Raw genomic sequence first — 115,343 nt, forward strand, 5'->3', positions numbered from 1 at the left:
AACTACCGGACCTGCGTCTGGCATTGCTGTCAGGCGATTGGGTTAGTCCGGACATTGCCGCCAGGCTGGAACCTATCGCGCCGCAGTGCCGGACCATTGCGCTGGGCGGTGCGACGGAAGCCGCAATCTGGTCCAACGCCTGGGCGGTTCCGGCCCGGCCGCCGCGCGACTGGACATCGGTCCCTTACGGTTTACCGCTGCGCAATCAACGCTTCAGGGTGGTGGATGAACTGGGCTGCGATCTGCCGGATTGGGTGGCCGGGGAGCTGTGGATTGGCGGGATGGGGGTGGCGCGCGGGTACTGTGGCGATCGGCATCTGACCCAGGCCAGTTTTAGCGGCGACTACCCGCAGCGCTGGTACCGCACGGGCGATATAGGACGTTACCGCCCCGACGGCGTCCTCGAATTCCTCGGGCGACGCGATGGTCAGGTGAAGTTACGTGGCCACCGCATTGAGCTGGGTGAAATTGAGCAGCAGCTGCAGCGTTGTCCGGGGGTACGCCGCGCTGTGGTGTTACTCAAGGGGAGCGGCGTCAGCGCCAGCCTGTACGCCTTCTATGAGGGCGAGGCAGCAATCGACGCGGTGCAGCGCGGGCTGCGTAGCCTGTTGCCTGGCTGGGCGATCCCTGCGGCCATCGCTTCTCTCAGCCACTGGCCGCTCACCGCTAACGGCAAAATCGATCGCAAGGCGCTGGCACAGCTCAGCGCGCAGACCGCGGAAACCGCGTTGTCGCTGGACGACCCTCACCAGCAGGCGCTTGCGGACATCTGGCAGCAGGTGCTGGGCGCGCACCCGGGCCATGCCGGCGAAAGCTTCTTCAGCGCTGGCGGTAATTCGCTACTGGGCACCCGCCTGGTGGCGCAAATCTGCAAACACTTCGGTATCCGTCTGACACTACGAGATTTTTTTGCTGACGCTACCCTCTCGGGCCTTTGCGCATCCGTCGAAAGGCATTTGGCTGACAAAAACAGTATGGAAGAAGGTTTATTGTGAAAATTTCTGACGTTATCGTACGACTGGAAACCCAGGGCATTGAGCTATGGCAGGAAGAGAACCAGCTGCGCTTTCGCGCCCCCGCGGGCGTGATGACCGAAGCCATTATGCAGGAGCTGCGCGACCATAAACCGGCCATCCTCGACTGGCTCAGGCAGCAGGAGAGCGGGGCAGCGCTGCAGGCCGATCCCGATGCGCGTTTTGCACCTTTCCCCTTAACGGAGGCGCAGCAGGCCTATTTTGTCGGGCGCCATAGCGCGTTCGCGTTCGGCGGCGTCGCCTGCCGGGGGTATCTGGAGATCTGTTTCGAGCGGCCCGTCACGCCTGCGCAGCTCAGCCGGGCGCTTAATCAGCTGATTGCTCGCCACGACATGCTGCGGGTGGTGATTGAGGAAGAGGGATTCCAGCGCGTTTTGCCGCAGGTGCCGCTATTCCAGCCGCAGCAACACGAATGGCCAGACCTGCCCACCACAGAGGTCGGGGCGCGTATCGCTGAGCTGCGCGAAGCGATGCTGGCTGCCCCGGCGGATTACCAGCGCTGGCCGCTTTTTGCCGGGGCCACTATCCTCGCGGCAGGACAAACCCGCCTGCTGTTGTCGATTGAGCTGATCCTGGTGGATTCCGCCAGCCTTTATCTGCTGGTGGATGAACTGGATCAGCTGCTGTTTGCCCCCGAGACGCTGCTGCCCGCGCCCTCGCTGGGGTTCCGTGACTACGTGATTGCCCGGCGCGCGGCGCGCCAGGGCGTACGCTATCGTAAGGCGCAGCAATACTGGCGGGAGCGGATCCCCGAGCTTCCCAATGCTCCGGCCTTGCCCGTTAGCGCCGCCGCTGAGAAAGCCACCTTTGTCCGTCGCCATCTGCGTTTGTCCCATCAACAGCGCCAGCGGCTGAACCAGCTGGCCGCGAAGGCGCAGGTGACGCTGAACGCGCTGCTGCTGGGGGCGTTCTCGCAGGTGATGGGGTTCTACAGCGACAGCCGCCACTTCACGCTCAATCTGCCTATTTTCCGCCGCGAGGGGCAGCATCATGACCTTGAACGGGTGGTCGGGGATTTCACCTCCGTCACGCTGCTGGAGGTCGATCTGCGTGGGGATGAGGCGTTTGCTCAACAGCTGCTGACCCTCAATCAGCGCCTGTTTGCCGATCTCGACCATAGCGCGTTCTCAGGTCTGGAAACGTTGGGCGAACTGTCGCGCCATCATGGTGAGGCGGTGCTGATGCCGGTGGTGTTTACCAGCACGCTCGGCCAGGGGGAGCGGCAGGCGGCCCCGGCGCGCTATCGTATCGAGCAGGGTTTAACCCAAACCCCGCAGGTGTTGATTGACTGCCAGGTCACCGCCCAGCCCGATGGCATGATGCTGGCGTGGGACTCGCGCGAGGGGCTATTCCCCGCGCGGTTTATTGAGCACGCGTTTGATGCGTTCAGCGGTTTAATCCAGCGGCTGCTGGAGGAGGGGGAGTCTTGTCTTAACCAGCGTCAGCTGCTGACGCTGCCTGCGGCACAAGCCGCCGTTCGCCAACAGACTAACGCGGATAGCCAGCCAGATTTTGCCCGGCTGCTACAGCAGGGATTCCTGGATAAGGCGGAACGGCAGCCGGATGCCATTGCGCTGTGGGACGATGAAGGGAGCATGACTTACGGCGAGCTGGCCGCCCGGGCTTACGGACTGGCGGCGGATTTGCAGCGGGCGGGGCACTGTCCAGGCGAAGCCGTCGCGGTGATGTGCGGGAAAGGGCGGGCCCATGCGCTCGCCCCTCTTGCCGTCCTGCTCAACGGCGGGTGCTACGTACCGGTTGATGCGCAACAGCCTGCCCGCCGTCGGGAGGCGATCTTGCGTAACGCCGGGGTGCGCCGGGCAATCTGTGACGATCCTGAACAACTGCCTGAGGACGTAGAACCGATCGCCTGGCGGACGGAGACGTCGGCGGGTGATTTCCAGCCACTCAGAATTGGTCTCCATCAGCCCGCCTATATTATCTATACCTCCGGGTCCACCGGTGAACCGAAGGGCGTGGTCATTAACCATCATGCCGCCTGGAATACGATTGCCGATATCAACCGTCGCTTTGCGGTGGGCGCCCGGGATCGGGTCCTGGCGGTGGCTAACCTGAGTTTCGATCTGTCAGTGTACGATCTGTTTGGCGTGCTGGCGGCGGGAGGCGCTCTGGTCTATCCGCAGGAAGCGAGAAAGTCGGACCCTTCACACTGGGCTGAATGCATCGCTCAATATGGCGTCACCCTATGGAACAGCGTGCCGGCCCAGCTGCAGATGCTGGCCGATACGCAACAGCCCCTGCCGACGCTACGCCTGGCGCTGGTATCGGGAGACTGGGTTCCGCTCAATCTGCTGGAACAACTGCAGGCCATCTCAGCCGATGGTCAACTGATAGCGCTGGGCGGCGCGACTGAAGCGGCAATCTGGTCGGTATTCCATCCGGTCACGCACGTCGCGCCGTCCTGGCAGAGCATCCCGTATGGTAAGCCGCTGGCCAATCAGCAACTGCATATTGTTGATGAGCGCCTGCACGATCGCCCCGACTGGGTCAGCGGCGAGATCGCCATCAGCGGTGACGGGCTGGCGGACTGTTACTGGATGGACAGAGAGAAGACCGCCGCGCGTTTTGTGACCCGCGATGACGGGCGGCGCCTGTACCTGACCGGCGATCGGGGACGATACTGGCCGGATGGCAACATCGAGTTTCTGGGGCGGGTCGATAGCCAGGTCAAAATCCGCGGACACCGCGTTGAGCTGGGTGAAATCGCCGCGGCGATGCGCCAACACCCGGCGGTCGCCGATGCGGCCGTATGCCTGACGGAAGGTCATGGCACCGCCAGCAACCTGCTGGGATTCGCGGAACTGGCGGCGGGCGAGCAGCCCAGCAGTCGGCCGGCGATGGAAAGCGCCCGGCAGCGTGCACGGCATATTGAACAGCAGATTGATGGTGCAGCTTTCGAGGCGTTAATGGCGGGAGCGGATCGCGTGGCGATTCTCGCGATGTCCGATCGCCTGCGCCAGGATGGCCTGTTCGCCGCGACCGATTCCCGTCACGCGCTGGAGGAGATCTATCAGGCGACCGGGGTGGCGGAGGTGCATCAGCGACTGTTGCGCCGCTGGCTGGCCGGATTGGTCAGCGCCGGTGCGCTCACCCAGGACCAGGACGCGCAGGGACGCTACGCAGAGCTGATCCCCTGCGATGCGGCCACCTTGCAGCAGGGCTGGCACGAGGTGGAACAGCTTGAGCAGCGTGCCGGATATGGCAGCCAGACGCTGCACTATATCCGCGTTTGCAGCGATTGCCTGAGCGGGCTGCTGCGCGGCGAAACCGATGTCCGCGGTATTCTGTTCCCGGAAGGCGAGCTGTCGACCGCCCACGCGGCCTACCGGGATAACCTGGTCAGCCAGAGCATGAACGCGATCGTGATTGCGGCGATCGCGGCGCTGGCGGCTTCCAGCCCCCGCCCGTTACGGGTGCTGGAAGTGGGGGCCGGCGTGGCGGGGACCGCCAGCGATTTGGTGCCTGCTCTGGCGCCCTGGCAGCCAGAATACTGGTTTACCGATCTGTCAGAGTTCTTCCTCGTTGAAGCGCGTAAGCTCTTCGCCCCTTATCCGTGGATGCACTACGGCATTTTTGACATGAACGAAGATGCCGGGCGGCAGGGGATGGCGGCGAATAGCTTCGATGTGATCCTGTGCGCCAACGTGCTGCATAACGCCCGCAACGCGGGTGACGTGCTGGCGCAATTCTCCTCCTTGCTGGCGCCCGGCGGTACGCTGGTGTTTATCGAACCCTTCCGTCGTCATAACTACCCGCTGCTGGTTTCGATGGAGTTCTTCCCGGAGCTGACGGGCTTTACCGATCTGCGCGCCACCACCGACCAAACGTTCTTTACCCGCGAGCAGTGGCTTGACCTGCTGGCGCAGGCGGGGGCGACGATATCCGATTGCGCCCCGCCGGCGGAAAGCGCGCTGTCCAGCTCCGGGCAAGGGGTATTTATCGCCCAGTTCAACACGGACCGCGCCAGCCTCCGCGGCGATGAGCTGCGGGATTTTCTGCGCGATCGGCTGCCGGGCTATATGGTGCCTGCGCATCTGCATCTGCTGGATCGTCTGCCGCGCACGGCTAACGGTAAAACCGATCGTCAGCGGCTGCTGAGCGCCGCGCCGCAGCAGCTGAGCAAGGCGGAGCAGGCAGGCGGCGGTAACGCCCCGCGCGACGCGCTGGAACAGCAGATTGCTGCCGTCTGGGCGGAAGTGTTGGGGCTGGCGGACGTGCAGCGCGATGCTGACTTCTATGCGCTGGGCGGCGACTCCCTGCTGTTATCTCGCATGATCGGACGTCTGCGCGCCCGGGTCGCGGCGGCCGCCCATTTCGAATGGGAAACCCTGCTGCGCCATCTGCTGCGGGAGTCCACGGTGATGGCGCTGGCGGATTTGCTACGCAGCAGCGCGACGCAGGGTGAGCAGCAACAGCAGGCTCGCGCCGTGCTGGTTCCACTCTGGGGCCAGCAGGATTATCACCGCCACTGCTGCGTGCTGCTTCACGCCGGTACCGGCAATCTCCAGCCGTATCAGCATCTGCTGGCGAGCCTGGACAAGTCGCTATTTGCCCGCGGTGTTGGTCTCGAACTGCCCAGCCAGCAGGCGTTTATGGCGCTGGCGCCGCATGAGGCGCTGGTTACGCTGGCCGGTCACTATGCCGATGCGTTGTCAGCGCAGGGGGAAAGCTTCACTTTGCTGGGATATTGCCTCGGTGGCTTGCTGGCGGCGGAAATCGCCCGTCAGCTCAGCGAGCGCGGCAAAAACGTGCGCGAGCTGGTGGTCATCAGCGCGTATCAGCCGCCGCAGGTGGATGACGCGCGGCTGGTGGATTACGTGTTTGCCCGCGCGATCGGGGCCGACCTCGAGAAGCTGGGGCTGCCGCAGGAGCCGGCGCTGGCCGCCGCCGTGAGCGCTATCCTGCAGCGGACCCCGCAGCGTATCGCCGAAGACGCATTTGATTGCCTCGACGGCCATCCGCAGGTCGCGCAGGCGCTGACGCGCTGGTTCCGGCAGCCGCAGGCCGTTCGCCTGCAGGCGCTGCAGACGGCCGGCATGGCCCAGGGGGCCTACCATCAGGAGGATGAAGCCAGCGCGTTGTTTGCGAGTCGTTACGCTTTGTTCGGACATAGCATGGCGTCAGTGGGGCAATATCGCCCCGATCCCTGGTTTGGTAAAACCATTCTGCTGCGTAACAGCGAAAGCGATCCTCTCTTGCCCGGTACGCCCGGCGACGTTCACGACTACTGGCGCCGACTGTGCCTGGGGGAACTCGTTGTTGAAGACACGCCCGGCGACCATTTTAGCTGCCTGGCTCGTCAGTATGCGCCGACCCTAGCTGCGCTGATCGCGCGCCACGCCGCGCCGGGAGAAGCCTGATGAACGACAGCATCATCGCGGTACTCGGCGCCACCGGCGGCGCAGGGCGCTATGTCAGCCGCTGGCTGGCTGAGGCAGGATTTGCATTGCGGCTCGGCGGTCGCCGTCGCGATCCTTTGCGGCAGCTGGCAACGCGGCTGGATGCGGAGGCTCGGCCGGTGGATCTATGGCAGGAGGAGGCGCTTCGCGAGTTTTGCCGGGGCTGTGTCGCGGTGGTGAACTGCACTGGTCCCTCCTATCAGGTGCTCGATCGGGTGGCGCGTGCTGCTGCCTCGGCGCATGCGCATTATGTGGATGTCTCAGGCGATGGCCCGGCATGGCATCTGTTGCAGGAGCAACCTGCCGGCGATAAGCACTGGACTGCGGTGCTCTCCGCCGGGATGCTGCCCGGGCTGGCGAATCTGGTGCCGGGCTGGATGAGCCAGCGTGCCGGCGGCGAGCTGACGGTCTACAGCGGCGGCATTGAGCGGGTGAGCGGCGCGGCCGCCGCCGATCTGGTGCTGTCGCTAAATGAACAATGCAATGCGTTGCAGGGCAGCGACTACTGGTACGGAGAAGCCGGTGCCGGCTGGCGGCTCGGCCGTCGCGCGCGCCACGTTCTGTCAACGCAGCAGACGGATACGCTGGCGCATTTCAGCGGTCACGTTACGTTACTGCCCTGGCTGAGCGCCGACGCCGAACGGCTGGCGCTGCGCCATCATCTCTCCGCTCTGAGCTGGTACAACGTTTTCAGCGGTCAATGCCTGCGGGAAACCCTGACCGGGCTGCGCGGCAAGGTGGATGGCACATCGCAGAGTCTCGCGCTGGCCCGCGCAGCGGTGGAGAAGGCCAGCGAAATCGATCTGGCGGGCTACGCCCCTTATTACCAGATGGTGTTTGACTGGCAGCAGGAGGGAGAGCCGCGTCGGCGCGTCGTGGTGCGCACGGACAGCAGCCTGGCGCTCACCGCCGCCACCGCCGTCAGTACCGTTCTGAGCCTGATGCGCGGCGAGATTGCGCCGGGCGTGCATTTTGCCGACCGCGTCCTGAGCCCGGCGACCGTGCTGGCTGATATCACGCGGCTGCATGCGGGCACCCACATCAGCCAGTATCTGCCGGACAGGCAGCCAGAGCAGGGGGTGATATGACTCCAGCTTCGACACCCCGTCGCCGCGCGATTGTCTGTGGTACCAGCTTTGGCCGCTTTTATCTGCGCGCGCTGGCCAACAATCCGGCGATTGAACTGGTCGGGATCCTTTCCAGCGGCTCTGCCGCGTCCGCGGGCTACGCCCGTGAGCTGAATATCGCGCACTACACCTCGGTAGCAAGCCTGCCGGCCGATATAGATCTCGCCTGCGTGGTGGTGAGAGCAGCAGTCTCGGGCGGCAAGGGCGCGGAAATCGCCTGTAAGCTGTTATCGCGGGGCATTCACGTATTGCAGGAGCATCCGCTCCATCCTGACGAGCTGGCCGATTGCCTGCGCACGGCGCACCAGCATCGCGTCCACTTTGGCATCAATGCCTTCTACCCCTTTGTGGCCCCCGTCCGCCGCTTTCTCGAGGCGGCCGAGATTCTGCGTCAGCGCCAGCCGGTGCAATATATTGAAGGCGTGTGCGGCGCACAGGTTCTCTACCCGCTGCTGGATGTGATTGCGCGCGCGCTGGGAAAACTGCGCCCGGCGCAGCTGGCGCTGATGGAGCCTCGCCAGGTGGGGCCCTACACCTGCCTGCACGGCAGTATCGGCGGCGTACCTCTAACGCTGCGCGTGCAGAACCAAATCCATCCGGCGGACGCCGACAACCACGCGCTGTTGCTGCACCGCCTGACCATCACCGCCGAAAGCGGCGTACTGGCACTCGCGGATACCCACGGCCCGGCGATCTGGAGCCCCAGATTACATACCCATCGCGATGAAACCCATCGCCTGGTGCTGGAGGGCGAGGGGACAGAACGTTTATCGGCAGCCAGCAGCACCCTTTTGCCCGGCAGCGAAGCCGTCAGCTTCAGCGAGATTTTTGAACGGCTGTGGCCGCAGGCCGTTAACTGCGCGGTAGCGGATTTTCAGCGTTCCATCGACGCCCCTGCGCTGGCGCAGCAGCAGGTGCAATGGGCGCTGGGCGTGACCGGATTCTGGCATCGGGTGTCATCGGTGCTGGGGCCGCCAGAACTGATTTATCCCGACACGCCGGCCATCCTGCCACTTATTGATCGGTTAACTGAGGAGACCCCGCGATGAGTCAGCATTTTTTACGTTTTTACCAGCCCGCACCCGCTGCGCCGCTGTTGCTGGTTTGCTTACCCCATGCCGGCGGAGCGGCCAGTACCTTTCGCCCGTGGCCTTACTTGTTCGATGCGTCCGAGGCGGAGCTGGCCGTGGTGCAGTATCCGGGACGCGAGGACCGCTTCGCTGAGCCCTTCATCGACAATATGCCCGAGCTGCTGACCGCCTTGCAGGAGGAGCTGTTGCCGCATCTGGCGGGGCGCCGTTTTGCCCTGCTGGGACACAGCATGGGCGGTGCCATCGCCCATGAGCTGGCGCAGTCGCTGGCCGCCCTCGGCCGGCATCCGGAACTGCTGATCGTCTCAGGCCGCCAGCCGCCGGATTTTCATCCGCTGGATAGCGGCATTCATTTGGGGAGCGATCGGCAAATTATCGAGGAACTGCTGCGCCTCAGCGACGATAACCAGACGCTGCGCGAACAGCCAGAGCTGGCGGAGCTGCTGCTACCGGCGATCCGCAATGATTACCGACTGATCGAGCGTTACCGCCCGCAGCCCGCGCGTTTGCTCACCTGCCCGATAGTGGTGCTGAGCGGCGAAGGCGACGGTGAACTGCCTCTGTCACAGGCCGAGGCCTGGGCGGCATATACCTCAGCTGAAAGTATCGTGCATCGTTTTCCTGGCGATCACTTTTTCATTGCCAGCCAGCGTGCCGCCGTGGTGGCCTGCGTGCGGCAGGCATTACGGCAGTTCTCACCCTTGTTCAGTGAAGGATAATCTATGGAAGACTTCTACTCTCCGGTCGCTGAGTTTTACGATCTGGTTGGGCGCGCGCACTCCGCGGGTGAAACCGCGCTGCGCGAGCGGCTGTCGACATTCACCGATATTCGCGACCCGGTGCTGGATATCGGCGCTGGCACCGGACGAACGGTGCTGGCGGTAGCCGAAACCGTGCCGCTGGTGGATATTCTGGCGGTGGAGCCGGCCCCGGCCATGCGCGCGGTGCTGACCCATTGCGTGGCGCAAAGGCCGGAAATGCGGCGGCGCGTTACGATTATCCCGGACACGGTGGACAAGCTGCAGCTACCCGAGCGCCTGGGCGCGGTCGTCGCCTTCGGGGTGCTGGGACATCTGACGACGCCGGCGCGTCAGGCTCTGTGGTCAATATTGCTGCCGCGGCTGGCACCCGGCGCGCCGGTATTCGTGGAGCTGCTGCCGGTCGAAAAGCCGATGGTATTGCCGACGATGACGTTGGCCAGTGAAACGATCGGCCAGCGTCACTATCACGCAACCCTCGAGGGTGAGCCGGGACCCGACGACACCATGCTGCTGACCTCATGCTGGACGGTAAGCGGCGGCCCCTGCGCCACGCAGGTAATCCGTAACCGGAGCGTCTGGCATACCTTTGGTCTGGACGATCTCGCCCGCGAAACCGGGCTGCATGCGGAACGTCTGACCGCGCAGGCGGGGGTGCTGTATGTCTGAATCTATTGCTTCCCCCGATCGTCGTATCCTGCCGGAGGAGATGCGCTGGCCGGTGGCGCTGGCCGAGCGCTATACGCAACGCGGCTACTGGCAGCCGGAAACGCTCGGCCAGTTGATTCTGCAATGGCGGCAGTATGGTGACCGCACCGCCCTGATCGAACCGGACCGCAGCTGGAGCTATCACCAGTTAATCAACCAGGCCTGTCGTTTCGCCGGTGAACTCCGGCAGCGAGGGATGCAAAGCGGGGAAACGGCCGTCATTCAGTTGCCCAACGGGGCCGATTTCGTGGTGGCCTTGTTCGCGACGATCCTCAACGGGGCGGTGCCCGTGCTGATGCTACCGGCTCACCGCCAGCGTGAAATCCTGCACGTGTTGGCGCTGGCGCAGGCGCGCTGGTTCCTGAGTGACGGCGAACAGGCGGGAATTGCGGCGCAGAGCCTGTGCGCTAAGGCACCTGACTGCCATTGCCTGCTCTCAACGGCAGAGCGGCGTTTTTCCGCCAGCCAGGCGCCGGCGATGGCGGGATTGCCTCCCGGCGATGCGCCCCACAATATTGCTCTGCTGCTGCTTTCCGGCGGTACAACCGGCTTACCCAAGCTGATCCCCCGCACCCACGCCGATTATCACTACAACTTTCGCGCCAGCGCCGCGCTTTGCCATGTCCAGCCGGATGACCGCTACCTGGCCGTGCTTTCAATGGCGCATAACTTTCCCCTCGCCTGTCCGGGCATCCTCGGGATCTTTTCCCGCGGAGGCAGCGTGGTGGTCCCGGCCACCGTCGCCGCAGAGGATGCGTTTGAGGCGATTCATCGGCACCGCGTGACGCTCACGGCGTTGGTCCCTTCGCTGGCAACGCTATGGCTGGACGCGACGGAGTGGGAGCAACCCGACCTTAGCTCGCTGAGGCTGGTTCAGGTGGGGGGCGCGAGGCTGGGAGCCGATGCCGCCCGCCGGCTGCTGGCCCGCTGGGGATGCCAGCTGCAGCAGGTGTTTGGCATGGCGGAAGGGCTGCTGAACTACACGCGGCTGGATGACTCGCCTGAGCTGATTACCACCACGCAGGGCCGACCGCTATGCGACGAGGATGAGATCCGGGTGGTTGACGAGCAGGGCCTGCCGGTGGGGCGCGGGCAGGCCGGGGAGTTGCTGGTTCGCGGGCCTTACACCATCCGCGGCTACTATCGCGCGCCTGAACACAATCGTCAGGCGTTTGCCGCCGAGGGATTCTACCGCAGCGGCGATCGGGTACGGCAGCTGCCCGGCGGCGAGCTGCTGGTGGAGGGGCGAACCCGCGACACCATCAACCGCCACGGGGAGTCGGTGGCCGCCGATGAAATCGAGGAGTGCCTGCGGGCGCATCCGCTGGTACGTGACGTGACGGTGCTGGCAGAGACGCTCGCTGAGCAGCAGGAAGCGATCCATGCGGTCGTCATCGCCCATTCCCCTCTCACCCTGGCCGAGATGCGGGCGTTTCTTGAACGGCAGCAGATCGCACCATTTAAATGGCCGGATCGGCTGACGCTGGTTGATGCTTTCCCGCTGACGCCGATTGGCAAAATCAATAAACAAGCGCTGGCGGCCCGGCTGGCGGTTTAACTTTCAGGAGTCAACATGACGGATACACGCAGCGAACTTCGACTCAATCTGCCCGCAGAGCGGACCCTGGCCGCGATTGTCAGCCTTATCCGGCAGAATCCGACGGAGGATTACTATGTCTATGAACGGCCGCCATGCTGGTATGTTGGCCTGGGTAAACGGGCGAGTTTAACCCTTTCGTCTGATGGCTCACAGGCCATAACCGAAAGCGAAGAGGGCTGTCGGACAGCGCCCGTTACCTCGTCGCTGGCGCACTACGCCCGTCAGTTCCGTGCGCAGCATGCCGGCGCAGGACAACGCGTTTTCGGTATGGCCGGATTTAACTACGCGGCCTGCATTCGTGGGATCGCGTTTCCGCCCGGGGAGTGGCCGCTGCTGTCTCTCCTGGTGCCGCGTGATGAACTGGTTTTTGACGCGGGGGAAGTGACAATCCTGGCGCACAGCGCTGACCAATGTCGGCACCTCGCCCGGCAGTTACAGGACATCTCCCCGGCGCCGGCCGGGGGGGCGCTGCTGGCCGACCTCACCGCGCAGGGGAAAGATTATCAGCACCAGGTGACGCGCGCGCTTGAAGAGATCGCCGCCGGTGAATACACCAAGGTGATTGTGTCGCGTGCGCTGGCGCTGGCCGAGCGCATCGACATGCCCGCGACCCTCTGGCGCGGGAGAATGTCCAATACCCCGGCGCGCAGTTTCTTGCTGCAGCAGGGGGCGTTTGCCGCGACCGGTTTTAGCCCGGAGATGGTGGTGACGGTGGAGCAGGATATCGTCACCAGCGAACCTCTGGCCGGCACCCGCGCGCTATCCGGTTCGGCGGGAGAAGATGCTGACAATCGGGCTGAGCTGCAAAGCGATAGCAAAGAGATTGTGGAACACGTTATCTCGGTCAAAGCGGCGATTGGGGAGCTGGAAACGCTGTGCGTGCGTGACTCGGTGGCGGTCACCGATCTGATGTCAGTACGCGAAAGAGGGAGCGTGCAACATCTGGGGTCTCAGGTGTGCGGCAAACTGGCGTCGGGGCGCGATGCCTGGGATGCTTTTGATGTGCTGTTCCCGGCGATCACCGCATCCGGTATTCCCAAGCTCCCGGCGCTGGCTGCCATCCTCCGCCTGGAGGCGGTGCCGCGTGAACTTTACTCCGGCGCGATACTGATGCTGGAAGGCGAACGATCGTTCGAAGCGGCACTGGTCCTGCGCAGCGCATTTCAGGATGCGCGGAGAAGCTGGATCCAGGCCGGAGCCGGGGTGATTGCTCAGTCGAATGCATTACGTGAGCTGACGGAGACCTGCGAGAAGCTTTCCAGCGTGGCGCCTTACCTGGTGGTTTCGCAGGCGAAATGAGGGATGATGCCTGACGCAACCGGCGCGAGAGCTGTTGATGTTTTGGCTCATTGACCCGTTGCGGAAGCGCCCTCCTGGCTGAGAAGAGCGCTTCCGTAATGCGGCGATCGTAGAGTCTGCCCTCGTTAGTTTGTTGCATGGGCAGAGCGTCAGGCAAGCGCCATTAATTGATAATGATTATTATTTACATATTTATAAACCCCAGTATGATGATTCCCTGAGTTTCGTTTCGGGAACTAAGCTCCCGGCGACTTCGCCAGCCGGGTACTTACAAAAGAGGGTTTTTTATGCAATCCACTCACCAGTTACATTCTCTGCAGCAGTTAACCGATATGGCGCACCAGTGGGGCTATGACTACGAGCTGGCAAATGCCAACCGCTCGGTTCGCCAGTCTGGCGAGTTTGAAGGGACAATCAAAACGGTCACGCTGCCCTATGGCGTCAACCTCTGTCTCAATGAGCTGACCGCCAACGGCGACGATCATCGCAGCGGCACGCTTCAGCATTGTTTGACTATTTTACTGACCCTCGGCGGCGATGAGCCCAATTATCACCTCGATGACGGCAGCCCGCTGCCGGCAGAACGGGGCATGGCGAAGGTGATTGCCACCAAAGATCGTATGCGCCTGTGGTGCCGCAATCCGCGCGGACATCACTGCCGTAGTCTGGTGATTCAGGCCGCTCCCGAACGAATCAGCGATAAAGAGCTGGCGGATCAGGTCGAACGTATTTTGCAACGTAACCATGTCTTTAGCTTAATAATACCGCAGTACACCATCGATCGGGCCAATGAGCTGTTTGGCTTTTGCGATAACTGCGTGATTGGTCGGCTGCAGACCCATAGCTGCGTACTGGATCTGATGGCCCAGGTGCTGCGCGCGGCCAATCAGGATGTGCCCCAGGTGGGGGTGATGGCGCCGCATCGCGACGTGGCGCGGATGCTGAAGGTGCGGGATAAGCTGGTCACCGAACTGGACTGCAACCACTGCCTGTGCGACCTGGCGCGCGATGTTGGCATCAGCGTCAGCGCACTGAAAAGCAAGTTCCAGGCGGTCATGGGGCAGTCGGTTTTTGCCTTCCTGCGCGACCAGCGCCTGACCCGGGCCCGTCAGGGATTAGAGTCGGAAGGGTGGACGGTCAAGCAGGCCGCCTACTATGTGGGTTATCAGCATCCCAGTAACTTTTCTACCGCCTATCGCCGCAAATTTGGTATGCCTCCGCGCGATTCTCTCAGCCTCTGACTGGCTGAAAACATAACTCATTTGGCTTTGCTCATAGCTGAGTTAACTAGGGTGTCGCAGGACCACCCCCATATAATTGTGACAGATATAAAACGATTTTTTTGTTTCTGTTTCAGCACCATGGGGATGGTCATGCGCACCAGTTCACACCAGTTTCGCTTAAAACAAAATCTACCTGGCACCATTAAACCGCTCTGCCTGCTGTGCGGCCTGGCGATTTCAGCCCCGGCTTTTACCGCGGAACAAACCACCGATAGCAAAAAAGAAGAAACTCTGGTGGTGACGGCTCCTAAGGTGAAAGAGGATCCGTTGAAAGTCCCGGTCAGCATGACCTTATTCGATCGCCAGACGCTGGGCGATCGGCGCATTGATGATGTGGAGCACCTGATCCGTGACGTGCCAAACATCAGCTTCAGCTCACTGGGGGATATGCGCTCAACCTATATGTCGATCCGTGGGGTCGGGCCGATGGCCCAGCCGCTCGGCTTTGATGATACGTCGGTCGTGACCTATATCGACGGCGTGCCGCAACCGGCCTTCGGTGCGGATCTGCGTTTCCTGGATGTTGAACGGATTGAAGTCCTGCGCGGCCCGCAGGGCACGGTGTTTGGACGCAACGCCCAGGCGGGGGCGATTAACATCACCACGCGCCAGCCTGGCGATACCTTTGAAGGCACCTTGCGTGCGGAAGCGGGCCTGAACAGTGAATCCGAGAACGTGGGCCAGCTGACGGTTTCCGGACCACTGATTGAGGACCGCCTGGGCGGGCGCTTCTCCGCCGCCTATTCTAACCTGGGCGCCGATGTGGATAACAACGCGCCGGGTGGCAAGCTGGGCAAGGTGGAAACCGGGGTGTTCCGCGGTTCGCTGGTCTTCACCCCCGACGATCGTACCCGCTTCGTGCTGACCGGCAACTACGAGCGGGACAACAACACGCCGTCAAACTTCATTCTCAAAAATGGCCCGAACTTCCCCACGGTGGAGCTGGATCCTAAAGGCTGGGTCGATCGCGAGATCTCCGGTCTGTCATTAACCGCCAGCCGTCAGCTTGATCGGATGCAGTTCACCTCCGTATCCGCGGTGAACCATTACGATTTTAAAAACCTGACCAATAACTCCGAGGCGCTGACGTTTAGCAAAGTGTTCGGTATGCCGACGTCGGCGTTTATTCCAGCCACCGACTGGAGTACTTATGACGAAAGCCAGAACAGCCTGTATCAGGAGCTGCGCCTGAGTAGCCTCGATGATGCGGATATTGTCTGGGTCGGCGGCATCAACTATCTGCATGATAGCTACAAGCTGACCACCCAATATGATTCCGCGTTCTTCGCTTCCACCAACGGTACGCGTAACGGGGATTACACCACCGATAGCTATGCCGCCTTTGGCGAGGTGACGGTACCGCTGTTTGGCTCCGAAAAACTGAAAGGGACGTTAGGCGGTCGCTATACCCATGACCGTAAAACCTATGAATCGCTGTACCGTTCCAACGGCTTCCCCGGGACGGTGGCCTCCTTCAATCAAAGCGGGGTGCTGAATTACGACATGGTGACGGGCCGTGCGGCGCTGAGTTATGACCTGACCGATGACTCGACGATCTATACCAGCGTCGCCCGCGGCGCGAAAAGCGGCGGTTTCCCTAATTTTACCAACAACGCGCCCAGCGGCTTGAAGGATGAGCCTTATAAGGACTCCTCCTCCTGGAGCTACGAGATCGGCAGCAAAAACCGTTTCCTCGAGGGGCGTGCCGAGCTGAACGCCTCGTTGTTCTATAACAGCGTAAAAGATGAAAACCTGTTCGCGCTGGATTCCGCCTCATTCACCTTTGTGCCGAAGCCGATGGATACCCGTAACTACGGCATGGAGCTGGAAGGCTCGCTGCAGCTGGCAGAGCACTGGAAGGTCAGCGGTGGGGCGGGTTACACCCATACGGAATTACGCAATGTTTCGGAAGATGTCGCGGCCTCATCCGGCGCACGCAATGGCAACCGGGTACCGGCGGTACCAAAATTCAACACCAACCTGACGCTGCAATACTACGATTCTGCCGCCTGGCTGGGGCTGCCGGAAGCGAATATCTTCGCCCTGGCGCAGCATCAGTACGTCGGCAGTCGTGAAGCGGATGTCGGCAGCCACTTCAAGCTTGATGCCTACCAACTCTACAACGCCAAAGTGGGTCTGGAATTCTCCTCCTTCGATGTCTACGTCTTTGGTCAAAACCTGACGGATGAACGCCCGCAGTACATTGGTCTGTATTACGGTCCGGGCAGCGAGGCGGTCACCGTTGGACATGGCCGCGTATTGGGCGTCGGCACGCAAATTAAATTCTGATTACCCGCTGCGCCCGGATGGTGTTCGGGCGCATCATTCAGTTTACCCGGATGCAACTATGATGAAATTACGCCTGCCAGGGTGGCTGTTCCTGGGTGTGACAATGGCTCTGCCCGCCGCGCAGGCCGCCGCTGACCGGACTCTCCGGGTGGTGATGTTGGGCAGCCAGAGCGAAACGCTCGATTACGGGCGCGCGCAAACCTATTACCCCTGGGTGGTGAGCGGTAACGTCTGCGATGTGCTGGTGGCGGATAGGCAGGGCCGTCCAGACTATCAGCTGAGTCGTGCCATTACCCCCAATCAGGATGCCACGCGCTGGACTGTCTCACTGCGTTCCGGGGTGCGCTTTTCCGATGGATCGCCGCTCACCGCTGATGATGTGCTGGCGAGCCTGCGCTTCTTGGCCGCCTCTCCCGGCTTTGCCGGATTCTTCAGCGATGTCGATATGCAGGCCAGCCGCGTGGTGAATGCCGAAGAGCTGGAGCTGGTTCTTACCCGTCCGCGTGCCGATCTGGTCACCACCGTGCTGACCGCCGCCAGCATGGTATGGAAGCAGGGGCGTGGCGATGCGGTGATCCCGGTATGCAGCGGCCCGTATCAGGTCGCCTCCTTCAACGCGCAGAACGGGGCGCTGCTCAGCCGTAACCCTTACGCATGGCAGCCTGCGGCGTGGTTTGATCGCATTGAAATTCGCCCGCTGGCCGATGCCACGGCGCGGGTAAACGCCCTGCTGAGCGGTGCGGCAGACTATGCCTTTGATATTCCGGTTAGCAGCGCCCGCAGCGTGGACGGACGTCAGGGCTGGCAAATCATCCGCAGCGGCGTGGCGAATGCCAGCGGTTATTACTTTGCCATGAATACCAGGGTCAAACCGTTTGACGACGTTGAGGTCCGGCAGGCGCTGAAAACGCTGGTCAACCGTCAGCAGCTGCTTGCTGTGGTTCTCGGCGGCTATGGCTATCTCGGGAATGACGTGTTCGGCCAGGGGCTCAGCGGTTTTGACAGCCAGCTCCCTCAGCGCCGGACCGATGCTGCCGAGGCGCAGGCGCTGCTGCGCAAAAAAGGGATCACGCAGCTGACCTTGCTGACCGCCGATCTGACTCCGGGGCTGAACGACGCGGCGGAACTATTACGCCAGCAACTGGCCGACGTGGGCATTACCCTCAGGGTTGAGACGGTGGCCGCGGCCGATTATCTGGGGGATATGTCGCGTCTGCATCAGGCGCAGATGCTTTCGATGTACGCGTTAAATCGCCCCTTCCTGGCGGCGATCCCGATGCTGTTCGGTAATGACAACCCCTATAACTATGGCGGGTGGTATCCGGACGATTTTGCGGCAGGGGTAGAGCAGGCGCGTAAAACGCTCGATCCGCAGCGCCAACAACAGCAGCTTGACCGGTTACAACAACAGCTGTGGCAACAGGGGCCGTATTTGCTCTGGGGGTATCGCGATGGGCTTTCGGCGGCGGTGACGGCCTTGCAGGGCGTTGAACTCAACCAGGGGATCCCGCTGTTCCGCCGCGCCCGAATGGCGGCCGGCCAATGATGGCCAAATTTGTTCTCTGGCGTCTGCTCAGCGCTCTGCTGCTGCTGTGGCTGGCGAGCATGTTGATCTTCTTCACCCTGGCGCTGGCTCCCGGAGATGCCGCAGTGCAGGCACTGGGTGAACGCGCCACCCCGCAGGCGTTGCAGACGCTGCGGCATCAGTTCGGTCTCGATCGGCCCGTCACCGTAAGGTACTGGCAGTGGCTTAGCGATATTCTGCGCGGCGATCCCGGCATCTCTATCACCAGCCAACAGCCGGTAGCCGATATTATCGCTCCCGCCGCCCGACGGAGCGGGCTGCTGGCGCTGCTGGCCGCCTGCGGGATGCTGCTGCTGGGAGGCACCGGCGGCGTACTGGCGGCAATGTATTGTGATCGCTGGCAGGACCGGCTGCTCTCATTTATCGCAATGAGCGGATTAAGCACCCCGGAATTTATTGTTGCAACGCTGATGATCCTGCTGTTGGCGGTTGGGGCGGGGTGGTTCCCGGCGGTCTCCCTGCTGCCGGCTTCCGGCAATATCAGCGACCAGTGGTCGATTCTGGTTCTCCCCGCGCTGACTCTGGCACTGATCGGCGGCTGTTATTTGCTGCGTATGATACGCGCCTCGCTGATAAGGCTAACGGCCGCGCCCAATATCCTCAGCGCCCGCCTTAACGGCGTGCGCGGGCTGACGCTGGTGGCCCGCCATTTGCTGCCGCAGGCCGCGGGGCCGCTGGCCCAATTGTTTGCCGCCAGTTTACCCTACCTGATTGGCGGCGCCGTGGTGGTGGAACGCGTATTTGGTTTTCCCGGCCTCGGCGAGCTGCTGCTGACGGCGCTGAATACCCGCGATGCTATTTTGCTTCAGGGAGTAGCGATGCTGCTGGCGCTGATTACCGCCCTGTGTTGGTTCACGGCGGATATCCTGGCGGTCTGGCTCGATCCCTGGCGGAGGCGCTCGTGAGAATCGTCGCTTTATTGATGATTGCCCTGATTATCTGTGGCCCGTGGCTGGCCCCCTATAACCCACAGCGTAGCCTCGGTCTGGCCTGGCAACTGCCGGATAAAACGCTGTGGCTGGGCAGCGATGGCCTGGGACGGGATGTTTTGAGCCGTCTGCTGAGCGGTGGTCACAATATTCTGCTGTTCCCTCTGTTGTGCGCACTGTGTTCCTCATTTTTAGGCAGCCTGTGCGCGCTGCTGCTGGTGGCTTTGCCCGATCGCGGGAGAAGGCTGGTGGTGTTACTGGACCCGCTGCTGTACATGCCCCCGCTGCTGGTACTGATCGGGGTCATCTATGCCTTTGGCAACGGGCAGGTCGCGCTGTTGATCGGGATGACGTTACTCAATATCCCTTTTACCCTGCGCTACGTACGTTCGCTGGCGGATCTCGTCCTCGATACCGGTTACGTTGAGGTCGCGCGTGCGGCAGGCGATACGCTGCCGTTACTGCTGTGGCGCGAAGTCATGCCGGTGATTGTGCCCGGTATCCTGGCCGATGGGACAACCCGTTATGTCGCGGCGATTTACCTGCTCGCCTCGGCCAGTTTTCTCGGTATCGCCACTCCCGGCGGGATCGACTGGGCGTCAATGGTGCGCGACGGATTACCCGGACTGATGCTAAACCCATGGGCGGCGCTGCTACCTGCGCTTGGTATCGCGCTGGTGGTGGTGGCCATCAGTTTGCAGACTGACCGCTGGAGCAGGAGCTGATGCGCTGGGTGGTGCAGGTATACGGCCTGACGATCCGCAACCCGCAGGGCGATGCGCTGTTGCAGGACATTAACTTTGAGCTGGCCGCGGGTGGTTCGCTGGCGCTGATTGGCGGCAGCGGGGCGGGGAAAAGCACTCTTGGGCGGGCGCTGCTGGGTGACCTGACCTCCGGGCAGCGGCACGCCGGCGGGCGGATTATCTGCTGCGGATGCGAGGTATTGCAGGCGACGCCTCGCCAGCTCCGGCAGCTCAGATTCAGGCATACTGCCTGGCTTGGCCAGGACCCGGCACAGGAGCTGACGCCGGGTATGTCGGTGCGGCGTCAGCTGAATGAATTTCATCATGGTGATGCCAGCGCCATTCGCGAGATGCTGGCTTCGCTCGGATTACCGCAGGATGACGCTTTCCTGCAGCGTTTCCCTCACCAGCTTTCCGGCGGGCAGCGCCGGCGGGTCGCACTGGCTCGGGTGTTATTGAAGCGCCCGCTGCTCCTCATTCTCGATGAGCCCTTCGCCGGATTAGATCGGCGACATCGTGAGCAGATGATGGCGGAACTGCGTCAGCTACAGCGGCAATATCGCTTTGCCCTCTTGCTGATCGGTCACCAGCTCAACGCCGTGGCGGAGATAGCGCAACGGATGCTGGTACTGCATAACGGGCAGCAGCTGGAATATGGTGACACCCGGCAGCTTTTTGCCACCCCCAAAAGTCCGCTGCTGCAAGCGTGGTTGTCTCCTGTGACCTTCTCGCGACCGGTAGCCACTGAGGGTGAGCCGCTGCTGCGGGTTGCGCACTGGCATTCAGGGGATTCGCGACGGACCGCGATGCCGGCGCTGAGTTTCGCGCTGCATCCGGGGCAGTGCCTTGCGGTCACCGGGCCATCCGGAATTGGCAAAAGCACCCTCGCGCGCTCGCTTGCGGGGCTAAATCCCCCCCATCAGGGCGCTATCACCCTTGACGATCGGCCGCTGGCAAGCGATGTGCGCCGGCGCTCCCGCGAACAGCAGCGCGCCATCGCGCTGGTGCCTCAGGACCCAGCTCATTCGCTGCACCCGCTGCGCAGCGTTGGGCGGCAGCTGCAGCAGGCGCTCGATCGGTACCGATTATCCCACCCAGGCAGTGTGGCCGCGCTGCTGCACCAGGTCGGACTGCCCGGCGATTACGCCCGCCGCCTGCCGCGAGAGCTCTCCGGCGGCGAACAGCAGCGCGTGGCGCTGGCGCGGGCGCTGGCGGGTCAGCCCAGCGTGCTTATCTGCGATGAAGTGACCTCGGCGCTGGATGTGCTCAGCGCCCGCACGATTCTGCAACTGCTGAGTCAGCTACTGGCGCAGGGCATGGCAGTGCTTTTTATTACCCATGATTTACCGGCAGCCAGACAGATTTGCACCGCAGGTCTGCATCTCAGCGGCGGTGACGCTGATCCAGGCGCGGTGTTTGACAAGGAGATTTGTGATGACTTCAACATGCGAGACTGAACCTCAGCAGGCCGGGCTACTACGACCGGTTCGCGGCTGGATTGCGCTGGCGGTAGTGCTTCAGGTAGGTTCATCGGCGCTGGTGCTGGCCCCGCTGATTGGTTTGACTGAACTGGCGCGGGTGTTGATGAGCGCGCAGGCAGATCGCGCGGCCCTCGCCTGGCATATCGTGAAAATATCCGCTTTCTGCCTGGGCGGAGGATTGGCGTTGCGCGGCCTGGCCGATCTCACGACGCATCTCGCTGACAACGCGTTCTCCCTGTGGCTGCGCCGCCAGCTAGCGCGTCGTATGGCGCACGCGCCGCTCAGCTGGTTCAGCGCCAACAGCAGCGGCAGAATTAAGCAGGGTATGCAGGATGACGTGACCGCCATTCATCATCTGGTAGCGCACTCCTATCTGAACCTGGCAAACGCCGCCGCCACCCTGCTGTGCGTCTACGGCTACCTGCTGTTCATCGATTGGCGGATGACGCTGATCTCCTTGATTCCGCTACCGTTCTTTTTTCTGCTCTATCGCCGGATTATGCGTGCCAGCCAGGCCAAAATGGCGGAGTACGGCCAGCAGCTGGAGCAGGTCAATCGCTCGGTGGTGGAGTTTGTCCAAGGCATACCGGTGGTGAAAACCTTCGGCCAGCATGGCGTTGCTCATCAGGCGTACCGTCGGGCGGTAGACAGCTTTCGCGATTTCTTCCTCGACTGGGTACGCCCGCTGATCAAGCCGGAAAGCCTCTCTGGGGTGATCATCGCGCCGATCACCTTGTTGCTGCTGGTGCTGGTTGGCGGCGTCACCTTTATTCATCTCGGCTGGATGGAGGTCTGGCAACTCCTGCCGTTTGCGGTACTGGGGCTGGGGATCTCGGTGCCCATTGGCACGTTAAGCAGCAGCGCACAGTCGCTACAGATGGCGAAGGGGGCTTTTACTCGCCTGGCCGGGCTACTGGCGATCCCTCAACAAAAGGAGCCGGAGCGGGTGATGCTCAATGCGGGCAGCCAGGTGCGCTTTGAGCGCGTCAGCTTTAGCTACGGGCCCGATCGCCAGATTCTGCATGACGTATCGCTGACGCTGGAGCCCGGTACGGTAACGGCGCTGGTTGGCGCATCCGGGGCGGGCAAATCAACGCTGGCGAAGCTACTTCTGCGCTTTGCCGAACCCGACGCCGGCCGGATTATGCTAGGGGGCGTCGATCTGGCGAATATCGCGGCCGACCACCTCTATCGCCAGATTGGCTGCGTCTTTCAGGAGGTGCGGCTGCTGCGGCTCAGCATCAGAGACAACATTGCCCTTGGCCATCCGCAGGCCACCGATCGGCAAGTGATTGCCGCGGCGCAGGCGGCCAATATCCATCAACGCATTCTGCAACTGCCGCGCGGCTATGAGTCGGTTTATGGTGAAGATGCCCGCCTGTCGGGCGGGGAAGCGCAGCGCCTGAGTATTGCCAGAGCGCTGCTCAAGGAGCCGCAGCTGCTGGTGCTGGATGAAGCGACGGCGCAGGCTGACGCCGAGTCGGAGGCCGCCATACAGGACACGCTCTCCCGGCTCATTTCTCAACAGGGTAATCGCTCGCTGCTGGTGGTGGCTCACCGCCTCGCGACGGTGGTTAACGCCGATAATATCGTGGTGCTGGCGCAGGGACGTATTGTGGAACAGGGAACGCATAGCCAGCTGCTGGCTAACAACGGCGAATACGCGCGTCTGTGGCAGGCCCAGTTCTCACCATCAAAGGAGGAGGTATGCTGCTGACCCGTCTCTCGTCGCTGCTGGGCAAAGATAACGCCAGGGTTCTGCGACGTTACCTGATTCTGATGGCGCTTTTCTGCCTCGTGCAGGGCATCGCTTTTGCGATGGTTGTGCCGATCGTCCAGGCGCTATTGCAGGATGATATCACCCGGGCGACGTGGTGGTTATTGCCGCTCACGCTGGCTACGTTGCTCGCCTGGTATCTTAACTACGTTGCCTCGTTGGGCGGCTTCAGGGTGGCCATAGCGCTACTGAATATCCTACGTCACCGCATTGGCGACCACGTGGTGACTCTGCCGCTGGGCTGGTTCAGCCCCGCCAATACCGGCCAGCTTGGCGTGCTGCTCAGTCAGGGGGTGATGGAAATCCTCGGGCTGCCCGCCCATCAGTTAAGCCCGCTCATGCGCGCCACCTTGACGCCGCTGGTGGTGGTGGCGATTACCTTTTACTTCGACTGGCGTATCGCGCTGATCGCGCTGGTGATTTTTCCGCTGGTGGCGCTGGTTTATTGGTGGGCGGGCAGGCTGGGCCGCGCCGCAGACGAAGCCGTTCACCTTGCCACGGCGGAAGCCAGCGAACGTATGCTTGAGTTTGCGCAGAACCAAATGGTGCTGCGCACTCACGGCTGCGGCGAGCAGGGACATGCCAATTTTGATGCCGCCCTGGTGGCACAAAATCGGGCCAGTAAACGCCAGCTGTGGCTGGTGCTGCCGCCGTTACTGGCGAACTCATGGCTGGCGCAGCTCAGCTTCCTGACGTTGATGGCCAGCGTCACCTGGCTGGGGCTGGCCGATAACGATCCGCAGCAGCTGGTCACGGTGCAGGCGCTGCTGGTGCTGATTAACCGGGTGATTGATCCCCTTACCGAAGTAGCGGCCTACGGATCCGGGATCCGTATGGCTTCTGCCCAAATGGATGCGGTGGAACGGGTACTGGCCGAGCAACCCTTGCCGCAGGCCGACGATCCGCAGCCATACGGCGGCGAGGCCAGCATTCAGCTGCATAACGTGACCTTTGGCTATCAACCCGAGCGGCCGATCCTGAAAAATGTGTCGCTTACGCTGCCCGCCAACACCACCACGGCGCTGGTGGGCCTCTCTGGCGCCGGTAAAACCACCCTTATGCGTTTGATCGCGCGTTTCTTCGATCCCGACAGCGGCAGCATTACGCTGGGAGGCACCGATCTGCGCCAGTTAAGCAGTCGCGAGCACATGTCGCTGATCGCGCCAGTCTTTCAGGACAATTATCTGTTCAGCGGCACCCTGCAGGAAAACGTATTGATTGGCAATCCGCACGCCGATGCGCAGGAAATTGCGCAGGTGGTCAGGCTGGCGCGGCTGGACGAGCTGCTGCAGCGTCTGCCGGATGGCTGGCAAAGCCAGGTGGGCGAGGGCGGCGGCCTGCTTTCCGGCGGTGAACGCCAGCGCGTCGCCATCGCGCGCGCATTGTTGAAAAACGCGCCGATATTGCTGCTGGATGAGGCCACCGGCGCTCTTGACGCGGAGAATCAGTCCGCGATCGCCGCCGGATTACGGTCTCTGCACCATCGCTGTACGCTGCTGGTCATTGCCCATCAGCTCTCGACCATCCAAAACGCTGACCAGATTCTGGTGCTGGATCGGCAGCACATTATCGAACAGGGCAACCATCAGCAATTACTGGCCGCAGGCGGTCGCTATGCCGATTTCTGGCAGGCACGTAACCGTGCTGAAGGCTGGCGTCTGCAATAAACCGGGGAGGTAACGATGTCCGAAGCGATTATCAACAGTGAACAGGCCGCGCAGTTGTGGCCGCTGCCTGACGTGGACCTGACCAATCTGGACCTGTTCAGCCGCGGGTTTCCACATCAGGTATTCACCGACCTGCGTCGCCACCGCGGGGCATTGTTCCATCCCCGCACGGCGCTAACGCCCGATGGCGAAGGATTTTGGGTGTTTACGCGCTATCACGACATTGCGGCCATAGCGAAAGATAACGACACCTTCTCCTCCGCCGGTGGCGGCGATCGGCAGGGCGGGGGCACCATGATTGAGGATTTACCGCGTGAAATGGGGCCAGGCTCGGTAATCAATATGATGGACGATCCGCGCCATAAGGCGCTACGCAGATTGATTGCTCCGGCCATCACCAATGCCCGCGTGGCGGCGATGGAGGATGTGCTGTTTGCCGCAGCAGGGTCTGCCGTACAGGCCGCGCTCCAGCAGGAACGCGTCGATTTCGTCTCGGCCATCGCGGCAGAGCTGCCGCTGTTTGCTATCGCCAGTTTAGTCGGTATCCCACACGACGATCGCCATCAGATTTTTGCGTGGATTAACGCCGTGCTGGACTATTCGGACCGTCAGCTGGGTGAAACCAGCATCAGTAGCCAGCAGGGGATGCAGAACTTTATGGCCTACGGGCATAAGTTCGTCGAAGAGAAACGCCAGAACCCGGGCAGCGATATTGTATCGCTGGCGGTGACCGGCGAGCTAGCCAAAGGGCTGGGAAAACTGACGCCGCTGGAACAGTTGATGGTGTTCAGCGTGGTCATGGTGGCGGGGCTGGAAACCACGCGTAACGCCATTGCCGGCGGTATTCTGGCATTTATTCACCATCCGGAGCAGTGGCTGCGTCTGCAGCAGGACCGGGGGCTGATGAATTCAGCGCTCGACGAAATACTGCGTTGGACTTCGCCGACCCCCTATAACCGTCGTACGGCAACGCGCGATGTGATTATCGGCGACCGGCTGATTCGTCGGGGGGAGAAAGTCACGTTATGGTGGGCGTCGGCTAACCGGGATGATGCTTATTACGAGCAACCTTTTGCGTTCGACATTGGCCGCCAGAAAAATCAGCATATGGCATTTGGCGGCGGGGGACATAGCTGTCTTGGCGCCCAGCTGGCGAGGCTGGAAATGCGCGTTATCTTGCACCACCTGCTGGAACAGGTGGATGGCTTCAGGCTGGATGGCGATGTTAATTGGGTGCGCAGCAATAAGCATACCGGGATTCGCAGTATGCCGGTACGGTTTGTTAAGCGTTACTGAGAAATATTACTGCGGAAAGAGTACAGGACGACGAGGCAGATACCAGGGACGTGAACCGCCGGGATTAGCTAAAAGATTCAGACCGTGATAATCGGAAACTTTGCACTTTGCATATAGATTTGCGGATGGTCTAAGCTCCGGATTTTTGAGTCGTTAAGAGACATTTGGGGGTCACTCCGTCATCGAACCAACATGACCCCAAATCTGACCACCAAATTCTCCCGATGCGGAGGGAAAACTGAAAATGCATCGGGAAGACTTTTCACGCTAACTCCTTGAATCGGAATCACATAAGGATTCGCAAAGCGGCATGAAAACAAGAATTTGGCTCCTCTGACTGGACTCGAACCAGTGACATACGGATTAACAGTCCGCCGTTCTACCGACTGAACTACAGAGGAATCGTGTGAACGGGGCGAATAATAGCGGGGTATGAGGTACATGTCAAAGGGGAAACAGTAAATTTGGATTGTTTGCTTACAGTTTGTGCAACTTGTTGAGATTTTTAGCTTTTAGCTCAATGTTTACCCACAAAAAAACGATTTGATAACCAGTAAAATGGCGGGCAGTGGTGTGATCAGACTGCCCGCCGGGGCATTTATTGTGGGGCATCCGTTAAGACAAACATACCATACGGATGAATTTGCAGGTAATAGCTGTCGCCGGGAGCGGGTTGTAATTGTGTGGCATTCACTTGCAACAATAATGATTGGCCTTGCCAATCGACCAGAACTTCATATTGTGGCCCCATATAAGCCACTTTATTGATAGTGCAGAGCTGGCTTGGGTCACCTTGTTGGCTCAACGTAATGGCCTCAGGCCTTACTCCCACGGTAGCTTGCTGATATCCATCAGCAAATCCCTGTGGACGCGGAATGTGATAACCAAAAATTTCGACGCTATCACTGTTGATCCGTGCTGGGAAGACGTTGGCATCCCCCATAAAACTGGCCATAAAGTGAGAAGCTGGGTGGCGGTATAATGTCTGCGGTGCGCCAATTTGCATGATTTTGCCTTTATTCATGACCAATACGGTATCAGAAACGGCAAAAGCCTCGCTTTGGTCGTGTGTGACATACAGCGAAGTAATATTGAACTGCTGCTGTAATTCACGAATTTTATCGCGCATGCTGCGGCGCAGGTTGGCATCCAGGTTACTGAGCGGCTCATCAAACAGCAGCACTTTGGGCTTCAGGATAAGCGCCCTTGCCAGCGCCACGCGCTGTTGTTGCCCCCCCGATATTTGATCAACAAAACGGTCAGCAAACCCCTCTAAATCAACCAGTGCCAGCGCTTCTTTCACCCGGTCGCGAATTTCATTTTTTGGGCGACCCAACATTTTTAGACCATAACCAATGTTTTCGCCGAGCGACATATGCGGAAACAGGGCATAGGACTGAAATACCATACAGATATCGCGTTGCTGGATAGATCTATCCGTTACATCTTCACCGTCGATAAAGATTTGTCCGCCAGTGGGTTTTTCCAGCCCAGCCACCAAGCGTAATACGGTGGTTTTGCCACAACCGGATGGCCCCAATAGGGTGACCATTTCGCCTTTTGGAATAGCCAGATTTAAATCATCGATAACGGTATTGGTGCCAAAACGCTTGGTGATATGTTTGAGTTCGACAAAATGTTTCTTATCAGACCCATGATTTTTATCAGATTCATAGTTTTCGTTAGTCATCATATTAAACCTTATCAGTGCGCCGTTATTCAGCATTACTGGCTTTAGAGCGGGCAATACGCGCTTCGCCAACCAGATAATCAAACAGGAAGATGATGGCGAGCATCACCACAATCAGAATGGAGCCATAAGCAATTGCGATGCCGTATTCACCATCTTCCACCCGATTAAGGATGTAGGAGGTGGCGACTCGCGTGTCCGGCGTCACCAGGAAAACAATGGCACTGACGGTGGTCATCGCCCGCACAAAGCTATAAATCAGCGCTGATAAAATCGCCGGGCGCAGCAATGGCAGCAAAATATAAATCACAGTACGCAGCGAACCCGCTCGTAAGCTGAGCGAAGCTTCATCCAGCGATTTATCCAGTTGTCCAAGACCCGCAATCCCGGCACGTATCCCGACGGGCACATTTCGCATCACCATCGAGATAATGACGATGGCCGCAGTGCCGGTCAGATACACTGGCGCACTGTTAAAGGCCAGAATATAGGAGACCCCAGCAACAGTACCCGGCACGGCGAAACATAGCATCGTGCTGAATTCGATGGTTTTTTTGCCACGGAATTGCTGGCGTACCACGATATAGGCAATGAGCAGCCCCAGAGCGGCGGTGATAGGGGCGGCAATACCGGCATAGAGCAGCGTATCGAGCAACGAAGGCCATGCGCCATCACTGAAACCTTGCCCAAATAGCTGGTTAAAGTTATTCAGTGTCAGGGTGTAATCAACCCCCCAGTTGACGGTGAAACTGCCGTAGAAAATGCTGCCGTACAGCAACACGTTAAAGGCAATCCACACATACAGCATGGCCGTTGTGCCCCATACCAGTGAAACCGGCAAGGGCTGGACATCGCCACGCGAGGACTTACCGGAGATGGTGACGTAGGAGCGCTTGCCTATCCACATATACTGGATACAGAAGATAAACAGCGAGAACATTAGCAGAATGACACCCAGGGTCGAGGCCGCCGGATAATCAAGTTGAGCGCCGGTAATATAGAAGTAAATTTGCGTGGCGAGCACGTCAAAGTTCCCCCCCAAGACCAGCGGGTTACTGAAATCAGCCAGTGATTGCACGATGACTATTAAGAATGAGTTCGCCAATGCCGGTTTTAACAGCGGCAGAAACACTTGCCGAAAAGTCTGCCAGCGACTGGCGCGCAAGGTATAGGAAGCTTCTTCCAGTGACGGGTGAATTGTTTTAATCGCGCCGTCGAGGATCATAAATGACATCGGCGTAAAGGCCAAAACTTGCGCCAACCAAATACCGGTAAAACCATAGAGCCAGTTAGTGTTTGTCAGCCCGAACCAAGTGACCATTAACTCGGTCACGTAACCGGAACGGCCCATCATTAAGGTGACACCCAACCCAACCACAAATGGCGGGGTGACAATCGGCAAAATTGAGAAAATTCGCCCCAACAATGCTGAGCGTTTAGCAATTCTCGTGGTGTATATGGCTAAAACCATGCCAAAGAAAGTACAGCCAATACCCACTGCCACCGACAGCACGAACGAATTCCAGATCACTTGCAGGATATGCGCTTGCCCGAGGATGGCCATAAATTGCCATGGCGCAAAAGCCCCGCTTTCATCGGTAAACATCGGAATGAAGATAGCGATACTGGGATACAGAATAAAAACAGTGATCAACGCGATAATGGTGACCAGCGATCCGAGGACAAAACGATCGCCTCCCAGCCATTCAAGGCGAGCTAGCGCTAACGTAATGACCGCGCCTAATGCGATAAACAACCCGATAGTTGCAAAACCCAGTCCGCGCTCAACCCAGGCTGAGGTGATCACCACGAATAAGGCGCAAAATAGGGCGAATCCAGCATCAAATAGGTGGCGGGCACGATGTTCGCGCCCTTGTGGGGAAAGCGGTCGGAAAAGCAGCACTAATGGCAAGGCAAACCATACAATACTGATATTTAAGCTGGACCAGCCATAGGCGGCAAGTAGCTCAGAACGGCTGGCATCAAGTAGGCCATAATCCAAACTGAACGCAGGTAGTAAGGCAAAAGCAGCCACGGAGAAAGCCAACCAATAGAAAATGGTATCCCGTGTCTGCGGGAGCCGCAGAACATGTGAGTGAGTCATGGTGTTCCCCAGATCTAACCTTCATCCTTGGCGTTGCAGCAGTGTTCGCTACAACGCCAATGGCTCGGTTATAGAAAAAGCGCTAAGTTATTTTATGGTTCGCTGATTTTGTAGGCTGTTACTTGCCCATCTTGACGTCATTGACCCACTTGGTGATCAACTTCTTACGCATTTCGGTAGCACCGTAAGTGTCCATGTCGTAATTAATCAATTTCAAGTCATCGAGCTTGAGTGAGTTAGGGGAGGTCGCTGCGGTGGTGTTGGTCAGAATTTGGTAAGACTGGCCTTTCTGCCATGCCAATTCTTGCGCATCTTTTGACAATACCCAGTCAACGAATAACTTGGCGTTATCCAGGTTACGTGCGCCTTTCAGAATACTGACGCCGCCAATTTCATAGCCAGAACCTTCGCAAGGTGAAATCAGTTTCAGCGGTGCGCCTTTTTCTTTTTCCAGCGAGTAATCGTGCAAGAAGCCAATGCCAATGGTGGTTTCACCACGTGCAGCATTACGGGCAGGGGCGATGCCCGATTTCGTGTATTGCGACACGTTGGCATTGAGTTTTTTCAGGTAATCGAATGCGGCATCTTCACCCCACAATTGTGAGAAAGTGGCCAGCGCGGTGTAGGCGGTACCCGAGCTTTGCGGATCGGCAATCTGGATTTCACCTTTGTAAATTGGGTTGGTCAGGTCTTTCCAGCACTTAGGTTCTGGCAGACCTTTTTCTTTCAGGCGGTCGGTATTCACACCCAACCCTAAAATGCCGATATATACCGCAGAGGAATAGTTACCTTTGCGTTTTGCCGGATCGCGGAATTGCGGCATGATTTGCGCCAGATTAGGGGAGGCGTAGGGATAGAGTAAATCCATTTCACCGGCCTGAGACTGCGGATCCAGAGTGCCGCCATACCAAACATCAGCCTGTGGGTTCTTTTTCTCTGCATCGACTTTGGCCAGTGTGCTGCCGGAACCATTGCGAATAAAGCTGGTTTTGACATCGTATTTTTCGCCGAACGCTTTGGCTTCTTCTTCACACATCGCGTTGGTGGCGCTGCAATAAATCACCAAACGGCCTTCCGCTTTGGCGACAGTGGTAAAAGCACTCAGTGCGAGGCCCGCGGCTATCAGTGCTGAGAGAGAGGTAAGTTTCATAACATTATCCTTTTTATATTCTTATGCGCCCGTTGTGCGGGGCAAGCAGAGTTGTAGTTATAAATATGACAGTTATAAAGATGACAATTGTAGAGGTATGACTTACTTTACTTAACGTACTTTTATTGACTTAACGAACTGTTTTTAATCGATTAATACCGGCCATCAACAGCGGCATCAATAACAACCCAACGCCAGCCGATGCCAGTGTTAGCAGGGCAAAAAAGCCTTGCCAGCCATAATGTTGTAATACTTGCGCCAGCGGCCACCCCGCCAGTGCTGCCCCGAGATAAGCAAATAACCCGAGAAACCCAGTGACCGTACCGGCAGCATCTTTATGGGTATATTCGGTGGCTGCCAGGCCAATGAGCATCTGTGGCCCAAAAACAAAAAAACCGATACTGAAAAATGTCACCGACAGCAGTGGATAGTTATCTACCGGTGCCAGCCACAGGGCCGTCATGGTCAGAAACAGCCCCAGTGCGAATAACAAAATCATTGGTGCGCGCTGACCGCGAAATAACAAATCTGATCCCCAACCAGCGAACCACGCGCCAAATAACCCACCTAACTCAAACAGCGATAAAGTGGCGTTGGCACTGAGTAAATTGACGCCATGGCTCTCCGCCAACCAAATATTGCCCCAATCATTGAGTGCGATGCGGATCAGGTAGACCAGCACATAAGAAACCCCTAATAACCAGATGGTGCGGTTGCGCAAAATAGCATCGCGAAAAATACGTCCCATCGGCATGGGGGGGCTTTGCTGCTCCTGCCACTGATCTTGTGGGTCACGCCGCCATTGGCCGATGGTCGGCAAACCTTGCTGTTGTGGCTTGTCGCACAATTGCCAACACAACCAAATACCTAATACGATGCCGATGGCCCCTGGCACTAACAGTGCGGACTGCCAACCATAGTGCGAGGCCAGAAAGGCCGATAGCAAAGGTACGGCGGCACCGCCAATACTGATTGAGGTATTCCAGCAGCCCCACCAAGTCCCGCGTTCGTTGCGGGAATACCATGTGCTCAGTAATTTGGCACAAGGCGGCCAGCCCCAGCCCTGAAAGAAACCATTTAAAGTCCAGACCACCAACAAGGCGGGCAGGGAGTGGCACAGGGTAAACACCACATTCAGTATCCCGGTCATCATCAAACCGATGCCCATAATCCAGCGCGCTTGGGTGCGGTCACTGACAATGCCGGACACAAATTTTGAGCCGCCATAGGCCAAATAAAACAGGGTGCCCAGCAAGCCGATGTCCCCTTTATCTAACCCCAGCTCCAGTTGCATCACTGGCATGGCGTAATTAACACTTTTGCGGGTCAGATAAAAGGCGGCATAGCCCATCACCATGGCGGCCATCAGGCGCGGTCGCCAGTAGCGGTATCGCGCATTCACCTGTTCCGGCGTCAAAGGCTCAGGGGATATAGTCTTTGACGACAATGACGGTGCTGACATGGACTCCTCCGGTAATTGTGTTGAGTGTAAGGAAGGAAAAAGTAAAAGAGATGAGACAAGGTTGTAGATGGTTAGGAATAATGCTTAGTTATGAGGGTGTTTGATTCAGTTCTGTGGGCAGGTTCACAGAGTCGCTGGTGCGGACATGGGTCGGCAGATTGACCACCACTCGGGTTCCTAAACGGCGTTGCAATAACCAGTCGCCGCCCAGAGCGCGCACGCGCTCTTCAATACCGCGTAAACCTAATCCACCACCTTGCGGTTGCACTGGAATTCCCGTGCCGTCATCACGGACTTCCAGTGTGATGATATTGTCGGACAGGCGCAGGCTAACCTGAATATTGCTGGCATTAGCGTGTTTATTAATGTTGTTGAGCAGTTCTTGCACCAGCCGGTAAAGCGTAAACACCACCACGTCTTCGCCGGGTGTCGCGGGCAGCGCATAATCCAACTGGAAATGAATACCTTGCTCGGCGAAAGCGAATTCTTCTGCCAGATGGTGCAGGGCTTGATCCAGTGGCATTTCATCCAACACCGGTGGGCGCAATTGGCGTAGCAGTTGGCGGGTGGTTTGGTGAATACGTTGCGATAAGCTGCTGATTTGATTAGCCGCAGATTGTGCCGCCGGGGAGGGCGCACTGCGGTTGACCAGCATCGCCTGAATTTGAATGGCGGTGATGTTCTGGCCTATTTCGTCGTGCAGCTCGCGAGCAATTTCTTTGCGCACATCTTCCTCGGTGCGTACTAACCGTTTCATCAGTTTGCGGCGGGTTTGCAGTTCTTGCTCCAACTGATTGCGGTAACGGTGCAGATGTTGCGCCAACTGTTGTTGGCGGCTGATGGCGATCCCCAGCGTCAGCCCTAACAGTGCTTGAGTGGAGAGAAATAATTCCAGTTCCGCCAAATCATGAAATGCTCCACTGGCCTGACGGGTCACGGTTATCATCAGGCTACCTAACACCGCCGCCAACACCCCGCCTTGCCAGCCGAATTTGTAAGCCATAAACACATTGGGCAGAAAGACAAAAATCAGTAGCAATCGCTCCATATTGGGGGCAATAGCAATTTGCACACAAACCCCAATGGCAAAAATTAGCGAGCACCAAATCAGCAGCGAGGTGCGCAGCGGTGGGTCTGGCATCTGTTGCGAAAACAAGTTTCGGATATGCTGCTGCTTTAAATATTCATAGATGAGATAGGTGAATGGCACTAACAGAATGCCGCCAGTAAAGGTGGCGAGCAGCGTCTGGGTTAACGGCAATGGCAGCCAGAAGCCCAGCACCAACCCGTGTAGCAGGCTGTTACCGGTGACGGCGGCAAGCAACAATAACAGCCGCTGCCAATAAAGCGTGTAATGGTGCCAAAAACGTTGGGTCAGCTCAGCGGGCAGCAAACTGAGGAACGGTGACAGCATAATCAACACGGTAGGTTGCAATTGTTCACTGTGCAGCCACCACAATGCGGCGCACTCTGTCAGTAACAAGACTGACCAATAGCGGCGCGGCAGCAATATCATCAAGGCCAGCCGCAGACCTTGCGGCAGTAATAAAACGGCGTGTAAACCATCGTCACTCAGATAAAAACTAATCGTCCACAGCGCCAGCCAACTCAGTGAGAAGAAAATAGCCAGAAACAGCGATAGCCCCACTGAGCGCAATTGCCACATGTCAGTTCCCTGCCAGTAATTGATGTTGCAGCGCAAAGTGCACCAGTTCGACCGTGGTTTCGCAATTCAGTTTGCCCAGAATATTGGCCCGATGAACATGGACGGTTTTGTGGCTGAGTGATAGTTGCTCAGCAATGGATTTGACACTAATTCCATTGATTAATAACTGGAAAATCTCTTTCTCGCGCGGTGTTAACACCGCCAGTTGTTGCGGCTGCTGCGGCATATGACGCAAGGCGCGCAGGGCATCAGCACATAAATAGAGGCCACCGCCATTGACGGTGCGTAGCGCCTGAACCAATTCGTCCGGGCCACAGCGTTTAGTTAAATAGCCGCTGGCACCAGCATCCATGGCACTTTGCACAAAGGCGGTGGTGTCATAAATACTCAAAATAATGGCACGAAAATGTGGCATTTTCTGGCGCAGGCGCTTGAGCAGACTTAACCCGCTTTCGTCCGGCATTGAGATATCCATCACCGCGACCTGTACATCTGTCATGGGCAGATTGCTCCAGGCCTCTGCCGCCGAACCATATTCGCCAATAATGCGTATATCTCTCTCCAGCGATAACAATTGGGCAAAACCAGAGCGGACAACAATATGGTCATCTATCAACGCGACATTAATCATAATTTTTCATTATTGCGGAACATAGACGTGCATGATGCTCATCAATCATTAGGGTGGCAATAATTGTTATCAAAAATGTAAGAGGCTTAACATATGCGGGAAAAATCTGATGGAGAAATAAGCTATTCTCGGTGAAAAGCTCAGCGCCCCACAAGAGGATAAGGAGCGCGAAGAGGGCGTTCGGTAATGATTACACCGATTTTTTACTGCGATAGATACGCTGTGGTCGGCCCACTTTACCGTAAATAATTTCTGCTTGTAGGGCATGATTAGCGGCGCAGAATTCCAGATACCGGCGGGCGGTAGTGCGGCTTAACCCGAGCATTTTCGCGACATTTTCAGCGGTGTATTCATCGACATTATCACTAAATAATGTCTGAATTTTATCCAATGTCATTTGGTCGATACCCAATGGCAAGGTTACTTTTTGCTCGCCACACGCATAGGTATTGTACATTTCATCAATTTGGCGCTGATTGACTTTGGTGCCATCTTGCAAGACTTGATGGCGATGGCTGTAGCGAGCCAGAGATTGTTCGAGCCGCTCGTAGGCCACCGGCTTTATCAGATAATCGAAAACCCCATAGCGGATAGCTTCAGAGACCGTTTCGCTGTCGCTGGCCGCAGTGACAAAAATAATTCCACCAGAAAACCCCTGTAAGGTCAGCTCGCGTAATAAGGCCAAACCGCTGCCATCGGGCAGATAATTGTCTAACAAAATCAAATCAGGATGAAAGCGAGCCACCATGCTGCGGGCTTGCTGTAAATTGCCCGCCAACCAGACTTCATGGCAATGGCTGCTTTGCTTGATAAATTCTGCATGCATTTCTGCCAGTGGTGTTTCGTCTTCTACCACTAAAATATTAAGACATTCCATGGGGTCTCCCCGTCTTTGAAATTAATGTGTCTTCGGAATAAAGACGGTAAATAAGGTGCCGCGTGGCGGATTCTCTTCTATCGTAATGGTGCCGCCACTTTGCTGCACATAGGTGGCGACCAGATACAGGCCAATGCCGTGTTCATCTGAATTTTTAGAGCTGATACCCCGTTCGAACAGACTATCTTGAAATTGTGGGTCGATACCGCACCCGTGATCGGCGACTTCTAAAATCACATCATCACCTTCATCGGACAGATAAATTTCAATTTGTTTATCACCCTCAGCATTTTTGAGGCTAGCCTCAAAAGCATTATCCAGCAGATTCCCCATAATGGCAGCCAATTCATTTTCGCCAATAGTGGCGGGCAAATGATGTAACTGGCAGCCGGGGACAAAATTCAATGTCAGCCCTAACTCTTTGGCCCGGTGGTATTTGCCAAATAATAACGCGGCAATCTGTCGGTTATTAAATGCGGTGCGCAGCATATCAATCAGTGCTTGATGAGAAGAGGATTCGGTTTTTACCATTTCCAACGCCCGGTCAAACTCTTTCATCTGCAACAGCCCGCTCATGGTCGACATCCAATTGAGATGCTCATGGCGCACGGTGCGCAGATTTTCGACATATTGCTTAATCTGACTGAGTTGGGCACTGAGAGTATGAATATCATCCTGACTGCGAAAACTCACCACCCAGCCTTGAAATACCCCCTCTTCTGACCAGATACCCGCTCGGTTGGCAATGGCATTCAAGCCATTTAAGGTACACAGCTCATCCTGGCGATTATCACCACTTTGATCGAGGAAAAAGTGGTCAGGAGAAACCACTTCACTGACTTTGCGACCAATCAATTGCTGTGGCGTGGCGGAAATATGCAACATTTTACGCGCATTTTGATTGATTGCAGTGATCCTGCCCTCAGGATCAACCGCTAACAGTCCTTCAAATACTGCACCAAACAAGGCTTCTTGCTGGCGCAGCACGCGCGCTATTTCTTTCGGTTCCATCCCCATCATTTGGCGGCGGATATGGTGAGCAAACAGCCATGACAGCAGCAGCAATACACCCAACACGAGAATAAAAGAGTGGGTGAGTGGCAATAAATAAATTAATCGCCAGTGGTCTATTTTGCTGATCAGGTAACCCAGAGAAACCACGCCAATGATTTTTCCCTGCTCATCGCGGATGGGGGTTTTAGCCCGCATAGCTTCGCCGATAGATCCTTTACCGAAAATAATGTAGCTCTCGCCCCTTTCCAAGGCACCGGGTTTAGTCCATTGCATTGGGTAGCCAATCATTTGCGGATTAGGGTGATAAAGGCGAATGGACTGAGTATCCCCAATCACCAGATAATCAAGGTCCGAACTATTCCCCAGCCGGTCGACAATGTGGGCTAATTGGGCTTTATCGCGATGCTTAACCGCATTCACTACAGAATCCATTGAGGCGATTATTTTGGCCTGATTCATTGCAGTTTTACTGACTTGATCCAGCAAATATTGCTCAAAATTATGGCTGAGAAAGCGATCCAGCGCCCCGACTAACAGAATAGAGACAGTTAATAGCAGGAGAAATATGCGTAGTGGGAAAGCCATGTTTTGCAACCGGCTCCATATCCGGCTGCGCCATTTTAATTTGCCTGATGTGAAGAGATCGGCAGAGGGGATCGACACATTACTCACCTTAATTAACATATGGGCTATTGCACTGGCATTAACATAAGTTAATTTAGTCAATAATTAAATAGCTAAGAGAAATAAAATAATATATTAATAATTAAGAAAATTAAAACCATTAAATAACTTATATTTACTCTATTATATGTGAAATAGGTCAATTAACCGCGCTATTTTTATGTTTAGCATGTGCTCACAAATTAATTAAAATTAAAAACAAAGCCACATGGTGATATTTTATCTTGTTGTTTTTATGTGAATTTTTATTTAAATGATCAGTAATTGTTTATTTAATTGCTGATTTTTTGACTTGTTTTTTATTTGTTATATAAACGTTATGGCAGAGAGTGAGTTATGGATACGGTATTTAATCGAATTAATCGTTCAGACCATCAACAGATTGCAGAAATAACACGATTCTTGCGTGCGAATGATCTGAATATAGATACCACCGTTGAGGTGTTTATTACCGTAAGTCGTAATGAAACCCTGCTGGCCTGCGGTGGTATTGCAGGCAATATTATCAAATGTGTAGCAATCAGTGAGCAGGTGAGGGGCGAAGGGCTGGCGCTAACATTGGCAACAGAGCTGGTCAATCTGGCCTATGAGCGCCATCACAGCCATTTGTTTATTTATACCAAAACTAAAAATGAGAGCTTATTTAAAGCTTGTGGCTTTTATCCTATAGCCAGTGTCCCGGACATTGTGGTGTTGATGGAAAATAGCGACTGCCGTTTATCGCGCTATGCCAAACAATTAAGTCAACTACGCCAGCCGGGGCAGAAAATTGGCTCAATTGTCATGAATGCCAATCCATTTACGCGCGGGCATCAATATTTGGTGCGGCAAGCCGCCGCCAAGTGCGATTGGTTACATCTATTTTTGGTGAAAGAAGACAATTCGCGTTTTCCGTATGAAGACCGGCTGCAATTAGTGCTCGAGGGCACACAAGATATTGCCAACCTTACCGTACACCCCGGCTCGGAATATATGATTTCCCGCGCGACTTTCCCTTGTTATTTCATTAAAGACCAAGGTGTAGCGGATGATTGTTATACCGAAATCGATCTGAAAATATTCCGCCAATACCTGGCCCCGGCACTGGGTATCACTCATCGCTTTGTCGGCACGGAGCCATTTTGCACAGTCACCGCCAAATATAACCACGACATGGGCCTCTGGCTGGAAACACCGTCCTTGCCTTATCCGCCAATTTTGCTGGTGGAAATTGAGCGCCTTAAATATCACAACACCGCTATTTCCGCCTCATGGGTTCGCAAATTACTGGCGCAGGGAGACGGCGAAACTATTCGCAAATTAGTCCCCATCGCCACCTGCCATTACTTACAACGTCTGCTGGCTCAGCGCGCGCAAAAGGCAACTAGCCCAGAGAAAAGTGCAACGTTAGTAAAGAGTTAAGCCCCGCTTTAACGGATTAAAGATAGCTGACTAAAAGCAGCCGATTAAAGCAGGGCACCAAAATAGGGACTGACGGGTAAGTCAGAGACCACGAATTTGAAGACAAGTTAATCAGGTGAAAAATGAAAATTATTAGAGAGGCCGTCGCCGGAACATTGGAGTCGAGCGACGTTATGGTGCGTATCGCGCCATTAAATCCACCCGAAATAGATCTGCAAATACACAGCAGTGTAGACAAACAGTTTGGCGAAGCCATTCGCTACAGCGTATTGGCGTTGCTGGAACAATATCGGGTAACTGGGGTGCAACTGATCATTGACGACAAAGGCGCGCTGGATTGCGTTTTGCAAGCACGGCTGGAAACCGCGTTGCTGAGAGCCTGCGATGAAAAAATTCTGCCATGGAGAGCGCATTGATGAAACCCGAAATGAAAAACAGAATGCGCCGCAGCATGTTATTTGTGCCCGGTGCCAATGCCGCTATGGTCAGTAACGCCTTTATTTATCAGGCGGATGCTCTGATGTTTGACCTCGAAGACTCGGTTATTCTGCGCGAAAAAGATGCCGCTCGTCGTTTGGTCTATCACGCCTTGCAACATCCGCTTTATCAAGATGTAGAAACCATTGTGCGAGTCAATGCGTTGGATTCTGCTTATGGCCTGGCTGATTTAGACGCCGTGGTGCGCGGGGGCGCGGATATTGTGCGTTTGCCGAAAACGGATAGCGCGAAAGATGTCGAAGATATGGCGCACGAAATCAGCCGTATTGAGGCGGAATGTGGCCGTGAAGTGGGTAGCACCGGCCTGTTGGCGGCGATTGAATCGGCGCAGGGTATCACTCAGGCGCTGGCTATTGCACAGGCGTCGCCGCGCTTAATGGGCATTGCGCTGGGGGCCGAGGATTATGTCCGCAACTTGCGCACCGAGCGCTCTCCCGAAGGCCTTGAGCTGCTGTTTGCCCGCTGTTCAATTTTGCAGGCCGCCCGCGCCGTTGGGATTCAGGCCTTTGACACCGTGTATTCCGATGCCAATAACGAAGCCGGTTTTTTGCAGGAAGCAGCACTTATCAAGCAACTGGGTTTTGATGGCAAGTCCTTGATAAACCCTCGCCAAATCGAACTGTTACATAACCTCTATGCCCCGACTGAGAAAGAAGTCCGCCATGCCCAAGCGGTGGTCAATGCCGCAGCTGCGGCCGAAGCCGAAGGGCGCGGTGTGGTTTCCCTGAACGGCAAGATGGTGGACAGTCCGGTGATTGAACGGGCGCGGTTGGTTTTGCAACGTGCGGTCAGCGGCCTGCGTGAGGAATAAAAAATGAATAGGCAACAACGAGTTGAAAGCTTAAGTCACTGTCAGGATAACAGCCCGGCGTATCACTTATATCAAAACACCTCTAAAGCAAATTTACAGGCGCAGAAGCCGCGCAATATCAAAATTTGTGATTCATTGGAAAATGTCATTCGCCGCAGTGGGTTGCAAGATGGCATGACCATTTCCTTCCACCATGCATTCCGTGCTGGTGATTTGACCTTAAATCTGGTGATGAATGCCATTGCCGCCATGGGGTTCAAAAACTTGCGTTTGGCTTCCAGTTCCCTGAGCGAGTGTCATTCGCCGCTGGTTGAGCATATCCGTAATGGTGTGGTTAGCGAAATCTATACCTCCGGCATGCGCGGGCCGCTGGCGGAGGAAATCTCCCGTGGGTTATTAGCTAAACCGGTGCAAGTTCATTCCCACGGTGGTCGCGTGAATTTGATTGAGTCCGGCGAGCTGAGCATTGATGTCGCCTTTATTGGGGTGCCGGCCTGCGATGAGTTCGGTAATACCAATGGTTTTAGTGGCAATGCCTGTTGTGGTTCCTTGGGTTATGCCCGTGTTGATGCCGAATATGCCGATTGCGTGGTGCTGCTGACTGAAGCGCTGGTGGCTTATCCTCATCACCCGGCGAGTATTACCCAAGATCAAGTAGATTTGATTGTTCAGGTCGAACAAGTGGGGGATGCCGACAAGATTGGCGCAGATAGCACCAGAATGACCTCCAATCCGCGCGAGTTACTGATTGCTCGCCGTGCAGCGGAAGTGATCGCCGGTTCGGGTTATTTTGTTGAGGGTTTCTCTTTGCAGACCGGAACTGGCGGGGCATCACTGGCGGTGACGCGCTTCCTCGAAGACAAAATGTTACGCCGCAATATCACTGCCGGCTTTGCACTCGGCGGCATCACTTCAACTATGGTGGATTTGCACGAAAAAGGGCTGATTACCAAGCTGCTGGATGTGCAAAGTTTTGATAAACAAGCGGCTTCTTCGCTGGCCCGTAACCCACGTCATATCGAAATCAGTGCCAACCAATATGCCAATTTCAGCTCGAAAGGCGCGTCAGTCGACCGACTGGATGTGGTGGTGCTGAGCGCGCTGGAAATTGACACCGGTTTTAATGTCAATGTGCTGACCGGATCCGATGGCGTGTTGCGCGGGGCATCGGGCGGTCACTGTGATACGGCGGTTGCTGCCCGGCTGTCAATCATTGTCGCGCCATTGGTACGCGGGCGTATTCCGACTTTGGTCAAGGCAGTGACGACCTGCGTCACACCCGGCTCTAGTGTGGATATTTTAGTGACCGATCATGGTATTGCGGTGAATCCGGCACGGCCAGAATTGGCGGAGCGTTTGCAGCAAGCGGGGTTACCGGTAGTGACCATCGACTGGCTCTATCAGCGCGCGTTGATTTTGACTGGCGAACCGCAACCAATCAAATTCACTGACCGGGTAGTGGCGGTGGTGCGCTACCGCGACGGTTCGGTGATTGATGTTGTTCATCAGATACAGGAGTAGACGATGAATACACTTTCCCCTGCATTAGCCGCTAATCGGCCTATTAGCTTGCCGGAATTGCTGACCAGCCGTGAGTCCCGCCAGAGCCGACAACAGGCCTGGCTGGCCCGTCACTCAGTCACCTTGATTTCACTGACATTGGTGGCACCGGGAGCGGTCAAAGATAACCCATTGACGCGCAAGCTATTTTCGCTAGCGTGGCAGGCGATCACCGCACTTGGTCAACAGCAATGTTGGCCAGTATTGCAGCAAGAGGTTTTCCCGTTACCGACCGGCTGTGAGGGCTTGATAGCGGTTGATCTCCCCGCCGAGCAAGTCAAAGACGCCGCGCTGTTACTCGAGCTAAAGCATCCGCAGGGCAGATTATGGGATATCGATGTGCTGGATGTTTCGGGGCGAATTTTGTCGCGCCGTGATGTGGGCTTGGCTCCGCGCCGTTGCTTGCTATGTCATCGCCCAGCCAATGTTTGCGCCCGAGCGCAGACTCACTCGCTTGACGAATTATTGGCCCAGATGGAGTTGATGCTCAATGCCACAACTGCAACGCACTGACAACATGGCGGTTTCGTCGCCTGCTGTTTGGGCTGGCGGTGACTTTAGCAAAAAGTATGGCAATTTAGCTTTTCAGGCCATGTTGGCCGAAGTCAACCTGACACCCAAGCCCGGTTTAGTCGATCGTGTTAATTGTGGTGCCCATCAGGACATGACACTGCAAGATTTTTATCACAGCGCTGATGCTATTGCGCCATGGTTGCCCCGTTTTATTGAGCACGGCATCCGCCACAGTCATTTGCACGGACAGGCGGCACTGACCGGCCTACGGCCATTGGGACTGGCGTGTGAAAACAGAATGTTTTTAGCCACTGGCGGGGTAAATACCCATAAAGGCAGTATTTTTTCTCTGGGGCTGATTTGCTGTGCGCTGGGGCGGTTGAAAGCGCGTGCGGCCCTGATAAGCGCGCAGACGCTGTGTCAGGAGGTTGCCAGCTTATGCCGTGGGCTGACTGAGCGCGAACTGCGCCAATCAAACCCACAACACACCGCCGGGCAGCGCCTGTTTTATCAACATGGTCTGACGGGTGCGCGTGGTGAAGCTGAATCCGGCTTTGCAACAGTATTAACCCATGCTTTACCCCTGTATCGGCGCTTACTCGCCGATGGGGTACAACCTGACCATGCCTTATTGCATACCTTGCTGATGTTGATGTCCGTCAATCGCGATACCAATGTGGTCTCCCGTGGCGGTATGGCGGGGCTGCAATGGCTGCAACAACAGGCGACAGAGCTGCTGGCCTCACTCTCACCGGCAGGGATGGACGACCCTGTTAGCCAATTGAGGGTGCGAATGTTTGACGCCCAATGTATCGCCCGCAACCTTAGTCCTGGCGGCAGTGCTGACCTGCTGATCCTGACCTGGTTTCTGGCGCAATTCCCACATCATCTCCCTCACAAAAATAATAACGTTGTTATTGGGCCAGTAACAGCTATTGGCCCCGTAGCCGCTATAGGAGTCTCTCTATGTTGAAGTCGCAAGAGAAATTATGGAAAGCGCTCGCGCCTTTTGTGGTGTTGGCCGTTCTGCTGTTGATACCCACCCCGGAAGGTATGCCACCTCAAGCCTGGCGCTATTTTGCAATTTTTGTCGCCATGATTGTCGGGATGATTTTAGAGCCGATTCCGGCCACGGCGATAAGTTTTATCGCGGTGACTATTTGTGTGCTGAGTGCTGACTGGGTGCTATTTAGTCCCGCTGAAGTGGCGGATGCCAGCTTTAATGGCGGTAAAGAATCATTGAAGTGGGGGCTGGCAGGGTTCTCCAGTACCACTGTCTGGCTAGTATTCGGGGCATTTATTTTTGCGCTCGGCTATGAAGCCACCGGGTTGGGCCGTCGAATTGCCCTGTTCATGGTGAAGTTCATGGGCAAACGCACACTGACGCTAGGCTATGCCATTGTTATCATTGATATCTTATTGGCTCCATTCACACCATCGAACACCGCCCGAACCGGCGGCACGGTATTCCCGGTGGTGAAAAACCTGCCGCCACTGTTTGACTCCTATCCGCATGATCCCTCGTCACGGCGGATCGGCGGCTATCTGATGTGGATGATGGTTATTGGTACCAGCATCAGCTCCTCAATGTTTGTCACTGGCGCAGCACCTAACGTGCTGGGTATTGAGTTTGTGAATAAAATTGCTGGTGTTCATATCGGCTGGATGCAGTGGTTCCTGGCATTCCTGCCCGTCGGCTTGATTTTACTGATCGTCGCGCCGTGGCTTTCTTACGTGCTGTATAAGCCCGGAGTCACCAAAAGTGATGAGGTCGCGGCTTGGGCACAAACAGCGCTAAGTGAAATGGGAGCGCTGACCCGCAAAGAGATGATCCTGATTGGTTTGGTGCTGCTGAGCCTATGTTTATGGGTGTTTGGCGGTAAATTTATTGATGCAACCGCAGTGGGTTTGCTGGCGGTATCCCTGATGCTGGCGCTGCATGTGGTGTCGTGGAAAGATATCACTAAATATTCTAGCGCCTGGAACACCTTGGTCAATCTGGCAACATTAGTCGTGATGGCCAATGGCCTGACCCGCTCCGGCTTTATTGATTGGTTCGCTAACACCATGAGCACTCATCTTGACGGTTTCTCGCCGAATATGACGGTGGTGGCATTGGTGTTGGTGTTCTATTTCTCCCACTACCTGTTCGCGAGTTTGTCTGCCCATACCGCCACCATGCTACCGGTGATTTTAGCCGTTGGTAAAGGGTTGAGCGGGGTGCCGATGGAGCATTTATCCATGCTGTTAGTATTATCCATCGGGATCATGGGGGTTCTGACCCCGTATGCTACCGGCCCTGGCGTCATTATCTATGGCTGCGGCTATGTGAAATCGAAAGATTACTGGCGGCTGGGTGGGATCATGGGGGTGTTCTACATTACCATGTTGCTGCTGGTGGGGTGGCCAATAATGAGTTTATGGTATTGATTTAGAAGTGTTTCTGTATGTCGGGCCAGTCAGCGGCCCGACTTATTTATGATAGATGGCGGTTAGCCGGTGTAGACACCAAAGACTCTTGGCAACCACAGCGATATTGCCGGTATATACGTCACCAGCATCAGAACTAAGAACAGTGCGCCGTAGAACGGTAACATGGCTTTTATCACCTGCTCAATTTTCTGTTTACTCACCGCACTGGCAACAAACAGCACCGACCCCACCGGCGGTGTAATTAAGCCAATTCCCAGATTAATCAACATAATCATACCGAAATGCACCGGATCAATACCCAATGAATTGGTGACTGGCATCAGCACTGGCGTCAGTATCAAAATCAGCGGGGCCATATCCATCAAGGTGCCAATCAGCAGCAACATGATATTGATACACATCAGAATGACGTATTTATTGTCTGAAACCGAGGTAAAGAACTCAGTGATACGCTCGGGTAATTGCATATAGGTCATGATCGCGCCAAAACTGGCGGCAAAGCCTATCAAAATCATGACGATAGTGACGGTTTTTACCGTGCGATACATCAGCTTGGGTAACTCTGACCATTTGTAATCACGATAGATAAACATGGTCACGAAAAATGACCATAAACAGGCAATAGCGGCGGATTCAGTGGCAGTAAACACGCCAGAAAGGATCCCGCCCATGATGATGACCACCGTCATCAGCCCCCATAATGTGTCGACAAAGATTTTAAGCGCCTGACGGAACGGCACCCGCTCACCTTTGGGGTAACCCCGCTTATAAGCAAAGCCGACACACATTAACATCAGCGTAAAACTGAGTAGCAGACCCGGCAAGATCCCAGCAATAAACAGCGCCGCGATCGAGACAGTACCGCCGGTGGCTAATGAATAAATCACTGAGTTATGGCTAGGTGGCGTCAATATTGCCTGAACCGAACCACTGGCAGTAACCGCCGCCGCAAAGTCACGAGGGTAACCTTTTTTGTCCATTTCCGGGATCATCACCGAGCCAATAGAGGCGGTATCCGCCACTGAAGACCCTGAAATAGCACCGAAAAAAGTCGAGGCGACGATATTCACCAGTGACAGACCGCCACGGATAAACCCGACGAAGATATAGGCGAAATTCACCAGCCGCCGCGCAATTCCTCCCTCAGCCATAATGGCACCGGCCAGAATAAAGAAGGGAATAGCCAATAATGAGAATTTATTGACGCCGCTGGTAATTTGAATCATTACCGCTTCCAGCGGTAAATCAATCCAAAATGCGCCAGCAATGGCACTCAAGCCGACGGCATAAGCCACCGGCACACCAATAGCCAACAAAATTGCCAAGGTAAAAACTAAAATAAATGCGTCCATAAGGCAAAGTTCCCCAAATTATGAATTGCCAATCATGACTACCGGGCGGTGGGTCTGCGAGCCAAAGAACAAGCGCTCGATAATAAACAACAGGGTAATTGCCGAGCCTACCGGCAGAGGAACATAAGTTTGCCCGGCAGTCAGTAATGGGAACTCCGCCACGGGCTGTGACCAAAGTTCGCTACACAAAATAAAGCTGTAAACCAGAATAAACAGGCTGATTAATATCATCAGCAAATCCACCAATATTAGGCAGATTTTTTTACCCGCTTCAGAGAGCCGGTCAGTAACCATGCTGACAGCAATATGTGAACCCGAACGGTAACTGGCCGCCGCGCCCACAAAGGTAAATGTCACCATGCATAAAATAGCCACGGGTTCGGGCCAGGATAAACCATCGTTTAGGACATAACGGGTGAATATCCCAATGGGAATAACTGCAACCATAATAATTAATGCAATACCCGCCACCCAAACTGACAGGCGATATAAAGCATCCATCGTTGATAGATAAGAGCGAGCCATAGCGGAGACCTCAGATTACCCCTCGTCTTTGGCATTGCAGCGGTGTTAGTGGCGCTTGTTCACCCGAATCACAATCTTTGTGTCAGTTCATCAGGAATGATTTACTTGCCGTCTTGCTGCAACACCAATGACTTTAGGTATATATCGATGGTATTAAAATAATTAATACCGCCAAAAGAATATTATTGGACCGCGCTAATTTGCTGGATTAAGTCCTGATAATCTTTACCAAATTCATCACGTACCGGCTGAGTGGCTTGATAATAATAGTCATGATCGATTTCATGATATTTCACACCGCCAGCTTTCATTTTGTCATGAGATTGCTGTACATAGGCTTGCCATAATACCCGCTGTTCTACCTGCGCTTCTTTTGCTAGTTTTAGAATGGTTTGCTGATCTTCAGGAGATAATTTATCCCACTTAACTTTCGAATAAAGGAACAATTCTGGAATAATAAAATGGCCGCTCAAAGTATAGTTTTTAACCACTGGCAGGTAGTTATGCGCGACAAAAGTTGGCTCGTTATTTTCGGTGCCATCAATAACCCCGGTTTGCATCCCGCTGAACACTTCACTGACACCCATACTGAGTGAGTTGGCTCCCATGGCTTTTAGTGTTGCCAGTGCAATAGGGCTGCCCTGCACTCGGATTTTCATGCCTTTGAGATCTTCTGGTTTAATGACCGGCTGTTTGGTTATGAGATTACGGGTGCCCGCATCCATCCAACCGAGGAAGACTAATTTTGAGTTTTTATTGTTAGTGATTTTATCGCCAATTTCCTGGCCAATCTTTCCATCAAGCACTTTATGCAAGTGATCTTCATCGCGGAACATATAGGGCAGAGTAAAGACACTGATCTCCGGTAAAATAGAGGCAACAGGGGTCATGGAAACACGAATAATATCAATGGCCCCCATTTGAGCCTGCTCTATCATTTGCTTTTCATCACCCAATACCCCGCCGGGGAAAGTTTTAATTTCCAATCGCCCGTCAGTCACGGTCTTCAGTTTGTCACCCATATTTTTAACTGCGACTACATTGGGATAATCTTTAGGATGAACATCGGCAGCTTTAATTTGCTGGGCGGCGGCTATTTGGCTAAATAAAATAGCAGCAATAGCCAGACAGAGTGTTGGTAGCGGCTTAGGGAATTTCATTCAGTGGTCTCCAGAAGTCATTAAAAGAGTAGATAAAAAGAGATTATTTCTAATAATTGAATATTTATATAAAAGGGCTATTCCTTTATCCCCAAGGTGATAAACCTAGCGGGTTACATTTGCTTTTAAATTGACCAGTGTCACAGAAAAAGAAACGTAAGGAACTGCGTTTCAATAATTGTGAAGTGTCATTTCATATGATCTTGTAATCAACCGACCGTGTGGTGATAGACATGAATTATCGGGTTATAAATGAGGTGCAACTTGAAGTAGAGAACGTTTTAGTTTAAATAGCGGGGTTCTGATGTTGTGACAAAGAAGGTTAACTACTACTATGAAACGCCATTAATTAAGATGATTAGGAGAACCTGTGACGTCGGTATTTATCCGTAATTTTACCTTTGCTGCATTACCCGCCGCCGGTCTGAATGATCAACCCTTGTTTCACGGGCTTCTGGCTAAATGTGATTTTGATGTGAATGAATATCGGGATGAGTTGTTTACCGTATATGGCATCGCGTTTCCGGGCAGTTTACAAAAAGCGGTTGCTAAACGGCGTGCTGAATATCTGGCCGGGCGTTTTGTTGCCAGGCAAGTTCTCAATATGTTGGAAGTGCGTGATTATCCGCTGACGAATGGCATCGATCGCGCGCCACTGTGGCCGACCGGTTTGATCGGCAGCATCAGCCATAATAATCAACGCGCTTTGTGCACCGCACAAATAATAACACCCGCTGCTGAGCCTTTAGAATCCCAGCGCCGATTGCATGGTATTGGTCTGGATATCGAAAGCTTAATTCCTGTAGAAAGAGCCGCCAACTTGTGGCCGGGTATTCTCAATGAAAAAGAATATCAGCATTTACAAGATGGCCCATTACCTTTTAATCACTTGCTAACATTGGCTTTTTCCGCGAAAGAAAGCTTATTTAAAGCGATATACCCACAGCTTGGACGTTATTTTGATTTTCTTGAAGCTCAATTACTGAGTTACTCGCTGGACACGGGGCGTTTTGAATTACAATTATTACGAGAGTTAAGTGGAGATTTTCCCGCAGGGCGCTGTTTTACTGGCTGTTTCACATTAAATGATAGCGATATACAAACACTTATTGCTTACTAATCCTGAGAAACTTGCTGTCACTGAAAAAGAGCTAGCTCTTTTTCATAAGGTATCCTCCCATTTAGGCCCTCAATTTAAAGCTCAACAATAGGTATTTATACCTAAATAATGGGTAGTGCTACGAATTTACTCTTCATATAAACATGATTACCATTCACATGGCTAGATACTTAAATAGCCTAATGCCACAAATCGTTTGGTAAATAAATATAAATAAAACTTCAGTATAAATCGTAAATAAACAAAATATGTAAGGAATACATATAATGAATAGAAATTGCACTTTCGCTATTATCACAGGATTGCTATTAGCCACTTCAAATGTTGTATTTGCCAATAGTATTGAACAAGAAGGTTATTATGGTTCAATCAAAGTATTGAGAACATTCCAGGATGCTAAAAATATGGACACCAGCAGCCGTCCTGGAATTGGTTCATTTGTCTCTGGCCAAGATAGCGATAATTTTTACAATGGTTCAATAGCGGCCGGTTATCAATTTGGTAATGGTTGGCGTACTGAAGGTGAATATGTAGCCAAAAAAAAATCTACTTACACCAGTGGTTCTACTCGCTTCCCAACCAGTTTTAATCATCAATATATCAATGCCGAGCGGTTAATGCTAAATGGCTATCGTGATATTGCGCTAAGTCATGGTTTCGCTTTATATGGCACATTGGGTATCGGTGTTGCAAAAATTAGCTCAGATGGATGGCAAGGTAATCCTACCCGTCAATACGCGAGTAGCACACAGAACAATCTGACCTATACAATTGGCACCGGTGTTAGTTATTCACCTATAGAATCACTGATTTTAGACCTTGGCTATCGCTATACTGATATGGGGGATGTTCAAAGTGGTTTCAATCAGTTTGCAAATGCCAGAGCATTACAAGATGAACAGATGAAAGCACGTTTGGTTTCCAGCGAATTTTTATTGGGTATACGTTACATATTTTAACCTTTCCTATCCCTGCTTTCGCGGGGATTTTATCCCTAATACTAATCAAATTGATATCAAAAATGGGGTAATAGACAGTTATTAAGGTCAAACGACCAGCTTGGTGAAATGGCGTTACTCATGTCAATCCCAATGGTTTTTTCCATAGCGAAGAATACATTTAGTTTGACCACAAAAACGATTCTCAGCAAGGGCCAGGGCCATTAGGCGCGCCTAAACGCCGAGTTTATACATGACTTCAATAGATTGAAGGATAGCTCCTAATCTGCTGTTATCGGCCTTGTCATTATTTTAAATTATTTTTAGTTGGAAAATTTAATGGGAATAGACTAAATATTTAGCTACCAAAAATATTTATTGATAGGACATCATGAAATATATAGTGCTATTGGTTTTCATCTTGTGTGTAGCCTATGTGCATTTCCGTGGGAAAGTGCGTTATAGATTTTGGCGTCAGCTCTCAGACCATTCGACATTTGTTTCTCCGATCAATGTCTTCATGTATTTATTCTCACGCGTTCCCACCACGCCCTATTTAAAGCAGGATCTTTTCCCCGAACTGACCGTGTTGCGAGATAACTGGTTAAAAATTCGGGAAGAAGGTCAGGCGTTAATGGAAATCCAGCAAATCAAAGCATCAGATAAATATAATGATGCTGGTTTTAATTCTTTTTTTAAAACGGGTTGGAAGCGCTTTTACTTGAAATGGTATGAAGACAGCCACCCATCGGCAATGACATTGTGCCCACACACCACCACATTATTAAAAGGATTGCCATCGGTGAAAGCGGCGATGTTTGCTGAGTTGCCGGACGGCAGCCGTTTACCTCGCCACCGTGATCCTTATGCAGGTTCTTTGCGTTACCACCTTGGCTTAATAACGCCGAATGATGACCGCTGCTTTATTGATGTTGATGGCACCACTTATAGCTGGCGTGACGGTGAAGGAATATTGTTTGATGAAACCTATATTCACTATGCCGAAAATCACAGTGGACAAAACCGGCTCATTTTATTTTGTGATATTGAACGCCCGATGCGCTATCGCTGGGCACAATGGATTAACCATTGGTTGGGCCGTCATTTAATGAGTGCCGCCACGGCCCCCAATGAAGAAGGGGATAGAACCGGTGGTGTCAACCGAGCGTTCAAATATATCTATGCGGTACGAAAGGTGGGTAAACGCTTAAAAGCCTGGAACCGCACAATTTATTATCTGATTAAATGGATTTTATTTGGTGGTATTGCTGCACTGATTTTTTATGCGCTGTAATACTGTTTATGTGCTGTAGCACTTTTTACACGCGGTAGTACTTTCCTGCAAAACAAGCTAATCATCAAATAGCCCACTGAGGTTTCCTCCAGTGGGCTATTTATTTTATGTCGCCACACAAATAATTAATCTAGTTAACACTATGATTTAAAAGTAAATATATAAATTTCATATTCCAGCGTATATTGATGGCAACCGTGTTATTGACCACCACATTCGGTGTCCTGGCCAATGAATTTGTGATGGCATCTCGAGACAGTAACTATGGCGAAGCGATGCAATATGCTGCTGATCAATATCAGAAATCACATCCAGACACTAAGATAACGCTGGTTAAGCACCCGCCAGCCGGTGTCGGACATGGCGAAACAAGCGCTGCGGTTACCAGAAAAAATGGTGTGCGGCAGCGGATAGCGGGCACTTTGTCATTAACCTTAAACGGGCTTTTCTCATTCAAAACGGGCAGGCATTACGGGTTTTGACCCACTCTTTGCTGATGGGATGAATAAAATGTAGCTCACTGGCATGCAGCATCAGCCGCGGTGTTTGCTCGGTGCCTGGTAGCAGGCGACCGCCATATAAGTCGCAGCCCCAAATAGGGTGGCCCAACTGCTGGCAGTGGATGCGGAGTTGATGGGTACGCCCGGTCTCCGGGGTTAGCTGTACCCGTGTCAATGGCAGTAATCTATTGTTTTCCAACTTATTGTCTTCCAACTCGTGATAAAAACGCTCAATGACCTGATAGTGGGAACGGGCGGGTTTGCCGTTGATTGGGCAAATCGACATCAGTGGGAACAGTGCTGGGTCTTTGGCAATCGCCGCGTCTATGATTCCTTCGTTGTCGTCCAGATGTCCACAAAGCAGTGCGCTGTACACCTTGGTTACGGTGCGCTGACTGAACTGCTGGCAGAGGGCAGCATTAATAGCTTTATTGCGGGCAATCACCATCAGCCCGGAAGTCCCAAAATCAAGGCGATGAACCAGAGTACAGCCGGGGAATATTTGTACCAGCCGATGATGCACCGAGTCGAGATTTTGTGGGTTTTTCCCCGAAAGGCTGAGCAGCCCAGCAGGTTTATTGATCAGCACCAAATGCTCGTCCTGATAGAGAATCTCTATCTTGTCATGGCACGGTGGGGCAATAAAGGTATCGTAAATCATAGACATCAGGTTGCCCGAAGGGGAAGTGGGGTGGGATAATAACCAACTTTCAGCTGGCTGGCGAATCTGGCCGCCGATTGCTATAACCGCCCACCAACAGCTAAATAGCAAAAAGCCCGCTTAGTTTCCTAAGCGGGCTTTTCTAATATGGCTCCTCTGACTGGACTCGAACCAGTGACATACGGATTAACAGTCCGCCGTTCTACCGACTGAACTACAGAGGAATCGTGTGAACGGGGCGCATGATATCTAGCATGCCCGATACTGTCAACGCTAAATTGGTACATTTGGCTCGACTGCTCAGCATCTGAGCAAGACAGAGAGAGATAATGGCTAAATCAGGTGAATTCGCCATTTTATGCCTTTATGGTTTAAGGCGTTGAGCCAATAACTAATTCAGTGGATGCAAGATCTCGGCGTTTTTATTATCGTTTTCCCACCGTTTTAGTCTGGCCAGCGGGTCTTGACGATAAAAAGTACAGAAATGCTGGTAAACCGCCGGGAAACGGTTTTCCAATAGCTCAGGTGCACTGAAAAAATATTCGGATAACACCGCAAAACATTCAGCAGGATCACTGGCGGCGTATGCATCCATACTGGCAGCGTCGACACCCACCATATCTATCTCATCTTGAATATTATCCATCGCCTGATGTAGGTCATATTCCCACGCCGCAACATCACGCATGGCAATCGGTGGCACGCCGTTTGAGTGACCGCCATTGCGCATGTCCAGTTTGTGGGCCGCCTCATGAATAACCAAATTAAAACCTGACAAATCAAACGAGTCCTGAATATCTTGCCAATTCAGTACAATCGGCCCCTGTTCCCAACTCTGACCGGACTGCACTGTTTTCCCGGTGTGGACCAAGCCCGCATCATCTTGCCAGTCGTCATCAACCACAAAAGGGGACGGATAAATCAGCACTTCATGGAAACCGTCTAGCCATTTAGCCCCCAACTCCATCACTGGCAGGGCGAATAACAGTGTTAAGCGAGCCTGCATCAACGGCGTTAATACTAACCCTTGCAGTGGTAGCAGGCGTTTTTGTTGCAGCAAATGGCTGGCGACAGAAATCAGCCGCTGTTGCTCCTCGTCATTTAAAGGTGCCAATAGAGGGATATTCAGCGCTTCACGCCACTGTGCAAGCATCTCCGCTTGCGGTTGATTTGCTTTCCACAGCCACTTAATCATCAGGTTGCTCACAAAGTGATAATTCGAACGTCTAAAGCAGGGAAGTGTTGTTGTAAACATGCCGTAAAAAGGGGCATGAACGCAACCGTTTCATGAAGAGATACCCGAGCACTTGAAAGGCCCGCCTCGCAAACTGATGAAGATATCCGTTTTCTGAGGGGCAAAACGCCTCATGCTCTTTCATTATTCAAGCACTTATAGAAAAAAAATTCAGCGATCTTTATCACAGTAAGTTGGCAAAGCAAGGCGATAAATAATACATCCGGCTTGCTCATTGCTTGCTGGTAATCGTTTGCTGATATTCACCCCACAAATCAATACCAGCGCAAATGACCCTATCAGTGTAGCTCTACGCCATTGTGATCAGGTTGATTTTATTGGCGGCCGCTATACCGCAGATGCTTTAGCTGGCAAGGCAACTGGTTGCTGCTTAAGTTGACCATATATGGACGCCCCGGATGTTACAAGTACTGGTTCGATACGGTTTGCGACCATATATCCGGCGTCATAAGTAGGTAAAGTTACCTGCGCCATGATGTTATCCGAACCCTGTTTCCTTATCACTACACCGGTATATTATTACCCAGGTCAACTTCAGGCTGTTACAGGGACGGTAGCCGTTTTCTCATCAGTGCCTGCAAACTCAGAGAGACATGTTTTCTTTAACGAGTATTGAGTTAATTCGCAGTAAAAGCCTTGCTCATATTAAAATCAACGCCATCGGTCAGTATTCGCCAGATGATTCTGGTCAGTTTATTCGCCAAAGCTACGGTGGTTTTCAGAAACCCTCGCCTTGCCTCGAGCCTCTTCAGCCAAAGACCTAGGTTGTCATCACGTTTTTTCACGCAGCGCATCACTGAGCGCGCGCCATGGATGACTAATGTTCTCAGGCTGCGATTGCCGTTTTTGGTCACAGAAGACAACCTTTGTTTTCCTCCTGAACTGTGCTGCCGGGGAACCAGGCCGCACCATGCGGATAATTCTCTGCCGTTGGAGAATTGTACTGCATCAACTTCACTGATAAATGCTGCAGCGATAAGCGGGCCAACACCAGGGACTGTTAATAAATGGCGATATGCTGTTTGTTGTGAAGACAATGCAGCCATTTCTTTATCCAGATAGGTAACGCGTTCATTGAGCGCCTGCATATCTTCCCGCAATAAAGAAAGCAATCGGCGAAGTGTGAAAGTTAAATTGTTAGATGCATCTTCAATAAGTTCAGGTAGCTGCTGCTGGAGACGCTGGATCCCAACGGGAAGAATGAGGCCGTTTTCAGCGAGCAAAGAACGAAGCTGGTTAGCCAGCGCGGTTCTCTGCTCAACCATCAGTTGACGGGTATTCCGCAGTGCTTTGATATCCTGCTGTTCCGTGGTTTTAACCGGAACAAAGTGGATACCAGGGCGGCATGCTGTTTCACAAATTGCCAGAGCATCGTTTGCATCGTTCTTCTGGCTTCTGACAAATGCTTTCACGTGCTGTGCGGGTATAAGCCTTACGCTATACCCCATAGAACTGAGGGTTCGCCCCCAGAAATGAGAGGTTGAACAAGCCTCCATCGCGATTAAAGTACCCGGCTCAAACTGGCGAAGCGTATCCAGCAATTTCTGACGTGATATTTTTCTGTTCCAGGCAACGGAACCATCAACCATCCAAACACATACCTGAAAAACAGATTTGGCAATATCGATACCAACAACTCTGATTGTGTTCATGTGGTGTTACTCCCAGATTAATTCAGTCAGTAAAAGTATGGCACTGACTACCTTAGGAAGGGGCGTCCATCACATCACTACAGTTCTGCATAGCCGGGGCGCGGGGATAGAGTGAGGTTATCGACGGATGCCACCAGACACTCATTGAAATGAGTATCAAATAGCATTGATTTAACTTTTGAAATCCCTACGTCAATTCCTAGATAATAATCCATTGGGCATTACCATTATTAAAAATCATAACATTCTGAGTGTAAGGGAGTGAACAGTCAGTAACATACTGATTACATATGCTTTTTATTAAATTGAAAAATTAAAATTTAACTTTATATGGCGATGAGGTGAGTCGCGGAAATGATTTTCTGTGCAAAATCACTCTCGCTATAAAAAGAGAAATGACTATTTGCAGTCAGCAATAAACCGGTAAAGTGGAATTATTATTTATAATAATTGAGTATTAAACTGCTGGTTAATATATTTTTCCATCAGGGGGCCAAATGAAATATAAAATTAAAATAGAGTCATGAAAAAAATAACTGTTATTTATTTAATTGATTTTTATTGTTTTTTTATTTTTCTTTGCAATGATTTACTCGATATATTCTCTCATTTTTTCGTGATTAAAAGTAGATTAAGAGAGTTTATTCGCCAAAATCACGCCATGATTAACCATCGTGTAAGACCTTTCCTACACCAAGTCAGCTTGCAGTCTTATATACAAGGAATGTCTTAAAACGTTTAATAGCTGCATAAACTTTGATTTCATTTTTTTATTTTGGTCAACCCAATAAAAAGTTAATTCAACCCTCAGGCATCAGCCTATAAATTTTGGGTATCGCAACGCGATAAACATTATATCAGGACTATTTAAATGAAAAAGCAACTGGCTAGAATTACTGTACTGTCTTCTTTAATTTTTGGTATTAATGCCGCCAATGCAGAAGCACCGACTGCAGAATTAAAAGTAGTCGGTACGTTGACTGTGCCAAGCTGCACCATTTCACCTCCGGATGAGGGTGTTTACGATTTTGGTAACCTGTCTTCATCTTTAGTTAAATCAGGTACTGCGACTACGGCCCTGACGCCGATGACTAAAACCTGGACAATAAGCTGTGATGCGGAAACTTACCTGAACTTTACACCAGTGGATAACCGCACGGCATCTGCCAGTGTTGCGGGAACAACTAACTTCGGTATGGGTAACGTGAATAACACCGGTAAAATCGGTTATTACACTGCACAGATGAAGAGTGCCACTGTTGATGGCAAAATATCCAACGTCTTCTCATCCGCGACCTCAACTTTCGTTGTAGCAACAACGGCTCCGTTGACAACAGGTCTGCGCACCGGTTGGTCATCTGCTGCTAACACCCAGAGCACCGGTAAAGTGTTTACTGCTGATATTACTGTTAGCCCGATTTTGGCGGGTACCACGACGATGGGTGGCCCGATTACTGAAGATGCAGAAATCGACGGTTCATTGACGATGAACTTTGCATTCGGTATCTAAATAACCTGTTCGTCACGGTATAAATTGAGGGCAGATTTTTATTTCTGCTCTCAATTTTGTCTTAAGAGCATAGTTATGGATAAGTGTGACAATATTCATATATTGGAAGGACTCATCATTTTATGAAAATGCATACTTTCAATTTAGTTCTTTTCACCTTATTAATTCTATCTGCCACCGTACAGGCGGCCCCGCCTTCTGCAGAATTAAAAGTGACAGGAAAGATTGGTATTCCAACCTGTACTATTAATGCACCTGATGGCGGTATTTATAATGTCGGTGAGATTTCATCAAGCCAGATAAAAAGTGGTACAGCAGTGACAGTATTACCATCGATCACAAAAACTTGGACAGTTACTTGTGATAGTGTGACATATCTGAGCTTAAACGCGATTGATAACCGCAAAGCTTCTGTGAGCGATAACACCGGTATTCACAATTTCGGTTTAGGTTTTGTGAATGGTAGCGGGAAACTGGGTTTTTATAAAACCACGATGAGCAATGCTACTGTCGATGGAGTGAGCAGCTTACTCTATTTTATTGATGCTAATAACATATTGCAGGGTGGACATACTTTAGAGACGCTCACCAATAATTTCCGCTTTGGCTGGTCTGAAAATGCGACTACAGCAAAAGCAGGTAAAGTATTCAGTGCCGATTTTACGGTAACACCGACATTGGCTGGCTCAACAAGCATGGGTGGGGCTATCACTGAAAATATCAATATTGATGGTTCTGCGACCATGAATTTTTCTTTTAGTATTTAATTCATAAAAATCCTATACATCAGACTGTTTTCAATTTTTAATAGCTGCTGTACTTTTTATTGCGTAAAGCAATATGTTCTATTAGCCCACCCGTTTTCCTTATTTTTAGGACACCATTGTGTTTGCGCGTTGTGTTGCATTTTCATTTACAGCACTCCTCTTATCCCTCTTTCCTGTAGCGGTTTTCTCCGCAACAAAAGAGGGCGCGGTGACATTTGATATAAAAACACTAGAAAATTTGGGGTATTCAGCGGAGTTAGCGGATTTTTTCAGCAAAAAAGATAAGTTTTTACCCGGTCAGCATGATGTCACCATCATTGTGAATGCCAATAAAACCTATCATATTGAAGTTACCTTCGACAGTGAGGGGAATTTGTGTGTAGATCGAAAGTTGCTGATTGCATTGAAGCTCCGCTACAAAGACAGTGGCGACAGTTGTGAAAATATTGAAGCCTTATGGCCTGGTGTGGCTATAAAACTATTTCCCGGCCAATTCCGGGTGGAAATGACGTTGCCTCAAGAGGCATTTGATCCTGAGATGGAAGGCAGTGATTACCAAAGTGGCGGTCATGCATTATTACTGAACTATAATTTGTTCGGTCAGCGAATTGAGAGCAATAGCGATAATCTTAATTTATTCCAAGGGCAGTTTCAGCCGGGAATTAACTTTAATAACTGGGTACTGCGTAACCGGGGCTCCTATACCTATAATCAAGGAGTAGGCCATTACGATAATCAGGAAACCTACGCATTACGCGCGGTGGAATCATTGAAATCAGTGGTGCAGTTAGGTGAGTTTGGTTTGGTCGGTGACACATATTCCGGCTTACCGATCGCCGGTGCCCAGATATATTCCGATAATGCTCAATTAAATAATATGCAGTTAGTGGTTCCCATTGAAGGTATTGCTAATACCAACGCCACTATTGAAATTCGCCAGCGTGGACGGGTTATTTACCGCACCGTCGTACCTCCAGGCCCATTTTCGTTATCTAATATCAGCAATTTTTCCAGTGGGGTGGTTACGGATGTTGATGTTATTGAGGAAGATGGTACCCAGCAGCATTTTACAGTATCGAATGCGCTGGATCCTAACATTGAACAGCAGGCGACGACCTACCAACTGGGATTAGGCCGTTATCGCGATAGTCTGAATGACAGTGAGAGCAAGTCGCCACTATTGGTATCGGGTGAGATGTCTTTTAACCCGATGAGCGCATTGCGTATGACTTCTGCTGGGCTGCTTTCCCCTGATTATCAAAATATCAATGTACAAAATCTTTATAGTGGGCTGGAGAATGCCTGGTTTTCGGCAGCGGCAAGTTACTCTAATACTAAAGATGTCGGGCAAGGTTACCAGTTTACCTTACAAAATCAGGTCTCCATTAATGGCAATTTGAGTGCTTCATTGTCGACAGTATATGACTCATCGAGTTATTGGTCGCCAGATAATGCCCTGAGCAGTGGCAATAATCTGAATTATCTAGTGTACGGCAAACTGAAAAACTCCACGTCGGCAGCGATGACATGGGCGCATCCTCGCTGGGGCGCTTTTTCCTATGTTTTGTCTAATAATATGTATTATCAGGCGGCTGATAGCGTTTCACATACATTCTCAGCAAGTGAACAATTTGGCCGGGTGACCACGACGCTAAGTTTTCAATCCACTTCACAGGGGCAAAATGCGCTATATGTGGGTATCACTATGCCATTGGGCAACGGATCGCTCAGTGGTCGGATGCAGCGTAATAATGGCAATATGACCTTAGGTAGCACCTATCAAGGCCGCTGGGGAGACAACAAAGGTTACCAAGTGGGTATAACTGGCAGTGATAGTCAGCGGCGCATTAATGGGGCCATGAATATGAATTCGGCGTATACACAATTGGCGGGCGGGGTTTCTCAGGCAACCAACAATAGCCGCTCAGCTTATATTTCTGCCAATGGTTCAATGGCTTATGCCAATAGCACTTTTGCCACTTCTTCGTCAGCAATTGGTGATACTTTTGCGGTAGTGAATATACCGAGTCAGTCCAATTTGCGTATTTCGTCGCCCAGCAGTGGCACATCGATTACTGATTATGCCGGGACGGCATTATTGCCCTCAGTAATGCCCTATACGGCATCAAAAGCACAAATAAGCACTAAAACATTGCCATTGAATATTCGCCTTAACAGTACTAGTGCAGATTTGAAGATGACACGAGGCACAGTCGCTACCCGTAATTTTGAAGCAACAGAAACTCGTCAGTTGTTGCTGAGTATTCGTGATAGCGACGGTGAAATGTTGCCAGTGGGGGCCAATGTGCTTGATGAAAAGGGTAACTTCCTGGGAACCATTATTGGTGATGGCAACTTTATGTTGGAAAACAAAGCGATTGGTGCAACGTTACGTGTTAAAGCCACCAATCGTAATGAATGTGTGGTGAGTTATGTTGAGCCGGATAAGTTTGATCCGGATGCATTATATGAAGTTACTGACGCTGTATGTCATTAATTTTAAATGCTTAACAACAAGCAGGTGCTCAGTAAATATTTTTTTGACATAGGATCTATTATGAAAAATACGATGGTTAGTCATGACAGTATGAGTGCAATGACTGCTTATACTCATATTCTCAAACGTGTTAAATCGTTTTTTATGTTCAATTTACTGGTGTTGTTAAGCTGCTGGAGTTTGGCATCTAATGCATCTTTCAAATTAGAAAGCACCACGGTCATTTTAAAGGAAAGTGATAGCCGCACCAGTTTCACTATTGAAAACACCTCGGCGAACCCGATCTTGCTGGTGACCAAATTGTTTGACTTAGATGGTAAGAATCTGAGTAAGCAAATTTTGATTTCTCCGCCGGTAACACGTATTGATGCCGGGCAAAGTCAGCAAGTTAACTTTGTATTAAAGAAAGGCACGGTACTGGATTCAGAAGTATTGTTAAAAGCTTCATTTGAAGGTGTAGAACAGGTACCGGGTAACGCAACAGTGATGCCAATTCGTCAAGAAATTGGTTTTCTCATTCAGCCAAATGCTGTGCCACAGATTAAAACCCCTTGGCAGGAATTGGTTATCTCTACATCCGGCAACAACTTGATTATTAAGAACCCGAGTAAACATGTAGTCCGCCTTGGCCCGCAGGTGTTTTTAGTGCCGAGCAATGAAGTTGTTCCCTTGGGCAGCCCTTATATTATGCCGGGTGTCACCAAGCAATTCGCGATTAAGTCGTCACCTACATCAGTTAAAGTTACCCCACTGAGCCGCTATGGTTTTGTGCAACCGGAAGTAGCTGTTCCTGTTTCGCGCTAATCAGGATGAGTGAGTTCGTCAATGCGAAAGGCGGCCGATAATGGCTGCTTTTTAATTTTAAGGGCGGCCAGTGTACTCAATAGCCGCACTGAATGTAAGAAAATTCCTACAAATCAATTAGATGTATCTCGCTCTATTTGTTTTTCCTGTTGGTCTCTTGGGTCACAAGTGATACCTTTCTAGAATCATTTGGTGTGGAATCATTCAAATAACCACCCATTAGGCTATTGCTGACTTTCTCAGGTCAATGCACAGGTGTATTTATGACGCTTTATGATATTAAACCGCGGTTTCAGGCGCTACTTCGCCCATGTTTGACTCGGTTATATCGGCAAGGAGTGACGGCGAATCAAGTGACTTTATTGACTCTGATAGCTTCACTGATAGTCGGCATTTCATTAACCATCTATCCCACGCGAATGATGTTTCTCCTGCTTCCCCTATTTCTGTTTTTCCGCATGGCGCTGAATGCTATTGATGGCATGTTGGCGCGAGAGTTCAATCAACAGTCGCGTTTAGGTGCTTTACTGAATGAGATTGGCGATGTTGTTTCGGATATTGCACTTTATCTGCCCTTTGCTTTGCTCCCTTATGCACGCCCTGAGCTAGTAATATTAGCGGTATTCTTGGCCTTATTAACTGAGTTCTGCGGTGTGATGGCACAAACATTGGGCCGCCCACGGGGATATCAGGGGCCGCTGGGAAAAAGTGACCGGGCGCTATTATTCGGTGCGTATGGGCTAGCCGTTGCCGTGTGGCCAAATGCTTTGCTGTATTCCGGATGGTTATTTGCTTTTGCATCAGTTTTATTGTTGTGGACATGTATCAATCGCTGCCGGGCAGCGCTAAGGCTAGAGGCATAATATGAACTCAACGCTAACTTTCAGTCTGGTGGTTATTTTTGCTTTATTAACCCTGGCCAGTTTAATTATTGGGGGGTTGATACTGCGCTATCCGCAAAAAGATTGGCTGGAACTGCGTCAGCGTATTACTAGCTGGTGGCTGATTATTATTGTTTTTGCCGTGGCGATGATTAGCCCCAAATGGCTGTCACTGGTTATCTTTGGTTTTATCAGTTTTCTGGCATTAAAAGAGTTCCTGACTCTTATTTCTACCCGCCGTTCTGACAATATTCCTTTGCTATGGATGTATCTCGCTATTCCTATTCATTATCTGTGGATTGGTATGGGATGGTACGGCATGTTCGTTATTTTTATTCCGATTTATGCATTCCTGTTTCTACCGGTACGCATGGTGCTGATTGGTGATACCAAAGGTTTTTTACATGCGGCATCGAATATGCATTGGGGTTTAATGACCACCGTATTTGCCCTCAGCCATGTGGCATTTTTACTGGTATTACCGGGTGGTATTGGTGGGCAGGGGGCGCTATTAGTGGTGTTCTTGGTGGCGTTGACCGAACTGAATGATATTGCTCAATATTTATGGGGAAAATCATTCGGCCGCATCAAAGTGACACCCACGGTCAGCCCAAATAAAACCCTGGCTGGTTTACTGGGTGGGACAGCAACAACCATGGTATTAGCAGGTATTCTGGGGTCACTATTAACGCCGATGAATCTCACTTTCTCACTATTTGCCGGATTATTGATTGGGTTAACCGGTTTCTGTGGCGATGTAGTGATGTCGGCGGTTAAGCGTGATCTTGGAGTGAAAGATTCGGGCAAATTATTGCCCGGTCATGGCGGTATTCTCGACCGTCTGGACTCTCTCATTTATACCGCGCCGCTGTTCTTCCATTTCATCCATTACTTTTATTATTAAGGGCTGGTCGTGAACCGACTATTACGCTGGATTTTTACATTATGCGTGGCGTATCCGGTAGTGCTGGTATGGCTGGGGGTTTCTGTCTGGCAGCGAAAACAATTGCCCCTCAAAGGGCCAGCTATTGTAGTGGCAAATCATAATAGCCATCTGGATATATTGACGCTGTTTACCTTATTCCCACTCTCAACTTTGTCGCAGGTTCATCCGGTGGCTGCTGCCGATTACTTTTTACGTCATCGTGCTATTGCCTGGTTCGCGATTAAAGTGATTGGCATTATTCCGGTAACGCGTGGTGGCGCAGGTAAGGGCAGTGACCCGTTGGCAGGATGTATTGAGGCGCTAGCCAATAATAAAATTGTCATTCTATTTCCTGAAGGGACGCGCGGTGAGCCAGAGAAATTTTCTGAGTTTAAATCGGGTCTGTGGTATTTGAGCCGACAATTCCCTACCACCCCGATAACCCCAGTATATATGCAGGGTTTAGGGCGGGCGATGGGTAAAGGACAGCGTATTCCAGTGCCATTCTTTATTGATATTTATGTTGATAAACCTTTGTATTTTCATGATGACAAACAGATATTCCGAACCGAATTACAGCAGCGGTTTATCACTTTGCAACAGCTCGCTACAAGGAAAATACCGTGACTCAAGGACATCGTGTTGCTCAGGAACTGACCTTCACCACCAGTGACAAGACGGCATTATTCTACCGTTGCTGGCCCGCGCAGAATGGCCCGGCAAAACGTGTGATAGTGCTGTTTCATCGTGGTCATGAACACTCGGGGCGCTTACAGCATATTGTTGATGAATTGATGCTGCCGGATGTGACATTTTATGCTTGGGATGCGCGTGGGCATGGTCAGTCACCGGGGGACCGAGGATACAGCCCAAGTTTGGCGCGTTCGGTGCAAAATGTTGATGAATTCGTCCGTTTTGCTGCTGTTGATAGCCAAGTGCCGATGCAGGATATTATGGTGGTTGCTCAAAGTGTTGGGGCGGTGCTGGTCTCGACCTGGGTACATGATTATGCGCCCAAAATTCGCGGTATGATTTTAGCCTCACCGGCGTTTAAGGTAAAATTGTATGTGCCGTTTGCTCGCCCAGGATTAACTCTGATGCACCGGCTTCGCGGGCTGTTTTACGTTAAATCCTATGTTAAAGGTAAATTCCTGACCCATGATGCATCGCGAGTGGCCAGTTTTGATAACGACCCGCTGGTTAGTCGCCCGATTGCCGTCAATATCCTGTTGGATCTTTACCGTGCCGCCGAGCGCATTGTGCAAGATGCCGCGGCCATAACCCTACCAACACAATTGCTGATTTCCGGCGATGACTTTGTCGTTCACCGTGCGCCGCAGCAGAAATTTTATCAGCGACTCAGCAGCTCGGTGAAAGAACAGCATATATTGCCCGGCTTTTATCACGATACTTTGGGCGAGCAAGACCGGCAACTGGCCTTCGATAAGATGCGAGTCTTTATTGAACGGCTCTATGGCGAAAAATTGCCTCAGCATAGTTACCGCTATGAAGACCGCTGGAGCGTCAGTGCCGATTGCTATCGTGCGCTGCAAGTGCCGCTGAAACCTTACTCTGCCGAAGGGCTGTACTATAGCGCATTGCGTTATGGCATGAAGACGTTGGGCAGCAGTGCTACCGGAGTGCGTTTGGGATTTGAAACCGGTTTTGACTCGGGCAGTACGCTGGATTATGTCTATCGCAACCAGCCGGAGGGCAAAAATAAGCTGGGGCAGTATATTGATAAACAATACCTTAATAGTATTGGTTGGCGCGGCATTCGCATGCGCAAAGTGCATTTGCAGCAAAGCATTCAAATGGCACTTCAGCAGTTGCGCGATAAAAACATGCCGCTGCGCATTGTGGATATTGCGGCAGGTCATGGCCGCTATGTGTTGGATGCGCTGACTGACCAGCATGATGTTGAGCAAATTCTACTGCGAGATTATAGCGAGCTGAATGTGGATAAAGGGCAAGCCATGATTGCAGAGCGTAATTTGACCGCGGTTGCGCGTTTTGAAAAAGGCGATGCTTTCGATCGAGATTCATTGGCAAGTTTGGCCCCAAATCCGACACTGGCTATTGTTTCCGGTTTATATGAGTTATTCCCCCAAAATGACATAATTGAGGCGTCATTGGCGGGGCTGGCGGCGGCGGTTCCTGCCGGAGGCGTATTGATTTACACCGGCCAACCTTGGCATCCGCAACTTAAAATGATTGCCCGTGCATTGACCAGCCATCAAGGTGGACAACCTTGGGTTATGCGAGTCCGCAGTCAGGGCGAGATGGATGCTCTGGTTGAGCAGGCCGGCTTTGATAAATGTCATCAACTGATTGATGAGTGGGGTATTTTCACGGTCTCTCTGGCGGTGCGCCGTGCTGATGACTGAGGGGGATAGTACGGTAACACGCAAGCAACTCTGGCGGCGTGCTGTGCTGTGGCTGTTGTTGCTGGCTCCACTGTTTTTTATCAGCTACGGCCAGACCAATCAGTTTACTGCCAGCCGCTCCGGGGTAAGTAGTGTGGTGTATGGTTGGGAGCACCATATTCCTTTTTTGCCATGGACGATTGTGCCCTATTGGAGTATTGACCTGCTCTATGGTCTATCATTATTTATCTGCACTTCGTTGCGCGAACAGACTCGCCATGCACTCAGGTTAATCATGGCATCGCTGGTGGCGTGCCTGGGCTTCCTGCTGTTTCCACTCAAATTCAGCTTTATTCGCCCAGTCACTGATGGGCCTTTCGGCTGGTTATTTCAGCAACTCGAACTGTTTGATTTGCCTTACAATCAGGCACCGTCATTGCACATCATGCTGGCCTGGTTGCTGTGGCTGCGCTTTTGGCCACATTGCCAAGGGATATTGCGTTGGCTGATGACTGGCTGGTTTGCATTGATTGCAGTATCTGTCCTGACTACCTGGCAACACCATGTCATTGATATTGCAACGGGATTAGCAGCGGGAGTGATTGTCAGTTATCTGATCCCGATAAAAAGCCATTGGTGCTGGCAACGACCCAGTCGCTCATCCCTGAAACTGGCACTTTGGTACGGTAGCGCCGCCTTATTAGTGGGAGGGCTAGGACTAGGGTTACAAGGTGGGGGTTATGTGCTGGTGTGGCCTGCACTTTCTTTGCTCGCGGTGACGGCGGGTTATTGTGGTTGGGGGATTGGGGTGTTCCAAAAAGAGGCCGATGGCAGACTATCGCCGTCAGCACGGCTGCTATTATGGCCTTATCGATTGGGGGCCTGGCTGTCGATGTATGCGTTCACCCGCCCCTTGCCGCAAGCGGTACCTGTGGCTGATGGTGTTTTTATCGGCAGTTATCCACGAACACAGCTATTACAGGCAAGCACATTGGATGTCACAGCAGAATTTAGTCGCAGCGATTATAGCCGCAATAAACCTTATATATGCTGCCCATTGATGGATTTAATGGTGCCCAATCAGCAGCAACTGGCTCTGGCGGTCACAAAACTTAATCAATTACATCAGCAACATGGCACAGTTTTGGTGCATTGCGCGCTGGGAATGTCTCGCAGCGCGCTGGTGATTGCCGCATGGTTACTTGATCAAGGGCGAGTTGCTACACCGCAAGCAGCGGCTGAATTATTACGGCAAGTTCGCCCACAAGTGGTATTGCAGCCTCAGCATTTGCAGGTTCTTGCGCAAAGAAGGAAAATTACATGTTAAATCACCCGGTGGCTGGGCAGGTTCTGACAATTCATCTTGCCAGTTGGCGTTATCTTGCTGCGTTGACTGTGCCGCCGATAATCTTTGCCCTGTGGGGTGCCGATAGTATTGTCGCGGGATTGTTACTGCTGTTGGCGGGTGTGACACATTATTATTGTTGGCGCTTATGGCTTGATGAGCGCCTATTTACATTGCTCTATGCCCACGAGCCACAAACGGCAGATTTTGATGCTGCATTGGCACAGTTGTGGGGGAAAAAAACGACGGATGGGCGCTCGTTAGACTCGCGCTGGCGAGGGGCGGCTAAATTGTTGCGGCGTGCGATGGTCAGCAGTTTATTATTGTGGTTGCTGATGGTTGTTGCACCCGTGACTGACTTGATAGCCGTGCAGTGAGAAATTATTATTGGCAAAGATAATAAAACGGCGCAGTATCAGCGCCGTTTTATTAATCAGGGAACAGAAAGGTCTAAGGGGCTTTTTTCTTGCCAAAAATCTTCAGTAAAGCGCCAACGGCACAACCAATCACTACACCTAAAATGACCCATTCAGTAAATGACATATTCAGACCCTTTTATTCGTTTGGCCTGATTATATAAACTATTCCCTACTTGTCCATGCTTGGGCAACTCAACATTGATAGCTCCACGGCCTTACAGCTTCGCTAACATCTCTCGGGTGACCAGTACAATTCCACTTTCCGAACGATAAAAACGACGAGCATCTTCATCCGCGTTTTCACCAATCACCATGCCTTCGGGGATAACACTGGCACGGTCTACGACACAGCGATGTAGCCGGCAAGAACGCCCCACATTGACGTCGGGCAGTAATACACAAGAATCGATATTACAGAATGAATTGACTCGTACTCGAGAAAATAACACCGAGTTGACCACGACTGAGCCGGAGATAAAACAGCCGCCTGACACCAACGTATTCATGGTCATACCATGGCTGCCAGAGCGATCTTGTACAAATTTTGCCGGTGGCAATGGCTCGGCATAGGTGCGTATCGGCCAATGTGAATCATACATATCTAATTCTGGCGTGATAGCCGCTTGGTCGAGGTTTGCTTGCCAATAGGCATCTAATGTCCCGACATCACGCCAATAATAAGGGGCGTCGGGTGAAGTGGAAACACAAGATAATGAGAACGGATGTGCCCAAACATGGCCCTGTTCGGTGATTTTAGGCAGAATATCTTTACCAAAGTCATGGCTGCTGTTTTCGTCCGCGTGATCGCTCTCAAGTAGACCAAACAGAAATTCGGCGTTAAACACATAAATTCCCATACTGGCCAGACTGCTATTAGGCTTTCCGGGCAGAGTGGGAGGGTCTTCAGGTTTCTCCCAAAACATTTTCACTTGTAACTCTTCGGAGACCTCCATCACACCGAAGGCCGTTGCTTCCGCCTTGGGCACTTCGATACAGGCCACGGTGCAGGCTGCACCACTTTCTACGTGATCGAGCAGCATGCGAGAATAATCCATCTTATAAATATGATCTCCCGCTAAAATCACTACATATTCAGCATGATAGCGGCGAATAATATCTAAATTCTGGAAAACCGCATCTGCGGTGCCGGTATACCAGTGCTCCCGCCCCTGGCGTTGTTGCGCGGGCAATAAGTCCACAAACTCATTCATCTCTTCACTGAGAAATGACCAACCATGCTGGATATGTTGCACCAAAGTATGGGACTGATACTGCGTTATCACGCCGATGCGACGAATACCTGAATTAAGGCAATTTGATAGTGCGAAGTCGATAATGCGGTATTTTCCGCCGAAATGAACAGCGGGCTTTGCTCGGACAGACGTAAGATCTTTAAGACGTGAACCGCGACCACCTGCAAGAATCAGGGCTACGGCTTTATTGGGAAGTTGTCTGGCCGACATGACTCTATCGATATCACCTGCTTTCCGCATGTCAGATTCCTTATCATTTGTATGTATAGCCGCTGGATTATGGGCTATATCCATCAATCCTAATGTGCCAAATACTGCCCGGATAATGACCGGATTTATGCCTCCTTTAAGTATAAGTATCGTCAATAACATAATCGGCTAATTATCGTTATAACAATGAGAAGCGAATCAAATTTAGCGTGTTCAGGTTGAAATTTTACGTCAACTCACTTCATGGATGGAGTGGCATTGCTTTCTACATTGTTAGGTTTGTGATCCTCGACCATACTCGATAGGGCAAAAGTATTCGTAGTTTTAATAAGGATATAAAATTATGACAATAGCAAAAGAATATCTGTGGTTGTCGGCACTCACTTTGGCGCTGAGTAGTTCTACGCTGAGTGCTGCACCGCTTGCAGCACAACCGACCGGTTACACTTTGGAGCGCGTGGTGATTTTGAGCCGCCACGGTGTTCGTTCCCCGACGAAACAAACACAGTTAATGAATGATGTTACACCTGACAAATGGCCTCAATGGCCAGTAAAAGCGGGCTATTTAACGCCGCGAGGAGCAGAGTTAGTCACCTTAATGGGCGGTTTTTATGGTGAGTATTTCCGCAGCCATGGGCTGTTGCCAGCGGGGTGCCCGGCAGACGGGGCCGTCTATGTGCAGGCTGATATTGACCAACGCACCCGCTTAACCGGACAGGCATTTCTGGACGGTATCGCCCCGGATTGCGGCCTGAAAGTACATTATCAAGCTGATTTGAAAAAAGTTGACCCGTTATTCCACACTGTCGAGGCGGGGGTCTGTAAATTGGACCCAACGAAAACTTATCAGGCTGTTGAAGAACGACTGGGTGGGCCATTAAGTGAGCTGAGTCAGCGCTATGCCAAGCCCTTTGCCCTGATGGGCGAGGTGCTGAATTTTACAGCTTCACCTTATTGTCAGTCATTGCAACAAAACAGAAAAAGCTGTGATTTCGCGACTTTTGCAGCAAATGAAATCAAAGTAAATAAAGAAGGGACAAAAGTTTCATTGAGTGGGCCACTGGCGCTATCGTCGACATTGGGTGAAATTTTCCTGTTACAAAATTCGCAGGCCATGCCCGATGTCGCCTGGCACCGTCTCAGCGGTGAAGAAAATTGGGTTTCATTATTGTCACTGCATAATGCACAGTTCGATTTGATGGCCAAAACCCCTTATATCGCCCGGCATAAAGGAACTCCGCTATTGCAGCAAATTGATACGGCATTAGTGTTGCAACGTGATGCTCAGGGACAAACCTTGCCGCTATCACCGCAAACCAAATTGCTGTTTCTCGGAGGACATGACACCAATATCGCCAACATTGCCGGTATGTTAGGAGCTAATTGGCAATTACCGCAGCAGCCCGATAACACCCCGCCAGGTGGCGGACTTGTTTTTGAATTATGGCAGAATCCGGATAACCATCAACACTATGTGGCCGTGAAAATGTTCTATCAAACGATGGAGCAGTTGCGCAATGCTGATAAGTTAGACTTGAAGAATAACCCGGCAAGAATTGTTCCGATTGCCATTGAAGGCTGTGAGAACGAGGGTGATAACAAACTTTGTCAGCTTGAGACTTTCCAAAAGAAAGTCGCCCAAGTGATCGAGCCTGTATGTCATATTTAGGCTGAAATTATTCGGAGTTAATGCGTATTGTCGAATAAGTCAAAAGACCACAGTGTAATAGGGTTTTGTAATGTGGGTTTATTATCTGTGGTTATTAACAGTGATTTATTATGATTAATGCTATATAAATAAAAGCCGGGGCTATCTATTAAATATAGATAAGCCCCAGAAGCAAGTGATAGCATCAATAAGACAAGTGTTCAATTAGCGGAAGCATTACAATTTAAGTATTATTAACCTAGTCTGACTAAATCGAAAGGCACATGGCGTTCACCGGTATGTAGCAGCTCTACAACCCGCTCGCGCTCAGCTTGTATAGGTGCCAAACCCTCGGCATGAATAGCCTTTGCTACGTCAATTTCTCCTGTTTGTGCGACCATGACACGTTTGCCTGGAATAATTTGGTTTCTATTTCTGTCATAGACCTTAACCATATTAACCTCCAATAGTTATCTGATAAGGTTCAATAGGTATCGGGTGTAAATTTCACACCTAAAATAAAACCAATATCTAAGATATAAACCTATTGTTAACATAAAACCGAACAGCTAAATAACTTTTACCTATGGACTTCGCTCAATAAGGTCAATTTGTTTGCCTCAGTTAAGCTATTATGGAGTTGGCTTACATACTGTGAAAAATGATATTTATTTTTTTAGTAGAGATCAAGTCGTATAAGCATTTTTTTATCATGTATAGGCTGGAATAAAAAACCCGCATTGTCCTGAGGGATCCCCACTAATTCAGCGCTAATAAACCAACACCATACTTCGGTAGGTTTTGGCGAGGTGATTAAGAACTGCATCCAGTGCTGTTCGCGTTAAAATTAGCGGAGAGTGTCGCAAGATATTCTCCGCTAATGTCAGATAAGATATAACCCGTCGTGACTTAAGGCTGTTAGCCTGATACCTCAGATGTAACCCTTTATTTTCAGCATGATAGCCAAGTAACCATAATACTGCCGTGCTTAACGTTGCCAGAAGACTTAACACCAGTATACGCCCCGCTGTGCGGCTGTGACTGGCGCGAAGCCCAAAGCCAAAACGTTCACTTTTCTCATCGCGAAAATTCTGCTCTATCTGCATCCTGCGACTGTATAACTTCATGACTTCACGTGGTTTAAACTCCTCTGTACTGCTAAAAATAAGCCACGGTTCTTTTGCTGCGGCGCGTCCGTCCCGCTCCTGCGAATAGCGAGATATCCGGCAACGGGCACGTTTATTCTGCCGCCCTTTGGGTTCCTTTTTATGCAGGTAAAAGTGACCATCACAGCGGGCATATTCTGCACGTGCGAGTGTCCCCGGCCCCAGATATTCAGGTTGGCCACTGGCCGATAATTCCTGCCGCCTGAACCAGTGCTCACCTTTTTTATCCAGCCGGAGCTGGATATTGCCTCTGACTCGCCCGATAAAATCCCAACCCAATGATTTAATATGGTGAAACCAGGCATTTTGAAAACCGGCGTCAGTGACGATGAGTACCTTTTTATCAGGCGCAATAGCGGTGGCGATAGAATTCAGGAACTCTTTTTGTATCAATGCATTCTGTTGGTTATGCGAGGGAACAATTTGGCTCATTAACGGGATGGAACGACCATCACAAATCAGGCTGGCGCGTAAGACGTGGAATGCCTGTGAGGGATAACCACTCCAGTCAACAGCAATAACACACCAGGGAAGTCGGCGCGTAAGTAACGAAGTAATATTACGAAATATCAGAGGGATGTCATGGTGAAGAGCCGTATTACCTAACAGCCGGTCAACCCGTTTTATCTTGTGTTTTACCTGAGCGGTTCCCGGCAGATGGCGTCCGATACTGGTCAGGGTCAGAGAAGCGCCACGCGTCAATGCAACGGTTGCATCAATCAGGGCATTTTGACGATATTGATGAAACGGGGCTAAAGCGCCCCGGAAAAAGTTCTGGCATACTTTACGGGCAGGCATAGAGTTGATCTCGCTGAATTGGTTGCACAATCAGTAGATCATATTTTCTCTATGCCTGTCCTTTTTTCTGGGGATTCACCAGCGCATTGTCAGCGGATTTTATGTAGGCAGTATTCAATCGCCAGCAATGTGCTATATCAGTGACTTTTGCGTTAAAGATTCCAGTATTTTTAGTGGGGATTGTTGGGGGTTCTTCATCCCCTCAACCGGTAACAGGAAAGTTTGTTCCAACATGAATTGCCCGCCCATCGCCGCGTGAGGCGTTTGATCTGAAAAACAGATCCAGCTACAACCCGCTGGGAAATCAATAGCTTGCTGCAAACCATTTTTTTGGTAATCAGAGTCTGACTTCATTTTATCGTGCAGTTGAAGCATTAAATGATCGTAATGACTGCGGCGGTGCTTGGTTATCCCGATTTTATGCTGCAACCAACTACTGACAGGGGAATAACTGTCGAGTTGCGGTAAATAGCGACTGGCTAATTGCGAAAAATCTTCCCCTATACGCCATGAGCGTGGCTCATTATGAGGGTTGATATTGGTGAAGATTCGGATGATTCGCTCACCATAATTAGGCCGTGAAGGGAAAGCATCCACATGTAAGCGGCTATCATCTTTACGCCAAGATGTTTTATCACGCCAGGCAGTAACCGGGTGCAAACGTAGGCTATTAGTTGGACTGTGTAGGGCAGAGATATAATCCGGCAGTAATTGATTCACCAGGCTGAGGCAATTCTGATAATAACGTTCGAGCAATTGACGGGTTAGTGTCACTTTGCTTTCATCAGTGACGCCGGTTAGTGTCCCCTCCAACGGCTTAAAGCTGATATTTTTACGTTTTACATCCACCAAGGCGGGGTCAAGCAGTTGCATTTCCTGTTCACTCAGCTCAAATGCCAAATGAGGCAGAAAAAGCACTTTACCTTGCTCCAGCGCCTCGACGGCACTGGAGTTTTGCGCGTTATCTTGACCCCAACGGGTATAGGGGAGCGTAAGAATCGATGAATCTGACGCGTTGCTTTGATTATTACTCATCAGCTATTCGCTTATATATATTAATTATGTCAAGAATAACTTTTAATTATAGATAAAATGAGGGCTAGGGTACAGATTTCAAATTTTACTTTCCTTGATCAACTGCACTAAGGGTGGAAAGCGTCGTATTATTGGGGATGACTTAACAATTGAGGTCTGAATTTCGGCGTGTTCTGACCAACGGTCAATAATCGTATCCAATTGCTCCATTGAATGAATATATAAACGACTAATGAAGCAGTCGTCGCCGGTCACTTTGTCACACTCAACACATTCAGGTGTTTCCTGAATCATTTCTTCAGTTATCCGTAGCATTCCTGCCCGCGGTTTGACACGTACAATAGCCTGCAAGCTATACCCGAATGCCTGTTGATTCAAATCTAGTGTGTAACTGCGGATAATATGACGTTCTTCGAGACGTCGTAAACGTTCAGAGGTACTGGGGGAGGAGAGGTTGACTTGTTGTGATAGGTCCTTCAAAGATATCCGTGCATTTTTTGCTAAAATAGTAATCAATTGCTCATCAATCTTGTCCATGCCTATCCACCTTTTATGATTCGAAACAATAGGATCATTATAGGTGTCATTTTAATATGTTCGCGGAATTTTCCTAATAAATATAATGAGTTTGATGAGAAAAAGGAGTGTTTGTTCGTGTTAGTCGCATCAACAAAGGCTTGGACAATATTGCCTATTGAAGCAGTAGTGCTCGCCGCCACTGATTTGTCTTTGAGAAAGTAGATTTGATACACAAAAGTATATCCTCTACCGGGGTCGGCAGTGGGCAAAGCCATGTTAGATCGTCGTGATTAATACCGGATAGCCGAGGTACTGGCCAACGATGCAGTTTGATTCGGCTCATTGGTACGCATAGATTTTTTTTTGCAAATAGGCTAAGTCATAGACATCATAAAAGTCTATTTCACCTTTATTACTAATAATATGTTTAAAGCGGATTTTAAAATAATCGCTGATATCCTTGCTATTTAATATTTCATCAATTGCCTGCGTTGATAGCGCACGGCTAAAGAACCATTCACCGTTATAGCAAACGCGTAAATCAAGAATACCAATATCGTCGAATTTAAATACGGGTTTGATTTCCATCATGAGAACAGCAGACATCAAGGCAAAGAAAACAGTGAAGGCAATCATATAACCCGTGCCAAAGTAGGGCGTTAAGTACATTAAAATTAAGACAAAAAAGTATGATATTAGCATCGCAAGGCAAAGGTAGGGGTGCTTGTAGACAAAATCTCTGTTAAATTTTAATCGACCATCTCTTTTTTCTTTCTGATTTATTCTTGCGATGTCGTCGGTTAATATTTTTTTAATTATGTCCATAATGATGACCTTGTAATTAATAACTAATAAAGTTAAACCATAATGGTTTGTTATATTTTAACATGAAAAGTTAAATTTAATGTATATCAGTTTAAGGAATTAGTTAGCAAAACTGTTATAGTTAAATAGGCAATTGAGTAGATATATTATTCATTCATCAGATGAAAACAATCGTTTTTTCTGAAATTTCACCTGATGAAATTTCATAGTGAAGCTAATTATAGCGCTGAACAGCCATCAGTGGTCAGGACAATTTTACCGATATGCGTGCTGCTTTCCATTAATTCATGGGCTTTAGCGGCTTCTTTCAGTGGAAATGTCTTAAATATCAGTGGTTTTACTTGACCATTACACAGCAATGGCCAAACGTGTTGCTCCAGTTCTTTAGCGATGAGCGCTTTTTCTGCCACAGTACGCGAGCGCAATGTGGATCCTGTGTGTGTTAGACGTTTTAGCAACATTAGCATCAAATTCAAGTCCTTGGCATTCCCATTTTGAGTGCCAATCTGCACGATGCGACCATTCATTGCGGCAGCTTCATAATTACGTGCGACATAATCACCAGCAATTAAATCGACAATAACATCGACACCTTTCCCTGCGGTGACTCGTTTAGCCTCGGCAACAAAATCGTCAGTGTGATAATTAATAGCAATATCTGCACCTAGTGCCAAACACGCCTGACGTTTCTCTTCTGACCCCACAGTGACGATAACTATTTTTGCGCCAAATGCTTTGCTCAACATTATTGCTGTAGTCCCAATACCTGAAGAGCCACCGTGAATTAAGACAGTTTCACCAGCGGTAAAATGATCCCGTTGGAAGAGGTTAGTCCATACGGTAAAGAAAGTTTCGGGTAACGCTGCCGCTTCAATTTCAGTGAGGTTAGGTGGAATAGGTAAAGCATTGGTTTCATGTATTACGCAATATTGGGCATAACCACCACCCGCGATTAACCCACACACTTTGTCTCCAATTTTAAATCGTGAGACATCAGCCGCAACCGCAACCACAACACCTGCGACCTCTAATCCTGGAATATCGGAGGCGCCCGCTGGTGGTGCATATTGTCCACGGCGTTGCATGACATCAGGGCGGTTAACTCCGGCAGCTGAAATCTTAACCAGTATTTCACCTGCAGCTGGCATAGGTGTCGGGCGATCGACGGGGACTAAGACTTTAGGGCCACCAGGTTGAGTAATCTCGATCGTGACCATGTTCGTTGGGAGATTAGTTAACAATGTCATAATATTCCTCTTGTAACATGAAGATACTGAGTCAGAAGCTATGCCTATGATTGAGTGATTATCTTAGCCCCGTAACGTAAATAATTCATGGAATGAATGTGCTTAACTTATGACACATATGCAAAAGACAAAATCATCAAAGGGGAGCAGAAGATAAAAAAGCGCCCAATAGGGTGGGCGCATAAATTTACAAAGGAGTACTACATGTATGACTCATTGCATGGCAATAATCGGGACTAAGAGATGTTTGGAACATAATGATATTAGTGGTGTTTCTCTTGGTTCTATATAGGTATTAATCCGAAATTATGCATTAACCCAGTGAAAATATCAGCTTCTCGTCTCCTGTTATATCTCACTTTTGTATTGCCAGCAGACCTGGTATTGATAAGTTTCACATGTCAGTAAGTTATCGATATGGACGCTGGGGCTCCATGAATCATCACCACCAACGCCCATATGGAAACCATCAATATTAAGCCAGGTACCTGGTTCTGGCTTAAGTAAATACTGATGGCTGGTCATCATGAGTTGCTGTGTGCTGTAACGACTGATACCAAAATGGAACTGCCCCGTTAATTGCCAATTTCCATAATTCAATGCATTAGTTTTGCAACGTAATCCATTTTCACTTGGGAATATGTAGGGGGTGTGCATCTGTTCAAGGGGTTGCGACCAGTGACCATATTGTGCCGAGAGTTGGCGGTCAGGATAGTTTTCGTGTGGTCCTAATCCTAACCAACTAACATTTTCAGAAATATCAGATAATTGGCAACACATACCGATTCTGGCCGGTGGGGGGAGCAATGTGGCAACTTGAACTCGGACATCAATGGTCATACGGCCTTGTTTATCAAAGCGATATAACCAATGAGTATGTAATAATTGTTCTTGGGCAAACTCATAGATATATTCAGCGCTGATTTGTATAGTCTGAGACAAGATATCCGCTTGTAAGGATAAACAACGTTGTTCCAGTTGATACATTCCTGCTTTTTTCCAGCGCTCAACCCAAGCATTAGGATCAATTTGTGTTGCTTCACTAATACCAATATCGTTATCCAGCGGTGCGCGGACAAATTGATCACGCAATGGAGTGAGCAATCTATTTTTCCCATCGACCCACCATTGTTCCATCAATCCGGTTTGGCAGCTAAATAGCCAGCGCTGCTGTTGATGAATCACAGTAATATATTCCGCATCTTGGTGCAGTTGGAGGCAATCAGACTCAGCTAAGCTAGCTAAGGAATTTTGGGGAACAGAGAGTGAATGCGGTAAACGCCATTGACGCCATGCACTACGATGATGCTTTGGTGACCAAGAAGTCTCTTTTACTTGCCTGACTTCAACATTTAGCCATAAATCACCTGGCTCACTGATGGTCGGTAATTGATCTGCCAATGTAAGGTATTGTGTGCTTTCAGGCGATAAATCTAGTGGGAGATTACCCTCCAAAACTGATTCTCCCTTTAACTCGATACGCCAATACAGGTGCTCGTTATCGCTGTTTTTGAACAGATATTCACTGGTAATGCTGACTACCAACGGTGTTGTGCTAAGCAACCCGAATTGGAAAAATTGCTGCGCGCATTGTGCTTCATACAGACTTGGGTGGGGGGTACGGTCAGGAAAAACTAATCCATTCATACAGAATTGTCGGTCATTGGGGCTGTCGCCAAAGTCACCACCATAAGCCCAATAAGACTGACCATTTTCATCATTACGGCTGAGGCTTTGGTCTACCCAATCCCAAATAAACCCCCCCTGTAGCCGAGGGTATTGGCGAAATGCTTGCCAATAGCGGGAAAACCCACCAAAACTGTTGCCCATTGCATGGGCATATTCGCACAAAATCAACGGACGAGATTCGTTTGGTAGACCAATCCATTTTTTTATCGCCCATTTAGGTACTGCTGGGAAAGGTTGGTCTTCATCCACTCGAGCATACATTGGGCAAATAATATCAGTAGCTTGGGTATTTGCACCGCCACCTTCATATTGTACTGGGCGAGTGGGGTCATTGGTTTTTATCCAGCGATAAAGTGCATCGTGGCTAGCGCCGTGACCTGATTCATTGCCCAATGACCAGATAATAATGCAAGGGTGGTTACGGTCGCGCTGAACCATCCGGGTAACTCGTTCGCTGAAAGCAGAAAACCACTGTGGATCGTCTGCCAACCGCCCCATAGGCTGCATTCCATGTGTTTCGATATTGGCTTCATCGACAACATATAAACCGTAGCGATCGCACAGGCGATACCACAGTGGGTGATTGGGGTAATGTGAACACCTTACGGCATTAAAGTTATGCTGTTTCATTAAAATGATATCTTGCAGCATACTTTCTTCATCTATAGCTTGACCTGTTTGGGGGTGATGCTCATGGCGATTCACCCCACGAATTAGTACCGCTTTACCATTAATCTTGAGTAGCCCTTGATGAATGGCCACTTGGCGGAAACCGACATCATAAGCTTCCGCTTCGATAAGTTTTTGCTGGTTATCAAGTAGCGAGATGACGGCTCGATAGAGCGTAGGTTGTTCAGCACTCCATAATAAGGGTTGCTCTACCCGTAGGTTTAGGAGAGTGCGATCAGCATAATTCCCTCTTTCATCAATTGCTTGAGTACCTAGAGGTTGTTGCAAACTGGTAACTAACGTATCCGCCAACCAAAGTTGCACCCGGATTTGATAGGCTTCGATCACTTGCGTGTTATTGATATCAATCAATGGAATATTAACTGCCGCCATCACATCTAAATGGGCGGAGCTGAATTCGGGCGATAAATTCGTTGTGATATGAACATCCCGCAAATGAATATCAGGCTTGTGTAGTAGGCTGACATCACGAAAAATCCCGCTCATGCGCCACATATCCTGATCTTCCAGATAGCTACCATCACTCCAACGCAATACAAGAACGGCGATGCGGTTATTGTTTGCTTGCAAATAAGGAGTGAGATCGAATTCGGCGGGCAGGCGACTGTCTTGGGAATACCCAACCCACTGGCCGTTACACCACAGATAGAATGCGGAACTCACGCCATCAAAAATAATGCGGGTTTGCCCTGACGAGAGCCAATCGGGATCTAAGGTAAAATTATAAGAATAACAGCCTGTCGGGTTGTCCTGTGGCACTCGCGGTGGGTCAACGGGAATTGGGTATCGCACATTGGTATAAATCGGGGTGTCGTAACCATGGAGTTGCCAATTTGAAGGGACTGGTATTGACGCTGATCCTGGGAAGTCTTGCTCAGCCCATTCATCGGGTACTGATTCAGGCCGCGTAAAATAACTAAATGTCCACTGCCCATTCAGTAATTGCCGCTGTGGGGAATCATTATCATCTTGAGCGGCACTGATATTTCTCCAACTGTAAAATGGAGGGTGCGCTTCAAGGCGGTTGTACTGTGTTATTTGTGGGTTTTCCCAATCTCGGCGAGATAAAATCTGTGATAAGGCTGGTTTAACCCGCTGTTTAACTTCTTGCTGTACCGTCATCATTTCAGCCTTATCTTTTGCGAAATTGAGCTTGTTTTGTTAGCACTACTTTGAACAGTAATTAAATGTTATGCGGTCACAATTTTGATGCGTTCAAGATGAATTCAGCCGAAAGTAAAGTAAATAGCTGTGAGTTAAATAGTCGAGAACGATCGCATTTATTCGTTTTTGTACCGTGCAGGATTAAAAGAGGCTGTAGTCTGGCGTATTATCAGTTCAGTCTCTAATGACAACGATTGAGAGGGCGGCTCAATCGTATGGTGTAGCCTGACTATCAGTCGGGAAACACTTTCTTCCCCTAATAATCTGAAGTTTTGTCTTATGGTGGTCAGTGGAGGCTGGAAATAGGCGCTGTCCGCAGTATCGTCATAACCAATGACAGAGACCTCTTTCGGCACCTCGATATTGTATTCGTGCAGAGCGCGCAGTACGCCTAGCGCCATTTGGTCATTAGCGACCAGGATGGCGCTAAATGGAGTATTACCGGCGATAAGCTTCTGTGTCGCCTGATAACCACTTTGTGCATTCCATTCTCCGTGATAAACCGCTTGTGGTGAAAGTGAGGCGTTATTCAATGCCTGCAACCACCCCTGGTGGCGCAATTGGGCTGAAATAGCATCTTTGGGGCCGGAGATAAGCACTATTTGCTGATGGCCCAATGCGATGATGTAGTTTGCACCCTGAATTGCGCCTACTTTGGGATCAAATAAGACGCTGAAAGCCCCAGAACGGGGGTCAACATCAAGAAAAAGAACCGGCGTATCTGCACATTGTTCAGTAATTTCATGACTGCGTTTTGTCTTCAAAGGAACATTGACTAAAATCCCATCAACTCGTTGAGCCAGTAACTCGTTTATAGCTTGTTGGCAGGCATGTTCACTATGGTCATCGACCATGGCAATGACCACGTTATACCCCAGTTGGCGGGCTTTTCTTTTTATTGCGGCAGCTATTTGCGAAGGAGCATGTAAAGAAAGGTCAGAGGTCGCTAGCCCGAGAGTCAGGCTATGCTTGCCTGCTAATTGCTGTGCTACCCGGTTAGGAATATAGTTCAGCTCAGCTATAGCCAATTCAACTTTATTCCGGGTTTTTAGCGAGACATGAGGGGCTTGGTTTAAAACACGGGATACCGTTTGATAAGAAACACCCGCCTGGCGTGCGACATCATCTAAAGTGGCAGACTTGTGCTTCATGTATTTCTCTCAAAAATAGGTGAGTGTTTATGATAGCAAATTCAAGGGATAAACTTTCAGCCCAAGTAACAAACATGATTAAAACAAAGCATCAAGAGTATAATAAATAGCTTTTTTGGTCTTATTTTAGTCATGCACACAAGAATCTTCCGCTTGCTTGCTAAAAAGAGTTGCTATTAAAAGCCGGTCATGAGTTAATGCGTCTCGGCCTGTGGTACAGACCTATTTATGCACGACATCTTGAGTAAAGTGGTTCATATTTAAAGCGTTATCGTTGATAGCTCTTCACTGACGAATTTCCTTCATAGTGCCTCCATAAGTAACGACTGATAACCGGCTATAACACGCCCATGGTGGCAAAATTTTTTAATAAAGGAAATACACATGTCTAACATGATGAAAGGTCAAGTAAAGTGGTTCAACGAGTCTAAAGGCTTCGGTTTCATCACTCCAGCTGATGGCAGCAAAGACGTGTTCGTGCACTTCTCTGCAATCCAAGATCAAGGCTTCAAGACCCTGGCTGAAGGCCAGAATGTACAGTTCTCTATCGAGAACGGTGCTAAAGGTCCGTCTGCAGCAAACGTAACTGCAATCTAATTGGCCTTTGGCTGATTATAAAAAAACCCGCTAAGGCGGGTTTTTTACTTTCTAGTATGAAGCAAACTGCCTTATTCACTCTTACTTTCCTCCCGCCTGCTGATTTCTTCTACATACTCTCGGTACGAACATCGTCCACTCTCATTTTTCTGCTTAAATATATTCATCAAAAGCATACACTTGATTGTGCGTAAACCTTATCATTCTCACCTAATTTTGTACTACACTAGCAGCATTGACTTAATCAAAGGTAATATCATGAAAGTAAATGATCGGGTGACAGTAAAAACCGATGGTGGCCCACGCCGTGAGGGGGTTGTTTTAGAGGTGGAACAGTTCAGCGAGGGTGTTATGTATCTGGTTTCACTGGAAGATTACCCCGCAGGTGTTTGGTTCTTTAATGAAATTGATAGCCATGATGGCACCTTTGTTGAGCCACTTCATCAATAGCGTTTGCAACCATTTTATCTGCCTGACGCACAGTAAGTGACAATAAAAAACCGGAGGAAGGTGAGAGCCTTACCTCCGGTTATGCTATCAGCTTTTGCAATCATAGCTCGGCTGAATTGTCGTTAGCGATAACTCAGAAAGTTTCCCAATTCAGCGAGTCATCGGCAGACTTTTTATTTCCGCCAGTTTTATTCTGTCCCCCTGATGAAGGCGTTGGTGTTTTAAGAGAGGGAGTTGAACTGCGACCATTTAAATGGAAGACTGCAACCGCCTGGGTCAGTATCTCGGCCTGTTGCTCTAAAGAAGCCGCAGCTGCTGACGCTTCCTGCACTAAAGAGGCGTTCTGCTGTGTTACGTTGTCCATCTCGGATACCGCTTGCGCAACCTGACTGATGCCGCGGCTTTGTTCATCAGAAGCTGATGCAATCTCGCCCATAATATCAGTCACATGCGTGACGGCCATGACGATCTCTTTCATTGTCTTACCCGCATCAGAGACCAGAATTGAGCCATCACCAATAAGATCAACCGAGACTTCAATCAACGATTCTATCTCTTTTGCTGCGTCAGCGCTGCGCTGCGCCAAATGGCGAACCTCGCTGGCGACGACTGCAAATCCACGGCCTTGTTCACCTGCTCGGGCCGCTTCTACCGCAGCATTCAACGCCAGAATGTTGGTTTGGAAAGCAATGCTATTAATGACGTTAGTAATTTCAGCAATTTTCATTGAGCTGAGGGATATTTTATCCATCGTGTCGATAACATCATTCACGATATCGCCACCTTGGGCTGCTTTACCTGATGCATTCGCAGCCAGTTGGCTGGCATGGTGGGCATTTTCCGCATTTTGTTTAACCGTTGCAGTCAGTTGCTCCATGCTAGCTGCTGTCTCTTCAAGTGAAGCGGCTTGTTGCTCCGTTCGTGCTGAAAGATCCGTATTGCCCAGTGCGATTTCGCTGGAGCCTTGATATATAGATTCGGCACTGCTGCGTACGGCCTCAACCGTGGAAGCTAACGAATCTTGCATTTGTTGAATATTATGACCTAACACACCGATTTCATTGCGGCCAAATGCCACGGGGCTTTGTGTTAAATCCCCTTGAGCAATACGTTGAATACGCACTACCAACCAGTTAATCGGCTTGATAATGACCTTGCTGATCACTAAAAAAGCGATTATTGTCAGTAAAATAGCCAGAATAAAGGCACCACCCATCAGTATGTAACCGAGGTGCGCTTCTTGCTGAGCCGACTGATTAATTTGGTTGGCGAGTTCTGTACGATATTTAAATGCTTTTAGCAGCGGCTCGTTATAGGCGTCATCTAACGGATTAAGTTTTTCTGCCTCTAACGAGATAACTTCTTCAAAATGCCCCTCTTTAGTCGCTTCCAGCATGAGTTTCATGCCATCGTCGCGATATTGTTCATAAGCTTTTTTCAGTGGGCTATCTAAGGCGATATCAGTTTCGGATTTAGTGGGGCGGTTATAGTAGAGATCAAACATCTGTTGCGACTGAGTAATAAGATGTTCTGCATTCTTCAAGCCCTGTTGATAACCCGTGGCATCACCAATACGTGCCGATGATGCTGCTTGAATCAGAATAAGTCGTGCAGTACGCAAGTGGTTTGAGCTGTTAGAGAGCCCTAGGCGTATATCCAGTTCTTGAGTCGCTTCTTCAAGCGATTGGTTACTTTGTTTCAAGAAGTAGCCAGATGTACCAATTGCCGCTGCAAATAAAAGCAATATTCCCGCCAAAATGGCGATAAACAAAGTAACCAGACGCATATTATTAACAAACAATACTTTCGTCTCTTTATTATGTTCTGGCGTTATTTTTAAATCCAATGGCTTATGCGTACTTCCACGTTTCATTGTCAGTTCCGTTTCTATAGTCGATCGAGGAAAGGTCCTTGCCTGATATACTCATACATTCGAAGTTGCCGCTTTGTCAGCTGTCTGACGGTAACATCAATAATTGGAGCACTGGCATCGCTACTTAAAATTAATCCACCCCTATATCTAAAATAATCTCAACACTCCTTTAAGAACCTATCGGCAACAGACCTAAAATAGTTAGGGTTATAAATGAGATCGCGCTCTCATTTTTGGTGAAAGGTTCATTGCATTTATGTAATAACGTCAAGGACTTGATAGGTGTCCCTGGTTCAATGCCTTGCTGTACTTGCTAGGTTAGGAATGTTAATGGAGTTCACCGCGTAGGTATTTTGCCTCGAGGCGATATCGTCGTTCTCCAATAAATTATTTTGGGTAGTTTGGGGTAATCTTCGGTTGTTGTTTTCTGGGGAGGTCTTATTTATAGCAATAGGATATCCAGCAGTGAAATAGGATTAATTTACGTCTTATATTTTCGCTATTATCCTTATTATTTTAATTGTTCTTAATCGGTTTAAGTTTTGTTTAGAAATATAACCTTTACATGATTATCACAGACAACTATACTCTTGAAAAATTTCGGTGGAGAAACTAATGGATACGCAAAGTAGTAGTCAAATAAGCAAGGCAAGCTAACTTATCTCCCGACCGATTTGTTGCTTGCCGAAACATGGCGGGCAGCACCTTCTCTGTATTTCCTGAGCTGTGCATACCCAATAATGATTCTACTCGATGGATAATCATCGAGGATATTAATTCGGGTTTTTTTATGGTATTTAATAGCCACTCACTCTTTCCTCCTGGCGCTAACACCGGTTACTGCTGATTTACCCTTGGGTATATATCAGCACAATTACCTGTGTGCTAAATAGCACATGATTATTCTACCAATGATTAATTCATGGAGAGAATCATGGCATTAACTCCTTTTGTCATAAATTTATTACTGGCAATGTGCCTGGGCGCATTAATTGGTGCCGAAAGGCAATGGCGTCAACGTATGGCTGGTTTACGGACTAATGCATTAGTTGCGACTGGTGCGGCGGTATTTATTCTCAGCTCTTATGCCACCTCTCCTGATAGTCCGGGCCGTATTGCTGCTCAAGTGGTTTCAGGAATTGGTTTCTTGGGGGCTGGCGTTATTATGCGCGAAGGCATGAATATTCGGGGCTTAAATACGGCGGCTACCTTGTGGTGTTCCGCTGGAATTGGCGTGCTTTGCGGCCTGGGATTGTATTGGAATGCTGTTGCTGCAACCGCCGTTATTTTATGTGCCAATATATTGTTACGCGAGGCAGCGCAACGCATTAATATGCAACCTCAACAACAAGCTGTTGATTTAGAAGTGCGTTACCGCATTCACGTGACATGTGGTACGGAAGATGAAGTATTGGTTCGCACTCTGATTTTACAGGCATTGAATGGTATGGCATTACGATTGCAATCATTATGCAGTGCCGATATCGCCAAGCCCGGTCAGCTAGAAGTTTGTGCTGAAATAATGGCGACGCCAGCAGCACAAAAAGAAATTGAAAGCATTGTTTGCCGAGTCAGTCTGGAGCGGAGTGTCAGTGCTATTCATTGGCGTATTGCATCAGAATTGCCAGCATAAGTTGGGAAGTTAATCTAATTTCAAATTAGTAGTCAATAATACTGACCCATGTGGTAGTAAGGAGTTGTTATGGACGATCACCCCGGAGTTAACTTAATTAGCTGCTGCTGATTAAATATAAATATAAAATTGGCAGCGCAATAATAGTTCAGCACATTTATCTCTCAATAATAGAGCGGATAAATTCTGTGCATTTAGAATTAAAAGAGAAGCGTTATGACCAAATTTAAAAAGACAGGTACAAGCCGTAGCAATAATAATAAAAAACCTTTTACTATTGCATTAGAGGCTAAAAATAGCTTGGATCAAACATTATCTAAGTTAAATGCTAACTTGAATGGGCTAACAGAGGAAGATGCCAAAGAGCGGCTGGAATTATACGGGATTAATGAAGTTGCGCATGAGAAAGCACCGCCAGCTCTGATTCAATTACTGGCTGCATTTAATAACCCATTTATTTTTGTTTTAATGATTTTGGCTGCAATCAGCTTTGTAACCGATTATTGGTTACCGCTACAACGTGGCGAGGAAACAGATCTTGTCGGTGTCAGCATTATTGTGACCATGGTTTTAATCAGTGGATTACTGCGTTTTTGGCAGGAATACCGCACCAATAAAGCCGCAGAAACGCTGAAATCAATGGTGCGTACCACGGCCACGGTATTGCGTCGCAGTAGCCATAGTGCCCAGCCGAAAAAACAGGAAATAGCTATTAAACAGTTGGTACCGGGCGATATTATTTTATTATCTGCCGGGGATATGATTCCAGCTGATTTGCGCCTGATTAAATCCAGAGATTTATTTATCAGTCAGGCAATTCTGACCGGTGAAGCTATACCCATTGAGAAATATGATGCAATGGGGTCAATTGCACCGAAATCAGTGGAAGCAGATGCCAGTAGCGAAAGTGAATTACTTGAGTTATCTAATATTTGTTTGATGGGGACGAACGTTGCCAGTGGAACGGCCATGGCCGTGGTTGTCGCCACCGGCGGGTATACTTATTTCGGGTCACTTGCGAAATCCATTGTGGGCAATCGCGCTCAAACTGCTTTTGACCGAGGGGTTAATAGTGTTAGTTGGTTATTAATTCGCTTTATGTTGGTGATGGTGCCGATCGTATTGCTGATCAATGGTTTTACAAAAGGGGATTGGAGTGAGGCGGCGCTGTTTGCTTTGGCAGTGGCGGTTGGATTAACGCCTGAAATGTTGCCGATGATCGTCAGCTCTAACTTGGCTAAAGGTGCAATAGCGATGTCGCGGCGAAAAGTTGTCGTCAAGCGATTGAATGCAATACAAAACTTTGGTGCGATGGATGTGCTGTGTACCGATAAAACAGGGACATTAACGCAAGACCGAATTATTCTTGAACACCATTTAAATGTTCTTGGCAGCAATGACAGTAAAATATTACAACTGGCATGGCTTAACAGTTTTCATCAAAGCGGCATGCGCAATCTGATGGATCAGGCGGTTATTAAATTCAGCCGTGGCAAGCCAGAAATTGATGCTTTACGCAGCTTCAATAAAGTTGATGAATTACCCTTTGATTTCATTCGCCGTCGTTTATCGATTGTGGTGAAAGATGATCAGCAACATCAAAAACTGATCTGCAAAGGTGCAGTAGAAGAAATGCTAAGTATCTGTACTTCAGTGCGCGAAGGCGATGAAATCTATCCGCTTGATGAAGCCCGCCGCGCCTCATTGTTGGCATTAGCCACGCAATATAATGAAGACGGCTTTCGTGTTTTACTACTGGCAACCCGCGAATTAGGCACCGAAGTCAGCGAGGTCCCTTTAAGTATTGCCGACGAACGTGAGTTGGTTGTGCAAGGATTACTGACCTTCCTTGATCCGCCAAAAGAAAGTGCCGAGGCCGCGATTGCCGCATTGCGGGAAAATGGTGTTGCGGTAAAAGTATTAACCGGCGATAACCCGATTATTACCGCTAAAATCTGTCGCGATGTTGGGTTGGAACCCGGAGAGCCACTGAGTGGTCTTGATATTGAGCATATGGATGATGAAACACTGGCGCGTGAAGTGGAATTGCGCACGGTGTTCACCAAACTGACTCCGCTGCAAAAGTCTCGTGTGCTGAAAATGCTGCAAAGCAATGGTCATACTGTTGGTTTCCTCGGGGATGGTATTAATGATGCTCCGGCATTGCGCGATGCTGATGTGGGAATCTCGGTTGATACCGGCACCGATATCGCCAAAGAGTCAGCTGATATCATTTTGCTCGAAAAGAATTTAATGGTATTGGAAGAGGGTGTTATTAAAGGGCGCGAAACTTTCGGGAATATTATCAAGTATTTGAACATGACCGCCAGCTCTAACTTCGGTAACGTTTTCTCTGTATTGGTTGCCAGTGCTTTTATTCCATTCTTGCCGATGCTGGCCATTCATTTACTGCTGCAAAACCTGATGTATGACATCTCCCAGCTCTCTCTGCCGTGGGATAAAATGGATAAAGAGTTTTTGCGCAAACCGCGTAAGTGGGATGCTAAAAATATTGGCCGCTTTATGCTGTGGATTGGGCCGACTTCGTCGATCTTTGATATCACAACTTTTGCGCTAATGTGGTTTGTTTTCGCGGCCAACAGTGTCGAGCATCAGGCTTTGTTCCAGTCAGGTTGGTTTATTGAAGGTTTGTTGTCGCAAACATTAGTTGTTCATATGTTGCGTACGCAGAAAATTCCGTTTATTCAAAGCACCGCTGCATTGCCAGTGCTATTAACTACTGGGGTTATCATGGCGATAGGTATTTATATTCCATTCTCACCATTAGGAACATTAGTCGGACTACAACCACTGCCATGGCAATATTTCCCATGGTTGGCAGGAACATTGATCAGTTATTGTGTTGTTGCGCAACTGATGAAACAGTTTTATATCCGCCGCTTCGGCAAATGGTTCTAACAGAATTTATGGATACTTAAGATAAAGAAATCCGGGGCCTATAGGCCCCGGAACTATAATGACTATTCATTACCCACGCGAATCACTAGCTTGTCAAAGTTCTTACCTTGTAATAACCCAATAAAGGCTTGTGGTGCATTCCAACCCATCAACAAAATCTTCGCGAAATTTGATTTTTCCTTGCTCCACCCAAGGGGGTATTTGCAGTAGGAAATCATTAAAACTCCCACCGGGAAGTTTGGATGTTGCGACACTTCAATCCGCGAGACGGCACCCCAGCCACCCCATCTCCAGCATTAACCAGAGCTGCATATAACGGTGCATCACTCATTCGTTTTTATCAAAGAGGGACTATCAGCACATCTACCATGCTGGTATTAATCAGGCGAGAAGCTGAGCAGGAAAATTTATTCATTAGCCTTGTGCTGTGATTGCCGCATATCACTAGGTCAATATGTTGTTGCTGACAAAAATAAGCCATGCTGTCAGCGAACTCACCATGAACCACCGTTCGGTTCTCGATGGGATAATCAGCATTGATAGCTAATTCATCCATAAATAACTGAGCTTCCTCTTGTAAAACGGACCGTAAATCACCCAGCATGGGGGCCGCGTAGCTATTGTACATTTCGGGTTCTGTTGTCAGCGTAATCAATGAAACCCGGCCGTTATAAGGCCGCACGATAGAAACGGCTTTATCTACCAACTGTTGGCTATCGGGTGAAAGGGCCACTGCGACCAGTACATTACTGTATCCCATTATTAAGATCCCATAAGCGCGACTGTAGGATAAAGATTAGGGGATCATATACTTAAGAAATGAGATTTAAATCACATTTGGCAGTAGCTAATAAAAAAGTCTCTTTTAACATGCAGTTAAATAAAAACAATCATAAAGAATGATATCTAAGACTTATGATTTAAAAATAATTAATTAATTCTATTTACATTCCAAGAACAATTTCCTTATTAAAGTAATGGATATCATCCTAGGTTGAAAATATTTTTTTTGATAAAAATACGTGAAGGGGAGTAACAGTGAAACATATGGTTACCTCTGTTACCTTTTTTAATACAGGTTTTAGGCCCTTTTAACGTAAATAGACAGATAGGTTAATAAATAAACGATGAAAGGCACTTTTTAACACGGCATAAATATTCGTTAAACCAATATGGTTTTGGATAGTTACCTATAGAGGTGCCGAACTATAAAGTGACTTGTCAGATCTTAGTTCTGATGATTTGCCATTATGACGGATTTATATCCTGCCATTTCGTTTTGGAAGTGTTTTTGTTCGAACCGATCTAAAAGTACTAAGAATTGGCCCTATATCCTTAGTTTTTTAGCTATTTTTTTACTTTTGGCTATTTTTCGAACACTGTTCAGGTCAAAAAACAACCAAAAAAAGAGAGGTTTTTCTTTTTTATATTTTATTTTTGTGACCCTTGTCACATTGCATTTAAAATAAATCGCTAGTCACATTGTATGTGCTAGCGATTCGGGAGTAGAGTTGGGCCTGTTTAGGAATATTCCTAATAATTTGTAAGAAAATTCACATGTCGAAGGTGCAATATCAGAGCAGTAAGCAACACAAAATCAAACTGTCAGGCAGATGACATGTTATTTCATACAAAACGGTATTTTTTGTCATGTAGCACCAGTAAGCTTCTATTACTTTTAGTTCTATAGGTTTTAATTAACTGTATAACGGGAAGGATCCCAGGTCTTGGGTGAAGAATTCTATCATCCAACTTATGTTTTAAAGCATAATCAGTCGGGATGTATAAAATGAGTACGTCTGAATTACTCAAACATATTTATGATATTAATTTGTCATATTTGCTCTTAGCACAGCGGTTAATTAACGATGAGAAAGCCTCAGCGATGTTTCGCTTGGGTATTACGGATACTATGGCCGATGCACTAGCGCAGTTAACATTACCGCAGATGGTTAAATTAGCTGAGACTAACCAATTGGTCTGTCATTTCCGTTTCAGTGATCACAATACAATTCATCATCTGACGAAAGAATCTCGTGTGGATGACTTGCAGCAAATCCATACAGGAATTTTATTGTCGAGTCATTTACTCCACGAGCTATCGTTAAAAGACGGTAGTGCGCCTAAGAAAAGAGCATGACCGATGGTTGAGAAAAGTATTGTTCAGGAAGCAAAAGACATTCATTTAGCTATGGAGTTGATAACTTTAGGCGCGCGTTTGCAGATGTTAGAAAGCGAAACGCAACTCAGTCGAGGGCGTTTAATTAAGCTTTATAAAGAGCTGAGAGGCAGTCCTCCGCCTAAAGGTATGTTGCCGTTTTCGACCGATTGGTTTATGACCTGGGAACAGAATATCCATTCATCGATGTTTTATAACGCTTATAGTTTTTTGCTAAAAAGTGGTCAATGCACCGGTGTTGAGGCCGTCATTAAGGCTTATCGTCTTTATCTCGAACAGTGTCCAGATCAGTCCGGAATACCGCCATTATTGGCATTAACTCGAGCCTGGACCTTGGTTCGGTTCGTCGATAGTGGCATGTTGCAGCTTTCTGGCTGTAACTGCTGTGGTGGGACTTTTATCACCCATGCACATCAACCGCGAAACAGCTTTGTTTGCAGTCTCTGCCAGCCACCTTCCCGCGCAGTAAAAAAACGTAAACTTTCTCCGCAATCTGCCGATATAACTTCACAACTGCTGGATGAGCAGGTTAGTCGCGCAGTTTGAGTTTCTTTGAGTTGTCAGAATTTTGGGTGACAGCAGCGGTATGGATACCGTCCCTGTCGCCTGTTATTGGCAACTTATAGCACTCAAAGGGTGCTAACGCCTCACCTTCCACCCACACACTTTGCTAAGGATATCGCGTGTTAGTTATTTTGGGTTATATCGTGGTCTTAGGGGCGGTTTTTGGCGGCTACATCATTGTCGGTGGTCACCTGGGTGCATTATATCAACCCGCTGAATTTTTAATTATCGGCGGAGCGGGTATTGGCGCATTTATTGTGGGCAACAACGGTAAAGCGATAAAAGCCACGCTGAAGGCCATGCCAAAACTGATGCGCCGCTCTAAATATAACAAAGTCCTCTATATGGATTTAATGGCGCTGTTGTACCGCTTACTCGCCAAATCCCGCCAACAGGGCATGCTCTCGCTAGAGCGGGATATAGAAAGTCCCTTGGAAAGTGAAATTTTCTCTAATTATCCAAGGATTTTGGCCGATAAGCTATTGGTGGAATTCATTACCGACTATTTGCGGTTAATTGTCAGTGGGAACATGAACGCTTTTGAAATCGAAGCTTTGATGGATGAAGAAATAGAAACTCACGAGCAAGAATGTGAAGTGCCTGCAGGTAGTCTGGCGATGGTCGGGGATTCTTTACCTGCATTCGGTATTGTTGCCGCGGTGATGGGGGTGGTGCATGCCTTGGCATCCGCAGACCGACCTGCCGCAGAGCTTGGGGCGTTAATTGCCCATGCGATGGTAGGGACATTCCTGGGTATTTTGTTGGCGTATGGATTTATTTCGCCATTGGCGACATTGCTACGTCAACAGAGCGCAGAAACCACCAAAATGATGCAGTGCATCAAGGTGACTTTGCTTTCCAGTTTGAACGGATATGCCCCGCAAATTGCCGTGGAATTTGGTCGTAAAACACTTTACACCACGGAACGGCCATCGTTCATTGAGCTGGAAGAGCATGTGCGCAGAGTGAAAGCTCCGGCACAGCAAGCGACAGAAGAGGACGCATGAAGCATCAGAACCACCCCGTTATTCTGGTCAAAAAGCGCAAAGCTAAACATGCTCAAGCCCATCATGGCGGATCATGGAAAATTGCTTATGCGGACTTTATGACAGCAATGATGGCCTTCTTTCTGGTGATGTGGTTGCTGTCGGTTTCCAGCCCGCAAGAGCTGACACAAATTGCAGAGTATTTTCGTACGCCATTGAAAGTCGCACTGACCCATGGTGAGAAAAGCAGTGATAGCACCAGCCCGATTCCCGGCGGCGGTGATGACCCGACCCAGCAAGTGGGTGAAGTGCGTAAGCACATTGATTCCGAAGAACGTCGCAAAGAAGAGTATCGGCTTAATAAATTACGGGAAAAACTGGATCAATTAATTGAGTCCGATCCGAGGCTCAGAGCTTTGCGGCCACATCTGTTGATCAACATGATGGATGAAGGGCTGAGAATTCAGATTATTGATAGTCAAAACCGACCAATGTTCAAAATGGGGAGCGCCCAGGTTGAGCCGTATATGCGCGATATTTTACGTGCTATAGCACCAATCTTGAATGACATCCCCAACAAGGTCAGTTTGTCTGGACACACCGATGACTTGCCCTACGCCACGGGCGAACGTGGGTACAGTAACTGGGAACTGTCGGCCGATCGTGCCAATGCCTCACGGCGTGAATTATTGGCTGGTGGATTGGATGAGGGCAAAGTATTACGCGTGGTGGGCATGGCGTCGACAATGCGCCTAAAAGAGCAAGCATCAGATGACCCTGTTAACCGCCGCATTAGTATCTTGGTGCTGAATAAACAAACTCAACATGATATTGAGCATGAGAATTTAGATAACAGAGCGCTTGATATAGAAAAAGCTGAAAGCTTAAAACAGATTGATTCCACTGGCACGACGCCTGCGGTGACTGCACCTAATACTGTTGCGCCACCACCCGTGACCACGGGGGCAGCGCTACCTACTGAACAACCTGGCACCACAGGAAAAGCAGCAATAGCGGTTTCAACAAGCACGGTTTCGACAAACACGGTTTCGGCAACAACCGCTTCGTCAGCGGCAACGGCTGAGCCGGTGAAAGCGCAAGTACCGCCAGCAACAGCATCACAAACACAACAATCGAGCACGGAGAATGTTACTCAAGTTGCCCGCGGGCCAACGACATCGTTGCCAGCGGCACCTGCAAGTAATGCACCGGTCTCTCCGACAAGCCGCGACGCACAGTAGAGGTGACACCGTGAGCATGGATATTACCGCGTTTTATCAAACTTTCTTTGATGAAGCAGATGAACTGCTGGCAGACATGGAACAGCACCTGTTATTGCTGGACCCGTTGGCACCAGATAATGAACAACTTAATGCTATTTTCCGTGCTGCTCACTCGATTAAGGGCGGTGCCGCAACATTTGGTTTTTCGGTATTACAAGAAACAACCCATTTGTTGGAAAACCTGTTGGATGGTGCCCGTCGCGACGAAATGCGTTTGAGCACTGATATCATCAACCTGTTTTTGGAAACGAAAGATATTATGCAGGAACAGTTGGACGCCTACAAAACCTCTCAAGAACCTAATGCAGAAAGCTTTGAGTATATTTGTCATGCATTACGCCAACTGGCACTCGAAGCTTTAGAACAGCAAACCACTAATCATGTTGCGACAGCGGCCTCAAGTGCTGAAACCAAGGCCAGCAGCAAGTCTCCGGCGTTGGTTCAGGGGGGAATGCGTATTCGGCTGTCTGGTTTGAAAGAACAAGAAATTCCGTTGATGCTGGAAGAATTGGGCAATCTTGGCGATGTTAAAGATACCGAGCAAGGGACAGATAGTTTTGAAGCGACTCTGATTACATCAGTCAGTGAAGATGATATCAGCGCCGTGCTGTGTTTTGTATTGGAACCAGAGCAGATTAGCTTTGTACCGGCCGAATTAGTGCAAGAGCCGGTGGTTGAGGTGGCTGTCGCTGCCCCGATTGCTGCGCAAGTGCTGCCAGTTGCCGCCGCCCCGATTGCAGAAGCCAAGAATATATCTAAGGTCGAAGCTACCAGTGCCGAGCATGTGAAACCTAAAGCAAAAGCCAGTGAGTCAACCAGCATCCGCGTGGCGGTTGAGAAAGTTGACCAACTGATTAACCTGGTGGGAGAACTGGTTATCACGCAATCTATGCTGGCTCAGCGCTCCAGTACATTAGACCCGGTGATTAATGGCGATTTGCTCAATAGCATGGGGCAGTTGGAGCGTAATGCGCGCGACTTGCAAGAGTCAGTGATGTCGATTCGTATGATGCCGATGGAATATGTCTTCAGCCGCTTCCCGCGGTTGGTGCGCGATTTAGCCAGTAAGCTGAATAAGCAAGTTGAACTCACACTGCTTGGCAGTTCGACTGAACTGGATAAAAGTCTGATTGAACGCATTATCGATCCCTTAACCCATCTGGTGCGTAACAGTTTGGACCACGGTATTGAAGATCCTGCAACCCGCATCGCGGCGGGTAAAGCTCCGGTAGGCAATTTGACACTGTCCGCAGAACATCAAGGCGGCAATATTTGTATTGAAGTTCTTGATGATGGAGCAGGGCTTAACCGGCAGAAAATTCTGGCGAAAGCTCAGTCTCAAGGTATGGCTGTTAATGAGCATATGACTGATGAAGATGTCGGGATGTTGATTTTCGCGCCTGGATTTTCGACTGCTGAGCAGGTGACCGATGTTTCCGGTCGTGGTGTTGGGATGGATGTAGTTAAGCGAAATATTCAGGAAATGGGCGGCCATGTGCAAGTCAGTTTCCAGGCGGGCAAAGGCACTTCTATCCGTATCTTGCTGCCATTGACGCTGGCTATCCTTGATGGCATGTCTGTCAAAGTCAGTGATGAAGTGTTTATTTTGCCATTGAATGCTGTAATGGAATCACTGCAACCATTGGCTGAGGATTTACATCCACTGGCTGGTGGTGAACGCGTATTGCAAGTGCGTGGTGAGTATTTACCGCTGGTGGAATTGTTCCGTGTATTTGATGTTGAAAATGCAAAAACTGAAGCCACCCAAGGCATTGTTGTGATTCTGCAAAGTGCCGGTCGCCGTTATGCCCTGCTGGTAGACCAATTGATTGGCCAGCATCAGGTGGTTGTGAAGAATCTGGAAAGTAATTATCGGAAGGTCCCAGGTATTTCTGCCGCCACCATATTGGGTGATGGCAGTGTGGCCCTTATTGTTGATGTGTCGGCATTGCAGGCCTTAAACCGGGAAAAACGTGTCACGGCCGATGATGTTGCCGTCGCGTAATAGAGCCTTGAAAAAAAACATAAATTCAACCTATTGATTGAAGGGTAAAAACATGGCAGGACTAGCAACCGTCACGAAGCTGGCTGGCGAAACGGTAGGACAAGAGTTCCTGATTTTTACGCTGGGTGCTGAAGAGTACGGCATTGATATTCTGAAAGTCCAAGAGATCCGCGGTTATGATCAAGTGACCCGCATCGCTAACACCCCGGCTTTCATTAAAGGTGTCACTAACTTACGCGGCGTTATAGTTCCTATTATTGATTTACGGGTTAAATTTGCCCAACAGGGTGTCACCTATAACGAAAATACCGTGGTGATCGTGCTGAATTTTGGTCAGCGGGTCGTCGGTATTGTGGTTGATGGCGTATCTGATGTGCTGTCATTGACCGCTGAGCAAATCCGCCCAGCTCCTGAGTTCGCGGTGACGCTGGCGACTGAGTATCTGACCGGTTTAGGCTCACTGGGTGAGCGGATGCTGATTTTGGTTGATATTGAGAAGTTGCTGAGCAGTGAAGAGATGTCATTGCTTGATTCAGTGGCGAAAGGGTAAGTTTTTATTGCTTATTCATTTGATTATCAGAGTAGCCATTACGGCTACTCTGCATATTCATTTATATCAACACTCAACCGGTATCAAGCCAAAATTTTACCGGATTAACGCCAGTATCTCCCCGTAACTCCAGCAGCTCCCCGGTAAAATAATCCCTCTTCCCGGTAAAGTTCCCTCTTACAGTGCCGATAACACAGTTAACTAAACATTTATGTTTTGGCGTACCCGTATTTAGATATACCTATATTTTGACGTACTTATGAAGGGATAACATGTTCAAGCGTATGAAAGTGGTCACCAGCCTGCTGCTGGTGTTAGTGCTATTTGGTGCCTTACAACTGGTTTCCGGCGGGCTTTTCTTCAACTCATTGAAAAATGACAAAGAAAACTTTGAGGTTTTACAAGTTATCCGTCAGCAACAATCAGTATTGAATGAAAGCTGGGTAAATCTGTTGCAAACACGTAATACGCTGAACCGTGCCGGCATCCGCTATATGATGGATGTGAATCATACCGGCAGTGGCCCAACAGTGAATGACCTTTTGGCTTCAGCTAAAGGCACATTGGGCATGGCGGCGGATCGTTTTAAAAGTTACGAACAAATTCCGCTGGATAGCCAACAAGATGTTGAATCAGCTAAAAAACTAAAACAAACCTATGACCAATACTTCGGTGCATTGACCGAGCTTATCCAATTAATGGAGTCAGGTAAGATCAATGAGTTTTTTGACCAACCCACCTCCAGTTTCCAAAATGCTTTTGAGCAGGATTACAACACTTATCTGACCCAAAACGATCGTCTATATGCATCCGCAGTAGAAGACAGCAACCGCTCTTTCACTTACGCGATGAGTGTCATTATTTTCGTGCTGATTGCGGTATTTGCTGTAATTGTCATTGTTTGGTTGGGTATGCAGCACATCTTGATTAACCCGCTGAAACACTTGATTGAGCATATCAAACATATTGCTAATGGTGATTTAACTCAGAATATTGAGGTGCAGAGCCGCAATGAAATGGGCACCTTGGCCGCTAGTTTGAAACATATGCAATCTGAATTGATTACCACCGTCAGCGATGTACGTTTAGGTGCTGATGCTATTTACAGCGGTGCATCAGAAATTGCTGCCGGTAACAATGATTTGTCAGCACGTACCGAGCAACAGGCCGCATCACTGGAAGAAACCGCTGCCAGCATGGAGCAGCTTACTGCCACGGTGAAACAGAATGCTGAAAATGCTCGTCAGGCTAGCCAACTGGCATTGAGTGCTTCAGAAACTGCGCAAAAAGGCGGAAAAGTGGTCGCTAGTGTGGTGCAAACCATGCATGAGATCGCCGGTAGCTCGCAGAAAATTGCAGATATCACCAGCGTCATTGATGGCATCGCGTTCCAAACCAATATTCTGGCATTGAATGCTGCGGTTGAAGCTGCCCGTGCCGGTGAGCAAGGCCGTGGTTTTGCCGTTGTAGCTGGTGAAGTGCGCAATTTGGCTCAGCGCAGTGCGCAAGCAGCCAAAGAAATTAAAGGGTTGATTGAAGATTCAGTTAACCGTGTCGACATGGGTTCTGTGCTGGTTGAAAGTGCCGGTGAAACCATGGGCGATATCGTGAATGCGGTGACCCGCGTCACTGACATCATGGGCGAAATCGCTTCCGCCTCTGATGAGCAAAGCCGAGGTATTGATCAAGTAGGTCAGGCGGTGACAGAAATGGACCGTGTGACACAACAAAACGCCTCTTTGGTGGAGGAATCTGCTTCCGCCGCCGCCGCACTGGAAGAACAAGCCAGTATGTTAACCCAATCCATGTCCGTATTTGTCCTGCATATGGATAACGATAGTAGCAAAAAAGATGTGAAAAAAACTAAGCAGCCGACACAGGATAAGAGCGGTACTGCTAAAAAAACACTGGGAAGTGACCTGCAAGATAATTGGGAAACTTTCTAGTCCAGTCCCTACACAAAACATATACCCTAAATAATTCAAGTTGCAGGAAGGCGGCAACTAAGAAAATCCCCAGGAGCTTACATAAGTAAGTGACGGGGGTGAAAAATCTGCATGAAGTAGATTTGAACGCTGCTTGCAGCGGTCTCGCAGAGGCGAGGCCCAAGGATGGGCCGAGTAGCGAAGGCAGCCAACGTACATGCAGCTTGAAGTATGACGGGGATAAATAAAGCCGGCCAACGAGCCGGCTGAGAAGAGGTTACGATGTTTGGCCGAATCCGGATTTCTACCAGCTTTTTCCTGTTACTGATATTGATTTGCTCTATACAGTTAATTTCAAGTGGTCTGTCATTTACTGCTTTTCGTTCAGACTATCAAAATTTAAATCGAGTGGATCTCAGTAGCCAGCAGCGGGATGCATTAAGCCTCAGTTGGGTATCCTTACTTCAGGCGCGTAATACCTTAAACCGGGCGGCGACTCGCTCGGCTCTCAAAGTCCCTCAGGAGCAAGTCAACGCGCTAATGGGTAATGCGCGTAGTTCATTACAAAAAGCGGATCTGTATTTTAATCAGTTTTTGGCAGTACCTCGTCTTGATGAGAGTGATACCGGTGGTGAGTTGCTAGACGCGACAAAAAACAGTTATCAGAATTTACGTGTTTCCTTACGGCAATTAATCGATTTCCTGGAAGCCGGCAATTTACAGAGTTTTATGGATCAGCCCACTCAGAAAACCCAAGATCTGTTTGAGGCCGATTTTATTCAGTATTTGCAGTATGCCAATGAAGCGGTTGCAGATGCTGGCAGCGAGAACCAACAGGCTTATCACCTCTCCATGTGGATATTTGGTGGGGCGATTCTGATGGTGATCGTGATGACGATTTCTTCACTTATCTGGTTACGAACCATGTTCGTCACGCCATTGAAGATTATGCGCGCTCATTTTGACCGGATTGCTCAGGGTGATTTATCCGGTCAGATTACTGTCGCTGGCCGCAATGAAATCAGCCAGATGTTTGCCAGTTTACGCACCATGCAACAGTCGCTTATCACGACGGTTAGCCATGTTCGCGATGGGACAGAATCCATGTTAACCGGGATTCAGGAAATATCTGCCGGTAACAATGATTTGTCTGCAAGAACCGAACAGCAGGCCGCTTCATTGGAGCAAACTGCGGCCAGTATGGAGCAATTGACGGCGACAGTGAAACAGAATGCCGATAATGCCCGTCAGGCAACACAACTGGCGCAAGAAGCATCGGGGACGGCAGCCAAAGGTGGTGAGTTAACCGGCAGTGTTGTGAAAACAATGCATGATATTTCCACCAGTTCGCAGAAAATTGGCGCAATTACCAGCGTTATCGATGGCATTGCCTTCCAAACTAATATTCTGGCACTGAATGCTGCGGTTGAAGCGGCTCGGGCCGGTGAACAAGGGCGTGGGTTTGCTGTTGTGGCCGGTGAAGTACGCAATTTAGCCCAGCGCAGTGCGCAAGCAGCAAAAGAAATCAAAGGGTTAATCGATGAATCGGTTAGCCGAGTTCGCCAGGGCTCCACACTGGTCGAAAATGCGGGTACCACCATGGAAGAGATTGTTCGCTCAGTGACTCGGGTGACCGACATTATGGGTGAAATCGCTTCCGCTTCGGATGAGCAAAGCCGAGGTATTGAGCAGGTTTCACTCGCGGTAACACAGATGGATCAGGTCACTCAGCAAAACGCCGCATTAGTAGAAGAGGCTGCGGCTGCGGCTAATGCACTGGAAGAGCAAGCAGGTATGCTCTCTGATGCAGTGTCTGTTTTTCGTTTGGAGCAGGATAGCGACGGCGGGGAGGGGCAAGTGGCAGCAAGCAGTGGTAAGCAATTTGTTGTGAAAACAGCGGCTGCAAAGGAAACCCCAGATTGTCAAACGGTGTAATAAAGACGGCATGGTGGGGTGAGACCGAATGAAACCATCACCCCAAGAGTCTGGGTCTCCCCTGACCCAGATGATTCAACGGCTCCCGCTCTCGGATGTTCACTTCCGACGCATTTGCCAACTTATTTACCAACGGGCTGGGATTGTCCTGGCCTCCCACAAACGGGAAATGGTCTATAACCGCCTGGTGAGGCGGTTAAGATTGCTGGGAATTGATGATTTTGGTCAATATTTGGCTTTGCTGGAGACCGATCCTAACAGTGCAGAGTGGCAGGCATTTGTTAATGCTCTGACCACTAACCTCACGGCATTTTTCCGTGAAGCGCACCATTTCCCGATTCTGGCAGAGCATGCTCGCCAGCGGTCAGGGAATTATTCGGTTTGGAGTACCGCGGCCTCGACCGGTGAAGAACCTTACTCCATCGCCATGACACTTTGTGATGTATTGGGGAATCGGTCGGGTTCTTGCCAAATATTGGCCAGTGATATTGATACACAAGTTCTGGAGAAAGCTACCAGCGGTGTGTACCGCCAAGATGAATTGCGTTCATTGTCGGCACAACAAATGCAGCGCTATTTTCTGCGTGGCACCGGCCCTCATCAGGGCATGGTTAGAGTGCGGCCGGAGCTTGCCAATATGATTCAGTTTCAGCAGTTGAATCTGTTAGCACCCGAATGGGCATTACCGGGGCAATTTGACGCTATTTTTTGTCGTAACGTGATGATTTATTTTGATAAAGAAACGCAGGAGCGCATTTTGCGTCGCTTTGTCCCTTTGCTAAAACCCGGCGGTTTGATGTTTGCAGGCCACTCGGAGAATTTCAGCCAAATTAGTCGGGAATTCTATTTGCGCGGGCAGACCGTTTATGGGCTGACCAAGGAGAGGTGATGAGTAAAATCAGAGTATTGTGCGTTGATGATTCCGCGTTGATGCGCCAGTTAATGACGGAGATTATTAACAGTCACCCAGACATGGAAATGGTTGCCGCGGCACCCGATCCGTTGGTTGCCCGTGATTTAATTAAAAAATTTAATCCGCAGGTATTAACACTCGATGTTGAAATGCCGCGAATGGATGGTTTGGATTTTCTTGAAAAACTGATGCGTCTGCGGCCAATGCCGGTGGTGATGGTGTCGTCATTAACCGGGAAAAACTCCGAGATAACTATGCGGGCGCTGGAGTTAGGGGCAATTGATTTTGTCACTAAACCTCAGCTGGGTATTCGCGAAGGGATGCTGGCTTACAGTGAATTAATTGCGGAGAAAATCCGCACGGCGGCTAAAGCTCGGTTACCCCAGCGTGGCCCAGAAAATGCCCCTGTGATGCTGACTCATACGCCGTTGCTCAGTAGCGAAAAGCTCATTGCGATCGGCGCTTCGACGGGGGGAACAGAAGCTATCCGTACGGTATTGCAACCGTTGCCACCGACCAGCCCGGCCTTGTTGATAACACAGCATATGCCACCAGGCTTTACCCGTTCATTTGCCGAGCGGCTCAATAAATTGTGCCAAATTACGGTGAAAGAAGCAGAAGACGGTGAACGGGTATTGCCCGGACACGCCTATATTGCGCCCGGTGATCGGCACATGGAACTGGCACGAAGTGGGGCAAACTATCAGGTGCGTATCCATGACGGGCCTGCGGTTAATCGCCACCGTCCCTCGGTCGATGTGCTTTTCCGTTCAGTAGCGCAGTATGCCGGGCGCAATGCGGTCGGTGTGATCCTAACGGGAATGGGCAATGACGGTGCGGCGGGTTTATTGGAAATGCATCGCGCAGGGGCTTATACCATTGCACAAAACGAAGCCAGTTGTGTGGTCTTCGGCATGCCGCGTGAAGCTATTGGGATGGGCGGCGTTAATGAAATCTTGGAGTTGAATCAGATAAGTCAGCGCATGTTGGCACAGATAAGCAGCGGCCAAGCCCTGCGAATCTAGTAGAAATTTTCCGGTGGAAATCGGGCGTTGGTATTTAATCGCTCAGCGGTGAGCAACAAACTTTAGGAGTTGGTATGGCGGATAAGAATCTCAGATTTTTAGTGGTAGACGATTTTTCGACCATGCGTCGTATTGTCAGAAACCTGCTGAAAGAACTGGGTTTTAACAATGTGGAAGAAGCCGAAGATGGCGTAGACGCATTGAATAAATTACGAACGGGTGGTTTTGATTTTGTGGTTTCTGACTGGAACATGCCGAATATGGATGGTTTGGACCTGCTAAAAACTATCCGTGGTGATGGTGCTCTTGGTTCTCTGCCAGTTCTGATGGTAACTGCCGAAGCTAAAAAAGAGAATATCATCGCAGCAGCGCAAGCCGGTGCCAGTGGTTATGTAGTGAAACCTTTCACTGCCGCTACCTTGGAAGAGAAACTCAATAAGATCTTTGAAAAATTGGGTATGTAAGGAGGCGAGATGAGTAACCATCAAATGCCCGCAACAGATGCGGCATCAGCCAGTGATATAATAAGCCGTATTGGTCAATTGACGCGGATGTTACGTGACAGTCTGCGCGAATTGGGTCTTGATCAAGCTATTGCTCAAGCCGCAGAAGCTATTCCAGATGCTCGTGACCGTCTGGACTATGTGGTTCATATGACGGCACAGGCCGCTGAAAGAGCATTGAACTGTGTTGAAGCAGCACAGCCGCGCCAGAATGAGTTGGAGTCGTCAGCTAAGGCGCTCAAAGTTCGTTGGGATGAATGGTTTGCTAATCCCATCGAGCTGTCAGATGCCCGCGACTTGGTGACAGATACTCGCGCATATCTGGATGTCGTGCCGCAACACACTTCATTTACCAATGCGCAATTATTGGAAATCATGATGGCGCAGGATTTCCAAGATCTGACCGGCCAGGTTATCAAGCGCATGATGGATGTGGTGCAAGAGATTGAGAAACAGTTGCTAATGGTATTGATGGAGAACATTCCAGATATGCCGTCAAAACCGCAAAAACCAGCTGACAGTTTACTCAATGGGCCGCAAATGGATAAAAATGGTGCGGGCGTTATTGCCAGTCAGGATCAAGTTGATGACCTGCTCGATAGCTTAGGTTTTTAAGCTGACTGACGACCCTAAATGCAGATGAGGGCTCCCTCATCTGCTTTATTTACTTTCGCAATAATGTTGTTTGAGGTTACTTCCGGCGGAGTGGCTCATTTCTTCCATTCTTTGGCCAGTATCACCGCTCTCTCGGCATTGACTCGCCCATAGCCGTACCATTTACTGTGGCCATTTTCATCATATTCCCCGTATTCTTCATCTATTTTGTCACAGCTGTAACGGATTATGTCTTTGACGTCATAATGTTTCAGTGAGGGATTCACCGAGAGAATTAATGCGGCCACGCCAGCAGCACCAGGGCAGGCACTTGAGGTGCCCCCAAATATAGCGGTGTAATTACCAAAAATATCTCCAGTGAATACATCGCCAGAACTATAGCCGTCTTCAAGACGTATATCAGTGGTCCAGATACCCTTGGTGAGAGGATATGGATGGCGCATGTGAGGTGCAGGGATGTCGCCGCTGGGGAAGGAGCACCAGAGTGACTGACCATAATCGCTATAAACGGTACGTTTACTCCGGTCATTGCAGGCAGCGACGGCAATCACTTGTTCATGGCTAGCGTAACCATCATTTTCGATGGGCTCATTGCCGTTTCCAGCCGCAAAAAAGATAACGCAACCTTTACCTTTGCGCCCCTTTTTTACTGCATAATCAATGGCTTTTCGGGTAAGTGCTGGCATCTCGGCGACTACATTATGCTCTGGGGCATCTGGGTCTAACCACAGGCCATCTGCTGGCCCCCAACTGCAAGAGATAACATCCGCGCCATGCCTTGCGGCCCAGACAAAGGCGAAAGCTTCGCTCTGTGAACCTAACCCCCCAGTTTGCCGTATTGGCATCAGTTTAGCTTCAGGGGCTACGCCGGAAGCACCATAGTGGCCATCGGCACAGGCGACTCCAGCACAAGCGGTACCATGGTTGTCACCGGGTTCTGGTGAGGGATCTTCACTTATCCCCTCGAAGTTACCTATATCCCCATATTTCAGGTTACAAGGATGGACAATTTTACCTTCACGCCAAAACTCTGGATGACCAAGATCGAACCCATCATCAATGACAGCAATGGTTGTACCCTTGCCTAAGGTGATTTTATGGGCGTTTTCAACATTCGCGCTGGCGTCTACCTCAACTTCAGTATGTACGATGGTTTTCTTTAAATGCCACTGATTAGGATGAATGGTTTTAGATTTTTTATGATGAATTAATTCCGGATGACAGTGTTCAATATCCTCACGATTTAAAATGTTTTCGGCAATAGTAAAAGTATCTTCACCGGTATTTTCTGGTGTGGAAACAAAGTAAGCATTGTTAAGAAAGGATATTTTATTCTTAATGATTAGATTATATTCATTGATTGTTTTTTCACATTCATCCTCGGTTAAATAATCTTTGAACTGAATAAAAAGATTTTCAGTGTAAATAACTGGATTTTTATTTTCTTCATTAATGAATGCATTCCCTGCGAATCTAACCTCTTTATTATTGGCGATACTTTCCTTTATCTCGCTAATGTTACTTTCTGAAGTTTTTATGCTGACGACATAGGTGTTGGCCGTGAAGATATTAAAAATAACCTCATATTGTATGCCACTGTTGTTAATGACATTGGTCATTATGTTGGCAAAGTTAGCATCCTGATGCATTCTTATTATGAGGATATTAGCGGATTTTATTAGGCTGATTTTTTTGCGCTTATTATTAAGAACATCATATGTAACGTCAAATCGTTTCATTTTAATTTCCTTTTAATATGTCCGGCTAATTAATAAAATAGGGCTAATCCGGTTTTTGTGCTGCACTTATAGTTTTTTTCAGATGTAAATATTAAATTAATGCTAGCCTGATATTTATATAACACTGAATGTCTATTTTTTCTTAAAAATAATTTAATTATCGGCTTGATTTAATCATCGGGGTAGGGTGACATTTCAACAAATAATATCATAAACTATGGGCGTTTTCGGTTATCAAAATTTGACTACAACTAGCCAGCTAACAGACAGTCGCAGCTATTCTAATGCATTCATCCGGCAAATAACCCCTCAATTATCACGTTGTTCAAGCCATAGACTTACTGAATTTTTGTCATCCTAGACAGCAATTTTGATATTTAGTCATTTCCCTGATTTGGGAACGCTTACGCTAAACAGGAAAACCTGCTGTGGCTGAAGATAGCGATGCAGAAAAAAGTGAGGAACCCACATCCCATAAGCTGGAGAAGGCCCGCGAAAAAGGCCAGATCCCGCGTTCGCGCGAACTGACTTCAATGCTGATGCTTGGGGCCGGTTTGTCTATTCTGTGGATTTCGGGGGAATCGATGGCACGCCAACTGGCCGCCATGATTACCCAAGGGCTGCATTTTGATCACGGTATCATCAGTGATGATAAGCAAATGCTGCGGCAAATTGGCATGTTACTGCGCCAAACTCTAATAGCGATGATACCCATTTTTGCCGGATTGGTGATAGTGGCGCTGGCAGTTCCGATGCTGTTGGGCGGCGTGCTGTTTAGCGGCGAATCAATCAAGTTTGACCTAATGCGGATGAGCCCAATTGCGGGCTTAAAACGGATGTTTTCCTCTCAGGCATTGGCTGAACTACTGAAAGCCATTTTGAAAGCCACCTTGGTCGGCTGGGTGACCGGAATATTCCTGTGGCATAACTGGCCAGATATGATGCGGTTAATGGCCGCACCACCGGTGGCGGCTTTAGGTGATGCGCTCCACTTGATTATTTTTTGTGGATTGGTGGTGGTTTTAGGCCTCACTCCGATGGTCGCGTTTGATGTGTTTTTCCAAATAACCAACCATATTAAAAAATTGCGTATGACCAAACAGGAAATACGTGATGAATTCAAAGATCAAGAGGGTGACCCGCATGTGAAAGGGCGCATTCGTCAACAACAACGGGCGATGGCCCGCCGACGGATGATGGCTGATGTGCATAAGGCCGATGTAATAGTGACTAACCCAACTCACTATGCCGTCGCATTGCAGTACAACGAAGCAAAAATGAGTGCGCCCAAGGTTTTGGCGAAAGGAGCGGGGGCGGTTGCATTGCGTATTCGTGAATTGGGCGCTGAACATCGGATTCCTTTGTTAGAAGCGCCACCACTGGCCAGGGCTTTGTTCCGGCACAGTGATGTGGGCCAACATATTCCAGCCACCCTTTATGCCGCGGTGGCAGAAGTCCTTGCCTGGGTGTATCAGCTGAAACGCTGGAAGCGGGAAGGTGGGCTAATCCCGAAAAAACCTGAACATCTGCCGGTACCGGAAGGTCTGGATTTTGCAACAGAGAGTGAGACTGACTAATGGCTAATTTGGCCGCCCTGCTTCGTTTACCGGGCAACTTCAAAGATACCCAGTGGCAAATTCTTGCCGGGCCAATCTTAATCTTAATGATCTTGTCGATGATGGTGTTGCCGCTGCCGCCTTTCATCCTTGATTTGTTGTTTACCTTCAACATTGCGCTGTCGATTATGGTGTTGCTGGTTGCCATGTTTACCCAGCGCACTTTGGATTTCGCGGCCTTCCCGACTATTCTGCTGTTCTCGACGTTATTGCGCTTATCCCTAAACGTTGCTTCCACCCGTATCATTCTGATGGACGGTCACACCGGTGCAGCGGCGGCGGGACGTGTCGTTGAAGCCTTTGGCCATTTTCTGGTGGGTGGCAACTTTGCCATCGGTATCGTGGTCTTTGTCATTTTGGTTATCATCAACTTTATGGTTATCACCAAAGGGGCCGGGCGTATTGCCGAGGTTGGCGCGCGTTTTGTCCTTGATGGTATGCCCGGTAAACAGATGGCCATCGACGCCGACTTAAATGCCGGTTTGATTGGTGAAGACGAAGCGAAAAAGCGCCGTTCTGATGTTACACAGGAAGCGGATTTTTATGGCTCAATGGACGGGGCCAGTAAATTTGTTCGTGGTGATGCGGTCGCAGGGCTACTGATCATGGTGATTAACGTGGTCGGCGGCCTATTAGTGGGCGTGCTTCAGCACAACATGGCCGTGGGCCATGCCGCCGAAACCTATACATTATTGACCATCGGTGATGGCTTAGTGGCGCAGATCCCGGCGTTGGTTATCTCCACGGCGGCGGGTGTTATTGTCACCCGCGTGAGCACTGATCAGGATGTTGGCCAGCAAATGGTCACCCAGTTGTTCAACAACCCACGGGTGATGGTTTTGAGTGCAGCGGTATTGGGTTTACTGGGTATGGTGCCCGGAATGCCTAACTTTGTATTCCTGCTGTTTACTGCTGCGTTGTTAGCATTAGCCTGGCGTTTGCGCGGTAAACAATCTCAGCAACCGGCAGCGGCAGAAGCGCCAGTGGTACAAGATAATCAGCCAACCGCTGAAGCCACTTGGTCCGATGTCCAGTTGGAAGATCCATTGGGTATGGAAGTCGGTTACCGCCTGATTCCGATGGTCGATTTCCAGCAGAATGGTGAGTTACTCGGCCGAATTCGCAGTATTCGTAAAAAGTTTGCTCAAGAAATGGGCTATCTGCCGCCGGTGGTTCATATCAGAGATAATCTGGAACTCCCGCCCGCTAGTTATCGGATATTAATGAAAGGGGTCGAAATTGGCAGTGGTGAAGCCCATCCGGGCCGCTGGCTGGCGATCAACCCCGGTAATGCTGTCGGGACATTGCCCGGTGAAGCAACCCATGATCCAGCCTTTGGTTTGGCGGCGGTATGGATTGAAAGTGCATTACGCGAACAAGCGCAAATTCAGGGCTTTACTGTGGTCGAGGCCAGTACAGTTGTTGCCACGCACTTGAATCATTTGATTAGCCAATATGCGAGCGATTTGTTCGGACGTCAGGAAACACAGCAACTGCTGGACAGGGTTTCACAAGAAATGCCGAAGCTGACAGAAGATTTTATCCCAGGTGTGGTGACCTTAACCACGCTGCATAAAGTGCTGCAAAATCTTTTAATGGAGCGGGTCTCCATTCGCGATATGCGCACTATTATTGAGACACTTGCCGAGCATGCGCCAAATCAAACTGATCCTTATGAGTTAACTGCTGTGGTGCGCGTTGCGCTGGGGCGCTCAATTGCCCAGCAATGGTTCCCCGGAACCGGCGAAATTCAGGTTATTGGGCTGGATGCCGCATTAGAGCGCTTGTTATTGCAGGCACTTCAAGGTGGCAGCGGCTTAGAACCGGGTCTGGCTGACCGTCTGTTAGAACAATCCAAACAAGCACTGCAACGTCAGGAAATGCTAGGCGCACCGCCAGTATTACTGGTTAACCACGCGCTCCGTGCATTATTAGCGCGTTTCTTGCGCCGTAGCCTACCGCAGATGGTGGTGCTGTCTAATCTGGAGATTGGCGATAATCGGCAGATCCGTATGACTTCAACCATAGGAGCCGCTTGATGCTAACTCGTCTTTTCCCACTGATTCTGGGTGGTGTGCTTTCGCTGAGTATGTTGCCGCTGAATGCTGCGGCTTCAGGTACGTGGGTGGCAGATGATATTGGCATTACACAGAGTTTTCGCGGAGTGGCTATTTCCGCCAAACCGCTGCAATCACCGGTTGCACTGGCTCAAGAAAATGCGCGAATTGTGTCGGTAGGTTGGCGCTACCAATTAATGTCGGCAGCACCAGATGGTTTACAAGTTAAGTTGTGTACGCCGACCCGCTGTATGCCTCTTGAAGGAGGCAGCGGGCAAAGCCGCGGGCTGGCGGGGGAAGCGGCTGCTACTCAACTGACTTTTGTGTACTTTATTGCAGGAAAAGGGCGGGTAAATCCGCCACTTCAAGTGATTAGCAACCAAGTGATAGTCAATTATCGCTAAAATCCTATCGGAGAAAAGCAACCGTAGCACATTGGGATTGGCAAGGGAGGCCTGCTATTGAGCTCCTCGGCTTGGGCTGTTGAATGTGCTGACATCGCCATAACGGTGACAAAAACCAAGCTAAACAATAAACTTGCACGCTGTTTTTCCATGTCTCCTCCTTTAAACTAAGCCAGTATTTGCCTAGTAATGTCAGAGTAACGCATCGCGGAAAAAGAGAAAAAATCCTTTTTTATGCAGGCTGTAATAACGTCAGATAAGATTGAAAATAAAGGCTAACGTAGAGGGTTCACGCAGACCTAAACCCCGCTGTGCGGCAATTTAATTCTGCGGATGAGTCAATTCTGGGATAATTAAATTTGAGTGCACTGATGGCGGAGTGCCGTTAAATGCCAATCTTGCGGCCCAGCAAACTGGCGCCTTTAGAGTGACCATCTGGCCCATACAATGTCTGGCCGTGGCGCGTGTTCAGAACAGCCAGCGCCTGAGTGTTATATTCAATATGCTGTTGCAGTAATAGCCCATTGTGCAGGTTACTGTATTGCAACTTTTCGGCCAGTGCCAATATACGTTGCCAGCGGGTGGCTAACTCATTCACGCTGCTATACGGCGCTTGAATATTGATAGTTTTTTCTGTGGTGAGCCGGGTCTGGTCCAGATAAGCCAAGGTAGCCAAAATTGAACTTTTTTGTTCAGTGACACCTTGCAGCACCATGCCTTGAATCCGACCGGAGCACAGTAATTGCTGTTCTTGTGCTACTACAGCTTTCAGGGATTCAAGCAGTTCCAGTTGCTGGTCCAGATTGGTTTGTAATCTTTCCACCACCACCTATCCTTTTACGGTTAACGATTTTACGGTCAACGATTATTTTATGTTTAGCTGTTCTTCAGATCATCTGCGACATTTCTGAGCAAAGCATCGGCAATTTTACCGGTGTCCATGGTCAGTTGACCTGAACGAATCGCCTGTTTTAAGGTTTCGACACGTTCTACATTGATGTCCTGACTGCCCGGCTGCATCAATTTCGCCTGCGCATCACTCAATTTAACCTCAGTACCACTCACCGGCGTTTTTGTCTGGGTAGACTGTTTCCGCGTTTGCTGCGCAATATCACTGGTTTCCCGTGGTTGCACTTGTGTTGCCGGTAATAACGGTTGGGTGCGTTCAATACTCATATGGTGTTGCTCCCTTTATAGCGGGATTGACGTTTATCGACCCGCGAGACTTTTATCTTTCAGCAAAAGAATGGCGGGATTGTCACTGTTTAACCTGCAAATAACTGCATATTAAGATTATCGGCAAAGGTTAAAAAAACTTTAATCACTATAACATTATCTTAATTGTACCATCGTCAGCCACGGTGCCACTGACGATTTGACCCGACGCCATGCGCACCCGGACATTATCTTGTACCGCGGCATTGTTCATGGCCTTGCCACTGCCGTTAACATTAAATCCTTCACCCTGCGCTAAAACCTGCACATCTTGCCCGGTTTTAACTATCCACAAGCGGCGCAACATATTACGAGTCAGTGGTTGACCGGCATTGATTTGCCGTAAGCTCACTGCGCCTTGAGCAAAGCTGGGTTCCAATAACGTGCTCAGGGGCAGGGTATCGAGCCGGCCTTGCTTCATTTCAATATCTTGCGGTGTGATTTTCGCCCCTGCCGTCAGTTGACGGGCGGCCACAGCATAATGGCCGCTAACCTGTACTTGGGTCTGAATAAAACGCCGTAAACCCTCGCACCGCACTGATAAGCTGATATTTCCCCAAGGGCGGGCATTCGCTGGCAGCGTAATTTCGGGCGTCTCGCATTGTGGCCACTGGCTCTGCGGGGTTTTGATGATGACATTAACCTGACTGCTTTTATCGGGATATTGCTGGCGAAAGAATTGATTTACCTGTGCCGATAAATCTGCCGCCATCGCCTGATGCGCCAATGCTTGACTCATAAACACTAGCCCGAAAGCTATTATTAGGATGTCATTTCTTTTCATGGTCATCAACATTCCCTCCGTCCACACAACCCGGTATATCAGGGTCTCCCCCTCTTGCACACTAGTGTACCTGTACCTCGACAAGGCTAAGGGGATAAATAGCGACGCATTTTGCTCTTATTCTGACGATAGGCTTCCCTGTGCGGCGTTTATGCTGTCGACTCCAAATTCTAACCTTGCGGGGGGACTATGCTCGACAAACTGGACGGTGCTCTGCGTTTTCAACAAGAGGCGCTTAATTTGCGCGCGCAACGACAGGAGATCCTGTCGTCCAATATTGCTAATGCGGATACGCCCGGCTTTCAGGCACGTGATATTGATTTCTCCAGCCAACTGAAAAAAGTGATGGAGCAAGGTCGAGTCAGTGGAACCGGGGTGTCACTCAGTTTAACGTCAGCCCGTCATATCCCTGCAAGCACAGTTCAGCCGCCTGACCTGGACTTATTATTCCGGGTTCCAGACCAGCCATCAATGGATGGCAACACGGTGGACATGGATCGTGAACGTACCAATTTTGCCGATAACAGCCTGAAATATCAGACCGATTTGACCGTTCTTGGCGGTCAGATCAAAGGAATGATGTCAGTGTTACAACAAGGATAAGGCGGATGTCTTTACTGAATATTTTTGATATTGCCGGTTCAGCATTATCAGCTCAGTCGCAGCGGATGAACGTCAGCGCCAGTAACATGGCGAACGCCGACAGTGTGACTGGCCCGGATGGCCAACCCTACCGTGCTAAGCAAGTGGTGTTTCAGGTTGCGGCTCAGCCGGGGCAAGAAACCGGTGGTGTGCGTGTTGCACAAGTCGTTGATGACCCTGCGCCGGATCGTTTGGTTTTTCAACCCGGTAACCCACTGGCCGATGCCAAGGGGTATGTCCGGATGCCTAACGTTGATATCACCGGCGAGATGGTGAACACCATCTCAGCTTCGCGCAGTTATCAGGCCAACGTTGAAGTGTTGAATACGACGAAATCGTTGATGCTCAAAACGCTGACATTAGGTCAATAACAGGAGCCTGTACACATGGCCATTACGAATTCCCTGACTGATAGTGATTACGGGATTAACAGCACTAGCGGCACCGGTTCAGCCAGCGGCAGCACCAGCCAGGATCTGCAAAACAGTTTCCTGACGTTGTTGGTGGCACAGTTGAAAAATCAGGATCCGACCAATCCAATGCAAAACAACGAGTTGACCACGCAATTAGCGCAGATCAACACCGTGAGCGGCATTGAAAAATTGAACACCACTCTGGGTTCTATCTCCGGCCAAATTGATAACAGCCAATCATTGCAAGCTAGCAGCCTGATTGGTCGCGGCGTGATGATTCCAGGAACCAATGTGTTGGCAGGGAGTAAAGACGGCGTTGTGACCACCACCCCATTCGGTGTTGAGCTGGTGCAAGCTGCTGACAAAGTGACGGCCACCATCACCGACAGTAATGGCGTGGCAGTCCGAACGATAGATATTGGCGGCTTGACGGCGGGTGTGCATGCCTTTACCTGGGATGGCTCACTGGAGGCCGGTGGTAATGCACCGGACGGCGCTTATACCGTGGCGATCACTGCCACTAACGGCGGTGCATCGGTGGTAGCGACACCTTTGAGCTTCGCCATTGTCAACGGTGTGACCAAAGGAGTCGATGGTTCCAAACTGGACTTGGGTCTGGCGGGTACCACCACGCTGGATCAAGTGCGCCAAATTTTGTAAATCGTAACAGCACAACACAACAGACAAGACGGTGATTCACTCAGGTCTTGATGATTAAAAACAGCGTTTGATATGTCATCAACGCTTTAGGTCTGTAACGGACCAAGAATTTAACGGAGAAGAAAATGGGCTTTTCTCAAGCAGTCAGCGGTTTGAACGCAGCATCCAGTAACCTGGATGTGATCGGTAACAACATCGCCAACTCGGCAACCTCAGGTTTTAAAGCCGGTTCAGTTTCTTTTGCCGATATGTTCGCCGGCTCTCAGACCGGGATGGGCGTTAAGGTTGCGGGGATTACTCAGGACTTTAACGACGGCACCACCACCACCACCAATCGCCGTCTGGATCTGGCTATCAGCCAAAATGGTTTCTTCCGCATGCAAGACAGCACCGGCGGCATCTTCTATGCCCGCAACGGTCAGTTTAAGCTCGATGAGAACCGCAATATCGTCAACATGCAGGGCCTCAACCTGACCGGTTACCCGGCAACAGGTACGCCGCCGACAGTACAGCAAGGGGCCAACCCGATTCCGTTGTCTATCCCACAGGGCATGATCCCAGCGAAAGCCACCACCGCCGGTAATATGGTGGCAAACCTGACCTCGACGCACGACATCATTCCAGCCGATACAACCAGTGGCGGTGTAACCACCCCGACGTTTGATCCCGATAAGCCCGATACCTATAGCTTTGTGAATAACATGACCACCTTTGATAGCTTGGGTAACCGCCATGAAATCAACGTGTTTTATGTTAAGCGCTCCGAAGATGCTGTAAATGGTAACTCTTGGGATGTTTACACCCGTGATAGCAGCGCCGTTCCCGCACAAGTTGCCGAGAAACGCGGTTCAATGCTGTTTGATACTAATGGTGCACTGAAAAGTGTGACAAATGGTACCAATGCAGCCAGCACCACTGACTTCAATATGACCATCCCAATGGGGGTCGTTAATGGTGCGCCGGCACAAGAGTTCGCGCTGAATGTGGCGGGTAGCAAGCAGCAAAATACCGGCACCGACAGCATTGTTACCCAAAACCAAACCGGCTATGCAGCGGGCGAATTCACTGGCTTCCAAATCAACAACGACGGCTCGGTGGTCGGGACTTATTCAAACCAACAGACCCAATTGCTGGGCCAAATCGTGATGGTTAACTTTGCTAACCCAGAAGGCTTGTCATCTGAGGGCAATAACGTCTGGAAAGAAACCCTTTCCTCGGGTAACGCGATTCTTGGGACGGCGGGCAGCGGCGGCTTTGGCACCTTGACCAGCGGCGCACTGGAGTCCTCTAACGTGGATTTGAGTAAAGAACTGGTGAACATGATTGTGGCGCAGCGTAACTATCAGTCGAACGCGCAGACCATCAAAACCCAGGATCAGATCTTACAAACTCTGGTTAACCTGCGTTAATCGCACTGACGGGACTCGCTCATGGATCACGCAATATATACCGCCATGGGGGCTGCCCGGCAGTCCCTCGAACTGCAAGCGGTTACCGCTAATAATCTGGCTAACGCCTCAACGCCGGGTTTCCGCGCGCAGTTAGCGGCGATGCGGGCCGTACCTATTGATGGGCCAAGTATGGCCACGCGCACTATGGTCACGGCGTCGACCCCAGGGGTAGATATCAGCCAGGGGACGATGAACTACAGCGGTCGCCCGTTGGATGTGGCCTTGCAGCCGGATGGCTATTTAGCGGTTCAATTGCCTGATGGCACTGAAGCCTATACCCGTAACGGGAATATTCAGATCTCAGCTGACGGGCAGATGACTGTGCAGGGTTATCCATTAATGGGTGACAACGGCCCGATTGATGTCCCCCCTCAGGCGGCGATCACTATTGCTGCGGACGGGACTATCTCGGCACTGAACGCCGGTGATTCACCGAATACCATTGCTCAGTTGGGGCAAATCAAGCGAGTGAGAGCCACTGCCGGTGAAGTGATGCACGGCGATGACGGTTTGTTCCATCTGACAGCCGCGACCCAACAGGCGCGTGGTGCTCAGTTGGCTAATGACCCGCTCATCAAAGTGATGCCGGGGGTGCTGGAGGGCAGCAACGTGAAAGCGGTTGAAGCTATGACCGATATGATTGCCAATGCCCGCAGTTTCGAAATGCAGATGAAAGTCATCCACAGCGTGGATGAAAACGAACAGCGCGCTAACCAGCTGTTAGCAATCAGCTAAGCGCATAGGCGCAGAGGAATAAACTGATGATCCGATCACTCTGGATTGCCAAAACCGGCTTGGATGCACAGCAGACCAATATGGACGTTATCGCCAACAACTTGGCGAACGTTAGCACCAATGGCTTTAAACGTCAGCGGGCGGTGTTTGAAGATTTGTTGTACCAAACGATGCGTCAACCGGGAGCACAATCTTCCGAGCAGACCACCTTGCCATCGGGTTTGCAGATTGGTACCGGTGTTCGCCCGGTGGCCACTGAGCGTTTACATAGCCAAGGTAACCTGTCCAAAACCGATAACACCAAAGATGTGGCTATCAAAGGCGAGGGGTTCTTTCAGGTGCAGATGCCTGATGGCACCAATGCCTATACCCGCGACGGTTCTTTCCAGGTTGATCAAAATGGCCAACTGGTGACAGCCAGTGGTTTTCAGATTCAACCGGCGATTACCATTCCGGCCAATGCATTAAGTATGACCGTCGGGCGCGATGGTATCGTCAGTGTCACTTTGCAGGGGCAAACGGCCACGCAGCAAGTGGGACAACTGACTCTGGCTACGTTCATTAACAACAGCGGCCTGGAAAGTGTCGGTGAAAACCTGTACCAGGAAACTGCCAGTTCCGGTGCGCCGAATGAAACGACGCCGGGCCTGAACGGCGGTGGCTTGTTGTATCAAGGGTATGTTGAGACTTCTAACGTCAATGTGGCGGAAGAGTTGGTCAATATGATCCAGACGCAACGCGCCTATGAAATCAACAGTAAAGCGGTTTCAACTTCAGATCAGATGTTGCAAAAACTGACACAGCTGTAAATCCGCTCTCGGGGGGCAAGAGCGCCCCCTGATAGCCGCAGAATGGCTGACCTTGCCAGCCTCTAACAGGTTACAGGATTGATAATCAGAGATGGATACATCGCCGCTGCGAAAATTAGGTGAGTTGAGATGGATTAGTGCGCCGTTGATGGCGATGCTATTGCTCAATGGCTGTGCGTATATTCCACATAAACCCTTGGTGGATGGCTCGACGTCAGCACAACCAGCCGCTGCCAGTGCGCCACTTCCAAATGGCTCTATTTTCCAAGCTGCCCAGCCGATGAATTATGGTTATCAGCCGCTATTTGAAGACCGTCGCCCGCGTAATATCGGTGACACACTGACCATCACCTTGCAGGAAAATGTCAGTGCCAGCAAAAGTTCTTCTGCCAATGCCAGCCGTAACGGTTCCAGCAAATTTGGTGTCGCCACCGCGCCGCGCTATCTGGAGGGATTATTGGGTAATGCGCGTGCTGATTTGGATATTTCTGGTGATAGCACCTTTGGTGGCAAGGGCGGGGCAAATGCTAACAATACCTTCAGTGGCACCATCACGGTGACGGTGGATCAAGTGCTGGCTAACGGCAACTTGCATGTGGTGGGTGAGAAACAAATCGCCATTAATCAGGGAACTGAATTCATTCGTTTCTCTGGGGTCGTCAACCCACGCACCATCAGTGGCAGCAATACAGTGACCTCAACTCAGGTGGCTGATGCGCGCATCGAGTATGTGGGCAATGGTTATATCAATGAAGCGCAAACCATGGGCTGGTTGCAGCGGTTCTTCCTTAATGTTTCGCCGTACTAAGAGGCCCATTGATGCGTAAACAGTCACTTTTCACCCTATTTATCATGCAGCTTATTGTGCTGTTTACGCTGGGGTCATTTCCGGCGTCAGCTGAGCGTATCCGCGATT

At 50.3% G+C, this 115,343-nt stretch carries 95 protein-coding genes, 2 tRNA genes and 3 pseudogenes (2 of these 100 only partly in view); 66 read left to right on the top strand and 34 right to left on the bottom strand.

Going from position 1 to position 115,343, the window contains the following annotated elements:
• From DXZ79_RS08155 to DXZ79_RS08235, 17 genes are all read left to right on the top strand, one after another.
• Window positions 1-995: the 3' portion of a non-ribosomal peptide synthetase gene (locus DXZ79_RS08155; protein ID WP_038633988.1), read on the top strand. 8,584 nt of this gene lie to the left of the window's left edge; only the last 995 of its 9,579 coding nucleotides appear in the window; the start codon falls outside the window, past its left edge; it ends in the stop codon at window positions 993-995.
• Window positions 992-6,415: a non-ribosomal peptide synthetase gene (locus DXZ79_RS08160; RefSeq protein WP_038633985.1), complete on the top strand. Its 5,424-nt coding sequence runs from the start codon at window positions 992-994 to the stop codon at window positions 6,413-6,415. The genes DXZ79_RS08155 and DXZ79_RS08160 overlap by 4 nt, the downstream gene beginning before the upstream one ends.
• The gene (locus tag DXZ79_RS08165; RefSeq protein ID WP_038633982.1) at window positions 6,415-7,542 is read left to right on the top strand and encodes a saccharopine dehydrogenase NADP-binding domain-containing protein; all 1,128 of its coding nucleotides are present in this window, start codon (window positions 6,415-6,417) and stop codon (window positions 7,540-7,542) included. The genes DXZ79_RS08160 and DXZ79_RS08165 overlap by 1 nt, the downstream gene beginning before the upstream one ends.
• Entirely contained in the window at window positions 7,539-8,630 is a 1,092-nt protein-coding gene (locus DXZ79_RS08170; RefSeq protein ID WP_038633979.1) for a Gfo/Idh/MocA family oxidoreductase, read from the top strand. Before DXZ79_RS08165 ends, DXZ79_RS08170 begins: the two co-directional genes overlap by 4 nt.
• A complete protein-coding gene (locus tag DXZ79_RS08175; RefSeq protein WP_038633975.1) occupies window positions 8,627-9,391 on the top strand; it encodes a thioesterase II family protein in 765 nt (254 codons plus the stop codon). The genes DXZ79_RS08170 and DXZ79_RS08175 overlap by 4 nt, the downstream gene beginning before the upstream one ends.
• 3 nt (window positions 9,392-9,394) lie before the next feature.
• On the top strand, window positions 9,395-10,099 hold the full coding sequence (locus tag DXZ79_RS08180) for a class I SAM-dependent methyltransferase (protein WP_038633972.1): 705 nt from the start codon (window positions 9,395-9,397) through the stop codon (window positions 10,097-10,099).
• Window positions 10,092-11,696 carry a (2,3-dihydroxybenzoyl)adenylate synthase gene (locus DXZ79_RS08185; protein ID WP_038633969.1) on the top strand — a complete coding sequence of 535 codons (1,605 nt, stop codon included), beginning with the start codon at window positions 10,092-10,094 and terminating at the stop codon, window positions 11,694-11,696. The genes DXZ79_RS08180 and DXZ79_RS08185 overlap by 8 nt, the downstream gene beginning before the upstream one ends.
• Before the next feature lie 15 nt (window positions 11,697-11,711).
• Window positions 11,712-13,037, top strand: a complete 1,326-nt coding sequence (locus tag DXZ79_RS08190; protein ID WP_038633965.1) for a salicylate synthase — start codon at window positions 11,712-11,714, stop codon at window positions 13,035-13,037.
• A gap of 287 nt (window positions 13,038-13,324) precedes the next feature.
• Window positions 13,325-14,278: a helix-turn-helix transcriptional regulator gene (locus tag DXZ79_RS08195; RefSeq protein WP_038633962.1), complete on the top strand. Its 954-nt coding sequence runs from the start codon at window positions 13,325-13,327 to the stop codon at window positions 14,276-14,278.
• Between the two features lie 132 nt (window positions 14,279-14,410).
• Window positions 14,411-16,609, top strand: coding sequence for a TonB-dependent receptor (locus tag DXZ79_RS08200; RefSeq protein ID WP_038633960.1), 2,199 nt, complete (start codon window positions 14,411-14,413; stop codon window positions 16,607-16,609).
• 58 nt (window positions 16,610-16,667) lie between these two features.
• On the top strand, window positions 16,668-18,155 hold the full coding sequence (locus DXZ79_RS08205; RefSeq protein WP_072103543.1) for an ABC transporter substrate-binding protein: 1,488 nt from the start codon (window positions 16,668-16,670) through the stop codon (window positions 18,153-18,155).
• The gene (locus DXZ79_RS08210) at window positions 18,152-19,099 is read left to right on the top strand and encodes an ABC transporter permease (protein ID WP_038633953.1); all 948 of its coding nucleotides are present in this window, start codon (window positions 18,152-18,154) and stop codon (window positions 19,097-19,099) included. The genes DXZ79_RS08205 and DXZ79_RS08210 overlap by 4 nt, the downstream gene beginning before the upstream one ends.
• Window positions 19,096-19,848, top strand: coding sequence for an ABC transporter permease (locus DXZ79_RS08215; protein WP_038633950.1), 753 nt, complete (start codon window positions 19,096-19,098; stop codon window positions 19,846-19,848). The genes DXZ79_RS08210 and DXZ79_RS08215 overlap by 4 nt, the downstream gene beginning before the upstream one ends.
• The gene (locus tag DXZ79_RS08220) at window positions 19,848-21,323 is read left to right on the top strand and encodes an ABC transporter ATP-binding protein (protein ID WP_051957683.1); all 1,476 of its coding nucleotides are present in this window, start codon (window positions 19,848-19,850) and stop codon (window positions 21,321-21,323) included. The genes DXZ79_RS08215 and DXZ79_RS08220 overlap by 1 nt, the downstream gene beginning before the upstream one ends.
• On the top strand, window positions 21,301-23,064 hold the full coding sequence (locus DXZ79_RS08225; RefSeq protein ID WP_038633947.1) for an ABC transporter ATP-binding protein: 1,764 nt from the start codon (window positions 21,301-21,303) through the stop codon (window positions 23,062-23,064). Before DXZ79_RS08220 ends, DXZ79_RS08225 begins: the two co-directional genes overlap by 23 nt.
• On the top strand, window positions 23,055-24,791 hold the full coding sequence (locus DXZ79_RS08230) for an ABC transporter ATP-binding protein (protein WP_072103531.1): 1,737 nt from the start codon (window positions 23,055-23,057) through the stop codon (window positions 24,789-24,791). Before DXZ79_RS08225 ends, DXZ79_RS08230 begins: the two co-directional genes overlap by 10 nt.
• A gap of 201 nt (window positions 24,792-24,992) precedes the next feature.
• Entirely contained in the window at window positions 24,993-26,087 is a 1,095-nt protein-coding gene (locus tag DXZ79_RS08235; RefSeq protein WP_230852341.1) for a cytochrome P450, read from the top strand.
• A 27-nt stretch (window positions 26,088-26,114) separates the two neighbouring features.
• Here DXZ79_RS08235 and DXZ79_RS21305 read toward each other — a convergent pair.
• The 10 genes and pseudogenes from DXZ79_RS21305 to dpiB all read right to left on the bottom strand — a co-directional run.
• Window positions 26,115-26,251, bottom strand: a pseudogene (locus tag DXZ79_RS21305) (integrase); the annotation flags it as partial.
• 161 nt (window positions 26,252-26,412) lie between these two features.
• Window positions 26,413-26,488, bottom strand: a tRNA-Asn gene (locus DXZ79_RS08240).
• 197 nt (window positions 26,489-26,685) lie between these two features.
• Complete coding sequence (gene fbpC / locus DXZ79_RS08245) at window positions 26,686-27,777, bottom strand: ferric ABC transporter ATP-binding protein (protein ID WP_038633945.1); 1,092 nt, start codon at window positions 27,775-27,777, stop codon at window positions 26,686-26,688.
• 25 nt (window positions 27,778-27,802) lie between these two features.
• Complete coding sequence (locus tag DXZ79_RS08250; protein ID WP_038633943.1) at window positions 27,803-29,881, bottom strand: ABC transporter permease; 2,079 nt, start codon at window positions 29,879-29,881, stop codon at window positions 27,803-27,805.
• A gap of 118 nt (window positions 29,882-29,999) precedes the next feature.
• The gene (locus tag DXZ79_RS08255; RefSeq protein ID WP_038633940.1) at window positions 30,000-31,031 is read right to left on the bottom strand and encodes an ABC transporter substrate-binding protein; all 1,032 of its coding nucleotides are present in this window, start codon (window positions 31,029-31,031) and stop codon (window positions 30,000-30,002) included.
• Window positions 31,032-31,161: 130 nt separating this feature from the next.
• Window positions 31,162-32,493 (bottom strand): MFS transporter family glucose-6-phosphate receptor UhpC, encoded by a 1,332-nt coding sequence (gene uhpC, locus DXZ79_RS08260; RefSeq protein WP_038633937.1) that lies wholly within the window; start codon window positions 32,491-32,493, stop codon window positions 31,162-31,164.
• Window positions 32,494-32,581: 88 nt separating this feature from the next.
• Window positions 32,582-34,159 (bottom strand): MASE1 domain-containing sensor histidine kinase, encoded by a 1,578-nt coding sequence (locus DXZ79_RS08265; protein WP_038633934.1) that lies wholly within the window; start codon window positions 34,157-34,159, stop codon window positions 32,582-32,584.
• A 1-nt stretch (window position 34,160) separates the two neighbouring features.
• Window positions 34,161-34,790 carry a response regulator gene (locus DXZ79_RS08270; protein ID WP_038633932.1) on the bottom strand — a complete coding sequence of 210 codons (630 nt, stop codon included), beginning with the start codon at window positions 34,788-34,790 and terminating at the stop codon, window positions 34,161-34,163.
• A 190-nt stretch (window positions 34,791-34,980) separates the two neighbouring features.
• The gene (gene dpiA / locus DXZ79_RS08275; protein WP_120011199.1) at window positions 34,981-35,667 is read right to left on the bottom strand and encodes a two-component response regulator DpiA; all 687 of its coding nucleotides are present in this window, start codon (window positions 35,665-35,667) and stop codon (window positions 34,981-34,983) included.
• Window positions 35,668-35,688: 21 nt separating this feature from the next.
• Entirely contained in the window at window positions 35,689-37,365 is a 1,677-nt protein-coding gene (gene dpiB / locus DXZ79_RS08280) for a sensor histidine kinase DpiB (protein ID WP_162928735.1), read from the bottom strand.
• A gap of 336 nt (window positions 37,366-37,701) precedes the next feature.
• On the opposite strand from dpiB, the gene citC reads away from it, so the two are divergent.
• The 7 genes from citC to DXZ79_RS08315 all read left to right on the top strand — a co-directional run bounded on the left by citC (window position 37,702) and on the right by DXZ79_RS08315 (window position 44,578).
• Window positions 37,702-38,766 (top strand): [citrate (pro-3S)-lyase] ligase, encoded by a 1,065-nt coding sequence (gene citC / locus DXZ79_RS08285; protein ID WP_120011200.1) that lies wholly within the window; start codon window positions 37,702-37,704, stop codon window positions 38,764-38,766.
• 122 nt (window positions 38,767-38,888) lie between these two features.
• Window positions 38,889-39,182, top strand: a complete 294-nt coding sequence (gene citD / locus DXZ79_RS08290; protein WP_025377851.1) for a citrate lyase acyl carrier protein — start codon at window positions 38,889-38,891, stop codon at window positions 39,180-39,182.
• Window positions 39,182-40,075, top strand: a complete 894-nt coding sequence (locus DXZ79_RS08295; RefSeq protein WP_038633917.1) for an aldolase/citrate lyase family protein — start codon at window positions 39,182-39,184, stop codon at window positions 40,073-40,075. Before citD ends, DXZ79_RS08295 begins: the two co-directional genes overlap by 1 nt.
• Before the next feature lie 3 nt (window positions 40,076-40,078).
• Window positions 40,079-41,596, top strand: a complete 1,518-nt coding sequence (gene citF / locus DXZ79_RS08300) for a citrate lyase subunit alpha (RefSeq protein ID WP_038633914.1) — start codon at window positions 40,079-40,081, stop codon at window positions 41,594-41,596.
• Window positions 41,597-41,599: 3 nt separating this feature from the next.
• Window positions 41,600-42,148, top strand: a complete 549-nt coding sequence (gene citX, locus DXZ79_RS08305; protein WP_038633912.1) for a citrate lyase holo-[acyl-carrier protein] synthase — start codon at window positions 41,600-41,602, stop codon at window positions 42,146-42,148.
• A complete protein-coding gene (gene citG / locus DXZ79_RS08310; protein ID WP_050291667.1) occupies window positions 42,126-43,121 on the top strand; it encodes a triphosphoribosyl-dephospho-CoA synthase CitG in 996 nt (331 codons plus the stop codon). The genes citX and citG overlap by 23 nt, the downstream gene beginning before the upstream one ends.
• Window positions 43,115-44,578: an anion permease gene (locus DXZ79_RS08315; protein WP_038633907.1), complete on the top strand. Its 1,464-nt coding sequence runs from the start codon at window positions 43,115-43,117 to the stop codon at window positions 44,576-44,578. The genes citG and DXZ79_RS08315 overlap by 7 nt, the downstream gene beginning before the upstream one ends.
• A gap of 62 nt (window positions 44,579-44,640) precedes the next feature.
• On the opposite strand, the gene DXZ79_RS08320 is transcribed toward DXZ79_RS08315, so the two are convergent.
• The 3 genes from DXZ79_RS08320 to DXZ79_RS08330 form a co-directional block, all read right to left on the bottom strand.
• Window positions 44,641-45,933 carry a TRAP transporter large permease gene (locus DXZ79_RS08320; protein WP_038633905.1) on the bottom strand — a complete coding sequence of 431 codons (1,293 nt, stop codon included), beginning with the start codon at window positions 45,931-45,933 and terminating at the stop codon, window positions 44,641-44,643.
• Window positions 45,934-45,951: 18 nt separating this feature from the next.
• Entirely contained in the window at window positions 45,952-46,458 is a 507-nt protein-coding gene (locus tag DXZ79_RS08325; RefSeq protein WP_038633903.1) for a TRAP transporter small permease, read from the bottom strand.
• A 182-nt stretch (window positions 46,459-46,640) separates the two neighbouring features.
• Entirely contained in the window at window positions 46,641-47,618 is a 978-nt protein-coding gene (locus DXZ79_RS08330; protein WP_038633900.1) for a TRAP transporter substrate-binding protein, read from the bottom strand.
• 370 nt (window positions 47,619-47,988) lie between these two features.
• Here DXZ79_RS08330 and DXZ79_RS08335 point away from each other — a divergent pair, with 370 nt between their 5' ends.
• The 4 genes from DXZ79_RS08335 to DXZ79_RS08350 all read left to right on the top strand — a co-directional run bounded on the left by DXZ79_RS08335 (window position 47,989) and on the right by DXZ79_RS08350 (window position 51,452).
• Window positions 47,989-48,738 carry a 4'-phosphopantetheinyl transferase family protein gene (locus tag DXZ79_RS08335; protein ID WP_038633897.1) on the top strand — a complete coding sequence of 250 codons (750 nt, stop codon included), beginning with the start codon at window positions 47,989-47,991 and terminating at the stop codon, window positions 48,736-48,738.
• Window positions 48,739-49,004: 266 nt separating this feature from the next.
• Window positions 49,005-49,697 (top strand): outer membrane protein, encoded by a 693-nt coding sequence (locus DXZ79_RS08340; RefSeq protein WP_038633893.1) that lies wholly within the window; start codon window positions 49,005-49,007, stop codon window positions 49,695-49,697.
• A gap of 370 nt (window positions 49,698-50,067) precedes the next feature.
• Complete coding sequence (gene lpxO, locus DXZ79_RS08345; RefSeq protein WP_038633890.1) at window positions 50,068-50,970, top strand: lipid A hydroxylase LpxO; 903 nt, start codon at window positions 50,068-50,070, stop codon at window positions 50,968-50,970.
• Between the two features lie 188 nt (window positions 50,971-51,158).
• The gene (locus tag DXZ79_RS08350; RefSeq protein WP_120011201.1) at window positions 51,159-51,452 is read left to right on the top strand and encodes a hypothetical protein; all 294 of its coding nucleotides are present in this window, start codon (window positions 51,159-51,161) and stop codon (window positions 51,450-51,452) included.
• On the opposite strand, the gene DXZ79_RS08355 is transcribed toward DXZ79_RS08350, so the two are convergent.
• The 5 genes from DXZ79_RS08355 to DXZ79_RS20660 form a co-directional block, all read right to left on the bottom strand.
• Window positions 51,424-52,137, bottom strand: a complete 714-nt coding sequence (locus tag DXZ79_RS08355; RefSeq protein WP_120011615.1) for an RluA family pseudouridine synthase — start codon at window positions 52,135-52,137, stop codon at window positions 51,424-51,426. The two genes, DXZ79_RS08350 and DXZ79_RS08355, sit on opposite strands and share 29 nt — an antisense overlap.
• 142 nt (window positions 52,138-52,279) lie before the next feature.
• A tRNA-Asn gene (locus tag DXZ79_RS08360) sits at window positions 52,280-52,355 on the bottom strand.
• 167 nt (window positions 52,356-52,522) lie between these two features.
• The gene (gene mtfA / locus DXZ79_RS08365) at window positions 52,523-53,326 is read right to left on the bottom strand and encodes a DgsA anti-repressor MtfA (RefSeq protein WP_120011202.1); all 804 of its coding nucleotides are present in this window, start codon (window positions 53,324-53,326) and stop codon (window positions 52,523-52,525) included.
• Window positions 53,327-54,003: 677 nt separating this feature from the next.
• Window positions 54,004-55,038, bottom strand: a complete 1,035-nt coding sequence (locus tag DXZ79_RS08370) for an IS110 family RNA-guided transposase (RefSeq protein ID WP_038633883.1) — start codon at window positions 55,036-55,038, stop codon at window positions 54,004-54,006.
• A gap of 77 nt (window positions 55,039-55,115) precedes the next feature.
• Window positions 55,116-55,253 (bottom strand): hypothetical protein, encoded by a 138-nt coding sequence (locus DXZ79_RS20660; RefSeq protein ID WP_162928736.1) that lies wholly within the window; start codon window positions 55,251-55,253, stop codon window positions 55,116-55,118.
• Window positions 55,254-55,909: 656 nt separating this feature from the next.
• On the opposite strand from DXZ79_RS20660, the gene DXZ79_RS08375 reads away from it, so the two are divergent.
• The 10 genes from DXZ79_RS08375 (at window position 55,910) to DXZ79_RS08420 (ending at window position 66,510) form a co-directional block, all read left to right on the top strand.
• Window positions 55,910-56,548, top strand: a complete 639-nt coding sequence (locus DXZ79_RS08375) for a DUF1120 domain-containing protein (protein WP_120011203.1) — start codon at window positions 55,910-55,912, stop codon at window positions 56,546-56,548.
• Between the two features lie 122 nt (window positions 56,549-56,670).
• Window positions 56,671-57,315, top strand: a complete 645-nt coding sequence (locus tag DXZ79_RS08380) for a DUF1120 domain-containing protein (protein WP_120011204.1) — start codon at window positions 56,671-56,673, stop codon at window positions 57,313-57,315.
• Between the two features lie 118 nt (window positions 57,316-57,433).
• Entirely contained in the window at window positions 57,434-59,812 is a 2,379-nt protein-coding gene (locus tag DXZ79_RS08385; protein WP_120011205.1) for a fimbria/pilus outer membrane usher protein, read from the top strand.
• Between the two features lie 72 nt (window positions 59,813-59,884).
• Complete coding sequence (locus tag DXZ79_RS08390; RefSeq protein WP_390613932.1) at window positions 59,885-60,616, top strand: fimbria/pilus chaperone family protein; 732 nt, start codon at window positions 59,885-59,887, stop codon at window positions 60,614-60,616.
• A 263-nt stretch (window positions 60,617-60,879) separates the two neighbouring features.
• A complete protein-coding gene (locus DXZ79_RS08395; protein WP_038633868.1) occupies window positions 60,880-61,479 on the top strand; it encodes a CDP-alcohol phosphatidyltransferase family protein in 600 nt (199 codons plus the stop codon).
• 1 nt (window position 61,480) lies between these two features.
• Window positions 61,481-62,401: a phosphatidate cytidylyltransferase gene (locus tag DXZ79_RS08400; protein ID WP_050291798.1), complete on the top strand. Its 921-nt coding sequence runs from the start codon at window positions 61,481-61,483 to the stop codon at window positions 62,399-62,401.
• Between the two features lie 9 nt (window positions 62,402-62,410).
• Window positions 62,411-63,049: a lysophospholipid acyltransferase family protein gene (locus DXZ79_RS08405; protein WP_038633862.1), complete on the top strand. Its 639-nt coding sequence runs from the start codon at window positions 62,411-62,413 to the stop codon at window positions 63,047-63,049.
• Window positions 63,046-64,809: a bifunctional alpha/beta hydrolase/class I SAM-dependent methyltransferase gene (locus tag DXZ79_RS08410; RefSeq protein WP_120011206.1), complete on the top strand. Its 1,764-nt coding sequence runs from the start codon at window positions 63,046-63,048 to the stop codon at window positions 64,807-64,809. Before DXZ79_RS08405 ends, DXZ79_RS08410 begins: the two co-directional genes overlap by 4 nt.
• Window positions 64,802-66,115 carry a phosphatase PAP2/dual specificity phosphatase family protein gene (locus DXZ79_RS08415; protein ID WP_162928773.1) on the top strand — a complete coding sequence of 438 codons (1,314 nt, stop codon included), beginning with the start codon at window positions 64,802-64,804 and terminating at the stop codon, window positions 66,113-66,115. The genes DXZ79_RS08410 and DXZ79_RS08415 overlap by 8 nt, the downstream gene beginning before the upstream one ends.
• Window positions 66,109-66,510 carry a hypothetical protein gene (locus DXZ79_RS08420; protein WP_038633856.1) on the top strand — a complete coding sequence of 134 codons (402 nt, stop codon included), beginning with the start codon at window positions 66,109-66,111 and terminating at the stop codon, window positions 66,508-66,510. The genes DXZ79_RS08415 and DXZ79_RS08420 overlap by 7 nt, the downstream gene beginning before the upstream one ends.
• Window positions 66,511-66,767: 257 nt before the next feature.
• Here the strand turns inward: DXZ79_RS08420 and glgC are convergent, their stop codons facing one another.
• Complete coding sequence (gene glgC / locus DXZ79_RS08425) at window positions 66,768-68,045, bottom strand: glucose-1-phosphate adenylyltransferase (protein ID WP_038633853.1); 1,278 nt, start codon at window positions 68,043-68,045, stop codon at window positions 66,768-66,770.
• Window positions 68,046-68,358: 313 nt separating this feature from the next.
• Between glgC and DXZ79_RS08430 the strand changes: the two genes are divergently transcribed.
• Entirely contained in the window at window positions 68,359-69,684 is a 1,326-nt protein-coding gene (locus DXZ79_RS08430; RefSeq protein WP_038633850.1) for an AppA family phytase/histidine-type acid phosphatase, read from the top strand.
• 233 nt (window positions 69,685-69,917) lie between these two features.
• On the opposite strand, the gene ydfZ is transcribed toward DXZ79_RS08430, so the two are convergent.
• From ydfZ to DXZ79_RS08475, 8 genes and pseudogenes are all read right to left on the bottom strand, one after another.
• A complete protein-coding gene (gene ydfZ / locus DXZ79_RS08435; protein ID WP_038633846.1) occupies window positions 69,918-70,118 on the bottom strand; it encodes a putative selenium delivery protein YdfZ in 201 nt (66 codons plus the stop codon).
• Window positions 70,119-70,433: 315 nt separating this feature from the next.
• A complete protein-coding gene (locus DXZ79_RS08440; RefSeq protein WP_120011132.1) occupies window positions 70,434-71,627 on the bottom strand; it encodes an IS4 family transposase in 1,194 nt (397 codons plus the stop codon).
• Window positions 71,628-71,759: 132 nt separating this feature from the next.
• Window positions 71,760-72,662 (bottom strand): Kdo hydroxylase KdoO, encoded by a 903-nt coding sequence (gene kdoO, locus DXZ79_RS08445; RefSeq protein ID WP_038633843.1) that lies wholly within the window; start codon window positions 72,660-72,662, stop codon window positions 71,760-71,762.
• A 78-nt stretch (window positions 72,663-72,740) separates the two neighbouring features.
• On the bottom strand, window positions 72,741-73,199 hold the full coding sequence (locus DXZ79_RS08450; RefSeq protein WP_038633840.1) for an Lrp/AsnC family transcriptional regulator: 459 nt from the start codon (window positions 73,197-73,199) through the stop codon (window positions 72,741-72,743).
• A gap of 272 nt (window positions 73,200-73,471) precedes the next feature.
• A pseudogene (locus DXZ79_RS08460) lies at window positions 73,472-74,006 on the bottom strand (YlaC family protein).
• Between the two features lie 218 nt (window positions 74,007-74,224).
• Window positions 74,225-75,253: an NAD(P)H-quinone oxidoreductase gene (locus tag DXZ79_RS08465; RefSeq protein WP_038633835.1), complete on the bottom strand. Its 1,029-nt coding sequence runs from the start codon at window positions 75,251-75,253 to the stop codon at window positions 74,225-74,227.
• A 348-nt stretch (window positions 75,254-75,601) separates the two neighbouring features.
• A complete protein-coding gene (locus DXZ79_RS08470; RefSeq protein WP_120011207.1) occupies window positions 75,602-78,754 on the bottom strand; it encodes a beta-galactosidase in 3,153 nt (1,050 codons plus the stop codon).
• 158 nt (window positions 78,755-78,912) lie between these two features.
• Entirely contained in the window at window positions 78,913-79,947 is a 1,035-nt protein-coding gene (locus DXZ79_RS08475; RefSeq protein WP_038633830.1) for a LacI family DNA-binding transcriptional regulator, read from the bottom strand.
• A 384-nt stretch (window positions 79,948-80,331) separates the two neighbouring features.
• On the opposite strand from DXZ79_RS08475, the gene cspE reads away from it, so the two are divergent.
• Together cspE and dsrB are read left to right on the top strand one after the other, a co-directional pair.
• A complete protein-coding gene (gene cspE / locus DXZ79_RS08480) occupies window positions 80,332-80,544 on the top strand; it encodes a transcription antiterminator/RNA stability regulator CspE (protein ID WP_002210893.1) in 213 nt (70 codons plus the stop codon).
• 258 nt (window positions 80,545-80,802) lie between these two features.
• On the top strand, window positions 80,803-80,994 hold the full coding sequence (dsrB, locus tag DXZ79_RS08485) for a protein DsrB (protein ID WP_004708108.1): 192 nt from the start codon (window positions 80,803-80,805) through the stop codon (window positions 80,992-80,994).
• Window positions 80,995-81,127: 133 nt separating this feature from the next.
• Here the strand turns inward: dsrB and DXZ79_RS08490 are convergent, their stop codons facing one another.
• Entirely contained in the window at window positions 81,128-82,867 is a 1,740-nt protein-coding gene (locus DXZ79_RS08490; RefSeq protein WP_038633826.1) for a methyl-accepting chemotaxis protein, read from the bottom strand.
• 934 nt (window positions 82,868-83,801) lie between these two features.
• Between DXZ79_RS08490 and DXZ79_RS08495 the strand changes: the two genes are divergently transcribed.
• Both DXZ79_RS08495 and mgtA read left to right on the top strand, forming a co-directional pair.
• Complete coding sequence (locus DXZ79_RS08495) at window positions 83,802-84,500, top strand: MgtC family protein (RefSeq protein WP_004392115.1); 699 nt, start codon at window positions 83,802-83,804, stop codon at window positions 84,498-84,500.
• Window positions 84,501-84,716: 216 nt separating this feature from the next.
• Window positions 84,717-87,419, top strand: a complete 2,703-nt coding sequence (mgtA, locus tag DXZ79_RS08500) for a magnesium-translocating P-type ATPase (RefSeq protein ID WP_038633822.1) — start codon at window positions 84,717-84,719, stop codon at window positions 87,417-87,419.
• Window positions 87,420-87,481: 62 nt separating this feature from the next.
• Here mgtA and DXZ79_RS08505 read toward each other — a convergent pair.
• Both DXZ79_RS08505 and uspC read right to left on the bottom strand, forming a co-directional pair.
• Window positions 87,482-87,641 (bottom strand): annotated as a pseudogene (locus DXZ79_RS08505) (NADP-dependent oxidoreductase); the annotation flags it as partial.
• Window positions 87,642-87,759: 118 nt separating this feature from the next.
• A complete protein-coding gene (uspC, locus tag DXZ79_RS08510) occupies window positions 87,760-88,179 on the bottom strand; it encodes a universal stress protein UspC (RefSeq protein WP_038633819.1) in 420 nt (139 codons plus the stop codon).
• A 1,029-nt stretch (window positions 88,180-89,208) separates the two neighbouring features.
• Between uspC and flhD the strand changes: the two genes are divergently transcribed.
• From flhD to cheZ, 12 genes are all read left to right on the top strand, one after another.
• The gene (flhD, locus tag DXZ79_RS08515; protein WP_038633816.1) at window positions 89,209-89,559 is read left to right on the top strand and encodes a flagellar transcriptional regulator FlhD; all 351 of its coding nucleotides are present in this window, start codon (window positions 89,209-89,211) and stop codon (window positions 89,557-89,559) included.
• 3 nt (window positions 89,560-89,562) lie between these two features.
• Window positions 89,563-90,144: a flagellar transcriptional regulator FlhC gene (gene flhC, locus DXZ79_RS08520; protein WP_038633814.1), complete on the top strand. Its 582-nt coding sequence runs from the start codon at window positions 89,563-89,565 to the stop codon at window positions 90,142-90,144.
• A gap of 137 nt (window positions 90,145-90,281) precedes the next feature.
• Window positions 90,282-91,169 (top strand): flagellar motor stator protein MotA, encoded by an 888-nt coding sequence (motA, locus tag DXZ79_RS08525; RefSeq protein ID WP_038633811.1) that lies wholly within the window; start codon window positions 90,282-90,284, stop codon window positions 91,167-91,169.
• A complete protein-coding gene (gene motB / locus DXZ79_RS08530; protein WP_038633808.1) occupies window positions 91,166-92,389 on the top strand; it encodes a flagellar motor protein MotB in 1,224 nt (407 codons plus the stop codon). The genes motA and motB overlap by 4 nt, the downstream gene beginning before the upstream one ends.
• A gap of 16 nt (window positions 92,390-92,405) precedes the next feature.
• Window positions 92,406-94,436 carry a chemotaxis protein CheA gene (gene cheA / locus DXZ79_RS08535; protein WP_162928774.1) on the top strand — a complete coding sequence of 677 codons (2,031 nt, stop codon included), beginning with the start codon at window positions 92,406-92,408 and terminating at the stop codon, window positions 94,434-94,436.
• 52 nt (window positions 94,437-94,488) lie between these two features.
• Window positions 94,489-94,986 (top strand): chemotaxis protein CheW, encoded by a 498-nt coding sequence (cheW, locus tag DXZ79_RS08540; protein WP_038633803.1) that lies wholly within the window; start codon window positions 94,489-94,491, stop codon window positions 94,984-94,986.
• 272 nt (window positions 94,987-95,258) lie between these two features.
• Window positions 95,259-96,932 carry a methyl-accepting chemotaxis protein gene (locus DXZ79_RS08545; protein WP_038633801.1) on the top strand — a complete coding sequence of 558 codons (1,674 nt, stop codon included), beginning with the start codon at window positions 95,259-95,261 and terminating at the stop codon, window positions 96,930-96,932.
• A 261-nt stretch (window positions 96,933-97,193) separates the two neighbouring features.
• Complete coding sequence (locus tag DXZ79_RS08550) at window positions 97,194-98,846, top strand: methyl-accepting chemotaxis protein (RefSeq protein ID WP_038633799.1); 1,653 nt, start codon at window positions 97,194-97,196, stop codon at window positions 98,844-98,846.
• Window positions 98,847-98,874: 28 nt separating this feature from the next.
• The gene (cheR, locus tag DXZ79_RS08555; protein ID WP_038633796.1) at window positions 98,875-99,735 is read left to right on the top strand and encodes a protein-glutamate O-methyltransferase CheR; all 861 of its coding nucleotides are present in this window, start codon (window positions 98,875-98,877) and stop codon (window positions 99,733-99,735) included.
• On the top strand, window positions 99,735-100,784 hold the full coding sequence (locus tag DXZ79_RS08560; protein WP_038633794.1) for a protein-glutamate methylesterase/protein-glutamine glutaminase: 1,050 nt from the start codon (window positions 99,735-99,737) through the stop codon (window positions 100,782-100,784). The genes cheR and DXZ79_RS08560 overlap by 1 nt, the downstream gene beginning before the upstream one ends.
• Before the next feature lie 74 nt (window positions 100,785-100,858).
• Window positions 100,859-101,248, top strand: a complete 390-nt coding sequence (gene cheY / locus DXZ79_RS08565; protein ID WP_032820649.1) for a chemotaxis response regulator CheY — start codon at window positions 100,859-100,861, stop codon at window positions 101,246-101,248.
• 9 nt (window positions 101,249-101,257) lie between these two features.
• Window positions 101,258-101,902 carry a protein phosphatase CheZ gene (gene cheZ, locus DXZ79_RS08570; RefSeq protein ID WP_038633791.1) on the top strand — a complete coding sequence of 215 codons (645 nt, stop codon included), beginning with the start codon at window positions 101,258-101,260 and terminating at the stop codon, window positions 101,900-101,902.
• A 95-nt stretch (window positions 101,903-101,997) separates the two neighbouring features.
• Here cheZ and DXZ79_RS08575 read toward each other — a convergent pair whose 3' ends face one another.
• Window positions 101,998-103,641, bottom strand: coding sequence for a S8 family peptidase (locus DXZ79_RS08575; RefSeq protein ID WP_050291794.1), 1,644 nt, complete (start codon window positions 103,639-103,641; stop codon window positions 101,998-102,000).
• 428 nt (window positions 103,642-104,069) lie between these two features.
• On the opposite strand from DXZ79_RS08575, the gene flhB reads away from it, so the two are divergent.
• Genes flhB through DXZ79_RS08590 form a run of 3 tightly spaced genes read left to right on the top strand, consistent with a single transcriptional unit; the run spans window position 104,070 to window position 107,718 of the window.
• On the top strand, window positions 104,070-105,218 hold the full coding sequence (gene flhB / locus DXZ79_RS08580) for a flagellar biosynthesis protein FlhB (RefSeq protein WP_038633785.1): 1,149 nt from the start codon (window positions 104,070-104,072) through the stop codon (window positions 105,216-105,218).
• Window positions 105,218-107,296, top strand: a complete 2,079-nt coding sequence (gene flhA, locus DXZ79_RS08585) for a flagellar biosynthesis protein FlhA (RefSeq protein ID WP_038633782.1) — start codon at window positions 105,218-105,220, stop codon at window positions 107,294-107,296. Before flhB ends, flhA begins: the two co-directional genes overlap by 1 nt.
• Window positions 107,296-107,718 carry a flagellar protein FlhE gene (locus DXZ79_RS08590; RefSeq protein ID WP_032820654.1) on the top strand — a complete coding sequence of 141 codons (423 nt, stop codon included), beginning with the start codon at window positions 107,296-107,298 and terminating at the stop codon, window positions 107,716-107,718. Before flhA ends, DXZ79_RS08590 begins: the two co-directional genes overlap by 1 nt.
• A gap of 385 nt (window positions 107,719-108,103) precedes the next feature.
• Here DXZ79_RS08590 and DXZ79_RS08595 read toward each other — a convergent pair whose 3' ends face one another.
• The 3 genes from DXZ79_RS08595 to flgA all read right to left on the bottom strand — a co-directional run bounded on the left by DXZ79_RS08595 (window position 108,104) and on the right by flgA (window position 109,723).
• A complete protein-coding gene (locus tag DXZ79_RS08595) occupies window positions 108,104-108,544 on the bottom strand; it encodes a flagella synthesis protein FlgN (RefSeq protein WP_038633779.1) in 441 nt (146 codons plus the stop codon).
• A gap of 50 nt (window positions 108,545-108,594) precedes the next feature.
• On the bottom strand, window positions 108,595-108,894 hold the full coding sequence (gene flgM, locus DXZ79_RS08600; protein ID WP_038633776.1) for a flagellar biosynthesis anti-sigma factor FlgM: 300 nt from the start codon (window positions 108,892-108,894) through the stop codon (window positions 108,595-108,597).
• Window positions 108,895-109,042: 148 nt separating this feature from the next.
• Complete coding sequence (gene flgA / locus DXZ79_RS08605; protein ID WP_038633773.1) at window positions 109,043-109,723, bottom strand: flagellar basal body P-ring formation chaperone FlgA; 681 nt, start codon at window positions 109,721-109,723, stop codon at window positions 109,043-109,045.
• A 183-nt stretch (window positions 109,724-109,906) separates the two neighbouring features.
• Between flgA and flgB the strand changes: the two genes are divergently transcribed.
• The 8 genes from flgB to DXZ79_RS08645 form a co-directional block, all read left to right on the top strand.
• A complete protein-coding gene (flgB, locus tag DXZ79_RS08610; protein WP_038633770.1) occupies window positions 109,907-110,320 on the top strand; it encodes a flagellar basal body rod protein FlgB in 414 nt (137 codons plus the stop codon).
• Window positions 110,321-110,325: 5 nt separating this feature from the next.
• A complete protein-coding gene (flgC, locus tag DXZ79_RS08615; protein ID WP_038633767.1) occupies window positions 110,326-110,730 on the top strand; it encodes a flagellar basal body rod protein FlgC in 405 nt (134 codons plus the stop codon).
• Between the two features lie 15 nt (window positions 110,731-110,745).
• Entirely contained in the window at window positions 110,746-111,432 is a 687-nt protein-coding gene (gene flgD / locus DXZ79_RS08620) for a flagellar hook assembly protein FlgD (RefSeq protein WP_038633765.1), read from the top strand.
• A 125-nt stretch (window positions 111,433-111,557) separates the two neighbouring features.
• Window positions 111,558-112,841, top strand: a complete 1,284-nt coding sequence (gene flgE / locus DXZ79_RS08625; protein ID WP_038633762.1) for a flagellar hook protein FlgE — start codon at window positions 111,558-111,560, stop codon at window positions 112,839-112,841.
• A gap of 21 nt (window positions 112,842-112,862) precedes the next feature.
• Window positions 112,863-113,618 (top strand): flagellar basal body rod protein FlgF, encoded by a 756-nt coding sequence (locus DXZ79_RS08630; RefSeq protein WP_038633760.1) that lies wholly within the window; start codon window positions 112,863-112,865, stop codon window positions 113,616-113,618.
• Between the two features lie 26 nt (window positions 113,619-113,644).
• Window positions 113,645-114,427 (top strand): flagellar basal-body rod protein FlgG, encoded by a 783-nt coding sequence (gene flgG / locus DXZ79_RS08635; protein WP_038633757.1) that lies wholly within the window; start codon window positions 113,645-113,647, stop codon window positions 114,425-114,427.
• Window positions 114,428-114,518: 91 nt separating this feature from the next.
• Window positions 114,519-115,235 carry a flagellar basal body L-ring protein FlgH gene (gene flgH / locus DXZ79_RS08640; RefSeq protein ID WP_038633755.1) on the top strand — a complete coding sequence of 239 codons (717 nt, stop codon included), beginning with the start codon at window positions 114,519-114,521 and terminating at the stop codon, window positions 115,233-115,235.
• Window positions 115,236-115,246: 11 nt separating this feature from the next.
• Window positions 115,247-115,343, top strand: the start of a protein-coding gene (locus DXZ79_RS08645; protein ID WP_038633753.1) for a flagellar basal body P-ring protein FlgI. Its footprint extends 1,025 nt past the window's final position; the window shows 97 of its 1,122 coding nt (coding positions 1-97); its start codon is at window positions 115,247-115,249; the stop codon falls past the right edge of the window.

The organism is Yersinia rochesterensis (genome assembly GCF_003600645.1).
GTDB classification, from domain to species: Bacteria; Pseudomonadota; Gammaproteobacteria; order Enterobacterales; family Enterobacteriaceae; genus Yersinia; species Yersinia rochesterensis.

Coding starts and splice junctions, on each gene's coding strand:
- DXZ79_RS08165 (WP_038633982.1), top strand. CDS start 6,415: ATGAACGACAGCATCATCGCGGTACTCGGCGCCACCGGCGGCGCAGGG.
- DXZ79_RS08170 (WP_038633979.1), top strand. CDS start 7,539: ATGACTCCAGCTTCGACACCCCGTCGCCGCGCGATTGTCTGTGGTACC.
- DXZ79_RS08175 (WP_038633975.1), top strand. CDS start 8,627: ATGAGTCAGCATTTTTTACGTTTTTACCAGCCCGCACCCGCTGCGCCG.
- DXZ79_RS08180 (WP_038633972.1), top strand. CDS start 9,395: ATGGAAGACTTCTACTCTCCGGTCGCTGAGTTTTACGATCTGGTTGGG.
- DXZ79_RS08185 (WP_038633969.1), top strand. CDS start 10,092: ATGTCTGAATCTATTGCTTCCCCCGATCGTCGTATCCTGCCGGAGGAG.
- DXZ79_RS08190 (WP_038633965.1), top strand. CDS start 11,712: ATGACGGATACACGCAGCGAACTTCGACTCAATCTGCCCGCAGAGCGG.
- DXZ79_RS08195 (WP_038633962.1), top strand. CDS start 13,325: ATGCAATCCACTCACCAGTTACATTCTCTGCAGCAGTTAACCGATATG.
- DXZ79_RS08200 (WP_038633960.1), top strand. CDS start 14,411: ATGCGCACCAGTTCACACCAGTTTCGCTTAAAACAAAATCTACCTGGC.
- DXZ79_RS08205 (WP_072103543.1), top strand. CDS start 16,668: ATGATGAAATTACGCCTGCCAGGGTGGCTGTTCCTGGGTGTGACAATG.
- DXZ79_RS08210 (WP_038633953.1), top strand. CDS start 18,152: ATGATGGCCAAATTTGTTCTCTGGCGTCTGCTCAGCGCTCTGCTGCTG.
- DXZ79_RS08220 (WP_051957683.1), top strand. CDS start 19,848: ATGCGCTGGGTGGTGCAGGTATACGGCCTGACGATCCGCAACCCGCAG.
- DXZ79_RS08225 (WP_038633947.1), top strand. CDS start 21,301: ATGACTTCAACATGCGAGACTGAACCTCAGCAGGCCGGGCTACTACGA.
- DXZ79_RS08230 (WP_072103531.1), top strand. CDS start 23,055: ATGCTGCTGACCCGTCTCTCGTCGCTGCTGGGCAAAGATAACGCCAGG.
- fbpC (WP_038633945.1), bottom strand. CDS start 27,777: ATGACTAACGAAAACTATGAATCTGATAAAAATCATGGGTCTGATAAG.
- DXZ79_RS08250 (WP_038633943.1), bottom strand. CDS start 29,881: ATGACTCACTCACATGTTCTGCGGCTCCCGCAGACACGGGATACCATT.
- DXZ79_RS08255 (WP_038633940.1), bottom strand. CDS start 31,031: ATGAAACTTACCTCTCTCTCAGCACTGATAGCCGCGGGCCTCGCACTG.
- uhpC (WP_038633937.1), bottom strand. CDS start 32,493: ATGTCAGCACCGTCATTGTCGTCAAAGACTATATCCCCTGAGCCTTTG.
- DXZ79_RS08265 (WP_038633934.1), bottom strand. CDS start 34,159: ATGTGGCAATTGCGCTCAGTGGGGCTATCGCTGTTTCTGGCTATTTTC.
- DXZ79_RS08270 (WP_038633932.1), bottom strand. CDS start 34,790: ATGATTAATGTCGCGTTGATAGATGACCATATTGTTGTCCGCTCTGGT.
- dpiA (WP_120011199.1), bottom strand. CDS start 35,667: ATGGAATGTCTTAATATTTTAGTGGTAGAAGACGAAACACCACTGGCA.
- dpiB (WP_162928735.1), bottom strand. CDS start 37,365: ATGTTAATTAAGGTGAGTAATGTGTCGATCCCCTCTGCCGATCTCTTC.
- citC (WP_120011200.1), top strand. CDS start 37,702: ATGGATACGGTATTTAATCGAATTAATCGTTCAGACCATCAACAGATT.
- citD (WP_025377851.1), top strand. CDS start 38,889: ATGAAAATTATTAGAGAGGCCGTCGCCGGAACATTGGAGTCGAGCGAC.
- DXZ79_RS08295 (WP_038633917.1), top strand. CDS start 39,182: ATGAAACCCGAAATGAAAAACAGAATGCGCCGCAGCATGTTATTTGTG.
- citF (WP_038633914.1), top strand. CDS start 40,079: ATGAATAGGCAACAACGAGTTGAAAGCTTAAGTCACTGTCAGGATAAC.
- citX (WP_038633912.1), top strand. CDS start 41,600: ATGAATACACTTTCCCCTGCATTAGCCGCTAATCGGCCTATTAGCTTG.
- citG (WP_050291667.1), top strand. CDS start 42,126: ATGCCACAACTGCAACGCACTGACAACATGGCGGTTTCGTCGCCTGCT.
- DXZ79_RS08315 (WP_038633907.1), top strand. CDS start 43,115: ATGTTGAAGTCGCAAGAGAAATTATGGAAAGCGCTCGCGCCTTTTGTG.
- DXZ79_RS08320 (WP_038633905.1), bottom strand. CDS start 45,933: ATGGACGCATTTATTTTAGTTTTTACCTTGGCAATTTTGTTGGCTATT.
- DXZ79_RS08325 (WP_038633903.1), bottom strand. CDS start 46,458: ATGGCTCGCTCTTATCTATCAACGATGGATGCTTTATATCGCCTGTCA.
- DXZ79_RS08330 (WP_038633900.1), bottom strand. CDS start 47,618: ATGAAATTCCCTAAGCCGCTACCAACACTCTGTCTGGCTATTGCTGCT.
- DXZ79_RS08340 (WP_038633893.1), top strand. CDS start 49,005: ATGAATAGAAATTGCACTTTCGCTATTATCACAGGATTGCTATTAGCC.
- lpxO (WP_038633890.1), top strand. CDS start 50,068: ATGAAATATATAGTGCTATTGGTTTTCATCTTGTGTGTAGCCTATGTG.
- DXZ79_RS08350 (WP_120011201.1), top strand. CDS start 51,159: ATGGCAACCGTGTTATTGACCACCACATTCGGTGTCCTGGCCAATGAA.
- DXZ79_RS08355 (WP_120011615.1), bottom strand. CDS start 52,137: ATGTCTATGATTTACGATACCTTTATTGCCCCACCGTGCCATGACAAG.
- mtfA (WP_120011202.1), bottom strand. CDS start 53,326: ATGATTAAGTGGCTGTGGAAAGCAAATCAACCGCAAGCGGAGATGCTT.
- DXZ79_RS08370 (WP_038633883.1), bottom strand. CDS start 55,038: ATGAACACAATCAGAGTTGTTGGTATCGATATTGCCAAATCTGTTTTT.
- DXZ79_RS20660 (WP_162928736.1), bottom strand. CDS start 55,253: ATGGATTATTATCTAGGAATTGACGTAGGGATTTCAAAAGTTAAATCA.
- DXZ79_RS08375 (WP_120011203.1), top strand. CDS start 55,910: ATGAAAAAGCAACTGGCTAGAATTACTGTACTGTCTTCTTTAATTTTT.
- DXZ79_RS08380 (WP_120011204.1), top strand. CDS start 56,671: ATGAAAATGCATACTTTCAATTTAGTTCTTTTCACCTTATTAATTCTA.
- DXZ79_RS08390 (WP_390613932.1), top strand. CDS start 59,885: ATGGTTAGTCATGACAGTATGAGTGCAATGACTGCTTATACTCATATT.
- DXZ79_RS08395 (WP_038633868.1), top strand. CDS start 60,880: ATGACGCTTTATGATATTAAACCGCGGTTTCAGGCGCTACTTCGCCCA.
- DXZ79_RS08400 (WP_050291798.1), top strand. CDS start 61,481: ATGAACTCAACGCTAACTTTCAGTCTGGTGGTTATTTTTGCTTTATTA.
- DXZ79_RS08415 (WP_162928773.1), top strand. CDS start 64,802: ATGACTGAGGGGGATAGTACGGTAACACGCAAGCAACTCTGGCGGCGT.
- DXZ79_RS08420 (WP_038633856.1), top strand. CDS start 66,109: ATGTTAAATCACCCGGTGGCTGGGCAGGTTCTGACAATTCATCTTGCC.
- glgC (WP_038633853.1), bottom strand. CDS start 68,045: ATGCGGAAAGCAGGTGATATCGATAGAGTCATGTCGGCCAGACAACTT.
- DXZ79_RS08430 (WP_038633850.1), top strand. CDS start 68,359: ATGACAATAGCAAAAGAATATCTGTGGTTGTCGGCACTCACTTTGGCG.
- ydfZ (WP_038633846.1), bottom strand. CDS start 70,118: ATGGTTAAGGTCTATGACAGAAATAGAAACCAAATTATTCCAGGCAAA.
- DXZ79_RS08440 (WP_120011132.1), bottom strand. CDS start 71,627: ATGCCTGCCCGTAAAGTATGCCAGAACTTTTTCCGGGGCGCTTTAGCC.
- kdoO (WP_038633843.1), bottom strand. CDS start 72,662: ATGAGTAATAATCAAAGCAACGCGTCAGATTCATCGATTCTTACGCTC.
- DXZ79_RS08450 (WP_038633840.1), bottom strand. CDS start 73,199: ATGGACAAGATTGATGAGCAATTGATTACTATTTTAGCAAAAAATGCA.
- DXZ79_RS08465 (WP_038633835.1), bottom strand. CDS start 75,253: ATGACATTGTTAACTAATCTCCCAACGAACATGGTCACGATCGAGATT.
- DXZ79_RS08470 (WP_120011207.1), bottom strand. CDS start 78,754: ATGACGGTACAGCAAGAAGTTAAACAGCGGGTTAAACCAGCCTTATCA.
- DXZ79_RS08475 (WP_038633830.1), bottom strand. CDS start 79,947: ATGAAGCACAAGTCTGCCACTTTAGATGATGTCGCACGCCAGGCGGGT.
- cspE (WP_002210893.1), top strand. CDS start 80,332: ATGTCTAACATGATGAAAGGTCAAGTAAAGTGGTTCAACGAGTCTAAA.
- dsrB (WP_004708108.1), top strand. CDS start 80,803: ATGAAAGTAAATGATCGGGTGACAGTAAAAACCGATGGTGGCCCACGC.
- DXZ79_RS08490 (WP_038633826.1), bottom strand. CDS start 82,867: ATGAAACGTGGAAGTACGCATAAGCCATTGGATTTAAAAATAACGCCA.
- DXZ79_RS08495 (WP_004392115.1), top strand. CDS start 83,802: ATGGCATTAACTCCTTTTGTCATAAATTTATTACTGGCAATGTGCCTG.
- mgtA (WP_038633822.1), top strand. CDS start 84,717: ATGACCAAATTTAAAAAGACAGGTACAAGCCGTAGCAATAATAATAAA.
- uspC (WP_038633819.1), bottom strand. CDS start 88,179: ATGGGATACAGTAATGTACTGGTCGCAGTGGCCCTTTCACCCGATAGC.
- flhD (WP_038633816.1), top strand. CDS start 89,209: ATGAGTACGTCTGAATTACTCAAACATATTTATGATATTAATTTGTCA.
- flhC (WP_038633814.1), top strand. CDS start 89,563: ATGGTTGAGAAAAGTATTGTTCAGGAAGCAAAAGACATTCATTTAGCT.
- motB (WP_038633808.1), top strand. CDS start 91,166: ATGAAGCATCAGAACCACCCCGTTATTCTGGTCAAAAAGCGCAAAGCT.
- cheA (WP_162928774.1), top strand. CDS start 92,406: ATGGATATTACCGCGTTTTATCAAACTTTCTTTGATGAAGCAGATGAA.
- cheW (WP_038633803.1), top strand. CDS start 94,489: ATGGCAGGACTAGCAACCGTCACGAAGCTGGCTGGCGAAACGGTAGGA.
- DXZ79_RS08545 (WP_038633801.1), top strand. CDS start 95,259: ATGTTCAAGCGTATGAAAGTGGTCACCAGCCTGCTGCTGGTGTTAGTG.
- DXZ79_RS08550 (WP_038633799.1), top strand. CDS start 97,194: ATGTTTGGCCGAATCCGGATTTCTACCAGCTTTTTCCTGTTACTGATA.
- cheR (WP_038633796.1), top strand. CDS start 98,875: ATGAAACCATCACCCCAAGAGTCTGGGTCTCCCCTGACCCAGATGATT.
- DXZ79_RS08560 (WP_038633794.1), top strand. CDS start 99,735: ATGAGTAAAATCAGAGTATTGTGCGTTGATGATTCCGCGTTGATGCGC.
- cheY (WP_032820649.1), top strand. CDS start 100,859: ATGGCGGATAAGAATCTCAGATTTTTAGTGGTAGACGATTTTTCGACC.
- cheZ (WP_038633791.1), top strand. CDS start 101,258: ATGAGTAACCATCAAATGCCCGCAACAGATGCGGCATCAGCCAGTGAT.
- DXZ79_RS08575 (WP_050291794.1), bottom strand. CDS start 103,641: ATGAAACGATTTGACGTTACATATGATGTTCTTAATAATAAGCGCAAA.
- flhA (WP_038633782.1), top strand. CDS start 105,218: ATGGCTAATTTGGCCGCCCTGCTTCGTTTACCGGGCAACTTCAAAGAT.
- DXZ79_RS08590 (WP_032820654.1), top strand. CDS start 107,296: ATGCTAACTCGTCTTTTCCCACTGATTCTGGGTGGTGTGCTTTCGCTG.
- flgM (WP_038633776.1), bottom strand. CDS start 108,894: ATGAGTATTGAACGCACCCAACCGTTATTACCGGCAACACAAGTGCAA.
- flgA (WP_038633773.1), bottom strand. CDS start 109,723: ATGACCATGAAAAGAAATGACATCCTAATAATAGCTTTCGGGCTAGTG.
- flgB (WP_038633770.1), top strand. CDS start 109,907: ATGCTCGACAAACTGGACGGTGCTCTGCGTTTTCAACAAGAGGCGCTT.
- flgC (WP_038633767.1), top strand. CDS start 110,326: ATGTCTTTACTGAATATTTTTGATATTGCCGGTTCAGCATTATCAGCT.
- flgD (WP_038633765.1), top strand. CDS start 110,746: ATGGCCATTACGAATTCCCTGACTGATAGTGATTACGGGATTAACAGC.
- flgE (WP_038633762.1), top strand. CDS start 111,558: ATGGGCTTTTCTCAAGCAGTCAGCGGTTTGAACGCAGCATCCAGTAAC.
- DXZ79_RS08630 (WP_038633760.1), top strand. CDS start 112,863: ATGGATCACGCAATATATACCGCCATGGGGGCTGCCCGGCAGTCCCTC.
- flgG (WP_038633757.1), top strand. CDS start 113,645: ATGATCCGATCACTCTGGATTGCCAAAACCGGCTTGGATGCACAGCAG.
- flgH (WP_038633755.1), top strand. CDS start 114,519: ATGGATACATCGCCGCTGCGAAAATTAGGTGAGTTGAGATGGATTAGT.